This is a genomic window from Pseudoxanthomonas yeongjuensis (assembly GCF_010093345.1).
Classification (GTDB): domain Bacteria; phylum Pseudomonadota; class Gammaproteobacteria; order Xanthomonadales; family Xanthomonadaceae; genus Pseudoxanthomonas_A; species Pseudoxanthomonas_A yeongjuensis.
This window is the reverse complement of the sequence record NZ_PDWT01000010.1, coordinates 1-85,764: the sequence shown is the minus strand read 5'-3', so window position 1 is coordinate 85,764 and position 85,764 is coordinate 1. Positions and strand designations below refer to the sequence as shown.

Annotated in this window: 75 protein-coding genes, 1 other RNA gene, 3 pseudogenes and 1 riboswitch; of the genes and pseudogenes, 61 read left to right on the top strand and 18 right to left on the bottom strand. The window is 65.5% G+C overall.

Annotated elements, in window-relative coordinates; all coding sequences use genetic code 11:
- The 17 genes from CSC74_RS16575 to CSC74_RS16495 all read left to right on the top strand — a co-directional run.
- The coding region (locus CSC74_RS16575; protein WP_211369675.1) for a YadA-like family protein at nucleotides 1-2,195 on the top strand (2,195 nt) is incomplete at its 5' end.
- A 175-nt stretch (nucleotides 2,196-2,370) separates the two neighbouring features.
- The gene (locus CSC74_RS16570; RefSeq protein WP_162315608.1) at nucleotides 2,371-4,314 is read left to right on the top strand and encodes a S8 family peptidase; all 1,944 of its coding nucleotides are present in this window, start codon (nucleotides 2,371-2,373) and stop codon (nucleotides 4,312-4,314) included.
- 144 nt (nucleotides 4,315-4,458) lie between these two features.
- The gene (gene gspE, locus CSC74_RS16565) at nucleotides 4,459-6,195 is read left to right on the top strand and encodes a type II secretion system ATPase GspE (RefSeq protein WP_162315617.1); all 1,737 of its coding nucleotides are present in this window, start codon (nucleotides 4,459-4,461) and stop codon (nucleotides 6,193-6,195) included.
- 75 nt (nucleotides 6,196-6,270) lie between these two features.
- Complete coding sequence (locus tag CSC74_RS16560; protein ID WP_162315607.1) at nucleotides 6,271-6,609, top strand: GIY-YIG nuclease family protein; 339 nt, start codon at nucleotides 6,271-6,273, stop codon at nucleotides 6,607-6,609.
- Nucleotides 6,610-6,668: 59 nt separating this feature from the next.
- The gene (gene xpsF, locus CSC74_RS16555; RefSeq protein WP_162315606.1) at nucleotides 6,669-7,886 is read left to right on the top strand and encodes a type II secretion system protein XpsF; all 1,218 of its coding nucleotides are present in this window, start codon (nucleotides 6,669-6,671) and stop codon (nucleotides 7,884-7,886) included.
- 21 nt (nucleotides 7,887-7,907) lie between these two features.
- Nucleotides 7,908-8,345: a type II secretion system major pseudopilin GspG gene (gene gspG / locus CSC74_RS16550; protein ID WP_162315605.1), complete on the top strand. Its 438-nt coding sequence runs from the start codon at nucleotides 7,908-7,910 to the stop codon at nucleotides 8,343-8,345.
- A 36-nt stretch (nucleotides 8,346-8,381) separates the two neighbouring features.
- A complete protein-coding gene (gene xpsH / locus CSC74_RS16545) occupies nucleotides 8,382-8,870 on the top strand; it encodes a type II secretion system protein XpsH (RefSeq protein ID WP_162315604.1) in 489 nt (162 codons plus the stop codon).
- The gene (gene xpsI, locus CSC74_RS16540; RefSeq protein ID WP_162315603.1) at nucleotides 8,867-9,307 is read left to right on the top strand and encodes a type II secretion system protein XpsI; all 441 of its coding nucleotides are present in this window, start codon (nucleotides 8,867-8,869) and stop codon (nucleotides 9,305-9,307) included. Before xpsH ends, xpsI begins: the two co-directional genes overlap by 4 nt.
- Nucleotides 9,304-9,942, top strand: a complete 639-nt coding sequence (locus CSC74_RS16535; protein WP_162315602.1) for a prepilin-type N-terminal cleavage/methylation domain-containing protein — start codon at nucleotides 9,304-9,306, stop codon at nucleotides 9,940-9,942. The genes xpsI and CSC74_RS16535 overlap by 4 nt, the downstream gene beginning before the upstream one ends.
- 2 nt (nucleotides 9,943-9,944) lie before the next feature.
- Entirely contained in the window at nucleotides 9,945-10,799 is an 855-nt protein-coding gene (locus tag CSC74_RS16530; protein WP_162315601.1) for a type II secretion system minor pseudopilin, read from the top strand.
- Nucleotides 10,796-11,944, top strand: a complete 1,149-nt coding sequence (locus tag CSC74_RS16525; RefSeq protein ID WP_162315600.1) for a PilN domain-containing protein — start codon at nucleotides 10,796-10,798, stop codon at nucleotides 11,942-11,944. Before CSC74_RS16530 ends, CSC74_RS16525 begins: the two co-directional genes overlap by 4 nt.
- A complete protein-coding gene (gspM, locus tag CSC74_RS16520; protein ID WP_162315599.1) occupies nucleotides 11,925-12,590 on the top strand; it encodes a type II secretion system protein GspM in 666 nt (221 codons plus the stop codon). The genes CSC74_RS16525 and gspM overlap by 20 nt, the downstream gene beginning before the upstream one ends.
- Entirely contained in the window at nucleotides 12,580-13,365 is a 786-nt protein-coding gene (locus CSC74_RS16515; protein WP_162315598.1) for a general secretion pathway protein GspN, read from the top strand. The genes gspM and CSC74_RS16515 overlap by 11 nt, the downstream gene beginning before the upstream one ends.
- Nucleotides 13,366-13,374: 9 nt before the next feature.
- Nucleotides 13,375-15,570, top strand: a complete 2,196-nt coding sequence (gene gspD / locus CSC74_RS16510) for a type II secretion system secretin GspD (protein WP_162315597.1) — start codon at nucleotides 13,375-13,377, stop codon at nucleotides 15,568-15,570.
- Nucleotides 15,567-16,415, top strand: coding sequence for a glycosyltransferase family 2 protein (locus CSC74_RS16505; protein ID WP_162315596.1), 849 nt, complete (start codon nucleotides 15,567-15,569; stop codon nucleotides 16,413-16,415). Before gspD ends, CSC74_RS16505 begins: the two co-directional genes overlap by 4 nt.
- The gene (locus CSC74_RS16500) at nucleotides 16,399-17,265 is read left to right on the top strand and encodes a glycosyltransferase family 2 protein (RefSeq protein WP_162315595.1); all 867 of its coding nucleotides are present in this window, start codon (nucleotides 16,399-16,401) and stop codon (nucleotides 17,263-17,265) included. Before CSC74_RS16505 ends, CSC74_RS16500 begins: the two co-directional genes overlap by 17 nt.
- A gap of 11 nt (nucleotides 17,266-17,276) precedes the next feature.
- The gene (locus CSC74_RS16495) at nucleotides 17,277-18,080 is read left to right on the top strand and encodes a DUF3667 domain-containing protein (RefSeq protein WP_162315594.1); all 804 of its coding nucleotides are present in this window, start codon (nucleotides 17,277-17,279) and stop codon (nucleotides 18,078-18,080) included.
- Nucleotides 18,081-18,310: 230 nt separating this feature from the next.
- Here the strand turns inward: CSC74_RS16495 and ettA are convergent, their stop codons facing one another.
- Nucleotides 18,311-19,975, bottom strand: a complete 1,665-nt coding sequence (gene ettA / locus CSC74_RS16490; RefSeq protein WP_162315593.1) for an energy-dependent translational throttle protein EttA — start codon at nucleotides 19,973-19,975, stop codon at nucleotides 18,311-18,313.
- Between the two features lie 194 nt (nucleotides 19,976-20,169).
- On the opposite strand from ettA, the gene CSC74_RS16485 reads away from it, so the two are divergent.
- The 10 genes from CSC74_RS16485 (at nucleotide 20,170) to thiL (ending at nucleotide 29,257) form a co-directional block, all read left to right on the top strand.
- Entirely contained in the window at nucleotides 20,170-20,658 is a 489-nt protein-coding gene (locus CSC74_RS16485) for an RcnB family protein (RefSeq protein WP_162315592.1), read from the top strand.
- Nucleotides 20,659-20,790: 132 nt separating this feature from the next.
- A complete protein-coding gene (gene glyA / locus CSC74_RS16480; protein ID WP_162315591.1) occupies nucleotides 20,791-22,044 on the top strand; it encodes a serine hydroxymethyltransferase in 1,254 nt (417 codons plus the stop codon).
- A gap of 98 nt (nucleotides 22,045-22,142) precedes the next feature.
- The gene (gene nrdR, locus CSC74_RS16475) at nucleotides 22,143-22,667 is read left to right on the top strand and encodes a transcriptional regulator NrdR (RefSeq protein WP_162315590.1); all 525 of its coding nucleotides are present in this window, start codon (nucleotides 22,143-22,145) and stop codon (nucleotides 22,665-22,667) included.
- 163 nt (nucleotides 22,668-22,830) lie between these two features.
- On the top strand, nucleotides 22,831-23,937 hold the full coding sequence (gene ribD / locus CSC74_RS16470; RefSeq protein WP_162315589.1) for a bifunctional diaminohydroxyphosphoribosylaminopyrimidine deaminase/5-amino-6-(5-phosphoribosylamino)uracil reductase RibD: 1,107 nt from the start codon (nucleotides 22,831-22,833) through the stop codon (nucleotides 23,935-23,937).
- A gap of 1 nt (nucleotide 23,938) precedes the next feature.
- Nucleotides 23,939-24,727 carry a class I SAM-dependent methyltransferase gene (locus tag CSC74_RS16465; protein ID WP_162315588.1) on the top strand — a complete coding sequence of 263 codons (789 nt, stop codon included), beginning with the start codon at nucleotides 23,939-23,941 and terminating at the stop codon, nucleotides 24,725-24,727.
- Nucleotides 24,728-24,956: 229 nt separating this feature from the next.
- Nucleotides 24,957-25,132, top strand: a riboswitch (FMN riboswitch).
- Between the two features lie 126 nt (nucleotides 25,133-25,258).
- The gene (locus CSC74_RS16460; RefSeq protein WP_162315587.1) at nucleotides 25,259-25,852 is read left to right on the top strand and encodes a riboflavin synthase; all 594 of its coding nucleotides are present in this window, start codon (nucleotides 25,259-25,261) and stop codon (nucleotides 25,850-25,852) included.
- Nucleotides 25,853-25,993: 141 nt separating this feature from the next.
- Complete coding sequence (gene ribB, locus CSC74_RS16455; RefSeq protein ID WP_162315586.1) at nucleotides 25,994-27,094, top strand: 3,4-dihydroxy-2-butanone-4-phosphate synthase; 1,101 nt, start codon at nucleotides 25,994-25,996, stop codon at nucleotides 27,092-27,094.
- Nucleotides 27,095-27,226: 132 nt separating this feature from the next.
- The gene (gene ribH / locus CSC74_RS16450) at nucleotides 27,227-27,694 is read left to right on the top strand and encodes a 6,7-dimethyl-8-ribityllumazine synthase (RefSeq protein WP_162315585.1); all 468 of its coding nucleotides are present in this window, start codon (nucleotides 27,227-27,229) and stop codon (nucleotides 27,692-27,694) included.
- On the top strand, nucleotides 27,691-28,161 hold the full coding sequence (gene nusB / locus CSC74_RS16445) for a transcription antitermination factor NusB (protein ID WP_162315584.1): 471 nt from the start codon (nucleotides 27,691-27,693) through the stop codon (nucleotides 28,159-28,161). Before ribH ends, nusB begins: the two co-directional genes overlap by 4 nt.
- Nucleotides 28,162-28,306: 145 nt before the next feature.
- Nucleotides 28,307-29,257, top strand: coding sequence for a thiamine-phosphate kinase (gene thiL, locus CSC74_RS16440; RefSeq protein WP_162315583.1), 951 nt, complete (start codon nucleotides 28,307-28,309; stop codon nucleotides 29,255-29,257).
- A 99-nt stretch (nucleotides 29,258-29,356) separates the two neighbouring features.
- Here thiL and CSC74_RS16435 read toward each other — a convergent pair whose 3' ends face one another.
- Both CSC74_RS16435 and CSC74_RS16430 read right to left on the bottom strand, forming a co-directional pair.
- Entirely contained in the window at nucleotides 29,357-29,743 is a 387-nt protein-coding gene (locus CSC74_RS16435) for a YraN family protein (RefSeq protein ID WP_162315582.1), read from the bottom strand.
- A gap of 7 nt (nucleotides 29,744-29,750) precedes the next feature.
- Nucleotides 29,751-31,055 (bottom strand): annotated as a pseudogene (locus tag CSC74_RS16430) (penicillin-binding protein activator); the annotation flags it as partial.
- Between the two features lie 171 nt (nucleotides 31,056-31,226).
- Between CSC74_RS16430 and rsmI the strand changes: the two are divergent.
- The 3 genes from rsmI (at nucleotide 31,227) to rnpB (ending at nucleotide 33,664) form a co-directional block, all read left to right on the top strand.
- Entirely contained in the window at nucleotides 31,227-32,060 is an 834-nt protein-coding gene (gene rsmI, locus CSC74_RS16425; protein WP_162315580.1) for a 16S rRNA (cytidine(1402)-2'-O)-methyltransferase, read from the top strand.
- Between the two features lie 5 nt (nucleotides 32,061-32,065).
- Nucleotides 32,066-33,283, top strand: a complete 1,218-nt coding sequence (chrA, locus tag CSC74_RS16420; RefSeq protein WP_162315579.1) for a chromate efflux transporter — start codon at nucleotides 32,066-32,068, stop codon at nucleotides 33,281-33,283.
- A gap of 30 nt (nucleotides 33,284-33,313) precedes the next feature.
- Nucleotides 33,314-33,664, top strand: an RNA gene (rnpB, locus tag CSC74_RS16415) — RNase P RNA component class A.
- Between the two features lie 243 nt (nucleotides 33,665-33,907).
- On the opposite strand, the gene CSC74_RS16410 is transcribed toward rnpB, so the two are convergent.
- Complete coding sequence (locus tag CSC74_RS16410; RefSeq protein WP_162315578.1) at nucleotides 33,908-34,672, bottom strand: NRDE family protein; 765 nt, start codon at nucleotides 34,670-34,672, stop codon at nucleotides 33,908-33,910.
- Between the two features lie 472 nt (nucleotides 34,673-35,144).
- On the opposite strand from CSC74_RS16410, the gene mraZ reads away from it, so the two are divergent.
- From mraZ to lpxC, 15 genes are all read left to right on the top strand, one after another.
- On the top strand, nucleotides 35,145-35,591 hold the full coding sequence (mraZ, locus tag CSC74_RS16405; RefSeq protein ID WP_162315616.1) for a division/cell wall cluster transcriptional repressor MraZ: 447 nt from the start codon (nucleotides 35,145-35,147) through the stop codon (nucleotides 35,589-35,591).
- A 14-nt stretch (nucleotides 35,592-35,605) separates the two neighbouring features.
- Nucleotides 35,606-36,544 carry a 16S rRNA (cytosine(1402)-N(4))-methyltransferase RsmH gene (rsmH, locus tag CSC74_RS16400; protein WP_162315615.1) on the top strand — a complete coding sequence of 313 codons (939 nt, stop codon included), beginning with the start codon at nucleotides 35,606-35,608 and terminating at the stop codon, nucleotides 36,542-36,544.
- A complete protein-coding gene (gene ftsL, locus CSC74_RS16395) occupies nucleotides 36,541-36,804 on the top strand; it encodes a cell division protein FtsL (RefSeq protein ID WP_162315577.1) in 264 nt (87 codons plus the stop codon). Before rsmH ends, ftsL begins: the two co-directional genes overlap by 4 nt.
- A complete protein-coding gene (locus CSC74_RS16390; RefSeq protein ID WP_162315576.1) occupies nucleotides 36,801-38,624 on the top strand; it encodes a peptidoglycan D,D-transpeptidase FtsI family protein in 1,824 nt (607 codons plus the stop codon). The genes ftsL and CSC74_RS16390 overlap by 4 nt, the downstream gene beginning before the upstream one ends.
- Before the next feature lie 8 nt (nucleotides 38,625-38,632).
- A complete protein-coding gene (locus CSC74_RS16385; protein WP_162315614.1) occupies nucleotides 38,633-40,090 on the top strand; it encodes a UDP-N-acetylmuramoyl-L-alanyl-D-glutamate--2,6-diaminopimelate ligase in 1,458 nt (485 codons plus the stop codon).
- Nucleotides 40,087-41,550 carry a UDP-N-acetylmuramoyl-tripeptide--D-alanyl-D-alanine ligase gene (locus tag CSC74_RS16380; RefSeq protein WP_162315575.1) on the top strand — a complete coding sequence of 488 codons (1,464 nt, stop codon included), beginning with the start codon at nucleotides 40,087-40,089 and terminating at the stop codon, nucleotides 41,548-41,550. Before CSC74_RS16385 ends, CSC74_RS16380 begins: the two co-directional genes overlap by 4 nt.
- Nucleotides 41,540-42,631 (top strand): phospho-N-acetylmuramoyl-pentapeptide-transferase, encoded by a 1,092-nt coding sequence (gene mraY, locus CSC74_RS16375; RefSeq protein ID WP_162315574.1) that lies wholly within the window; start codon nucleotides 41,540-41,542, stop codon nucleotides 42,629-42,631. Before CSC74_RS16380 ends, mraY begins: the two co-directional genes overlap by 11 nt.
- Nucleotides 42,631-43,923 (top strand): putative lipid II flippase FtsW, encoded by a 1,293-nt coding sequence (gene ftsW, locus CSC74_RS16370; protein ID WP_162315573.1) that lies wholly within the window; start codon nucleotides 42,631-42,633, stop codon nucleotides 43,921-43,923. The genes mraY and ftsW overlap by 1 nt, the downstream gene beginning before the upstream one ends.
- Nucleotides 43,920-45,014: an undecaprenyldiphospho-muramoylpentapeptide beta-N-acetylglucosaminyltransferase gene (gene murG / locus CSC74_RS16365; protein ID WP_246193342.1), complete on the top strand. Its 1,095-nt coding sequence runs from the start codon at nucleotides 43,920-43,922 to the stop codon at nucleotides 45,012-45,014. Before ftsW ends, murG begins: the two co-directional genes overlap by 4 nt.
- Complete coding sequence (murC, locus tag CSC74_RS16360) at nucleotides 45,014-46,465, top strand: UDP-N-acetylmuramate--L-alanine ligase (protein ID WP_162315612.1); 1,452 nt, start codon at nucleotides 45,014-45,016, stop codon at nucleotides 46,463-46,465. Before murG ends, murC begins: the two co-directional genes overlap by 1 nt.
- Nucleotides 46,462-47,424: a D-alanine--D-alanine ligase gene (locus CSC74_RS16355; RefSeq protein ID WP_162315572.1), complete on the top strand. Its 963-nt coding sequence runs from the start codon at nucleotides 46,462-46,464 to the stop codon at nucleotides 47,422-47,424. The genes murC and CSC74_RS16355 overlap by 4 nt, the downstream gene beginning before the upstream one ends.
- Complete coding sequence (locus CSC74_RS16350) at nucleotides 47,421-48,275, top strand: cell division protein FtsQ/DivIB (RefSeq protein ID WP_162315571.1); 855 nt, start codon at nucleotides 47,421-47,423, stop codon at nucleotides 48,273-48,275. The genes CSC74_RS16355 and CSC74_RS16350 overlap by 4 nt, the downstream gene beginning before the upstream one ends.
- Nucleotides 48,272-49,507, top strand: a complete 1,236-nt coding sequence (gene ftsA / locus CSC74_RS16345; RefSeq protein WP_162315570.1) for a cell division protein FtsA — start codon at nucleotides 48,272-48,274, stop codon at nucleotides 49,505-49,507. The genes CSC74_RS16350 and ftsA overlap by 4 nt, the downstream gene beginning before the upstream one ends.
- 123 nt (nucleotides 49,508-49,630) lie before the next feature.
- Nucleotides 49,631-50,881, top strand: a complete 1,251-nt coding sequence (gene ftsZ, locus CSC74_RS16340; protein ID WP_162315569.1) for a cell division protein FtsZ — start codon at nucleotides 49,631-49,633, stop codon at nucleotides 50,879-50,881.
- Nucleotides 50,882-51,254: 373 nt separating this feature from the next.
- Nucleotides 51,255-52,169, top strand: coding sequence for a UDP-3-O-acyl-N-acetylglucosamine deacetylase (gene lpxC / locus CSC74_RS16335; protein WP_162315568.1), 915 nt, complete (start codon nucleotides 51,255-51,257; stop codon nucleotides 52,167-52,169).
- A 234-nt stretch (nucleotides 52,170-52,403) separates the two neighbouring features.
- Here the strand turns inward: lpxC and CSC74_RS16330 are convergent.
- Nucleotides 52,404-52,817 (bottom strand): annotated as a pseudogene (locus tag CSC74_RS16330) (DciA family protein); the annotation flags it as partial.
- Nucleotides 52,818-52,825: 8 nt separating this feature from the next.
- Here CSC74_RS16330 and CSC74_RS16325 point away from each other — a divergent pair.
- From CSC74_RS16325 to CSC74_RS16315, 3 genes are all read left to right on the top strand, one after another.
- A complete protein-coding gene (locus CSC74_RS16325; protein WP_162315566.1) occupies nucleotides 52,826-53,776 on the top strand; it encodes a M23 family metallopeptidase in 951 nt (316 codons plus the stop codon).
- A 247-nt stretch (nucleotides 53,777-54,023) separates the two neighbouring features.
- Nucleotides 54,024-56,756 (top strand): preprotein translocase subunit SecA, encoded by a 2,733-nt coding sequence (gene secA / locus CSC74_RS16320; protein WP_162315565.1) that lies wholly within the window; start codon nucleotides 54,024-54,026, stop codon nucleotides 56,754-56,756.
- Nucleotides 56,757-56,981: 225 nt separating this feature from the next.
- Nucleotides 56,982-57,941, top strand: a complete 960-nt coding sequence (locus CSC74_RS16315; RefSeq protein WP_162315564.1) for a Nudix family hydrolase — start codon at nucleotides 56,982-56,984, stop codon at nucleotides 57,939-57,941.
- Between the two features lie 160 nt (nucleotides 57,942-58,101).
- Here the strand turns inward: CSC74_RS16315 and CSC74_RS16310 are convergent, their stop codons facing one another.
- The 5 genes from CSC74_RS16310 to pilB all read right to left on the bottom strand — a co-directional run bounded on the left by CSC74_RS16310 (nucleotide 58,102) and on the right by pilB (nucleotide 63,968).
- On the bottom strand, nucleotides 58,102-58,578 hold the full coding sequence (locus tag CSC74_RS16310) for an REP-associated tyrosine transposase (protein ID WP_162315563.1): 477 nt from the start codon (nucleotides 58,576-58,578) through the stop codon (nucleotides 58,102-58,104).
- Between the two features lie 160 nt (nucleotides 58,579-58,738).
- Nucleotides 58,739-59,353 (bottom strand): dephospho-CoA kinase, encoded by a 615-nt coding sequence (gene coaE / locus CSC74_RS16305; protein WP_162315562.1) that lies wholly within the window; start codon nucleotides 59,351-59,353, stop codon nucleotides 58,739-58,741.
- 100 nt (nucleotides 59,354-59,453) lie between these two features.
- Nucleotides 59,454-60,317, bottom strand: a complete 864-nt coding sequence (locus CSC74_RS16300) for a prepilin peptidase (protein WP_162315561.1) — start codon at nucleotides 60,315-60,317, stop codon at nucleotides 59,454-59,456.
- A 134-nt stretch (nucleotides 60,318-60,451) separates the two neighbouring features.
- Nucleotides 60,452-61,705: a type II secretion system F family protein gene (locus CSC74_RS16295; protein ID WP_162315560.1), complete on the bottom strand. Its 1,254-nt coding sequence runs from the start codon at nucleotides 61,703-61,705 to the stop codon at nucleotides 60,452-60,454.
- A gap of 529 nt (nucleotides 61,706-62,234) precedes the next feature.
- Nucleotides 62,235-63,968 (bottom strand): type IV-A pilus assembly ATPase PilB, encoded by a 1,734-nt coding sequence (gene pilB / locus CSC74_RS16290; RefSeq protein ID WP_162315559.1) that lies wholly within the window; start codon nucleotides 63,966-63,968, stop codon nucleotides 62,235-62,237.
- Nucleotides 63,969-64,245: 277 nt separating this feature from the next.
- Between pilB and CSC74_RS16285 the strand changes: the two genes are divergently transcribed.
- The 4 genes from CSC74_RS16285 (at nucleotide 64,246) to CSC74_RS16270 (ending at nucleotide 67,742) form a co-directional block, all read left to right on the top strand.
- Entirely contained in the window at nucleotides 64,246-65,103 is an 858-nt protein-coding gene (locus CSC74_RS16285) for a glycosyltransferase family 2 protein (protein WP_425501477.1), read from the top strand.
- Nucleotides 65,104-65,162: 59 nt separating this feature from the next.
- The gene (locus tag CSC74_RS16280) at nucleotides 65,163-65,804 is read left to right on the top strand and encodes a class I SAM-dependent methyltransferase (RefSeq protein WP_246193338.1); all 642 of its coding nucleotides are present in this window, start codon (nucleotides 65,163-65,165) and stop codon (nucleotides 65,802-65,804) included.
- Between the two features lie 138 nt (nucleotides 65,805-65,942).
- Nucleotides 65,943-66,701 (top strand): class I SAM-dependent methyltransferase, encoded by a 759-nt coding sequence (locus CSC74_RS16275; protein WP_162315557.1) that lies wholly within the window; start codon nucleotides 65,943-65,945, stop codon nucleotides 66,699-66,701.
- Between the two features lie 120 nt (nucleotides 66,702-66,821).
- Nucleotides 66,822-67,742 (top strand): hypothetical protein, encoded by a 921-nt coding sequence (locus tag CSC74_RS16270; protein ID WP_162315556.1) that lies wholly within the window; start codon nucleotides 66,822-66,824, stop codon nucleotides 67,740-67,742.
- 266 nt (nucleotides 67,743-68,008) lie between these two features.
- Here CSC74_RS16270 and CSC74_RS17790 read toward each other — a convergent pair.
- The 5 genes and pseudogenes from CSC74_RS17790 to CSC74_RS16240 all read right to left on the bottom strand — a co-directional run.
- Nucleotides 68,009-68,470: pseudogene (locus CSC74_RS17790) on the bottom strand (NAD-dependent epimerase/dehydratase family protein); the annotation flags it as partial.
- Nucleotides 68,471-68,710: 240 nt separating this feature from the next.
- A complete protein-coding gene (locus CSC74_RS16255) occupies nucleotides 68,711-69,844 on the bottom strand; it encodes a glycosyltransferase family 4 protein (RefSeq protein ID WP_162315553.1) in 1,134 nt (377 codons plus the stop codon).
- 49 nt (nucleotides 69,845-69,893) lie between these two features.
- Nucleotides 69,894-71,804 (bottom strand): ArnT family glycosyltransferase, encoded by a 1,911-nt coding sequence (locus tag CSC74_RS16250; RefSeq protein ID WP_162315552.1) that lies wholly within the window; start codon nucleotides 71,802-71,804, stop codon nucleotides 69,894-69,896.
- A 192-nt stretch (nucleotides 71,805-71,996) separates the two neighbouring features.
- Nucleotides 71,997-72,404 (bottom strand): pilin, encoded by a 408-nt coding sequence (locus CSC74_RS16245; protein ID WP_162315551.1) that lies wholly within the window; start codon nucleotides 72,402-72,404, stop codon nucleotides 71,997-71,999.
- A 138-nt stretch (nucleotides 72,405-72,542) separates the two neighbouring features.
- On the bottom strand, nucleotides 72,543-72,962 hold the full coding sequence (locus tag CSC74_RS16240) for a pilin (RefSeq protein WP_162315550.1): 420 nt from the start codon (nucleotides 72,960-72,962) through the stop codon (nucleotides 72,543-72,545).
- Between the two features lie 478 nt (nucleotides 72,963-73,440).
- On the opposite strand from CSC74_RS16240, the gene CSC74_RS16235 reads away from it, so the two are divergent.
- The 4 genes from CSC74_RS16235 to CSC74_RS16220 are packed head-to-tail and all read left to right on the top strand — an operon-like array spanning nucleotide 73,441 to nucleotide 76,419.
- Complete coding sequence (locus CSC74_RS16235) at nucleotides 73,441-73,821, top strand: DMT family transporter (RefSeq protein ID WP_162315549.1); 381 nt, start codon at nucleotides 73,441-73,443, stop codon at nucleotides 73,819-73,821.
- Between the two features lie 8 nt (nucleotides 73,822-73,829).
- Nucleotides 73,830-74,675, top strand: a complete 846-nt coding sequence (locus CSC74_RS16230; protein ID WP_162315548.1) for a glycosyltransferase family 2 protein — start codon at nucleotides 73,830-73,832, stop codon at nucleotides 74,673-74,675.
- The gene (locus CSC74_RS16225) at nucleotides 74,672-75,727 is read left to right on the top strand and encodes a glycosyltransferase family 2 protein (RefSeq protein WP_425501476.1); all 1,056 of its coding nucleotides are present in this window, start codon (nucleotides 74,672-74,674) and stop codon (nucleotides 75,725-75,727) included. Before CSC74_RS16230 ends, CSC74_RS16225 begins: the two co-directional genes overlap by 4 nt.
- Nucleotides 75,724-76,419 (top strand): class I SAM-dependent methyltransferase, encoded by a 696-nt coding sequence (locus CSC74_RS16220; RefSeq protein ID WP_162315547.1) that lies wholly within the window; start codon nucleotides 75,724-75,726, stop codon nucleotides 76,417-76,419. The genes CSC74_RS16225 and CSC74_RS16220 overlap by 4 nt, the downstream gene beginning before the upstream one ends.
- 94 nt (nucleotides 76,420-76,513) lie before the next feature.
- Here CSC74_RS16220 and CSC74_RS16215 read toward each other — a convergent pair whose 3' ends face one another.
- Together CSC74_RS16215 and CSC74_RS16210 are read right to left on the bottom strand one after the other, a co-directional pair.
- Nucleotides 76,514-77,908 carry a sigma-54-dependent transcriptional regulator gene (locus CSC74_RS16215; RefSeq protein WP_162315546.1) on the bottom strand — a complete coding sequence of 465 codons (1,395 nt, stop codon included), beginning with the start codon at nucleotides 77,906-77,908 and terminating at the stop codon, nucleotides 76,514-76,516.
- Nucleotides 77,909-78,058: 150 nt separating this feature from the next.
- Nucleotides 78,059-79,675, bottom strand: a complete 1,617-nt coding sequence (locus tag CSC74_RS16210) for a sensor histidine kinase (RefSeq protein WP_162315545.1) — start codon at nucleotides 79,673-79,675, stop codon at nucleotides 78,059-78,061.
- 482 nt (nucleotides 79,676-80,157) lie between these two features.
- Here CSC74_RS16210 and sucC point away from each other — a divergent pair, with 482 nt between their 5' ends.
- From sucC to CSC74_RS16185, 5 genes are all read left to right on the top strand, one after another.
- The gene (gene sucC / locus CSC74_RS16205; protein WP_162315544.1) at nucleotides 80,158-81,321 is read left to right on the top strand and encodes an ADP-forming succinate--CoA ligase subunit beta; all 1,164 of its coding nucleotides are present in this window, start codon (nucleotides 80,158-80,160) and stop codon (nucleotides 81,319-81,321) included.
- 104 nt (nucleotides 81,322-81,425) lie between these two features.
- On the top strand, nucleotides 81,426-82,301 hold the full coding sequence (sucD, locus tag CSC74_RS16200) for a succinate--CoA ligase subunit alpha (RefSeq protein WP_162315543.1): 876 nt from the start codon (nucleotides 81,426-81,428) through the stop codon (nucleotides 82,299-82,301).
- 225 nt (nucleotides 82,302-82,526) lie between these two features.
- On the top strand, nucleotides 82,527-82,811 hold the full coding sequence (locus CSC74_RS16195) for a ribbon-helix-helix protein, CopG family (protein ID WP_162315542.1): 285 nt from the start codon (nucleotides 82,527-82,529) through the stop codon (nucleotides 82,809-82,811).
- Nucleotides 82,812-82,814: 3 nt separating this feature from the next.
- The gene (locus tag CSC74_RS16190; RefSeq protein WP_162315541.1) at nucleotides 82,815-83,117 is read left to right on the top strand and encodes a type II toxin-antitoxin system RelE/ParE family toxin; all 303 of its coding nucleotides are present in this window, start codon (nucleotides 82,815-82,817) and stop codon (nucleotides 83,115-83,117) included.
- An 11-nt stretch (nucleotides 83,118-83,128) separates the two neighbouring features.
- Nucleotides 83,129-84,766, top strand: a complete 1,638-nt coding sequence (locus CSC74_RS16185; RefSeq protein ID WP_162315540.1) for an NAD+ synthase — start codon at nucleotides 83,129-83,131, stop codon at nucleotides 84,764-84,766.
- Between the two features lie 127 nt (nucleotides 84,767-84,893).
- On the opposite strand, the gene CSC74_RS16180 is transcribed toward CSC74_RS16185, so the two are convergent.
- Nucleotides 84,894-85,727 (bottom strand): outer membrane protein assembly factor BamD, encoded by an 834-nt coding sequence (locus CSC74_RS16180; protein WP_162315609.1) that lies wholly within the window; start codon nucleotides 85,725-85,727, stop codon nucleotides 84,894-84,896.
- Between the last annotated feature and the right edge of the window lie 37 nt (nucleotides 85,728-85,764).

Genomic DNA, 85,764 nt, shown 5'->3' with positions numbered 1-85,764 from the left:
GCGCCGGTGTGGGCGGAACGGCGGTGGGCGCCAGCGCGCAGGCCGATGGATTTGCCGCGACCGCGGCCGGTGTCGGCGCCTTTGCGGAAGGCGCGCAATCTTCGGCGTTCGGTGCGGTGGCCAATGCGATCGGGGATTACTCGACCGCAATGGGCACGCAGAGCGCGGCGGTGGGGGTCAGCAGTGTGGCGGTGGGCGAGAGCAGCGTCGCGGCCGGTGACGAGAGCGTGGCCCTGGGTGGCACAGCGTTCGGGTTGTTCAGTGCCGAGGCCGACGGTTATGGCGCCGTGGCGCTGGGCGCGGGCTCGTATGCGGCGGGCGACTTCAGTTCGGCAGTGGGCTGGCTTGCCTCGGCGGTGGGTTACAACAGCACGGCCGTCGGTTCGGCTGCCGGTGCCAATGGCGACGACAGCGTCGCGCTGGGCGCCGATGCGACCGCCGATGCGGCAGGCAGCGTCGCGTTGGGCCAGGGTTCGCATGCGGATCGCGAAAACACGGTGTCGGTGGGCGATGTCGGCAGCGAGCGCCAGATCACCAACGTGGCGGCCGGTACCGAAGGCACCGATGCGGTGAACCTGGACCAGCTCAACGAAGTGGCGGACGTAGCGGCCAACACCGACCAGTATTTTCGTGCGACCGGCGCCAATGCAGCCACGGTCACCGGCACCGAAGCCTTGGCGGCTGGTTCCGGCGCCAATGCCAGCGGCAACCGCAGCACGGCAGTAGGCACGGCCAGCGTAGCCAACGCCACCGGCGCCACCGCCCTGGGAGCGGATGCTTCAGCGCGCGCCAACAACAGCACGGCGGTGGGTCGGCAGACCTCGATCACGGCGATCAACGGCGTGGCGATCGGTTACACGGCCTTCGCCAGCAGTGGCGCCAACGGCATCGCGATGGGTTTCAACGCTGGCGTATCCGGCGCCGACGGCATCGCGGTGGGTACCCAGTCGCGCGCCACCGCCACCAATGCGCTGGCGACCGGCGCGCGCGCCACCGCCAGCGGCGCCAATTCCACCGCGCTGGGTGCCGACAGCAGAGCCGCCACGGCGGGCAGCGTCGCGCTGGGTGCGGGTTCGGTCGCCGATCGCGCCCATACGGTATCGGTGGGAGCGACAGGGAACGAACGCCAGATCGTCAACGTCGCCGCAGGCACCGAGGGCACCGACGCGGTCAACGTCGCCCAGTTGAACGAGGTCACCGGCGACCTGGGCGAGCTGGCGGCCAACGCGGTCGCCTACGACGACGAAAGCAAGGACACGCTGACGCTCGACGGCACCGAGGGAACCACCGTCGCCAACGTAGCCGACGGTGCAGTCGCATCAGGCAGCAGGGAGGCGGTCAACGGAGGCCAGTTGTTCGGCTCGCTGGACAGCATCGCCACGGCCTTGGGCGGCGGCACCACGGTGAGCGCGACAGGCGGATTGATCGGCACCAGCTTCATGATCCAGGGCGGCAGCTATTTCAACGTAGGCGACGCCCTGTCCGCGCTGGACACGGCGGTCACTTCCATGGACGGCCGCCTTTCCACGCTGGAGAACCCGACCGCCGCCAGCCTGGCCAACCCGCGCGTGAATGACGCCAGCGCCACCACCAGCGGAGCAGGCGCCGCCGAAGCGCCGCCCACGACCGGAGGCGGCGCCACGACGGCAGGCCAGGGCGCGACGGCAAGCGACGAAAGTCCGGTCGCCACCAACGTCGGCACGGTGTCGACAGGTGCCGCGGGCAACGGACGCGCCGTGACCAACGTCGCCGCAGGCACCCAGGCCACCGATGCGACCAACGTCGCGCAAGTGCAGGCCGCCGATGCGGAGACCCTGGCCGCGGCCAACAGCTACACCGATACCACCGCCACCCAGACCCTGACATCGGCCAATGCCTATACCGATTCGAGGTTCGCTGCGATGGACGACAACTTCGAAAACTTCCGCACCGAAACCGATCGCCGCTTCCTCGACCAGGATCGTCGCATCGACCGGCAAGGCGCGATGAGTTCGGCGATGCTCAACATGGCCACCAGCACTGCCGGCATCCGTACCGAAAACCGGGTCGGCGTCGGTGTCGGCTTCCAGGGAGGTGAAAGCGCGTTGTCGATCGGCTACCAGCGCGCGCTCAGCGACCGCGCCACCATCACCATCGGCGGCGCATTCAGCGGCGACGAGAAATCGGTGGGCGTGGGTGCGGGCTTCGGCTGGTGAGATCGAGGTGATCGATGATTGCTTCCCGCGGATCGCAGGCGGGAAATCCGAGTTCCGGCCTGCACGGGCAGGCCGTCGCAGGAAGCCTGGCTGGGCCGGTCGGCAAACTGGATTCGCAATGCAACATATCGGCCTATTTCGTCGCTTGTTTTCATAACTTCATGAGGGATTAAAAGTGATCAGGAAGAACAAACTAGGCGTGGCAATTGCAGGCGCTGTACTGATGACGTCAGTGGCGATGCCTGCCGTATTCGCGGCGCAACCCAAGCAGGTCAAGAAAGTGATAGCTCCTGCCGCCAGCGTCGCGGCTGCCGGTGACGCCAGGCTGATCATCAAATACAAGGCCGGCGCCATGGCCAATGGCAATGTGGCCACCAAGCTGGCTTCGGTACGTTCCGCCGCCAGCCGTGCCGGTCTCGCGCAGAGCGGTGTCGCTGGCGCGAGAGGTTCCGTACCGCTGGCTGCAAGCCACGTCAGGAAACTGGGTCTCGGCGGCGACGTGGTGAAGCTCTCGCGTCGTCTCAACCCCAGCGAAATGAACAAGCTGCTGGCGGAAATCCGCGCAGACGCTTCGGTCCAATACGTGCAGGTCGACCGCATGCTGCGCGCGGTGGAAGACATCTCCGCCCCGATCTCGATGACCGCGGCGCTCGCCGCCACGGCGACCAGGCGGGTCGCGCCGCAGATGATACCGACGGATCCCTACTATTCCGTCTACCAGTGGCATTACTTCAACCCGAACGGCGGCATCAACGTGCCGACCGCCTGGGATATCTCCACTGGCCAGGGCACGGTGGTGGCGGTGCTCGACACGGGCATCCTGCCCAACCATCCTGACCTCGCCAACGGCACGCATATCCTGCAAGGCTACGATTTCATCACCGATACGTTCGTTTCCCGTCGTGCCACCGACGAGCGCGTCCCCGGCGGGCTGGACCTCGGCGACTGGAACCCGGTCGCGGGCGAATGCTATGCCGGTTCGCCGGTGCAGGACAGTTCCTGGCATGGCACGCATACCGCGGGCACGGTCGGTGAGTTGACCAACAATGCTTCCGGTGGATCGGGTGTCGCTTTCGATGCGCAGATCCTGCCGGTGCGCGTGCTGGGCCGCTGTGGCGGCTATACGTCCGATATCGCCGACGCCATCGCCTGGGCTTCCGGTGCGCCGATCGCGGGCGTCCCCAACAACGCCAACCCGGCCGAGGTGATCAACCTCAGCCTGGGCGGCGGCGGCGCCTGCGAAACCTACGAACAGGATGCGATCAACACGGCGGTCGCCAACGGCAGCGTGGTGGTCATTTCCGCGGGCAACGAGAATGCCAACAGCTCGGGCTATTCGCCCGGCAATTGCCAGAACGTCATCACCGTCGGGGCCAATCGCATCACCGGCGGGCGCGCCAGCTATTCCAACTACGGCGCCAACGTGGACATCTCCGGCCCGGGCGGCGGCGGCGGCCAGGACACCGGCAACGATGGTTGGGATGGTTACGTGTTCTCGACCGGCTGGGATGGCGCGACCACCCCGGAATCGGGTGCCGGCGTTTACATCTACACCGGCTATGCGGGCACTTCCATGGCCGCTCCGCATGTCACTGCGGTCGCGGCCCTGGTACAGAGCGCCCTGGCCACGGCGGCCAAACCGCTGCTGACCCCGGCTGCGATGGAAACATTGCTCAAGGAAACGGCACGCACCTTCCCGGTCGCCATTCCCGCAGCGACGCCGATCGGCACCGGCATCGTCGATGCCAGGGCCGCGCTGGACAAGGCCCTGGAAGAGCCTTGCGATCCGGAAGTGGAAACCTGCGGTCCGGTGGCCACGCCGCTGGTCAACAAGGTCAACGTGACCGGCCTGGCCGGCGCCGCCGGCAGCGAGAAGCTGTACAGCTTCGATGCGGCCGCGGGCAGCGTGCTGACCTTCATGACCCTGGGCGGCACCGGCAACGTGTCGTTGTACGTGAGCTTCGATGAAGAACCCACGACCACGACCTCGGACTTCAAGTCGACCCGCGCGGGCAACAGCGAAACGGTGCGCATCAACAAGCCGAAGGCCGGTACCTACTACGTCAAGTTGGTAGGCGCAGCCGCCTACAGCGGCGTCACCCTGGTGGCGCGCCAGTAATCCGGTTCCAGTCGGGCATGAAACCCGGGAACCCCGGCCCAGGCCGGGGTTCCTGCTTCATGAAGGCCGCCCCGATCGACGATTCCCTATCGGGTTCGCTGCTAAAGTGTGCCCCGGTCACTTGTGGAGTGCTGCGTGGAAGCAGTGGTTTCCCCCGATAGGCAACAACCGGTTTCCGATGCGGGCGATGCCGACGAACGCATCGTCGCCGCGCTGCTGGAAAAAGGCAGGCTGAAGGAAGCGGACCTGGTGCGCGCCCGCCGCCTGCAGGAGGAAACCGGCGGCAGCCTGCTGTCGCTGCTCGCACGCCTGGGCCTGGTATCCGAACGCGACCATGCCGAAACCTGCGCCGAAGTCCTGGGCCTGCAACTGGTCGGCCTGAAGCAGGTGCCCGAATTGCCGCCGGAGACCTTGCCGGAAGCGACACCGCTGTCGCCGCGCTTCCTGCGCCAGTTCCATGTCTGCGTGCTCGGCGAAAGCCGGGGCATGCAGGACCTGTGGATGGCCGATCCCCAGGATCCGTACGCGATCGAGGCGGTGCAACTGGCGACCGGTGCGCCGGTGCGCCCCTGCGTCGGCCTGCGTTCGGAAATCGACGACCTGATCGAGCGCTGGCACGGCCAGGGCCGCAGCGCCATGGGCACGATCGTCGAGGATGCAGATGGCGAGAGCAGCGGCAACGTCGATGACGTGGAGCACCTGCGCGACCTGGCCTCGGAAGCTCCAGTCATCCGCCTGGTCAACCTGGTGATCCAGCGCGCGGTCGAACTGCGCGCCTCCGACATCCACATCGAACCTTTCGAGAACCGGCTGAAAGTGCGTTACCGCGTCGACGGCGTGCTGGAGGAAGGCGAGAGCCCGCCGGCCAACCTGACCGCCGCGGTGATCAGCCGCGTGAAGATCATGGCCAAGCTCAATATCGCCGAGCGCCGCCTGCCGCAGGACGGCCGCATCATGCTGCGCGTGCAGGGCAAGGAGCTCGACCTGCGCGTCAGCACCGTGCCGACCGCGCACGGCGAGTCGGTGGTGATGCGCCTGCTCGATCGCGAGACCGTGGTCTTCGATTTCCACAAGCTCGGCTTCACCGACCATTTCCTGCCGCAGTTCCAGAAGGTGTTGGAGCAGCCGCACGGGATCCTGCTGGTCACCGGCCCGACCGGTTCCGGCAAGACCACCACGCTGTACACGGCGTTGAGCAAGCTCAACACCGCCGACGTCAAGATCATCACCGTCGAGGATCCGGTCGAATACCAGATCGAAGGCATCAACCAGATCCAGGCCAAGCCGCAGATCGGGCTCGATTTCGCCCATGCGTTGAGAAGCATCGTGCGCCAGGATCCCGACATCATCATGATCGGCGAGATGCGCGACCTGGAAACCGCGCGCATCGCCATCCAGTCCGCGCTCACCGGCCACCTGGTGCTCAGCACGCTGCATACCAACAACGCAGCCGGCGGCATCACCCGCATGCTCGACATGGGTGTGGAGGATTACCTGTTGACTTCAACCATCAACGGCATCCTCGCCCAGCGCCTGGTGCGGCGGCTGGAGCCCTCGCATGCGGAGAAGTACCCCGCTTCACCGGAGGAAATCGAGAAATTCTCGCTGCGCCGCTACCAGCCGCAGGGCGACATCTTCCTCTATCGCCCCCGCGCCTCGGCGATCGCGCCGACCGGCTACCTGGGCCGGACCACGATCATGGAATTCCTGGTCATGGACGACGGCCTGCGCCGCGCGGTCATGCGCCACGCCGGCATGGGCGAACTGGAGCAGCTGGCGCGCGATGCCGGCATGCGCACGATGTACGAGGACGGGATCGTCAAGGCATTGTCCGGCGAGACGACGATCGAGGAAGTGCTGCGGGTGACGGAGGATGCGTAGCCCGGGTCATTGCCGATCGCCATCAGGTCGTCATTCCCGCGGAGGCGGGAATCCATGGACGTACAAGGAGGTGTCATGGGAAAGCAGCCATGTGTCTATTTGCTGGCCAGTAGCCGCAACGGAACGTTATATGCGGGTGTCACCAGTAATTTGATCGGGCGGACTTGGCAACATCGGGAGCACGTCGCAGAAGGTTTTAGCAAGCGCTACGAAGTAATCCGTTTGGTCTGGTATGAATTGCATCCCACAATGGAGTCGGCGATCCAGCGCGAAAAGCGCATCAAGAAATGGAACAGGGCTTGGAAAGTCCGCTTGATAGACGAAAGCAATCCTTCATGGCGGGATTTGTGGCCGGATATCACAGGGCAGGTACCGAAAGCCAACGTCCTTGGATTCCCGCCTCCGCGGGAATGACGACTTAAAGAGTTCCAGCTACACCCAGAAATCCGCAACGAGTTACGCGACCACTACCCATGCCCCTCTACCGCTACAAAGCCCTCAACTCCCGCGGCGAAGTCCTCGACGGCCAGATGGAAGCCGCCAGCGACGGCGAGGTGGTCGCGCGTCTGCAGGAGCAGGGGCACCTGCCGGTGGAAGCCAGGCTGGCGTCGGAAGGCGGCGGGGGGACTTCGTTGCGTGCGCTGTTCGCGGCCAAGCCTTTCGCCGGCGAGCGGCTGGTGCAGTTCACCCAGCAATTGGCGACGCTGCTCGGCGCCGGGCAACCCCTCGACCGTTCCCTGACCATCCTGCTGGAGCTGCCGGAAGACGACAAAGCCCGGCGCACCATCACCGATATCCGCGATGCGGTGCGCGGCGGCGCGCCGTTGTCGACCGCACTGGAACGGCAACATGGCGCGTTCTCGCGCCTGTACGTGAACATGGTTCGCGCCGGCGAAGCGGGTGGCAGCATGCATGAAACCCTGCAGCGCCTGGCCGATTACCTGGAGCGCAGCAGCGCCCTGCGTGGCCGCGTGATCAACGCCATGGTCTATCCGGCGATCCTGGTGGTGGTGGTGGGCTTCGCCCTGTTGTTCTTGCTGGGTTTCGTGGTCCCGCAGTTCGCGCAGATGTACGAAAGCCTGGACGTGGTGCTGCCGTGGTTCACCCGCGCGGTGCTGGCGCTCGGTCTGTTCGTGCGCGACTGGTGGCTGCTGCTGGTGCTGTTGCCGGCGGCGTTGCTGTGGTGGTTCGATCGCAAGCGCCGCGACCCGGTGTTCCGCGACCGCTTCGATGCGTGGCTGCTGCAGAAGAAACTGATCGGCCCGCTGGTGGCGAAGCTGGAAACCGCGCGCCTGGCCCGCACTCTGGGCACTTTGTTGAAGAATGGCGTGCCGTTGCTGGCCGCGCTGGGGATCTCGCGCAACGTGCTGGGCAACCGCGCGCTCGCCGCCGATGTCGACCAGGCGGCCGAGGACGTGAAGAACGGCCACGGCCTGTCGGCTTCGCTGGGCAAGGGCAAGCGTTTCCCGCGCCTGGCCCTGCAGATGGTCCAGGTGGGCGAGGAATCCGGCGCCCTCGACGGCATGCTGCTCAAGACCGCCGACACTTTCGAGCAGGAAACCGCTCAGGCAATGGACCGTATGCTGGCCGCCCTGGTGCCGGTGATCACGTTGGTGCTGGCAGCGGTGGTGGCGGTGGTCATCATCGCGGTGCTGGTACCGTTGTACGACCTCGCCGGCGCGATCAACTGAACCCACAGGATGGAATCCAAGATGCGAAACAATCGATCCAACCCGCGCCTGCCGCGCCGCGCCGCGCAGGGCGGCTTCACCCTGATGGAAATCATCGTCGTGGTCATCCTGATCGGCGGCATCGTGGCTTTCGCCGCGACCCGGATCCTGGGCAATGCCGACCGGGCCAAGGTCAACCTGGCCAGGGCGCAGGTGCAGACGGTGGCGGAAAAGATCCAGCAGTTCGAAATGGACACCGGCCGCCTTCCCAACACGCTGGACGAACTGGTGAGCGCGCCCGGTAACGTCAGTGGCTGGCTGGGGCCGTATGCCAAGGCCGCCGAACTCAAGGATCCCTGGAACCAGCAGTACGAATACCGCGTGCCCGGCGACGGCGCCCCGTTCTCCCTGGTCAGCCTGGGCAAGGACAGGCAAGCCGGTGGCGACAGCGTCAACGCCGACATCAAGTACGAGCAGTGAAACAGGCGCGAGTGGGCCAGGATGTGGTGAAACGGGATGAAGAGCGGCGTGCATCCATGCGCTAGCGGCCGCGCGCCGGGCTTCACCCTGCTGGAAGTGCTGGTGGTGCTGATCATCATCGCCATGGCCACCACGCTGGCGGCGATGGTCTTCAGCGGCGGCCTTGACGGCATGCGCCTGCGTTCCAGTTCCAAGGAGATCGCCGCGCAGTTGCGTTACACCCGGACCCAGGCTATCGCCAGCGGCCAGCCGCAACGTTTCACCATCGATCCGCGTGGCCACCGCTGGCAAGCGGCCGGCAATCGGCAAGGCAAGATCCCGCCATCGCTGGGCGTGGATTTCATCGGCGCCCGCGAAGTGCAGCCGCGCGCGGGCGAGGGCGGCATCCTGTTCTTCCCCGATGGCGCTTCCACCGGTGGCCGCGTCCGACTCAGCGTGAAGCGCGCGGCCTGGCGTATCGACGTGTCCTGGCTGACCGGCGAGGTCACGCTGGCGCGCGCTTCTCCCGGCGACGCATCGCCATGAACGGGCGCGGCGCCCGCCGCCAACGCGGCTTCACCCTGATCGAGGTGGTCGTCGCCTTCGCCTTGCTGGCCTTGGCCCTGACTTTCCTGCTGGGTTCGCTGTCCGGTGCCGCCAGGCAGGTGCGCATCGCCAGCGACAGCAGTCGCGCGGCCTTGCATGCGCAATCGCTGCTGGCGCAGGTGGGCGTGGGCGAGACCCTGCAGCCCGGTCGCCGGCAGGGGAACTTCGATGCCGGGCGCTATCGCTGGGTGCTGGATATCGCTCCGTATGCCGATCCGTTGAGGCCTCCTTCGCCCCTGTCCAATCCATCGGCGCCACGACTGTTGCAATTGACCCTGGCGGTGGAGTGGGGCGACGGGCGCGGCCAGCGGATGCAGTGGCGGAGCCTGCGGCTGGTGCAGGGCGACATCAATGCATCCTCGGCGCCGATCCAATGAGGAACCAGTCGCGCGGTTTCACCCTGATCGAGGTCTTGCTGGCGACCCTACTGATGGCCGCCGGCCTGGCCCTGGCCTTCGCCACGCTGCGCTCGGCCACCGCCATGGTCCAGCGCGGCGAAGCCATCGCCCAGCGCAGCGAACGCATCCGTTCGGCCGAGACCTTCCTGCGCCGGCGCATCGCTTCGGCGCAGGTGATCGGTTTCGCCACCGATCCGCAGACCCAGCTGCAGACCCGGTTCCTGGGCGAGCCGCAACGCATGCGTTTCGTTTCCGACCTGCCCGATTACCTGGGACGTGGCGGACCTTACCTGCATGACCTGCGCGTCGCCGAGGGCCGCCTGCTGGTGTCGTTCACCCTGGTCCAGGGTGGACAGGCCATCGAAGAAGCGCAACCGCGCCCGCCGGAACCCCTGGCCAGCGGTTTGCGTGCCGTGCGTTTCCATTACCGCGGCATCGATCCCGAAGGCGGGCTGGGCGGCTGGCAGGAGCAATGGGCTACGACCGATGTGCTGCCCGTGCAGGTGGCGATCGACATCGAATCGGCGGATGGAGTGCGCTGGCCGAGTGTGATCGTTTCCCTCGCCCAGGGCAGCGGCAACAGCGACGGCAGCGCTTCGGTGAAGGAGTTATGAGCATGCGGCGCATGCGTGGCGCGGCCCTGTTGCTGGTGCTGTGGCTGATCGCGTTGCTGACCGCCCTGATCGGTGCGTTCGCGCTGACCGCGCGGGTCGAGCTGCTGCAGGGCAGGGTGCTGGGCAAGGGCGCCGAGGCGCAGGAAATCGCGCGCGCCTCGGTCGAATACGCCCTGGTCCGGGTCGCCGACACCGATCCGGCATCGCATTGGCTGCCTGACGGACGCACGTACCGATGGGACTTCGCCGGCAGCCGGGTGGAAATCAGCATCGTCGATGAAACCGGCAAGGTCGACCTGAACCAGGCCGACGTGACCTTGCTGTCCGCACTGATAAAAACCGTGGCCGGCGATTCCGCACCCGCCGCGCAGTTGGCCGCGGCGATCGTCGACTGGCGCGACCCCGATCCCCTGACCCAGCCCAGTGGCGGCGCCGAGGATCCCGACTATGCCGCCGCCGGACTTCCGTATGGAGCGAAGGACGCGCCTTTCGAGACCGTGGCCGAAGTGGAGCAGGTGCTGGGCATGACCCCGCAACTCTATGCCCGGCTGGAACCGAGCCTGACCCTGTACAGCGGCCGTCCGCAGCCGGATCCCAACTATGCGCCAGCGCCCGTGCTGGTCGCCCTGGGCCTGGATCCGGCGGCTTTTCTTGCGCGCCGTCGCTCGGCCCAGTCCGCTATCGGCGATTCCCAACTCTTGGGCGCCGGCAGTGGCACGTATAGTATCGAGAGCCGGGTAACCCTCAAAGAAGGGCGTCAGGCGACATTACGGACGACAGTACGCGCAGGCGGCGGCCCGGTGCCGGGTTCCGTGTACACCACACTGCGCTGGGAGGAAGCTGCGGCACCCCGATGACCACGCTCAACGACAGTCCCGCATTCGCCGACCGTGTCCGCCGCTATGGCAGTGGGACGGGCAGCTTTTTCCGTTGGTGGCGGCAGGCGCTGACCAGTTGGCTGCCGGCGCGCTGGCGGGTTCTGCTGGGCCTGGCCCAGGATCGCCTGCTGTTGTCGCACGAGCAGGAAGAGCTGCGGGTGCAGTGGCAGGACGCAGCAGGCCTGCGCGACCTGGTCCGCCTGCCATTGCCCTTGCAGGAGCCGGAACTGGAGAAAGTCCTCGGCAACCGCCTGGCCGCCCTGCCGCGCTGGCTGCTGCTGCCGCCGGGCAGGATCCTCCGGCGCAGCTTGCTCCTGCCCGCGGCCGCCGCGGAGCGCCTGCGTGATGTGGTCGGGTTCGAGGTCGACCGGCAGACGCCTTTCGCCGCCGGCGCGGTGCGATTCGATGCGCGGCTTTTGCGACGCAGGCCGGATGGCCAGTTGGAAGCCGAGCTGGTCGCCGTACCGCGGCCGGCCTTCGATGAAGCGATGGCCGCGGTCGGAAGCCTGACGGCTTCGCTGATGGGCGTGGAGGCCAGCGATGCGCTAGGCAGGCCGCTCGGGGTCAACCTGCTGCCATTGGAACAGCGTCGTCACCGCCACAATCCCCTGCGGACCTGGAACCTGGCGCTGGCGGCGATCGCCCTGCTCGCGCTGACGGCCTGCGCGTGGCAGGTGCTGGACAACCGTCGCCAGGCCGCGGCCGCGTTCGCGGCCCAGGTGGAAGTGCGCGCCAACCAGGCGCGGACCGTGGCCATGCAGCGCCAGCGCCTGGTCGATGTGGTGGAGGGCGCCGCGTTCCTCGACCGCACCCGCGCCAGCCTGCCGACAGCGGTGGAAGTGATGGAGGAAGTCAGCCGCCGCCTCCCGGACAACACCTATCTGGAAAAACTGTCGATCGAAGGTCACCAGTTGCTGCTGATCGGCCTGAGCCCGGAAGCCTCGTCGCTGGTGGCGAAGATGGAAGGGTCGAAATTGTGGAAATCCCCCGCACTCAGCGGCGCCCTGCAACCGGATCCGCGCAGCCGCCGCGATCGCTTCAGCCTGACCGCCGAACTGATCGGCAACGCTGCGGCAGTGCCGTCGCCCGCAGAAGGAGTCGCCGATGGCGCCGGCAAACGCTGAACGCGATCGCTGGCTGGCCCTGGGGCTGCTGCTGGCGGTGCTGGCGCTGGTCTACCTGTTGCTGGTGCATCCGTGGTGGACCGCGCCGATGCTGCAGGTGAACCAGGACATCGCCGACAGCCGCAGCCGCGAGCTGCGGGTGCGCACGCAACTGCAGCAGGCGCCGCAGGTCGAGAAGCAACTGGCTGCAGCCCTGGCGCAACAGACCAAGCGTCCCGGCTTCCTGCCCGAGGCCAGCGCCGAGCTGGCGACCGCCGGCCTGGTGCAGCGCCTGGAAACCGCGGTCCTGCAAGCCAGCCCCGGCAACCGCAGTTGCGCGATCACCAACCGCTCGCCGATGCCGCAGGCCAGCCGCGAGCGGTTCGATCGGGTCGTGGTCCAGGTGCGCCTGCGTTGCGGCACGCCGGAACTGGCCGCCGTATTGCATTCGCTGGAAAGCGGCACGCCCAGGTTGTTCGTCGATAACCTGAGCGTGTTGTCCCAGCACTACACCTACATGGCCAATACCGCCGGGGGAAACAGCGCGGGGCTGGAAGTCAGCTTCGACCTGTACGGCTACCTGAGGCCCGTGCCGGGCGCCTTGCCGCCGACCGCCGCGGGCGGCGCCACTGCCTCCGCAGCGCAGGGAGCGGCCAATGCGGACTGACGCCATCGGCCCGCGGACCTGGCTGCTGGCGGCACTCGCCGGCTGGGCGGTGTTGGCCTGGCTGCTGGCCCTGTTCGGCATGGGCGGCGGCATCCGTCCGCTGCCCGCCGATCCCAGCCTGGTGCAGGCCTTGCCGCAACTGCGTCCGCCGGCGGCCGAGCGCCTGGGCCCGATGGTCCAGTACTCGGAAACGGCTGCGCGACCGCTGTTTTCGGAAAGCCGCCAGCCCGTACCCTTCTTCATTTCCGGCGAGGAAGGCGGCGAGCAGCCGCAGAGTTTCGACTTCGTCCTCAGCAGCGTACTGATCACGCCCGCCTTGAAGATGGCCATTCTGCAGACCACGGAAGGCGGGGAATCGGTACGGGTCAAACTGGGCGAATCGCCCGAGTCCGCTCCCAATTGGCAACTGGTGGAAATCAATCCGCGCAGCGTGGTCATTGCCGGACCGGAAGGCCGGAAGACCCTGGAATTGCGTGTGTTCGATGGCACGGGCGGCCAAGTTCCCACCGCCATGTCGCCGCCTGTGTCGCCCATGCCGACCGGCCCGGTGCAGCAAGTGCAGCCGTCACGCAGATCGGCTGCGCCGACGCCGGATAGCGCCAAGTCCCAGCAGGCGCCGGCCGATGCGATGTCGCCCCAGGTGGAAAGCGCGGCAGCGGAGCCGGAACTGACCACCGAGCAGCAGATGGACCTGATCCGCAAGCGCATCGAAGCGCGCCGTGCGCAGCTGCGCGAGCAGGAACAGGCCCCGCCCCCACAGAACAAGACAAAGTAGAGTGCCGGCATGAAGTCACGTCTGATCCTGGTTTCCCTGTTGACCGGCCTGCTGGCCGCCTGCGCCAGCGTGCCGGCCCCGGACGTGCGGCGTGAGGCCGACCTCAATCGCGCCAATGCCGGTGTTGCCGGCGGTGCGCAGACCTCGCCGTTGAATTCGGTCGAGGAGCCGGAAACCGGCCCGCAGGCGGTGATCCGCCGCGGTAACGGCCAGACCATCAACCGCAGTGCGGCTTCCGCGCCGATGCCTTCGCTGTCCGGCGCCAGCAGCGGCTCGGCCACCTTCAATTTCGAAGGCGAATCCGTGCATGCGGTGGTCAAGGCCATCCTCGGCGACATGCTCGGCCAGAACTACGTCATCGCACCCGGCGTGCAGGGCACGGTGACCCTGGGCACGCCCAAGCCGGTGTCGCCGGCGGAAGCCTTGAACCTGCTGGAGATGGTGCTGGGCTGGAACAATGCGCGCCTGGTCTACAGCGGCGGTCGCTACAACATCATTCCGATGGACCAGGCCCTGGCCGGCACGGTCGCGCCGAGTACCGGCCCGGCCGCGAACGCGCGCGGCTTCGAGGTGCGGGTGGTCCCGCTGCGCTTCATCTCCGCCAGCGAGATGAAGAAAGTGCTGGAGCCATACGCGCGTCCCAACGCCATCGTCAACACCGACAACGCGCGCAACGTCATCACCCTGGCCGGTACGCGCACGGAACTGGAAAACTACCTGCGCACGGTCGAGATATTCGACGTCAACTGGCTGGCCGGCATGTCGGTGGGCGTGTTCCCGCTGCAGTCCGGACGCGCGACCAAGGTGGTGGCCGACCTGGAGAAGGTGTTCGGTGAAGCCAGCAAGACCCCCAGCGCCGGCATGTTCCGCTTCATGCCGCTGGAGGGCGCCAACGCGGTACTGGTGATCACCCCGCAGGCCGCCTACCTGGACGACATCCAGGACTGGCTGGAACGCATCGACGGCGCCGGCGAAGGCTCGCGCCTGTTTTCCTATGAGCTGAAATACATCAAGGCCAAGGACCTGGCCGATCGCCTGGCGGAAGTATTCGGCAGCGGCGGCAACGGCAACCAGGGCACTGGCGGCGACGGCAACGTTTCACTGATGCCCGGCACCGATCCGGTGCAGATCAAGGACGGCGGGATGGAGGGTGGCAACGGCACGGTCGATTTCGGCAACAGCGGATCTTCGTCATCCGGCACCGGTGGAACGGGCGGCAGTGGTTCCCTGGCATTGGGCCAGCGCGGCAACGGCAACGGCAGCGTCACCTTGCAGGTGGAAGGCGACAGGGTAGGCGTGGCCGCGGTCGAGGAGACCAACTCGATCCTGGTCCGGGCCAATGCCGGAGCCTGGAAATCGATCAGGGACGTGATCGAGAAGCTCGACGTGATGCCGATGCAGGTGCATATCGAGGCCCAGGTCGCCCAGGTGCAGCTCAGCGGCGAATTGAACTACGGGGTGCAGTGGTTCTTCGAGAAGGGCGCCACCGACAATGGCTTGCCCGACGTCACCGGCCCCAGCATCCCCGGCAAATGGAGCACGCTGGGAGCAAGCATAGGCGGTGTTTCGGGCCCGGGCCTGGCCTGGACGCTGATCAAGAACGATGCGGCAGCCATCATCAATGCGCTGGATGAGGTGACCAACGTGCGTTTGTTGTCGACGCCTTCGGTGTTCGTGCGCAACAACGGCGAAGCCACGTTCAATGTCGGCGACCGCATCCCGATATCTTCGGTTTCGGTCAATCCGATCGCCGGCGACGGCACTACCTTTTCGCAGGTGCAATATCTGGAGACAGGCACCACCTTGAAGGTGCGGCCGCGGATAACCCGGGACGGCACCGTGTTCCTCGATATCGTCCAGGAAATCAGCCAGCCGGTCGGTAGCCCCGACGCCAACGGCAATCCCACCATCAGTACCCGCAAGCTGAAAACGGAAGCCGCGACCCAGGACGGCGACACCATCATGCTTGCGGGCTTGATCTCCGACAGTGCCGAGAAGGGCTCCAGCGGCATTCCCGGGCTCAGCCGCCTGCCCATCATCGGCAGTCTGTTCGGCACCCAGCGCACCAACAGCGGCCGTAGCGAGACCATCATCCTGATCACCGCCACCATCGTCCGCAACCCGCAGGAAGCCCGCGAGCTGACCGACGAGTACGGGCAGAAATTCCGCGCGCTCGATCCGCTGAACACACCGAAGAAGAAGTGAGCCCCGCTCCTGCCGCCGCGCTGCCCGTCATCCTGTTGCCGGTCGGCGTCGACGATGACGCGCTCGATGCGTGCCTCGGCGCGCTGGATGCCGGCACCCCTGCCGGCAGCCGCATCTGGCTGGCCGACGACGCGCAGGCCGGCCCGCGCGCCAGCGCCATCGTCGAGCGCTGGCTGAAGCGCACGCCGCTGCAGGCCGACTACACGCGCCGCCAGCAGATGATCGGCGAAGTCGCGCACCTCGATGAAATGCTCAAAGCCTGCGCCGGCGCCGACGTGGTGGTGCTGGCCCCCGATGCGCAGCCGTTGCCGGGCTGGCTGCAACAACTGTCGGCCTGTTTTTCGCGCGATGCGTCCATCGCCAGCGCCACACCGTGGTGCAACGCGGGCGAGGCCGCGTCGTGGCCGCGCTTGGGCGAAATAGAACTTCCGCCGCAGAATTTCGAACGCACCGCCGCAGCGTGCGCGGCGATGCCGCCCGAGCACCCCGAGCTTCCGGCGGCGGTGAACCATGCCGTCGCCTTGCGCGGCAGCGCGCGGCAACGCGCGGGCGGACTGGACGCCAGCAGCTATGCCTCGTGGTATGCGGCGCTGATCGACCTGTCGTTGCGTCTGTCCGGCCTGGGCTGGCGCAATGCCTTGTGCGAGACGGCGTTCGTCGCGCGCGGCGGCGAGGGCGGACCGGCCGAAGGCGACATGGATGCGATCAATGCGCGCTGGCCCGCGTGGAATGCGCGCCTCGCCAATTTCCTGATGAACGATCCGTTGCGCGCGCCGCGCGAACGCCTGGCTTCGTTGTACGCAGACATCGGGTCGCCGGAGCCGCAGCGTGAACTCTTCCGCTGACCGCGCCGACATCGCGGTGGTGGTGGTCAGCCACGAAAGCGCGAGCACGCTGGAGGATTGCCTGCTGCGTTTGCGCGCGGCGCGCGGAGTGGCCGAGATCAGGGTGATCGACAATGCTTCGCTGGACGGCACGCTGGATATCATCCAGCGTCACGCCGCGATGGATGCGCGGGTACGTTTTGTCGGCAATCCGGACAATCCGGGATTCGCGGTGGCCTGCAACCAGGGCGCGGGGGAATCGACCGCGCCGTGGCTGGCCTTCGTCAACCCCGACCTGATGATCGAAACCGATACCTTGTCGCGGCTGCGCCTGCACGCCGATGCGCTGGCGGGAGAGGTGCTGCTGGGCGTGGACCTGGTGGACGAAGCCGACCATCGCGACGAGGCCGCGCGTCGCCGCGATCCGGATTTCAAAGGCATGCTCACGGCGATGCTGTCTTCGCCAGCGCGCGCATCGAAACTGGGAGTGTCCGCGAACGAAGCCGAGAGCCTGCAGCGGGTCGATGCGGTGTCGGGCGCGCTGATGCTGATGCCGCGCGTGTTGTTCGACCGGCTTGGCGGTTTCGATGAAGGCTATCGGCTACATGCCGAGGACCTGGACCTGTGCAGGCGCGCGCGCGTATCAGGCGCGACAGTCGCGGTCGCCAACGATATCCGCGTGCTGCACCTGCGCGGTGTCTCAAGTCGCGCCAGGCCGGTGTTCGTGGAGTGGCACAAGCACCGCGGGCTGTGGCGTTACTTCCGCAAGTTCGAGGCGCCACGGCGGAGCATGTTCACCTCTGCGGCGGTGTTCGCATTGATCTGGTCGCGGTTTCTCTTCATCTTCGTGAGAAAATCTGCGGGAAAATGATGGGGAATACCATGACAACGCTCGAGGCTGGCGGCTGCGCCAACTGTAATCGTGCCATCGCCGGCACGGACCAGAAGTTCTGCCCCGCATGCGGCCAGTCCACGCCGGTGCATCGCATCGACTGGCATTTCCTCGGGCACGAACTCGAGCACAGCGTGCTGCATATGGATCGGGGCCTCTTTTACTCGCTGAAGCAATTGATGCTGCGGCCCGGTCGCTTCATGCGGGATTACATCGAAGGACGGCGCGGCAATCAGGCCAAGCCGCTGCTGCTGCTTATGATCATGTCTGCGGTGGTGGTGGTCCTGACCAAATATCTGGAGGGGACAGGGGTCTTGGACTCAGCCGTGGCGGCGGGTATTGCCGGAGCCAGGGAGGCCAGCGCAGGTGCGCGAGTGGACCCGGCGTTGGCGGCAAAAACGTCCAGGATGGCGGCGGATTTGATGAACCAGTACTTCGCCGCTTTCACCTTGCTGCTACTGCCGCTGGAGGCGGCAGCCTTCAGGCTGGCGTTCCATCGCGTCGGCAACCTCAACTACCCCGAATGGCTGGTGATCACGGCTTTGCTGACGGTGCAGTGCTTCGTGTTCTGGGCCGTGCTGGTGGCCCTGCATCGGTGGATACCGCAACCGGTGGCCTGGGCTGTGCTGTTGTCGATGGCTTATGCGGTGTTTTCCCTGGTCCAGTTCTTCCAGGGCTATCCGCGCTGGAAGTCCGTGCTGCGCACGCTCCTGGGCTTGGCCATCTTCATGGTCATGAGCGCGATGGTTTCCCAGGCGGTGGCGATGCTGCTGGTCATTTCGATGCCTGCCTGACCCGGCTGCACCGGTCCTTGCCCGCGCCAAAGGGCGATGCGGCATACGGCAAAGCTTGCCGGGCAATAGCCGGCGCCAGAAACGAAACGCCCGCCGGGCGGCGGGCGTTTGCTTGCAGTGTCGATGGCTCCAGGGCGCGGTGCCATTCGGTCAAGGGCTAAAAGGCGCTGGATCCCCGCCTTCGCGGGGATGACGGATTGGCAAAGCCGCGCTTTGCGCGGGCCAATCCGTCACTTCAGCGCCTTGAACCGCAACCGCTTCGGCTGCGCGCCTTCGGCGCCCATGCGCCGTTTCTTGTCTTCCTCGTACTCGCGGTAGTTGCCCTGGAAGTACTCCACGTGCGAATCGCCTTCGAAGGCGAGGATGTGGGTGGCGATGCGGTCCAGGAACCAGCGGTCATGGGAAATGACCACCGCACAGCCGGGATATTCCAGCAAGGCGTCTTCCAGTGCGCGCAGGGTTTCCACGTCCAGGTCGTTGGACGGTTCGTCCAGCAGCAGCACGTTGCCGCCCTGCAACAGCGTCTTGGCCAGGTGCAGGCGGCCGCGTTCGCCGCCGGACAGGGTGCCGACCATCTTCTGCTGGTCCTGGCCCTTGAAGTTGAAGCGACCGATGTAGGCGCGCGACTGGATCTCGATGCCGTTGATGTTGAGGATGTCGGCGCCGCCGGATACTTCCTGGAACACGTTGTGGTTGCCGGTGAGCGCATCGCGGCTCTGGTCCACGTAGGCGATCTTGGTGCTCGGGCCCTTGACGATCTCGCCCTTGTCCGGCGTTTCCTGGCCGGTGATCATCTTGAACAGGGTCGACTTGCCGGCGCCGTTCGGCCCGATGATGCCGACGATGGCGCCCGGCGGAATGATGAAGCTCAGGTCGTCGATCAGCAGGCGGTCGCCGAAGCTCTTGGACACGTTCTTGAACTCGATCACCGACTGGCCCAGGCGTTCGCCCGGCGGGATGAAGATCTCGTTGGTCTCGTTGCGCTTCTGGTATTCGACCGAGTTGAGCTCCTCGAAGCGCGCCAGGCGCGCCTTGCCCTTGCTGCGGCCGCCCTTGGCGTTGCTGCGCACCCACTCCAGTTCCTTGGCCAGCGCCTTCTGGCGCGACTTCTCCTGGTTTTCTTCCTGCTTCAGGCGCTCGCTCTTCTGTTCCAGCCAGGCGGTGTAGTTGCCTTTCCACGGGATGCCCTTGCCGCGATCCAGTTCCAGGATCCACTCGGCCGCGTTCTCGAGGAAATAGCGGTCGTGGGTCACCGCGACCACGGTGCCGGTGTAGCGGGTCAGGAACTGCTCCAGCCATTCCACCGACTCGGCGTCCAGGTGGTTGGTCGGTTCGTCCAGCAACAGCATGTCCGGCTTCTGCAGCAGCAGCTGGCACAGCGCCACGCGGCGCTTCTCGCCGCCCGAGAGCTTGCCGATGATCGCGTCCCACGGCGGCAGGCGCAGCGCGTCGGCGGCCACGTCCAGCTGGTGTTCCAGGGTGTGGGCGTCGTTGTTGGCCAGGATGGCTTCCAGGCGCTGTTGTTCGGCGGCCAGCTTGTCGAAGTCGGCGCCTTCCTCGGCATAGGCCTCATAGATCCTGTCCAGTGCGGCCTGGGCCTTCAAGACCTCGCCCACGCCTTCTTCCACTGCCTCGCGCACGGTGTGCTCGGGGTTGAGTTGCGGCTCCTGCGCCAGGTAACCGACCTTGATCCCGGGTGCGGGGCGGGCTTCGCCGCTGAAATCGGTGTCCACGCCGGCCATGATCTTCAGCACGGTCGACTTGCCCGCGCCGTTCAGGCCCAGCAGGCCGATCTTGGCCCCCGGAAAGAACGACAGCGAGATGTCCTTGATGATCTGGCGCTTCGGCGGCACGGTCTTGCTGACGCCGTTCATGGTGTAGATGTATTGCGACATGGTGTCTCCGGGAATGGCGCTGCCGTGCCCGCGCAGGGACTGCACGGCGGGAAAGATCGGGATGGCCGAATTATACCGGCTGCGGCCGTCTGGCTGGTGTCTTAACGATTTTCTACAGGAGGCCGACCGGCAAGATACGGTTCAGCGCCGCAGTCGGATATTGGGCTCCGGTTTCCATCCGAGGGGTATCCACCATGCGCCACGCTATCAAGTCCGGCCTGTCGCTGCTGTTCGCGCTGGCCTTCGCCGCCGCACCTGCCATGGCACGCGACCATGACCGTGGCCATGACCGTGGCCGGGATTACGGCCGCTCCAGCTACCAGCACAACGACCGGGGCTACGATCGTTCGGACTATCGCCGAGGCGATCGCGACCGCTATCGCGACGACGACCGTCGTTATGGTTACCGCGATCGCGATTATCGGGATGGCCGCTATGACCGTCGCTACTACAGGCCGGCCCCGCGCGTGGTCTACCGGCCGGTCTACGTCGCCCCGCGCTGGGTCCGTGGCGGACGCTACTACGACCGCGGCTATGGGCCGACCTACGTGGTCAACGACTACTACGGCTATGGCCTGCACGCGCCGCCGCGTGGTTACTACTGGCGCCGCAGCGACGCCGGCGACTTCCTGCTGGTGGCGCTGGCCACCGGCATCATCGCCGACCTGGTTCTGGGCCACTGAGCCACGAAAGGTCGCCAGCAAACGGAAAAACGCGCCCCAGGGCGCGTTTTTCCTTGGTGCGGGCCAGGTCGAAAGTGGTGGCCGGGAGTGGCCGGGGCTACAATCGGCGATCCCAATCCGCCCGGAGTACCGATGTTCCCGCGCAACGCTCGCATCGAAGGTTACGACCCTGAACTGGCCGCGGCGATCGCGTCCGAGAACCGCCGCCAGGAAGATCACGTCGAGCTGATCGCGTCGGAGAACTACGCCAGTCCGCGGGTCATGGAAGCGCAGGGCAGCCAGCTGACCAACAAGTACGCCGAGGGCTACCCGGGCAAGCGCTACTACGGTGGCTGCGAATACGTGGACATCGCCGAGAAGCTGGCCATCGACCGGGTCAAGCAGCTGTTCGGCGCCGACTACGCCAACGTGCAGCCGCATTCGGGCTCGCAGGCCAACCAGGCCGTGTACCTGGCGCTGTTGCAGCCGGGCGACACCATCCTGGGCATGTCGCTGGCCCACGGCGGCCACCTGACCCATGGCGCCAAGGTCAATATTTCCGGCAAGCTGTTCAACGCGGTGCAGTACGGGGTCAACGACGAAGGCCTGATCGACTACGACGAAGTCGAGCGCCTGGCCCTGGAACACAAGCCGAAGATGGTCGTCGCCGGTTTCTCCGCCTATTCGCAGGTGGTCGACTGGGCGCGCTTCCGCGCCATCGCCGACAAGGTGGGCGCCTATCTGTTCGTGGACATGGCGCACGTGGCCGGCCTCATCGCCGCAGGGGTGTATCCGAACCCGGTTCCGCACGCGCATGTGGTCACTTCCACCACCCACAAGACCCTGCGCGGTCCGCGCGGCGGCATCATCGTCGCCAAGGGTGCGGGCGAAGAGATCGAGAAGAAGCTGCAGAGCATCGTCTTCCCCGGCATCCAGGGCGGCCCGCTGATGCACGTGATCGCGGCCAAGGCCGTCGCGTTCAAGGAAGCGCTGGAGCCGGAATTCAAGGCCTACCAGGCGCAGGTGGTGAAAAACGCTCAGGCGATGGCCAGGACGATCGTTTCCCGCGGCTACAAGATCGTGTCCGGCGGCACCGAGAACCACCTGATGCTGGTCGACATGATCGGCAAGAGCGTCACCGGCAAGGCGGCCGAGGAAGCGCTGGGCAAGGCCCACATCACCGTCAACAAGAATGCGGTACCGAACGACCCGCAAAAGCCGTTCGTGACCTCCGGCCTGCGTATCGGCACGCCTGCGGTGACCACGCGTGGCTACCTGGAGCCGGATTGCGTGGCGCTGGCGAACTGGATCTGCGATGTGCTGGATGCGCCGAACGACGAGAACGTGATTGCTGGGGTGCGTGAGAACGTGACGAAGCAGTGCGCCCAGTTCCCGGTCTACGGCTGAAGGCTGGGAACGAGAGATGAGAAACGAGAAACGAGTCTGCACAGGTTGCGCGAGCACTTTCACTCGTTCCTCGTTCCTCCCCACTCGTTCCTGATCGCATGCATTGCCCCTTCTGCCAGCACACAGACACCCGCGTGATCGATTCACGCGTTTCCGAGGACGGCGCGACGATCCGCCGCCGCCGCGAGTGCGAGGCCTGTGGCGAGCGTTTCAGCACGCTGGAGAACATCGAAATCAAGCTGCCGACCGTGATCAAGAGCGACGGCCGGCGCGACAGCTTCGATGCGCGCAAGCTGCGGCTGGGCTTCGACCGGGCGTTGCAGAAACGTCCGGTGTCGGAAGAGCAGATCGAGTCGGCGGTGCGCGCGGTGGTCCATCAGATCCGCATGAGCGGGGAACGCGAGTTGCCTTCGCGTCGGATCGGCGAGTTCGTGATGGCGGAACTGCGCAAGCTCGACCACGTCGGCTACGTGCGCTTCGCCTCGGTCTATCGCAGCTTCGAGGACGTGGCCGATTTCCGTGAGGAGATCGAGAAGCTGGAACGTGAATTGCCGGCCGCCAGTGGCCAGTTGCCGCTGCTTGGCGCGGATGTGGTGCCGATCGACAAGAATAAGAAGCGTTGATGGGTCATTCCTCTCCCCTTGTGGGAGAGGGTGCCCGAAGGGCGGGAGAGGGTTCGGCTTTTGCTCTCGCGCCCCGGAACGCCACACAAGCCGGCCCTCTCCCTGCTTCGCTGCGCGAAGCGGTCCCTCTCCCACAAGGGGAGAGGGAAAGTACAGGATCGCGATGACGCCGGAATTCACCGCCACCGACCACCTGCTGATGGCCCGCGCCCTGCTTCTCGCCGAGCGCGGCGCCTACACCACCAGGCCCAATCCGATGGTGGGCTGCGTGATCGCCCATGGCGGGGAGACCGTCGGCGAAGGCTTCCATCAGCGTGCCGGCGAAGCGCATGCGGAAGTGTTCGCGCTGCAGGCCGCGGGCGATCGCGCGAAGGGCGCCACGGCCTATGTCACTCTCGAGCCTTGCGCGCACATGGGTCGCACCGGACCCTGCGCCGATGCGCTGATCGCCGCCGGAGTGACACGGGTGGTCGCGGCGATGCGCGATCCTTTCCCGCAAGTCGACGGCGCCGGTTTCGACAAGTTGCGTGCTGCCGGGATCGCAGTCGAATCCGGGTTGATGGAAGCGCAGGCCCGCCAACTCAACCATGGCTTCCTGTCGCGAACCGAGCGCGGCCGGCCGTGGGTGCGAGTCAAATTGGCGATGAGCCTCGATGGGCGCACGGCGATGGCCAACGGCGATTCCAAATGGATCAGCGGCGAAGCCTCGCGCCACGACGTGCAGCGCTGGCGCGCGCGCGCCGGGGCGATTCTCACCGGATCCAACACCGTGCTGGCCGACGATCCGTCGCTCACCGTGCGCCTGGGCGACGACACGCCGTTCGTGGCCCCGTTGCGGGTGGTGCTGGATCCCGGCCTGGCCACGGTCGCGCGCGGCAAGGTGCGCGATGGCTCGGCTCCCACCTTGTACCTGCATGCGTCGGACGCCAAGCCGCCGCGCGATCTCGACGTGCAGCGCGCCAGCGTGCCGGCGCAGGGCGGGCGCCTGGACCTGGATGCGGTGCTGAGGTTGCTGGCCGCGCGCGAAATAAACGAAGTGCAGATCGAAGCCGGCGCGACTCTGGCCGGTGCCTTTCTGGCGGCCGGTCTGGCCGATGAAATCCTGTTGTATGTCGCACCGGTGTTGCTCGGCGACCGTGCGCGTCCCCTGTTCGCCGGGTTGGGCATCGATGCGATGGCGCAGCGCGCGCAATTGCAGGTCGTGGATTCGCGCATGATCGGCACGGATCACCGTCTGCTGCTGCAACCGGCGCCCGCGCAGGCCGGATAGCGTGGTCACGTTCAAGGATCATTTCTCCCAGGTCGCTGGCGCCTACGCCCACTGGCGCCCGACCTATCCGGATGCCTTGTTCGATGCCATCACCGCGGTCGTTCCGGCCTCCGCCTCGGTCTGGGAACCGGGCTGCGGCAGCGGCCAGGCCACGCGTGGCTTGAGCCAACGTTTTGTGCATGTCCATGCCACCGAACCGAGCGCGGCGCAGATCGAACAACACTGGGCCAGGAGCGCACAGGCCGGCAACGTCAGCCTTGCGGTGGAACCCGGCGAAGCCACCGCCTTGCCGGACCGCAGCATCGATCTGGTCGCCGTGGCCCAGGCCCTGCACTGGTTCGACCGTCCGCGTTTCTATGCCGAATGCGAGCGCGTGCTGCGGCCCGGAGGCGTGTTGGCCGCATGGACTTACCAGGACATGGTCTTCGCCGGCGACCTCGAAGACGCGGCGGATGCTTTCCGCGCGGAAATCGCACCCTACTGGCCGTCCGAACGCGCCCAGGTGGACGCCGGTTACGCGGACTATGCATGGCCGTTCCCGGCGTTGCCCGCGCCGTCGTTGTGGCTGACCGCGGAATGGACTTTGCCGCAGCTGCTCGGTTACCTGGGCAGCCTGTCGGCGACCGCGCGCTGCCGCGCTGCCAGCGGAAGCGACCCCGTCGAAGCCCACGCCGCGGCGCTCGCCCACGCCTGGGGCGAGCCGGCGCAGGTGCGCACGATGCGCTGGCCGCTGATCCTGCACCTGCGCCAAAAGCCCCTGTCCCCCAAGCGGATTTCCTTCGGGGCGTAGGAGCGGGCCTTGCCCGCGATGCTTCTCGCTCTTGCTTTGTAGATCCGGGCTTGCTCGGATGCTCTTTGATCTTTGCGGAAAGCATCCGAGCAAGCCCGGATCTACACACCGAAGCCAGGAGCATCGCGGGCAAGGCCCGCTCCTACAACGGCGATGGAACGCTTCGTCCGGCGGCTTGCCTGCGGCCGGGTGCTAGAATCCACGCGCCGGTTCGCCGGCGAACACAAGCAAACGTCTTCAGGGCGGGGTGCGATTCCCCACCGGCGGTAGGTCCCCGGCGCCAAGGCGCCGTCGACGAGCCCGCGAGCGCCTCAGGCGGTCCCGTCCAGTACGGGTGCCGGAGGGTCAGCAGATCCGGTCCGATGCCGGAGCCGACGGTCATAGTCCGGATGAAAGAAGACAGTCGCGCGCGGCCTAATGGCTGCGTCGCTTCGTGCCCTGTGGACGTTTTTCGCATTCATTACGCGGGAAACGTTTCATGACCATCGCCACGCAGGATTTTCCAGCTCCCTCCCTCAGGGGGGCGTGCTGATGTTTACCGGAATCATCGAGGGCGTCGGCCGCCTGGCCAGCATCGACAGCCGGGGCGGCGACGCGCGCCTCAGCATCGAAGCGGGAAACCTGCCTTTCGACGATGTGCGGCTGGGCGAGAGCATCGCGGTCAACGGCGTGTGCCTGACCGTGGTCGCTTTCAACGCGAAGTCTTTCGAAGCCGATGCGTCCAACGAAACCTTGTCGCTGACCACGCTGGGCGGGCTCGCTCCCGGCGCGCTGGTGAACCTCGAGCGCGCGATGCGCCCGACCGACCGGCTCGGCGGCCATCTGGTCAGTGGCCACGTGGACGGCGTGGGCAGGGTGCTCGGCATCGTGCCGGATGCGCGCGCGCAACGCTGGCGCTTCGCCGCGCCGCAGCCGTTGTTGCGCTATATCGCCAAGAAAGGATCGATCTGCGTCGATGGCGTCAGCCTGACCGTCAACGATGTGGACGAGCAGGGCTTCGAGGTCGCGCTGATCCCGCATACGGTCGCCAACACTGCATTCGCGACGAATTCCGTCGGCGATGCGGTGAACCTGGAGATCGACCTGGTCGCGCGTTATGTCGAACGCCTGCTGCATAAACCATGAACCTTTTTTTGCCGTCATCCCAGCGCAAGCTGGGATCCATCTTGATCTTGTTGTCGCTCCGAGTTTCCGATCGAAGAGCAAAGTGGATCCCGGCTTGCGCCGGGATGACGGATTCTTTCCTGCTTTCCGAGTACTGATCTGATGTCCTTCGCCCCCATCCCCGAACTGCTCGAAGAAATCCGCAACGGCCGCATGGTCGTGATCGTCGACGACGAGGACCGCGAGAACGAAGGCGACCTGATCATGGCCGCCGAACTGGTCAAGCCTTCGGACATCAACTTCATGGTCACCCACGCCCGCGGCCTGGTCTGCCTGTCGCTGACCCGCGAGCGCTGCCGCCAGCTCGGCCTGCCGCCGATGGTCCAGGACAACACCTCGCAGCACCACACCAACTTCACCGTCAGCATCGAGGCGGCCGAAGGCGTGACCACCGGCATCTCCGCCTATGACCGCGCCCATACCATCCGCACCGCGGTGCGCCCCGACGTGAAGCCGCAGGACCTGTCGCAGCCTGGGCATATCTTCCCGCTCACTTCCCAGCCCGGTGGCGTACTCAATCGCTCGGGCCACACCGAGGCGGCCACGGACTTGGCGTTGCTCGCGGGCCTGGAGCCGGCCGGCGTGCTGGTCGAGATCCTCAATGCCGACGGCAGCATGGCCCGGCGCCCGCAACTGGAGGAATTCGCGCGCGCGCATGGGTTGAAGATCGGCTCCATCGAGGAACTGATCCGTTATCGCCTGAGCACCGAGCACACCGTCGAACGCGTGGACGTGCGCGAGATCGATACCGAACACGGCCCGTTCCGCCTGCACACCTACCGCGATCGCCTCAGCCACGGCCTGCATTTCGCGCTGTTGCGCGGCGAAGCCGATGCTCAGGCGCCGACCCTGGTGCGCGTGCACATGCAGAACCCGTTGGCCGATGCGCTGCATTGGCGGCGTACTGATTTCGGTCCGGCGGTAGGCGAAGTGCTGGCCACGATCGCTCGTGAAGGCCGTGGCGCACTGGTATTGCTGGGCGAGCCGGTCACGCCCGAGGCCATGCTCGAACGGATCCGTTCCGAACCGGGGCGCGACCCGGAGGCGCCCGCGGGCGGCGCCCTCGCCGAATGGCGCCGCAACGGCGCTGGCGCGCAGATCCTCGCCGATCTGGGTCTCGGCAAGCTGCGCGTGCTGGGCACGCCGCGCCGGCAGGTAGGTCTGGCCGGTTATGGGCTGGATGTCGTGGAATACGTCCACTAGTCCGGGTTCCTGTAGGAGGGGCTTCAGCCCCGACAGCTTTCGCCGGATGAAAGCGTCGGGGCTGAAGCCCCTCCCACGTCCCGGTTTCCGCGCTGCTGTTAAACTTCCCGACCCATCCGGTATCCGTCCCCCATGCCCCATTACGAAGGCGATCTGCGCGCCCACGAAGCCGCACGTTTCGCGATCATCGCCAGCCGCTGGAATCCGCGCATTACCGATGCGCTGGTGACCGGTGCGCGGCAGAGCCTGTCGGCCAATGGCGTAAGCGATGGCGCGGTCGATGTGATCCGCGTGCCCGGCGCCTGGGAAATCCCGGTGGCCGCCGCGCGTATCGCCGCCGGCAGCCAGCATGCGGCGATCATCGCCCTGGGTTGCGTGATCCGCGGCGACACCCGCCATTACGAACATGTGGCCGACCGTTGCGCCGAGGGCTTGATGCGGGTGGCGCTGGATTTCGGCATCCCGGTGATGAACGGCGTGCTCGCGGTCGAACGCATCGAGGACGCGGAAGTGCGCGCCGGCGGCAGCCACGGCAACAAGGGCGAGGAAGCCGCGCTGGCCGCCATCGAGATGGCGCAACTGCTGGAGCAATTGCCATGAACCGCCATCCCCGCAAGGACGGCCGCCGCGACGGCGTAGACCCGGTCACCCGCGCGCGCGCGCGCCGTCGCGCGCTGCAGGCGGTATATGCATGGCAGATGTCGGGCGGCCTGGTGGAACAGGTCATCGCCCAGTTCGCCCACGAGCAGGCGCACGAGATCGCCGACCTTGAGTATTTTGACGACCTGGTCCGCGGCGTGGTCAAGCACCGCGCCAGCCTGGACGGGGCCCTGGTGGATTATCTCGACCGCCCGGTCGAGGAAGTCGATCCGATCGAGCGCGCGGTCCTGCGTCTGTCGGCCTACGAGTTGATCCACCGCCTCGACGTCCCGTACCGTGTGGTGTTGAACGAGGCGATCGAGATCGCCAAGCGCTTCGGCTCCGAGCACGGCCACACCTACGTCAATGGCGTGCTGGACAGGGCCGCGGCCGACTGGCGCCCGGCGGAATTCAACGCCGTCAAATGAAGCGGCAGGTGGGAGCAGTTCGTGGGAGCGGCGTAAGCCGCGAAGGCGACAATCCTGGACTTGCGATTCACATGGCAGCCATGGGTTCCCGTTGCGCGGCTTACGCCGCTCCCACAGGTCACTCCCACAGTATGCTGGGTCGATGATGAGCGCCGCTGAATTCGATCTGATCGACCGCATCCGCACGCGCGTCCGCGAACGCGACGACGTCGTGCTCGGTATCGGCGATGACGCCGCGCTGCTGCAGGTGCCGCCTGGCATGCAATTGGTAGTGACTGCAGACACGCTCAATGCCGGCGTCCATTTCCCGGAAGCCACCGCGCCTGCGGATATCGGCTGGAAATCGCTGGCGGTGAACCTTTCGGATCTCGCCGCGATGGGCGCCATGCCCGCCTGGTGCACGCTGTCGCTGTCGATGCCGGAAGCCGATGCAAGCTGGGTCGACGCCTTCCTCGACGGATTCCTCGAACTGGCCGACCAGCATGCGCTCGCGCTGGTCGGTGGCGACACCACGCGCGGGCCGTTGTCGATCTCGGTCACCGCGATGGGCCTGCTCGAAACCGGTAGCGCCTTGCGTCGTGACGGCGCGCGCGTCGGCGACGACGTCTGGGTGACCGGAACGCTGGGCGATGCAGCGGCGGCGCTGGAAGTTTTGCTGGCCGGGCGCGAGCCTTCGCCGTTTCTGCGCAAGCGCCTCGATCGCCCCACGCCGCGCGTCGCCGCTGGACGGCGGTTGTCGGGGCTGGCGCATAGCTGCATCGATCTGTCCGACGGACTGCTCGCCGACCTGGCCCATGTCTGCGAACGCAGCGGCGTCGGCGCGGAAATAAACTTGACGAGCCTGCCTGGTTCCGACGCGCTCGCAGCACTCGATCCTGCGCAGTACTGGCGCTGGCAAGCCAGTGGTGGCGACGATTACGAGTTGTGTTTCAGCGCCTCGCCGCGCAATCGCGAACTGGTGATGCAGGCCCTGGATTTCGCTGAGGTTCCCGCAACGCGGATCGGGCGCATCGTCGCGGGGCAGGGCGTGAAGGGATTCGATGCGAAGGGTGGGGAATGGCAGCCCGTGCAATCCGGCTACCAGCACTTCCCGTAGGAGCGCCCCTTGGGCGCGATGCTCTTCGACCAGATCGCCGAAGACCCAAGAGCATCGCGCCCAAGGGGCGCTCCTACAAGGCGGTTCCGTGCGGGGGATCTAGATATCGTCGGCCCGGAACGCATCCCGCAACCACGTGATCCTGGGTGTCTCCGGATCGCCATCCGCTTCGACCACATCGAAACGACACGGCATCTGCGCATAGCGGCGATGTTCGCCGAGGAAGAGTTGCGCCGCATGCACCAGCTTGCGGCGCTTGCCGATGTCCACCGAGGCCGCGCCGCCGCCGAAGGCGCGCGATTGCCGGTAGCGCACTTCCACGAACACCAGCATGCCGCCCTCATGGCCGCTGGGGTCCAGCATCACCAGGTCGAGTTCGCCGCCACGATAATTCGCGTTCGCCGCCACTTCGCGCAGGCCGGCACGCAGCAGATGGTCGCGTGCCGCGGCTTCGGCGCGGTCGCCCCGCGCCTTGCGATCGATCACGCCGCGTTCAACCGCCGCCGGAGACCGGAACCGCGCGCCCGTCGTTGAAAGTGGACCAGGCCGGCGTGCGCATCACGTTGCCGAAACCATCCAGGCTCAGTTCGCCGGTCGCGCCTTTCAGCTGCACATTGTTGCCGGTCGCCAGTTTCTCCAGGTAGGCGGTCAGCATCCATGCGTCGTAGCCGAAGGCGAACAGCCGTGCCGCCGGTCCGCGTGCGGTCGGCAGGTTCGCGCCCGCGACACTCGCTGCCGGCAGGCCGGCGAGGCCGCGCGCGGTCCACACTTCGGCGGGGTAGACGATGCCATCCAGCGCGCTGTCCTGTTCCGGTTTGCCGGTACCGGAAATCAGCTGCGACGTGCCGACCCGGCTCTTGCCGGCGAGGCCGGCGAGCGCCAGTTGCGGAGCGATGGCACGCGCCGTGCCGCCCCTGACCGCAAGGAACACGGCGTCCACGCCATGCTGTGCGGCGGCGGCGAGATTGGCGGAAATATCGCCCGGTGTTTCGGCCACGCTCAGCGTGTCGGTCACGCTGCCGCCGCGTTCGGTGAAGCGCTCGCGGAAGGAATTCGCGGCGCGCCGGCCGTTGTCGTCGTTGCCGCCGATCACCAGCGCCTTGCGGTGTTCGCGACTGAGCAGGTATTCGGCCGCGATGATGCCGTCGTCTTCGGGAGCCAGTGAAAATCCGGCGTTGCCGGCCGGCGGGGCAGCCGCACCACGATTGAGGGCGAGGACCGGCACCGCCAGGCCGGAGTCGCGGAACACGGCGGTGACTTCATCGCGGCCGAGCGGGCCGAGGATGAAGTCGGCGCCCGCGGCGACTGCCTTCGCATAAGCGTTGACGGCTCCGGCCGGGGTTCCCGCCGTGTCGAAGAAATTGATTTCCGGGCGACGCCGGGTTTCGCCGTAATAACCGGCCAGCAGGCCATCGCGGACGGGCGCCGAGGCCGTGGCCAGTTGTCCCGACAATGGCAGCAGCACCGCGAGTTTGACCGGAGGACGATAGCCGTCGCGCTCGGCGGCGGGCCGGTTGTTCAGGTCGAAACGCCATTGCACGCCACGGTCGAACGGGCGCGGCAGCGGCAGGCCGCGATTCAACAAGGCGCGCCCCGCGAAGGCGTAAAGCGGATCGCCGACCGGTAGCGCCGCGGCGTCGCGCGCCAGCGTCGCATTGTCGATGCCGGCCAGCAGGCGCTCGATCTCGCGTGCATTGTCGATCTTCGCCTGGCCGGTCAGCGTGGCATCGTTGCGTGCCAGCGCGGCCGCGTTGGCCAGCGCACCGCTGCTGGCCTTGCTCGTGGCCGGTCCACTGACCTGGGTGGTGGCGCAGCCGGCGAACAGCGTCACCAGCAACAACAAAGGAAAGATCCTTCCGAATCGCTTATCCATGGGGGTACTCGGCGGTGGTGCGGGGGAACCGGCTAGGATTGTACCTTCGGCGGCGCAGGACTGCGTTCAGCCCACCGCCTCCAGGAACATCCGCTCATGCCCGCTGGAACACTGTTCATCATCGCCACGCCGATCGGCAACCTGGCCGACCTGTCGCCACGTGCGCAGGAGACCCTGAAAGCCGTCGCCGCGATCTGCGCCGAGGACACCCGCCACACCCGCCAGCTGCTTTCCCATTTCGGCATCGATCGCCCCTTGCTGGCCTTGCATGAGCACAACGAGGAAGCGATGTCCGAGCGCATCGTCGAGCGCATCGCCGGCGGCGATTCGCTGGCTCTGGTCAGCGATGCGGGCACGCCGCTGGTCAGCGATCCGGGTTTCCGCGTGGTCCGCGCCGCGCGTGCGGCCGGACTGCGGGTCAGCCCGATTCCCGGCGCCTGCGCCGCGATCGCCGCGTTGAGCGTGGCCGGCCTGCCCAGCGACCGTTTCGTGTTCGAAGGTTTCCTGCCGGCCAAGTCGTCCGCCCGCCGCGAGCGCCTGGGCCGTCTCGCCAGCGAAACCCGGACCCTGGTGTTCTACGAATCCTCGCACCGCATCGCCGAATCGCTGGCCGACATGCGCCTCGTGTTCGGCGACGACCGCGCCGCGGTGATCGCGCGCGAACTGACCAAGATGTTCGAAACGGTGCTGGACGGCACCCTTGCCGGACTGCATGCGCAGGTTGAGGCCGACGACAACCAGCGCAAGGGCGAGTTCGTGGTCATGGTCCAGGGCGTGGGCGACGATGCGGAAGCGCAGTTGATCGAAGGCCAACGGCTGTACGCCAAACTCAGCGAATATTTGCCGCCATCGACGGCGGCGAAGCTGGCAGCGGAGATCAGCGGGGCGCCGCGAAAGGCCCTTTACGGGCAGAACGGATCGGCGGCCTGAGTCCGATGCGGGGATCGGCGGCCGACAGGTCTGCGGACGCCAGCGCCTGGGTCGTGTTCCGCGTATTCCTGCGTCTGGGCCTGACTTCGTTCGGCGGTCCCATCGCCCATCTGGCTTATTTCCGCGATGAGTTCGTGGCACGCCGCCGCTGGCTTTCCGAAAACCAGTACGCCGAACTGATCGCGTTGTGCCAGTTCCTGCCGGGGCCGGCCAGCAGCCAGGTCGGCATGGCGGTCGGCCTGTCGCGCGCGGGCCTGCGCGGCGCGCTCGCGGCCTGGTGTGGGTTTACCCTGCCTTCGGCGTTGGCCATGATCCTGTTCGCATTCGGACTGACGCGTTGGGGCGCCATGCTTTCTGCCGAGGCATTGCAAGGCTTGAAACTGGTGGCGGTCGCTGTGGTAGCGCAGGCGGTGTGGGGCATGGCGCGCGCATTCTGTACCGACTCGACGCGCGTGCTGCTGGCGGCGGCATCCGCGCTGCTCGTGCTGTGGTGGCCGCAGGCCTGGATGCAGGTGGCGGTGATTGGATTGGGTGCCGTGGTCGGGCTGGCGCTGCGTCGAATCGCTGCGACAACGATGGGCGAAGGCCTGGCAGTCCCACTATCCATGCGGTCCGGGTCGATCATGCTGGCGCTGTTCCTTGTGCTTCTGTTCCTGTTGCCGCTGCTGGCGCAGCAGTCTTCGTCATCGAGCCTGCAGGTGGTCGACGCCTTCTATCGCAGCGGTTCGCTGGTCTTCGGTGGCGGTCACGTGGTGCTGCCCTTGCTGCAGGCGGAGGTGGTGGCGCCGGGTTGGATCGGCGCGGATGAATTCCTTTCCGGCTATGGCGCGGCCCAGGCGATGCCGGGGCCCTTGTTCACCTTCTCCGCTTTCCTGGGTACGGCGATGTCGACGGGACCGGGGGGCTGGGCCGGTGGAATGCTGTGCCTGTGCGCGATTTTCCTGCCTTCGCTGCTGCTGGTCCTGGGCGTGCTGCCGTTCTGGTCGCGACTGCGCAGGCAGCGTCGGGTGCTGGCTGCGTTGGCCGGGGTCAATGCGGCGGTGGTCGGGTTACTGCTGGCCGCGCTCTACGATCCGCTGTGGCCCACGGCGGTGCGCGGCTGGCGCGACGCGGCATGGGTAGCTGCGGGTGTGGCGGCACTGATGTGGGCGAAAATGCCCGCGTGGCTGGTGGTGCTGGTGCTTGGCGTGGGCGGTGCGGTGTCGGCATGGTTTCCGGGCTAGTCAGCGCATGCGTGCGACAATGCGCATGGCGGAGTCGGCCAGGCAGTCGCGTCACCCGCAAGGGTGCCGAGGAAAGTCCGGGCTCCACAGGGCACGGTGCCAGGTAACGCCTGGGCGGCGCGAGCCGACGGAAAGTGCAACAGAAAGATACCGCCGAACGGTTCTCCGGAATGCGTGGCAAGGGTGAAATGGTGCGGTAAGAGCGCACCGCGAGCCTGGTAACAGGCCGGCACGGCAAACCCCACCGGGAGCAAGACCAAATAGGGACCTCATGACGCGGCCCGCGTCGGGTCCGGGTAGGTTGCTCGAGCGTAACGGCGACGTTGCGCCTAGAGGAATGACTGTCCACGACAGAACCCGGCTTATCGGCCGGCTCCGCCTCTTTCATCTTCGCTTCGCGTTCGATGAAAGCCCCAAAGTTTGCGATGCAAACTTCGGGCCCCAGGCTTGTGCCCCCAATTCCCCGCCGCTGTCGCGGCGCCCCCTTTACTAAAGGGGGCTATGGCTTCGCTCGTTATTCCTGCACGACTGTGTGAGCGATTACTTTCGGTGTTGTGGGAGCGACGTCAGTCGCGAATGAGGCTCCATGGCGCTTCATCGCGACTGGCGTCGCTCCCACATGGACTACTCGTCGTTGCGCAGGGTGGTTTCGCCTTCGAATACGCCATCGGGGCCGAAGCGGCGTTCGCTGATGTATCCGCGGCCTTCGTAATCGATGGCGATGAGGGTGCTGGCGCGGGTGCCGTAGGCGGGGCCGCGGATGAAGGCAGGCGAGAGCCAGCGCTCCAGTTCGATGCCCACGCCGGTATCGGGAAGTTCTTCGTCCGTAGCCACGTGTCCATCGGCGAGCGCCTGCCACAACGGTTCCGGATCCGTCGCTTCCGTCTCCGACCATTTCGACATCGCCGCGCATAGGCGTCGTGTCTTCGGCCATGGCACATCGAAGCCGCCGTTCGACATGCCATGGATGCCGGGCGCGATCGTGCGGTGTTCCAGGCGCGGATGGTTTCCCACGTATTCGCAGGAATCCGCGTCCGCCATCAGCAGGTTGAACGGCGCGTAATCACCAGCCGGGGCGAGTAGATCGCGTGCGTGGTGGTCGGCTGCGAGAGTCACGCCAAGGAATTCGACCGGCAGGCGACCGCGGGAAGGGCCGGAGGACGGAGGAGCCAGCGGATCGCGCACGTTGGTGACCACCGCGCAGCGGCCTCGCGCATCGAGTCCTACCCAGGTGCCGCCGGATTGCAGATCGCGACCGGCCTGGATCGACCCGATATCCGGCCAGCGGGCCAGCGGCGCGGTCGGGCGCGCATGGAACTCGTCACGGTTGCCCGCCAGCAGCAGACGCCAGCGGGGATGGCTTTTCCAGGCTAGGGCGACCAGGCACATGGGGGGATTTTGCTCGTTCTGGCTGGGGGAGGCGAGGAGCGAGGAACGAGGAACGAGGAGTGAGGAACGAGGAGTGAGTGAGGAGTGAGGAGTGAGGAGTGAGGAGTGAGACGGGGTAGCCGGTAGCCAGAATCAAGAGCTTCCCTCCGTTTCTCGTTTCTCGTTTCTCGTTCCTCATTACTTGTTCCCAGTCTCACAGGCAATTGAGATCAGAAAATTCACACCCTCTCCACTGGCCTGAATCACGGCAAAATCTCAAAATTTGAGACTAAACAGCAGCTTGTGGATAACCTTTGAACAAGTTTGTGAAGTTAGCTGCAACCCATTGAAGTAAAAGACGATTTATTCATCCATTCCCTGTTGACAACCTTTCGGGCGGTGCTAAGGTGGGCAGCAGAGGGAAAACCAGGTTTCTAGTGGTTTTTCGTGGTTCAATTGCCGCCTTCCAGCGGATTTCGTGGGTGCAGGGTTCGTGTTCCAGGGTGAGACCGCCATCACAGTTGACGACAAGGGCCGGTTGGCGGTGCCCACCGCCTACCGCGAGTTGGTCGCGCGCGAGTGCGGCAATCGTCTGGTCATCGCCTACAACCCGTTCGAGCAGGGCAGCCTGTATCTGTATCCCGAAAAGGAATGGCAGCGTGTCCGCGATGCGGTCAATGCGCTGCCCAGCACCCAGCGCGCGCATCGCAACCTGCAGTTGAAGCTGGTCGGTGCTGCGACCCCGGTTGAGCTGGATGGCAATGGCCGCATCAGCATCCCGGCCAGCCATCGCAGCGCGGTGGGCATCGAGAAGAAAGCCGTGCTGCTGGGCATGGGCGACAAGTTCGAATTGTGGAGCGAGCAGGCGCATCACGCGCAGATCCGTCAGACCTTGTCCGACGACGATCTGAGCGCGCACATGCTCGATCTGAAGCTGTGACGGGCGGTGCCCGGGTGCGCGGCGAAGCGCAGTCCGGCCACCTTCCCGTGATGTTTGTGCAGGTCATGGAAGGACTGCGGGTGCGCGAGAACGGAACCTACCTGGACGGCACATTCGGGCGTGGAGGGCATGCGCGCGGCGTGCTGCAAAGACTCGGCCCGGGAGGCCGGCTGCTGCTGATGGACAAGGATCCCGAAGCGATCGCCCACGCCGAACAGACGTTCGCCGGCGATGCGCGCGTCGCCATCAGGCGCGACAGTTTCGCCACGCTTGCGCATTGGGATGCCGCCGCCGAAGGCCTGGATGGCGTCCTCCTGGACCTGGGTGTGTCCTCGCCGCAACTGGACGTGGCCGAACGCGGTTTCAGCTTCGGCAAGGATGGCCCGCTGGACATGCGCATGGATCCCGACCACGGCGAAAGCGCGGCGCAGTGGCTTGCGCGCGCCGACGAGGCGGAGATCGCCGACGTGTTGTGGACCTATGGCGAGGAGCGCCTGAGCCGGCGCATCGCCAAGGCCATCGTCGCGCGGCGTGGCGAGAAGCCATTCACCCGCACCGCCGACCTGGCCGACTTGCTGGGTGCCGTGGTCGGCCGGGGCAAGCACGACATCAATCCGGCGACGCGCAGCTTCCAGGCCATCCGCATCCATATCAATCGCGAACTGGCCGACCTGGAAACCGGTCTGGACGGCGCGCTGGAGCGTTTGAAGGTCGGTGGCCGCCTGGCGGTGATCAGCTTCCATTCGCTGGAAGATCGCATCGTCAAGCGCTTCATTTCCAGGCACGCGAAGGCGCCGCCGGCCAATCGGCGCCTGCCCGAACTGGACGTATTCGTGCCGACACTGAAAGCCATCGGCGACGCGCAGCGCGCGGATGCCGCGGAAACCTCGGCCAATCCGCGCGCGCGCAGCGCGGTCCTGCGGGTGGCCGAGAAGCTGGGGGCCGCGGCATGAGCCGGTTCCTGCTGGTGGTGATGATCCTGGCGAGCATGGCTTCGGCGATCGGCGTGGTCTATGCGCGCCATCGCCATCGCCTGCTGTTCGTGGAACTGGCCAAGCTGGAGAAGGTGCGCGACGAGCTCAATATCGAATTCGGTCGCCTGCAGCTGGAACAGGCCACCGTGGCCGAAAGCAACCGCATCGACCAGATCGCGCGCATGCGCCTGGGGATGAAGTTCCCGGAAGCGGGCGATGTCGTGGTGGTGCGCCAATGAAGGGCTCGGTGAAGAACGCCGCACCGGTGCGCGGCCGCAATCGCGCGCGATTCAACCTGCGTGGACGGGTGACGCTGGTGGTGTGCGCGCTGGCGCTCTGTTCGGTCAGCCTGATCGGCCGCGCCGCGTACGTGCAACTGGTCAACAGCGATTTCTACCAGCGCGAAGGCAACGAGCGCTTCATCCGCAACATCGAGATCCCGACGTCGCGCGGCATGATCACCGACCGCAACGGCGAGCCGGTGGCGGTGTCCTCGCCGGTGGAATCGATCTGGTGCGATCCGCAGGAACTGCTGAAGACGCCCGACCGCCTGCCCGAGCTGGCCCGGGCATTGGGCGAGCCGCTGGACACGCTGACCAGCCGCATCAGCCAGCGCGCGGAAAAAGAGTTCTATTACCTCAAGCGCCGGATCAATCCGGACGAAGCCAGGAAGATCCTCGCCCATGGCGTGCCCGGGGTCTATTCGAAGCGCGAGTTCCGCCGCTTCTACCCGCAGGGCGAAGCCATGGCGCATGTGCTGGGCTTCACCAATATCGACGATCGCGGCCAGGAGGGCGTGGAGCTGGCGTTCGACGAATGGTTGCGCGGCAGCCCGGGCGCCAAGAAGGTGATCCGCGACAATCGCGGCCGCATCGTCGAGAACGTGGACCTGGTCAAGCAGGCGCAGCCCGGCAAGGACCTCACTCTCAGCATCGACCGTCGTATCCAGTTCCTGGCCTATCGCGAGCTGCGTAACGCACTGGTTTCCAATAACGCCAGCAGCGGATCGGTGGTGGTCCTGGACGTGGCCACCGGCGAAGTGCTGGCCATGGTCAACCTGCCCACCTTCAATCCGAACGCGGCATCGCTGGGCAAACCGGATGCGCATCGCAACCGCGCGATCGTCGACACGATGGAGCCGGGTTCGACGATGAAGCCGATCACCGCCGCCGCGGCATTGACCGCGGGAGTGGTCAAGCCCACCACCATCTTCAATACCTCGCCGGGCTGGATGCCGAACGGCAAGTACCGCACCACCGACACGCACAACTACGGGGTGCTCGACGTCACCGGCATCATCCGCAAGAGTTCGAACGTGGGTGCGGCGAAACTCGCTGCCCTGGTGCCCGACCAGGAGTACTACGAGTTCCTGCGCAAGTTCGGCTATGGCAGCAAGACCGGCAGCGGTTTCCCGGGTGAAGCCGCCGGTGGGGTCGCGCCGCCTTCGCGCTGGAGCGGCACCACCAAGCAGACCATGTCCTACGGCTATGGTCTTTCCGTGACTCCGCTGCAGATCGCGCACGCCTACGCGACGATCGGCAATGGCGGCATGGCGATCGCGCCCACCTTCATCAAGGGCCAGCGCAACGAACCGGCCGAAGTGCTGTCGCCGGAGATCGCGCACCAGGTGCTGCGCATGATGCAGACCGTGACCGAGCCCGGCGGCACCGCCACCCAGGCGGCGATCCTGGGCTACCACGTCGCCGGCAAGACCGGTACCGCGCGCAAGGCCTTCAACGGCGGATACTCGCGCGACTACCGCGCGTTCTTCGCCGGCCTGGTGCCGGTGGACAACCCGCGCTTTTCCATGGTGGTGGTGCTGGACAATCCGCAGTCCTCCATCTACGGCGGCATCGTCTCGGCGCCGGTGTTCCACAACGTCATGGAAGGCGCATTGCGCCTGATGGACGTGCCGCCGGACGACATCGAAACCTGGATCGCGGCGCAGGAGAAGGCCGAAGCCAAGTCGCGTCCGGCGAAAACGTCGCCATTGGCAGTCACCGCAGCTTCCACGACGCATGCCTCGTTGCCTGCGCCGTTGCCGGTAGACGTGCAATGAAGCGCGCCATGGCATTGGCCGACCTGCTGCCGGACCTGGACGTGTCGCGCGACATCGTGGTCCGCGGACTGGTGCTGGACAGCCGCGCGGTCGAGCCGGGCGATGCGTTCGTCGCCATCGCGGGCTTCGGCGCGCATGGCCTGGGTTTCGTCGAGCAGGCCAAGGCCGCCGGTGCGGCCGCCATTCTTTTCGAGCCGCCGGCGCCGGCCGAGTTCCAGGTTCCCGCCGAAGCGATCGCGGTGCCCCGGCTGCGTGCGCGGATGGGCGAGATGGCCGACCGTTTCCACGCGCGTCCTTCGCACGGCATGTCGATGGTCGGCGTGACCGGCACCAACGGCAAGACTTCCACGGTGCAGTTGCTGGCCCAGGCCTGGCATCTGCGCGGCATCCGCGCGGGCAGCATCGGCACGCTCGGCGCTGGCCTGTATGGCGAAGTGGTGGCGACCGGTTTCACCACCCCGCTGGTGCTGCAGATGCATGCGCTGCTCGCCGAGTTGCGCGATGCGGGCGCCCAGGCGGTGGCGATGGAAGTGAGTTCGCACGCGCTCGACCAGGGCCGCGTGGCCAACGTGCACTTCGACGTGGCCGTGTTCACCAACCTCACCCGCGACCATCTCGACTACCACGGCGACATGGACACCTATGGCGCCGCGAAGGCACGCCTGTTCGCATGGCCGGAATTGAAGGCGGCGGTGATCAACCTGGACGACGCCTTCGGTCGCAAGCTTTGCGGCCAATTGACGCCGGAAGTGCGGAGCATCGGCCTGAGTTCGCGTGGCGAGGAAAAAGCGGCCGTGCGTGCGGAAAATCTCAATCTCGACGCCAGCGGGATCGCCTTCGACCTGCTGGTCGAAGGCCAGGTCCATGGCGTGCGGTCGAAACTGCTCGGCCGCTTCAACGTGGACAACCTGCTGGCGGTGGCCGGTGCGCTGCATGCGTTCGGGGATGCGCCGGCCGATATCGCGCGCACGCTTTCCAGGCTGCAGCCGATCCACGGGCGCATGAACCGCCTGGGTGGCGATGGCGAGCGCCCGCTGGTCGTGATCGACTATGCGCACACGCCCGACGCGCTCGAGCAGGCGCTGTCCAGCCTGCGCGATCACGCCGCGGCGCGGCTGATCTGCGTATTCGGCTGCGGCGGCGAGCGCGACACCGGCAAGCGTCCGCAGATGGCGGCGTGCGCGGAACGCCTGGCCGACGGGGTGATCGTCACCGACGACAATCCGCGCGGCGAGAACGGCGATGCCATCGTCGCCGACATCCTTGCCGGTTTCGCCAGACCGGATTCCGTGGTCGTTCAACGCGACCGCGCCCGGGCCATCGCCCGCGCGATCGGCGAGGCGGGTCCGGACGACATCGTCCTGATCGCCGGCAAGGGCCACGAGCCCTACCAGGAGATCGACGGCGTCAGGCATCCGTTCGACGACACGACGGTCGCGCGCCAATGCCTGGAGGAACGCCAATGAAGCGGCTTCCCCTTTCATTGCTCGCGCACTGGGCCGGCGGCGAACTGCGGGGCGAGGACATCGTGGTCGACACGATGAGCAACGACACCCGTGCGCTGATGCCGGGCGGCCTGTATGTCGCCCTGCGCGGCGAGCGCTACGACGGCCACGACTTCGCCTACGACGCGGCCATGCGCCATGCCGCGGCGGTGCTGGTGGACCACGCGGTGCCGGTGGATGTGCCGCAGGTCATCGTCGCCGATACGCAACAGGCGCTGGCCCGCATCGCCGGCAGCCTGCAGCTGGATCGTGGCGGCAAAGTCGTGGCCATCACCGGCAGCAACGGCAAGACCAGCGTCAAGACCCTGCTCCAGTCGATCCTGCAGCTGGCGGGCAACACCTATTTCAATCCGGGCAACCGCAACAACGAGATCGGCCTGCCGCTGGCGGTGATCGATGCGCCGGACGATGCCGATTTCGCGATCTACGAAATGGGCGCCGGCAAGCCCGGCGACATCGCCTACCTGACCGACATCGTCGTTCCGGACGTGGCCCTGGTGAACAACGTCGCCCCGGCGCACCTGGAGCGCATGGGCAACCTGATGGGCGTGGCCGAAACCAAGGGTGCGATCTATTCGGCGCTGTCCGCCGCAGGCGTGGCGGTGATCAATGCCGACGATGCCTTCGCCGAGTACTTCGCCAAATGCGCCGCAGGCAAGCGCATCCTTCGTTTCGGCCTGGAGTCCAGCGCCGACGTAGGCATGCGCGACCTGCGCGCAAGCGCGGAAGGCTCGCAGTTCATCCTGGTCACGCCGCAGGGCGAAGTGGCGATCGCCTTGCCCTTGCCCGGCCGGCACAACGTACTCAATGCGCTGGCCGCGGCCTCGCTGGCGCTCGCCTGCGAGGTGACGCTGGCGACGATCGCCGAAGGACTGGCCACGGCCAGGCCGGTCGCCGGTCGCCAGATCGCGCATGCCCTGGGCGACGGCGTGGTCCTGGTCGACGACAGCTACAACGCCAATCCCGGTTCGCTGGCCGCGGCCATCGACACGCTCGCGGCCAGCGGAAGCGAAAGTTGGCTGGTGCTGGGCGACATGCGCGAGCTCGGTGCCGAAGCCGAAGCGCTGCACGCCGACGCCGGCCGTCGGGCCAAGGCCGCAGGCATCCGCAGGTTGTATGCGCTGGGGCCGTTGAGCGCCGCCGCCGCGCGCGCGTTCGGCGAAGGCGCGCGTAGTTTCGAGACGCATGCCGAAGTGGTCGACGCCTTGCGCAAGGACCTGCATCTCGTTGCTTCCCAGAGGGACTTCCTTCGGGGCGTGGGAGAGGCTTCAGCCCCGACTGTCACCACAGCGACTCCAGTCGGGGCTGAAGCCCCTCCCACAGATATTCGTGTGCTGGTGAAGGGATCCAGGGGCAGTGCGATGGATCGCGTGGTGAACGCACTTTTGTCCAAAGGGGAGGGCAAATCGCATGCTGCTTGAACTCACACGCTGGTTGCAGCAGCTGGAGAGCCTGTTCGGCTTGTTCGGCTACCTGACCTTCCGCGGCATCCTGGCGGCGCTGACCTCGTTGTTCCTGTCGCTGTGGCTCGGCCCGGCGGCGATCCGCCGGCTGGCCCAGTTCAAGGGCGGCCAGCCGATCCGCCAGGACGGCCCGCAGACCCATTTCACCAAGGCCGGCACGCCGACCATGGGTGGTTCGCTGATCCTGGTGACGGTGCTGTTGTCGGTGCTGCTGTGGGGCGACCTGCGCAATCGCTACGTGTGGCTGGTGCTGGCGGTGATGCTGACCTTCGGCGCGATCGGCTGGTACGACGACTGGATCAAGATCGTGAAGCGCGATCCGAACGGGCTGAAGTCGCGCTGGAAGTATCTGCTGCAGTCGATCTTCGGCCTGGCCGCCGGCATCTTCCTGTGGGTGACCGCCGATCCCTCGGTGCCGGCCGCGACCACGTTCTACATCCCTATGATCAAGAGCGTGGCGCTGCCGCTGGCCGGCGCCGGCTTCATCGCCATCGCCTACCTGTGGATCGTCGGCTTCTCCAATGCGGTGAACCTGACCGACGGCCTCGACGGCCTGGCGATCATGCCGACCGTGCTGGTCGCCTGCGCGCTGGGCGTGTTCGCCTACGCCTCGGGCAATGCGGTGTTCTCCACCTACCTGCAGATTCCGCAGGTGCCGGGCGCGGGCGAGCTGGTGATCATCTGCGCGGCCATCGCCGGCGCCGGACTCGGCTTCCTCTGGTTCAACACCTATCCGGCCATGGTGTTCATGGGCGACATCGGCGCGCTGGCGCTGGGCGCGGTGCTGGGCACGGTCGCGGTGATCGTGCGCCAGGAACTGGTGCTGGTGATCATGGGCGGGATCTTCGTGGTCGAAACCCTGTCGGTGATGATCCAGGTGGCGTCGTTCAAGCTCACCGGCAAGCGCGTGTTCCGGATGGCGCCCATTCACCATCATTTCGAATTGAAGGGCTGGCCCGAACCGCGGGTGATCGTGCGCTTCTGGATCATCTCGGTGGTCCTGGTCCTCATCGGCCTGGCCACGTTGAAGGTGCGCTGATGAACGACAGTCCGCGCCAGGCCACCCGACTCGAAGCCATCGGCGGCCGCTACGATCCGTGGCTGCTCGGCGTGGTCATCGCGCTCGCCGGCCTGGGCGTTGTCATGGTCGCTTCCAGTTCCATCGCCATGGACAGCAACCCGTTCCATTTCCTCACCCGCCACGTGGTGTTCCTGGGCGTGGGCGTGGGCCTGGCGTACTGGGTCATGCGCACCGAACTCAAGACCGTCGAGCATTACAACCAGTACCTGCTGCTGGCCTGCTTCGTGCTGCTGGTTTCGGTGTACGTGCCCGGCCTGGGCAGCAGCGTCAATGGCGCGCGCCGCTGGATCAACCTGGGCGTGTCCAAGTTCCAGGTGGTGGAGGCGGTGAAGGTGCTCTACATCGTCTGGCTGTCGAGTTACCTGGTGCGCTTCCGCGACGAGGTCAATGCAACCTGGCCGGCGATGCTCAAGCCGCTGGGCGTGGCGGTGGCGCTGGTCGCCTTGCTGCTGCTGCAGCCGGATTTCGGTTCTTCCACGCTGCTGCTGGCGATCACCGCCGGCATGCTGGTACTGGGCGGCGTGAACCTGCCGCGGATGTCGGCGCCGATCGTCGTCGGCCTGCCGATCTTCGCCTTCATCGCCATCCTCGAGCCGTACCGGATGCGGCGCATCACTTCCTTCATGAATCCATGGGCGGATCAGCTAGGCTCGGGCTACCAGCTCAGCAACGCGCTGATGGCGATCGGCCGCGGCGAATGGATGGGCGTCGGCCTGGGCGGCTCGGTGCAGAAACTGAACTACCTGCCCGAGGCGCATACCGATTTCATCTTCTCGGTGATCGGCGAGGAACTCGGCTTCATCGGCGCGTGCGGCGTGATCGCGCTGTATGCGCTGCTGGCCGGCCGCGCCTTCCACCTGGGCCTGCGTTGCGTGGAGATGCGCCGCCACTTCGCCGGCTATTGCGCGTTCGGCATCGCCTTGTGGATCAGCCTGCAGAGTTTCGTCTCGATCGGCGTGAACCTGGGCCTGCTGCCGACCAAGGGCCTGACCCTGCCGCTGATTTCCTCCGGTGGCTCCAGCGTGCTGATGACCTGCGTGGCGATGGGCCTGTTGTTGCGGGTTTCCTACGAACTCGATCGCGCCGAACGCCAGGTCGCGCTGCTGCGCGGAGAAGCCACGCCATCCGCCGAAGCGCCTGTCGTTGCGGATCCGCCCACGGCGAGGGAAAAGGCGCCTGCCGCAACGCCGAAGCGCGGCACCAGCCGCCTGAACCCACGGGTCGAACCCACTTTCGAGAGGATCGCATGAGCGGTTACGACGACGCCCCGGTGATGATCCTGGCGGGCGGTACCGGCGGGCACATTTTCCCCGCGCTGGCGGTGGCCAAGGTGCTGCGCGCGCGCGGCGTGCCGGTCACCTGGCTGGGTGCGGACGGCGCCATGGAGACCAAACTGGTGCCGCGCCAGGGCATCCAGCTCGACACCATCGCCATCGGCGGCTTGCGCGGCAAGGGCAAGCTGGCCCTGCTCGGCGCGCCGCTGCGGGTGTTGCGCGCGGTGCGTGCGGCCGGCTTCGTATTGCGTTATCGCGAGCCGCGCGCGGTGGTCAGCTTCGGTGGATTCGCCGCCGGTCCGGGCGGCATGGCCGCGCGCCTGCAGGGCCGTCCGTTGCTGGTCCACGAACAGAACCGCGCGCCGGGTTTCACCAATCGCGTGCTGGCGAAATTCGCGCGCCGCATCCTCACGGGATTCCCCGGCAGCTTCGCCGCGCGCGAAGAAGCGGTGGGCAATCCGGTGCGCAGCGAGATCGCCGCGGTGCCGCCGCCGGCGCAACGCCTGGCCGGACGCCAGGCGCCGCTGCGCCTGCTGGTGCTGGGCGGCAGCCAGGGTGCGCGCGTGCTCAACGCCGGCTTGCCGCAGGCGCTGGCGCAATTGTCCGGAATCGAATTCGAAGTCCGCCACCAATGCGGCGACAAGCTGCGTGAGGAAGCGGTGCGCGCCTACCGCGAAGCGGGGGTCGAGGCCAGCGTCGAAAGCTTCATTTCCGACATGGCCGGCGCCTATGGCTGGGCCGACCTGGTGGTCTGCCGCGCCGGTGCCTCGACCCTGGCGGAACTGTGCGCGGTCGGCGTCGGCAGCGTGCTGGTGCCGTTCGCCGCGGCGGTCGACGACCACCAGACCAAGAACGCGCAATACCTGGTCGAACGCGGCGCCGCGGTGCTGCTGAAGCAGGACGACCAGCTGGCCGCGCAATTGCAGTCGACCTTGCGCGACCTTGCCGGCGACGCCGCGCGGCGGCTGGCGATGGCCGAAGCCGCGCGCGCGTTGGCCCGGCCCGATGCGGCCGAGCGCATCGCCGACATCATCCTGGAAGAATCAGCTTTGGAGAAGGCAGCATGATGATGGCCGCTGCGCGCGAACGTCGCCTGCAACACAGCGGCAACCTGGCCCAGGAATTCCGCCGGGTGCATTTCGTCGGTATCGGCGGCGCCGGCATGAGCGGCATCGCCGAAGTGCTGTGCACGCTCGGCTACGAAGTATCCGGTTCCGACAACGCGGACAATGTCGCCACGCGCCGGCTGGCTTCGCTCGGCGCGCGGGTCATGCGCGGGCATAACGCCTCCAACGTGCTCGGTACCGATTGCGTGGTGGTGTCGAGTGCGATCAAGCACGACAACCCGGAACTGATGGAAGCGCGTTCGCAGCGCATCCCGATCGTGCCGCGCGCGGCGATGCTGGCCGAACTGATGCGCTTCCGCCGCGGGATAGCGGTTGCCGGTACCCATGGCAAGACCACCACCACCAGCCTCACCGCGGCGGTGCTCAGCGAAGGCGGGCTGGATCCGACCTTTGTCATCGGCGGACAGCTGCTCGCCGCCGGCGCCAACGCCAAGCTCGGCGACGGCCAGTGGCTGGTGGCCGAAGCCGACGAAAGCGATGGCAGCTTCCTGCGCCTGAATCCGCTGATGGCGGTGATCACCAATATCGATGCGGATCATCTGGAGAATTACGACAACGATTTCGCCAAGGTCCAGGCGGCCTTCGCCGAATTCCTGCAACGCCTGCCGTTCTACGGGCTGGCGGTGCTGTGCATCGACGATCCGGAAGTGGCCGCGCTGGCCGCCGACACGCCACGCCACGTCATGAGCTATGGCTTCGCCGAGAATGCCGACGTGCGTGCCGAGGACGTCACCCAGGAGGGTGGGCGCATGCGTTTCACCCTGCGCCTGCCGGAAGACACCCAGGTGCAGGTGACCCTGGCGTTACCGGGTCGGCACAACGTGCAGAACGCATTGGCTGCCGCCTGTATCGGCTGGCAACTGGGTGTGGCCCCGGAAACCATTGCACGCGCTCTGGAGAAGTTCACCGGCATCGGCCGTCGCTTCAACGAGCTGGGCGAGATCGTCACGCCGACCGGCGCGCGTGTGCAGCTGGTCGACGACTACGGCCACCATCCGCGCGAACTCGCCGCGGTGTTCGCCGCCGCGCGTGGCGGCTGGCCGGACAAGCGCCTGGTGGTCGCCTTCCAGCCGCATCGCTACAGCCGCACCCGCGACCAGTTCGATGCGTTCGCCGCGGTGCTCTCCGAAGTCGATGCGCTGGTGCTGAGCGAGGTCTATCCCGCTGGCGAAGCGCCGATCGCCGGTGCCGACGCGCGCTCGCTTGCGCGTGCGATCCGCGCGCGCGGCCGCAACGAGCCGGTCGTGGTCAGCCAGGTTTCCGAACTCGCGGCCGTGTTGCCGGACGTGCTCCAGGACGGCGACCTGCTGCTGCTGATGGGCGCCGGCGACATCGGTTATTTCGCACAACACCTTTCCACCCACGGCTTCGAGGCAAGCAGGACAGAATGAGCACGTACGCATTTCCCGCGCCGCGAGTCACCGATCCGGGCGCATTCGGCCGGGTCGCCGTGCTGCTGGGCGGTACTTCCAGCGAACGCGAAGTATCGCTGGATTCCGGTCGCAACGTATTGGAAGCGCTGCAGTCGCGCGGTGTCGATGCGACCGCCGTCGATGGCGTGGCCGCGTTGACCGGAGCGCTGGCACAGAAGAAGTTCGATCGCGTGTTCAACATCCTGCATGGTGGCGAAGGCGAGAACGGCGTGTTGCAGGGCCTGCTGGAAGCGCTCGGCGTGCCGTATACCGGTTCCGGCGTGCTCGGTTCGGCGTTGGCGCTGGACAAGATCCGCAGCAAGCAGGTGTGGATGGCGCTGGACCTGCCGACCCCCGGTTATCGCCGCTTGGCCAAGGGCGACGACGTGCATGCCGCTGCCAAGGCGATCGGCTTGCCGGTGATCGTGAAGCCTTCCTGCGAGGGCTCCAGCGTAGGCGTGTCGCGCGTGTTCGACGATGCGGGCCTGCAGGCGGCGGTCGATCTCGCGGTGCGTTATCCAGGCGAACTGCTCATGGAGCAGATGATCGTCGGCGACGAGCTGACCGTGGCGATCCTGGGCGATGTCGCGCTGCCTTCGATCCGGATCGTGCCCAAGGGCGAGTGGTACGACTACCACGCCAAGTACAAGGCCGAAGATACCCAATACCTTTGCCCGGGGCTCGAAGGCGCGGACGAGATCGAGATCGGCCGCATCGCGCTGGCCGCGTTCCAGGCGGCCGGTTGCAACGGCTGGGGTCGCGTCGACGTGATGCGCGATCGCAGCAGCGGCAACTTCTACTTGCTCGAAGTGAATACCGCGCCGGGCATGACCAGCCACTCGCTGGTGCCGAAGTCGGCCAAGCAGGCCGGTATCGGCTTCGGGGAATTGTGCTGGCGGATCCTGGAACAGACGCTGCCGGAGGTGGCCGGCCGATGAACGCCGCGCTGCGCATCTTCACCTGGTTGCTGGCACTTGCGCTGGTCGTCATGCCCGTGGTCGCGGTGATGAACGGCTGGATCGGCGCCGAGCGCTGGCCGCTGACCAAGTTGCGCGTGCACGGCGAGTTCAAGCGCGTCGACCCGGCCCAGTTGCGTGCGGTGGTGCTGCCTTTCGCCAAGCCGGGCTTCTTCGCCGTGCGCCTGCAGGGTGCGCAGGACGCGGTCGAAAAGCTGCCGTGGGTGGAGCGCGCCGAAGTGCGCAAGCGCTGGCCGGACGTGATCGAAGTCGAAGTGGTCGAGCACAAGCCGTTCGCGCGCTGGGGCGACGATCGCCTGCTTTCCGAACACGGCCGCCTGTTCCCAGTTCCGAAGGGGCTGTCGTCCGATGCGCTGCCGCTGCTCGGCGGCCCCGATTCGCAGGTCAAGGAAGTGGTGGCGCTGTACAACGAATCGCGCGAGCTGTTCGCGCCGGTCGGTTTCAAGGTCGACAGCCTGGTGATGGATCGCCGCGGCAGCTGGTCGCTGGCCCTGAGCAACGGCACGCAAGTAGTGCTCGGCCGCACCGACGCGCGCCCGCGCCTGGGCCGCTTCGCACGGATGCTGCCGCAACTGCTGGCGCGCAACGCGCTGCCGCTGCAGCGCGCCGATCTCCGCTACACCAACGGTTTTGCATTGAGCTGGGCGAGCGGCCGCGAGCAAGCGGACGCCATCAAGGCGTCTGCTGCGGCCGACGAGCGCCCGGCCATGGATGGCCGGACCGGACTGGCCGAAGCCAGCAGGGTGACGCCATGGATGGCAACGACGATCCACAGGAAAACGATAAAAGTTTTGCAGCAGGCGAATACATGAATAGGAAAGGCGACAAATCGCTGATCGTCGGTCTCGACATCGGCACTTCCAAGGTCACCGCGCTGGTCGGCGAATATTCGCCGGGCAATCCGATCGAGGTGATCGGCATCGGCTCGCACGAATCGCGTGGACTCAAACGCGGCGTGGTGGTGGACATCGAATCCACGGTGCAGTCGATCCAGCGCGCGGTCGAGGAAGCCGAGCTGATGGCCGGCTGCGAGATCCGCTCGGTCTACGCGTCCATCTCCGGCGCGCACGTGCAGTGCAAGAACTCGCCCGGCATCGTCCCGATCCGCGACGGCGAAGTGACCTGGGGCGACCTGGACCGGGTGCTGGAAGCGGCCAAGGCCGTGGCCATTCCCGCCGACCAGAAGATCCTGCACGCGATTCCGCGCGAATACGTGCTGGACGATTCGCAGGAAGGCATCCGCAACCCGGTCGGCATGACCGGCGTGCGCCTGGAAGTGCACGCGCACCTGGTGGTCTGCGCGCAGTCGGCCGCGGCCAACATCAGCAAGTGCGTGCAGCGCTGCGGGCTGCAGATCGACGACCTGATCCTGTCCTCGCTGGCGTCCAGCGTCGCCGTGCTGACCAGCGACGAGCGCGAGCTCGGCGTGGTCCTGGTCGACATGGGCGCGGGCACCACCGACCTGGCCGTGTTCGTGCAGGGCGCGATCTGCCACACCGCTTCGCTGCCGATCGCCGGCGACCATGTCACCAACGACATCGCGCACATGCTGCGCACGCCCACGCCGGAAGCCGAACAGATCAAGGTGCGCTACGCCTGCGCGCTGGCGCAGCTGGCGACTGCCGAGGAAAGCATCCAGGTGCCCAGCGTCGGCGACCGCCCGCCGCGCCGCTTGCCGCGCCATTCGCTGGCGCAGGCGGTGCAGGGACGCTACGAGGAAATCTTCGAGATGGTCCAGGCGGAACTGCGCCGCTCCGGTTTCGAGGAACTGGTGCGCGCCGGCATGGTGCTCACCGGCGGCGCTTCGAAGATGGAAGGCGTGGTCGAACTGGCCGAGGAGATGCTGCAGATGCCGGTGCGCATCGGCATCCCGCAGCACGTCACCGGCCTGGGTGAAGTAGTCGGCAACCCGGTGCACGCCACCGGCGTGGGCCTGCTGCTGATGGGCAGCCAGATCGAGCACCCGCGGCGCCCGTCGCTGCCGACCGGCAAGGCAGGGACGCTGTTCAACAAATTGAAGAACTGGTACCGCGGCGAGTTCTGAGGCCGCGAATGGGTTAAGCGCATCCGCGACGGCGCGGGTGGGTGAGGCGGGAAGGGAAATAACGGGAATTGAGCGACACCCCGATGCAACTAAACACACATAACTATTAAGAGGACAACGGACATGGCACATTTCGAACTGGTTGAAAGGATGGCTCCGAACGCGGTGATCAAGGTCATCGGCGTCGGCGGCGGCGGCGGCAACGCGGTCGCGCACATGGTCAGCAGCAGCGTGGAAGGCGTTGAATTCGTCACCGCCAACACCGACTCGCAGGCCATCAACAATTGCGGCGCGAAAACCCAACTGCAACTCGGCGGCAATGTCACCAAGGGCCTGGGCGCGGGCGCGAATCCGGAAGTCGGCCGCCAGGCCGCGCTCGAGGATCGCGAGCGCATCATCGCCGCGCTGGACGGCGCCGACATGGTGTTCATCACCGCCGGCATGGGTGGCGGCACCGGCACCGGCGCCGCGCCGGTGGTGGCCCAGCTCGCCAAGGAAATGGGCATCCTGACCGTTGCCGTGGTCACGAAACCATTCCCGTTCGAAGGCCGCCGGCGCATGCAGGTCGCACTGAAGGGCATCGAGGAACTCAGCCACCACTGCGATTCGCTGATCACCATTCCCAATGAGAAGCTGATCACCGTGCTGGGCCGCAACGCGACCATGATCCAGGCCTTCCGCGCCGCCAACGACGTGCTGCTCGGCGCGGTGCAGGGCATCGCCGACCTGATCGTGCGTCCGGGCCTGATCAACGTCGACTTCGCCGACGTGCGCACGGTGATGAGCGAGATGGGCCTGGCCATGATGGGCACCGGTTCGGCGCGCGGCGACGACCGCGCCCAGGCCGCCGCCGAGGCCGCCATCCAGAACCCGTTGCTCGACGACGTCAACCTGTCCGGCGCCAACGGCATCCTGGTCAACATCACCGCCGGCCCCGACTTCACCATGGCCGAGTTCGATGAAGTGGGCCGCACCATCGAGGGCTTCGCCGCCGAGGACGCGACCGTCGTGCTGGGCACGGTGCTGGATCCGGACATGCAGGACGAGGTGCGCGTGACCGTGGTCGCCACCGGCCTCAACCGGGTCGCGGCGCGCCAGCCGGTCGGCCGTGGCAGCGATCTCGCCGGAGGCATGCGCGAGCCTATGCGTGCGCCGATCAAGCTGGTCCGCGACGCCACCACTGGCATGCCGCTGTACGACGCCAACGCCAATACCGATGCGGTCGCCACCGCGGTCGGCGGCCTGGGCATGGGCATGGGCCTTCGCCGCGGCAGCGCGGAGTCGTCCCCGGCCCCGTCCTCGACGCCGGCCGTGGCCGATCTGCCCGGCGACTACCTGGATATCCCGGCGTTCCTGCGCCGCCAGGCGGATTGATTCAGCCCTGAAACAGCCCCCTCCCTTGCGAAGCAGGGGAGGGTTGGGGAGGAGTAGGCCGGAGTCGATGTGGGTGCGTTGCAGTGAAATGTCGAGTGCAGGCTTCCCTTGCATTGGACGTCGAACAGCAACGGAATCCCGATAGCCCCGGCGGAGCCGCCTTCCCGCCTTCCACCGCAAGGAGGAGGTTGAGTAAGACACTGCCATGTCCCCTTGCTGCCGGGCCCGTTCGGCCCGGCAGGTTTTTGCCCCGGCCAGCCATGCCACACCAGTGTTTCAGGCATGAGACAGACCAATTCTTCCGTTAAGATTCAGGCACCTCCGTGCTAATCTCGCGCACTGTTCGCTTCGCGACTCCCGGCCTCCCCACCGAATGACCCAGCAGCGCACCCTCAAGAATGTGATCCGCGCCACCGGCGTGGGTCTGCATAGCGGGGAAAAGGTCTACATGACCTTGCGTCCGGCAGCGGTGGACTGCGGCATCGTGTTCCGCCGCGTCGACCTGGATCCGGTGGTGGAAATCCCCGCCAGCGCCGAACTGGTCAGCGAAACCACCCTGTGCACCGGCCTGAGCCGCGACGGGGCCAAGGTCATGACCGTCGAGCACCTGATGTCGGCGATGGCCGGCCTGGGTGTCGACAACGCCTATGTGGAACTGTCCTCGGCCGAACTGCCGATCATGGACGGTTCGGCCGGTCCGTTCGTGTTCCTGCTGCAGTCCGCCGGCGTGGTCGAACAGGCCGCGCCCAAGCGCTTCATCCGCATCAAGCATCCGGTGGAAGTACGCGACGGCGACAAGATCGCCAGCTTCGTGCCCTACGACGGCTTCAAGGTCGGCTTCACCGTGCAGTTCGACCATCCCATGATCCCGGCCTCTGAGTCCCGGGCGGAGATCGAATTCTCCACCGCCGCCTATACCAAGGAAGTCGCGCGGGCCCGCACCTTCGGCTTCATGCGCGACCTGGAATACATGCGCGAGCGCAACCTCGGTCTGGGCGGCTCGATGGACAACGCCATCGTCCTGGACGAATTCCGCGTGCTCAACGACGACGGCCTGCGCTACACCGACGAATTCGTGCGCCACAAGATCCTCGACGCGATCGGCGATCTGTACCTGGCCGGGCATCCGATCCTCGGCGCCTATGAAGGCTTCAAGTCGGGCCACGCGCTCAACAACAAGCTGGTGCGGGCGTTGATGGCCGACCGCTCGGCCTGGGAAGAAGTCACTTTCGAATCCACGGCCGGCCCGGCCCCGGTGGTTTACGCCAGCCCCGTGCTGGCCGTCTGAGCGGCACCCGCTGCCCCGGACCTGCAGCATGGTCCGAACTGTGAACCCGGACTGCCTTCAAGTCCCTGAATTTACAATAATTTAACTTTCAGCTAACGAACGCATTGCCCTTCGCCGGTACCATGCTTCGGCCTGTGCGCGCCGGATTCAACGTTTGGCCCGGCCGCCCCGGTGCTCAGGAAGAGGCTTGTTGCCTCCGGTGGACCCCACGGAGTCGGAATCGTCCGATGTGGGGTCGTCCAGGGATGCCAAGGCGGCTTTGAGTGCATTGCGTGCAGCTTCCGACATGGGTTTGACCGCAAGTCCGGCCGGTGGGGGCCGCTGGAAAGGTGCAGTCGTAGTCTTCGCAACCACCTCGGTGGCTGCAAACCCGACGGATCGGGCCAAGTTGATCAGCTCGGGTGCGGCAAGTCGCAATTTGGCGTGCCACACCGGTGAATCGACGATAAAAACGAGTTTTCCGCCGGTCACGTTCCCCAGCTTGCAGTGGGGCGCAAGGGCAGGCGGCAGACAGGGGCGAAGCAACTGTTCCATCGCGTCGAGCCACAGGGCATGGCGCACCGGGTCGGTGGCGGCATCGGACATCGCAGCCCGCAAGGCGGGCTGTGGCGATGAAGCACGACGCGGTGGGGACTTCGAATCAGACATCGGTATCCATGACTTTCCAGACCATCGTAAACAATTCACGCACCCGGTTGGCGCACGCGCGAACCAACGCCTCGGGCCAGGTACGTGGATTCATTCACTCGCGCCCGCTCGCCAGCGCGGGAATCCTCCTCTTCACCGGCCTGCTCCTGGGCGCGGGCGTGCGCAGCGCCGCCGGCATGGCCCAGGTCTCGCTGCTGCAGGCCAAGGCCGACAAGCAGCAGGCGCAACTGGACCAGGTGCGCCGCGGCGCCCAGCAGGAAGTCAACGCCATGGCCGCGCGCCTGGGCGAGCTGCAGGCCCAGGCCAACCGCCTCAACGCGCTGGGCGAACGCCTGACCCGGGTCGGCCAGCTGCAGGACGGCGAATTCGATTTCAACGAGCCGGTCGGCGTCGGCGGCAACGACAAGGCCTACGACATGGCCCCGCAGGCATTGAATGCGGGCGTGGACCAGCTGGAACGCCAGTTCGCCGCTTCCGGCAAGCAGTTGTCGGTGCTTGAGGCGCTGCTGTTCAATCGCGAGCTGGACAAGAACGCGACCCCGTCGCGCATGCCCATCGTCAACAGCTACATCACCTCCGGTTTCGGCGGCCGTGCCGATCCGTTCGGCGGCGGTGGCGCGTTCCACAAGGGCATCGATTTCAAGGCCAGCGTCGGCGATCCGGTGCTGGCCGTGGCCGACGGCGTAGTCAGCTTCGCCGGAGTCAAGAGCGGCTACGGCAACGTGGTCGACGTCGACCACGGCAACGGCTACGTCACCCGCTACGCGCACAACTCACGTCTGGTCGTGCGCGTGGGCGACCTGGTGCGGGTGGGCCAGGAGATCGCCAAGGCCGGCTCGACCGGTCGCTCCACCGGCGCGCACGTGCATTTCGAGGTCTGGGAAAACGGGCGCGTGGTCAACCCGCGCAAGTTCCTCGGCGACGGTCCGACCCCGGTCGGCAAGATCAGGCGCGGCTGAACGATTCCCGTAGGAGCGCCCCTTGGGCGCGATGCTCTTCGCTCTTCGGTCAGATGGCCGTCAAAAGCATCGCGGGCAAGGCCCGCTCCTACGCACAAGGGCGACGCCTTGATTCCCTGGGGGCCGCCCCAAGCTACAATGGTGTGTTGCCGACAGGGCGCGTTGCGCCCTGTTTCGTTTTGGGCGGCGGAAGCGGGCACCAGGCCGCCGGCCGCGCCCCACGCTCCTTCCCAATCCGGTTCCCTACATGATCAACAGTCTGCTCACCCGTGTATTTGGTAGTCGCAACGAACGCCTGCTCAAGCAGCTCCAGCGCAGCGTCGGCAAGATCAACGCGCTGGAACCGGAGCTTGAAAAGCTCTCCGACGAAGCGCTGAAGGCCAAGACCCCCGAAATGCAGAAGCGCATCGCCGACGGCGAAGCGCTGGACAAGATCCTGCCCGAAGCCTTCGCCGTGTGCCGCGAAGCCTCGCGCCGCGTGCTGGGTATGCGCCATTACGACGTGCAGCTGATCGGTGGCATGGTCCTGCACCTGGGCAAGATCGCCGAGATGCGCACCGGCGAAGGCAAGACCCTGGTGGCCACGCTTCCGGTGTACTTGAACGCGCTGGAAGGAAAGGGCGTGCACGTGGTCACCGTCAACGACTACCTGGCGCGACGCGACGCCGCGTGGATGGGCAAGCTGTACGGCTGGCTGGGCATGAGCGTCGGCGTGGTCTACCCGGGCATGCCGCACGGCGACAAACGCGAGGCCTATGCCGCCGACATCACCTACGGCACCAACAACGAATTCGGTTTCGACTACCTGCGCGACAACATGGCGATGTCGCGCGAGGACCGCTACCAGCGCGGCCTGCATTACGCCATCGTCGACGAAGTCGACTCGATCCTGATCGACGAAGCGCGCACCCCGCTGATCATCTCCGGCCCGGCCGACGAATCGCCGGAACTGTACATCCGCGTCAACCGCATCGTGCCCAAGCTGATCAAGCAGGAAACCGAGGAAGGCGAGGGCGACTACTGGGTCGACGAGAAAGGCAAGCAGGTGCACCTGTCCGAAGAGGGCATGCAGCACGCCGAGGAACTGCTGCGCGAAGCCGGCATCCTCAAGGACGAGCAGGACAGCCTGTACGGCGCCAACAACCTGAGCGTGGTCCACCACCTCAACGCCGCCCTGCGCGGCCACGCCATCTACCAGCGCGACGTCGATTACATCGTGCGCGATGGCGAAGTGATCATCGTCGACGAATTCACCGGCCGCACCCTCACCGGGCGCCGCTGGTCCGACGGCCTGCACCAGGCGGTCGAGGCGAAGGAAGGCGTGCCGGTCCAGCGCGAGAACCAGACCCTGGCCAGCATCACCTTCCAGAACCTGTTCCGCATGTACAAGAAGCTGTCCGGCATGACCGGCACGGCCGATACCGAAGCGTTCGAATTCCAGAGCATCTACGGCCTGGAAGTGATCGTCATCCCGACCAATCGCCCGACCGTGCGCAAGGATTCGCCCGACCAGGTGTTCCTCAACCGCACCGGCAAGTTCAACGCGGTGCTGGCCGACATCCAGGATTGCTACGCGCGCGGCCAGCCGGCGCTGGTCGGCACCACCTCGATCGAGACCTCCGAGCTGCTGTCCGAGCACCTGAGCAAGGCCGGCGTGGCCCATGAAGTGCTCAACGCCAAGCAGCATGAGCGCGAAGCGCAGATCGTCGCCAATGCCGGCATGCCCGGGGCGATCACCATCGCCACCAACATGGCCGGCCGCGGCACCGACATCGTCCTCGGCGGCTCGCTGGAAGCGGCGCTGGAACAATTGCCGGAAGATGCCAGCGATGCCGACCGCGCCAAGGTCAAGGCCGAATGGCAGCAGCGCCACGACCAGGTCAAGGCCGCTGGCGGCCTGCACATCGTCGGTACCGAACGCCACGAATCGCGCCGCATCGACAACCAGCTGCGCGGCCGTTCCGGCCGCCAGGGCGACCCGGGCTCCTCGCGCTTCTACCTGTCGCTCGAAGACAACCTGATGCGCATCTTCGCCTCCGACTGGGTGCAGAAGGCGATGAAGCTGATCGGCATGAAGGAAGACGACGTCATCGAGGACAAGCTGGTCAGCCGCCAGATCGAGAAGGCGCAGCGCAAGGTCGAAGCGCACAACTTCGACATCCGCAAGAACCTGCTCGACTTCGACGACGTCAACAACGACCAGCGCAAGGTGATCTACAGCCAGCGCGACGAACTGCTGGACGCCGAATCGGTCAAGGACAACATCGACGGCATCCGCGGCGACGTGGTCGAGGACCTGGTCGCGCGCTTCGTGCCGCCGAACTCGGTGGACGAGCAGTGGGACCTGCAGGGACTGGAGCAGGAGCTGGCGGTGGAGGCCGGCCTGTCGCTGCCGGTCACGCGCTGGCCGACGGAAACCGAGGAGCTGGACGCCGAGGCCATCAGCCGCCGCGTGCAGGAAGCGATGACCGCGCACTTCGACGAGAAGGAAGCGCAGCTTGGCCCGGAGACCATGCGCTCGCTGGAGAAGCACATCATGCTCACCGTGCTCGACAAGAGCTGGAAGGAGCACCTGGCCAGCATGGATTACCTGCGCCAGGGCATCCACCTGCGCGGCTATGCGCAGAAGCAGCCGAAGCAGGAATACAAGAAGGAGGCCTTCGAGCTGTTCTCGGACATGCTGGAAAAGGTCAAGCGCGAGGTGGTGACCATCCTCGCCCGCGTGCGCATCCGCAGCGAAGAGGAAGTGGCCGCGCTGGAAGCCGAGGAGCGGCGCCTGGCCGTGGCCCGCGAGCAGCAGCTGCAGTTCCAGCACCAGGAAGCCGGCGGTTACAGCGCCGATGAGGAAGCGGCCGACGTCGAAGCCGCGCAACTCGGTTTCTCCCCGGTCGTGCGCGACGGTCCCAAGGTCGGCCGCAACGATCCATGCCCCTGCGGCAGCGGCAAGAAGTTCAAGCACTGCCACGGCCAGTTGAGCTGACCGGTGATGTAGGAGCGGGCCTTGCCCGCGATGCTCCTGCGCGGTCTGGCCGAAGGGCATCGCGCCCAAGGGGCGCTCCTACACCCGCTTCGTAGGAGCGGGCCTTGCCCGCGATGCCTGCGCGGTCAGACCGAAGGGCATCGCGCCCAAGGGGCGCTCCTACGGACGGGCGATGTTGCGGCGATCGATTTGCGTTCGGCGCCCGATTCCCGGCAAGCTCCGGGCATGCCTGATTCCCTGCGCTCCATCCACGTCGTCGCCGCGGCCATCACCGATGCACGCGGACGCATCCTGCTGGCGCGTCGTACCGACGGCCGCGACCTGGCCGGATTGTGGGAATTCCCCGGCGGCAAGCGCGAGCCGGGCGAATCGCCGGAAGACGCGCTGGTCCGCGAGCTGCAGGAAGAACTCGGCATCACCGTGAAGGTGGGGCCGCCGCTGATCGAGGTACCCCAGCAATATCCGGACAAGCGCCTGCGCCTGGACGTGCGCCACGTGGTCGCGTGGCAGGGCACGCCGCGCGGGATCGAAGGCCAGGCCCTGGCCTGGGTGGCGCCGGAGAAACTTTCCCGCTACCCCATGCCGCCCGCCGATCGCCCGGTGGTGGCGGCGCTGCGCCAGCCCGACCGCTACCTGGTGACGCCGGAGCCTGGCGCCGACGACGCGGCCTGGCTGGCGGGCCTGGCGCAGGCATTGAAGTCCGGCGGCATCGGACGGGTGCAGTTGCGCGCGCCGGGCCTGCACGCGCAACCGCGCTGGCGGCAGCTGGTGACCGCAGCGGTCGCGCTTTGCCGCAGGACCGGGGTCGAAGTGCTGGTCAACGGCGATATCGAACTGGCCCGCGAACTGGGCGTCGGCGTGCATCTGCGCGCCGCGCAACTGTCCGGACTTTCTGCACGTCCGCTGGCTGCCGACGCCGCGGTTGCCGCGTCCTGCCACGATGCCAGCGAGCTGAAGATGGCCGAGGCGCTCGACTGCGACTTCGCCGTGGTCGGCAGCGTGCTGGCCACCGCCAGCCATGCCGGTGGCGAGGTATTGGGCTGGGAAGGCTTCGCCCGGCTGCGCGAATCGGTTTCCCTGCCGATCTACGCCATCGGCGGCCTCACCCCCGCGTACCTCGGCCAGGCACGCCAGCACGGCGCCCAGGGCATCGCCGCCATCCGCGGCCTGTGGCCGTCCTTGTAGGAGCGGGCCTTGCCCGCGATGCTCCTGCGCGGTCTGGCCGAAGGGCATCGCGCCCAAGGGGCGCTCCTACAACCCCTCCGTAGGAGCGGGCCTTGCCCGCGATGCTCTTCGTCGGGATCGGTGGATGCGGGCCGAAAGGCATCGCGCCCCAGGGGCGCTCCTACAGCCAGATGGAATTCCAGAACGGGTAATTGGCGAGCCTCTCGACCAGACCTGCACGCAGGGGATTGGCGACGATGTATCGCGCGGTACCGGCTACACCCTCGTCGTCACGTAGCGCATGGTCGTGGAATGCGCGGCTCCACACCGGACCTTGCGTACCCATTGCCTGGTTCACGCAGCGGCTGCTCGCGGACTTCAATCTGGATACGACTGCGCTCAACGAACCACCTTCGCCAAGCTGCAACAACCAATGCGCATGATCCGGCATCAGCACCCAAGCCAGCATCATCGAATCTCCGAGGAAGGCTTGGTTCTCGAACGCACGTGATGCCGCACAGGCGCCTTCGAAATCGCGAAAGACCGGAGTGCGCATGTGCGTGGTGATGGTCAGGTGGTAGATCTGCCCGGTCAATTGCATTCGCTCGCGTCGCAGCGCGGCATGGCCGTTGTTGCGGGGGTAGGTGAGTGCCGTCATGACAGGATTGTTTCGTAGCCCCGGACCCGGGTATGTAGTCCGAAGCCGCAAGGCCATATCGGAAAAAGACACCCATATCCGTAGGAGCGCCCCTTGGGCGCGATGCCTTTCGGCCCGCATCGACGATCCCGACGAAGGGCATCGCGGGCAAGGCCCGCTCCTACGGGGTGGCGGCTAATGCGCGGTAGCGGGCGTCGAGTTCGGCGATGGCTTCGCGCAGCGCGGCGCGGTCGCCGTCGTTGACCACGATGTCGTCGGCCAGGGCCAGGCGCTGGGCGCGGGTAGCCTGGGCGGCGATCATTTTTTCGGCCAGTGCGTCGTCGATGCCGTCGCGCTGCATCAGTCGCGCCTTCTGCATGGTGTGCGGCGCATCCACCACCAGGATCCGGTCCAGCCAGGGATAGCCGTCGCGGCCGCCGCCCTCCGTGAGCAGCGGGATCATCGCGATCGCATAGGCGCTCGCTGCGGCCCGGCACTGTTCATGCAAGCGGATGCGGATGAGCGGATGCAGGATCCCTTCCAGCGCTCGGCGCGCGGGTTCATCGTCGAATACCCGGGCGCGCAACGCCGCGCGATCCAGCCGGCCCTCCGCGGTCAGCACCAGCTTGCCGAAGGCCTCGACCACGGCGGCCAGCGCCGGCTGCCCCGGTTCTACGATCTGGCGTGCGATCAGGTCGGCGTCGGCGACGAACACCCCACACGCGACGAATTCACGTTCCAGCGCGCTCTTGCCCGAGGCGATGCCGCCGGTCAGTCCGATGAAGTAATCGCTCATGCCCGCATTATGTAGGAGCGCCCCTTGGGCGCGATGCCTTTCGGCCCGCATCCACGGATCCTGACGAAGAGCATCGCGGGCAAGGCCCGCTCCTACGGGGTTAGCCCAGGCCGGAGAACTTCATGTAGGCGTCGATCATCTGCTGGCCCCAGAAGAACACGATCCAGCCGGCGATGGCCAGGTACGGGCCGAACGGGATCGGGGTGGCGCGGTCGCGGCCCTGGGTGGCCAGCCATACCGAACCGATGATCGCGCCGACCAGGGACGACAGCAGGATGATCGGCAGCACGCCCTGCAGGCCGACCCAGGCCCCCAGCGCGGCGAGCAGCTTGAAGTCGCCATGGCCCATGCCTTCCTTGCCGGTCAGTTGCTTGAACAGCCACCACACCGTCCACAACGACGCATAGCCGGCGATCGCGCCCAGCAGCGCCGGCTTGGCCGGCATGTACAGGCTGTCCAGGCTGGCGACCAGGCCCAGCCACATCAACGGCAGGGTCAGTTGGTCGGGCAGCAGCTGGGTGCGCAGGTCGATGCCGGACAGGGCGACCAGGAAACAGCTCAGCACGATCGCGCCGAAGCCCTGCCAACCGAAGCCGAATTGCCAGACCGAGACCACTGCCAGCAGGCCGGTCAGCAGTTCGACCAGGGGATATTGCGCGGAGATCGGCGCATGGCAATGGCGGCACTTGCCGCGCAGCACCAGCCAGCTGAACACCGGGATGTTCTCGTACCAGGACAGCCTGTGCTTGCAGTGCGGGCAGTGCGAAGGCTCGATCACGATGCCTGGTGGCGGCGGGTCGTAGATCTCCGGCTGTTCCAGGATCTCGGTCGCGTCGCGCTTCCACTGCCATTCCAGGCGCCGCGGCAGGCGCAGGATCACCACGTTGAGGAAACTGCCCACCAGCAGGCCCAGTCCGGCCGCGAGGGGATACCCGAGTTCCGGGTTTTGGTCCAGGAATGCCATTCAATTCGCCTGCGGGAAGGTCAAGACAGGCCCAAGCAGGGCCCGCAATCGCGTGTCGTGTGCGCGCGGCGGCGCGTTTGGACCGCATTGCATGTCGGTGCCCTTGCAGCGCGATCCAGGAACGCCATGCGGTCTTAACCGACGACGGCGGCGAGCTTGAAGATGGGCAGGTACATGCCGATGACCATGCCGCCGACGATCACGCCGATGAACACCATGATCAGCGGCTCGATCAGGCTGGCCAGCGCGTCCACCGCGTTGTTCACTTCCTGCTCGTAGTACTCGGCGACCTTGAACAGCATCGCGTCGAGGGCACCGGCTTCCTCGCCGATGGCGGTCATCTGGATGACCATGTGCGGAAACAGGTTGGTCTGCTTCATCGACACGTTGACCGGATAGCCCACGGCCACGTCGTCGCGCATGCGCAGCACGGCTTTCTCGTACACGGTGTTGCCGGTGGCGCCGGAGATGGTTTCCAGCGCCTCCACCAGCGGCACGCCGGCCTTGAAGGTCACCGCCAGGGTCCGCGCGAAACGCGCGATCGAGGCGTTATGCATGATCTGGCCGACCACCGGCACCTTCAGTATCAGCTTGTCCAGGAAGTGCTGGAAGGCCAGCGAGCGCTTCTTGAAGAAAATGAAGGCGAAGATCGAGCCTGCCACGATCATCAGGATCAGCCACCAGTACGCGACCATGAAACGCGAGGCGGCGACGATCATCTTGGTGAACGCGGGCAGGTCGGCGCCGAAGCCCTTGAACACTTCCTCGAATTGCGGCACCACCCAGACCAGCAGGATCGAGCTGACCAGCAGGGCGACGGCGATCGTCATGGCCGGATAGAACAGGGCCTTCTTGATCTTGCCCTTCAGGGTTTCCAGGTTTTCCTTGTAGTTGGCGATGGTGTCGAGCACCGTCTCCAGCACGCCGGCGCCTTCGCCGGCCATCACCAGGTTGCGGTACAGCTCGTCGAACTGCACCGGGTACTTGCTGATCGCCTCGTGCAGCGAGGAGCCGCCTTCGACGTCGGCGCGGATCGCACCGATCATCTTGCTCATGCGCGCGTTCTTGTGGCCGTTGCCGATGATCTCAAGGGCTTGCACGATGGGCACGCCCGATTTCATCATCGTCGCCATCTGCCGGCTGAAGAAGGCGATCTCCTTCGGCTGGATGGTCTTGCCGGCGGCGCCGAACAGCGGCTTGCCCTTGGGCTTGACCACGGTCGGGGTGATGCCCTGCTTGCGCAGCTCGGCACGCAGGAAGTTGACGTTCCTGGACTGCTGCTCGCCCTTCATCTTGACGCCGCGCTTGTCGTTGCCCTCCCACACGAACACCGGCAACGGTGTGTTGGCGGGCGTGGCGGTCTTTGCTGCGGAACGAGTGATGGCCATGACGTTAACCCCTACCGGCATCCCCACGCCGGACAATGTGAATCGCATGGTAGCCGGTAATCGGCCCCAGCGGTATTTGCCACTGTGACGGCCCGCAGGGTTTGGAAAACAAGCCCCGTAGGAGCGCCCCTTGGGCGCGATGCCCTTCGGCCCGCATCGACGATCCCGACGGAGAGCATCGCGGGCAAGGCCCGCTCCTACAAAAGCGGGTCGTTGGAATTCCCCGTAGGAACGCCCCTTGGGCGCGATGCCCTTCGGCCCGCATCGACGATCCCGACGGAGAGCATCGCGGGCAAGGCCCGCTCCTACAAAAGCGGGTCGTTGGAATTCCCCGTAGGAGCGCCCCTTGGGCGCGATGCCCTTCGGCCCGCATCGACGATCCCGACGGAAAGCATCGCGGGCAAGGCCCGCTCCTACAAAAGCGGGTCGTTGGAATTCCCCGTAGGAGCGCCCCTTGGGCGCGATGCTTTTCGGCCCGCATCGACGATCCCGACGGAGGGCATCGCGGGCAAGGCCCGCTCCTGCAGGATCAATCCTTGGTGACGCGGTTGATCTCGGCCAGGCTGGTATGGCCGTTGCGGACCTTGAGCAGGGCCGACTGGCGCAGGTCGCGCACGCCGGCTTTCTGCGCGGCCTCGGCGATCTGCATGGCGTTGCCGCCTTCCAGCACGATCGCGGAGATTTCCTCGCTCATCGGCATCACCTGGTAGATGCCGGTGCGGCCCTTGTAGCCCTCGGTGCATTCCTCGCAGCCGACCGCCTCGTACAGGGTGAAGCCATTGCGCACTTCTTCCTCGGTGAAGCCTTCGGCCAGCAGCGCGTGTTCGGGCAGCTGCGAAGGCTTCTTGCAGTTGTTGCACAGGCGCCGGGCCAGGCGCTGGGCGATGACCAGGGTCACCGATGAGGTGATGTTGAACGGGGCCACGCCCATGTTCATCAGGCGGGCGATGGTCTGCGGGGCGTCGTTGGTGTGCAGGGTGGACAGCACCATGTGCCCGGTCTGCGCGGCCTTGATGCCGATCTCGGCGGTTTCCAGGTCGCGGATCTCACCGACCATGATCACGTCCGGGTCCTGGCGCAGGAAGCTGCGCAGGGCCGCGGCGAAGGTCATGCCGCGCTTCACGTTCATCTGCACCTGATTGATCCCGGGCACGCGGATTTCGACCGGGTCCTCGACCGTGGAGATGTTGCGCTGATCGTCGTTGAGGATGTTCAGCGCGGTATACAGCGACACGGTCTTGCCCGAGCCGGTGGGGCCGGTGACCAGGACCATGCCGTAGGGCTTCTTCACCGCGTTGACGAACAGTTCTTGCTGGTCGTCCTCGTAGCCCAGCTTCTCGATGCCCAGCTTGGCCGCGCTGCCGTCCAGGATGCGCAGCACGATCTTTTCGCCGAACAGGGTCGGCAAGGTGCTGACGCGGAAGTCGATCTGCTTGCTCTTGCTCAAATTCAGCTTGATCCGGCCGTCCTGCGGCACGCGCTTCTCGGCGATGTCCAACTGGGCCATGACCTTCAGGCGCGCGGCGATGCGCATGTTCAATTTCACCGGGGCCTTGGCCACCTGCTTGAGGATGCCGTCGATGCGCAGGCGCACCCGGTAGTCGGTTTCGTAGGGTTCGAAGTGGATGTCGGAGGCGCCGCGCTTGATCGCGTCGATCAGCACCTTGTTGACGAACTTGACCACCGGGGTGTCGTCACCCTTGGAGTCGATGCCGCTGTCGTTGCTGGCCAGGTCGTCGTCGCCGCCGCTGGTCTCCAGGTTCTCCAGGCCTTCATCGTCGTCGTCGCCACCCATCACATCGTTGGCGCTGGACCACAGGTCCAGGGTGCGCTTGAGCTGGTCCTCGGCAACCAGGATCGGTTCCACCACCAGGTTGGTGTGGAACTTGATATCGTCCAGGGCCCGGGTCTGGGTCGGATCGGTGATGCCCACGTACAAGCGATTGCCGCGCTTGAACAGGGGCAGCACCTGGTGTTTCTGCAGCAGTTCTTCGCTGACCAGCTTGAGCGCGTTGTGGATCGGGTCGAAGGCGCTCACGTCCAGCAGCGGGATACCGAATTCGATGGCGTTGGCCGCAGCCAGTTGTCCCGGCAAGACCAGTTTCTTCTCGCCGATCCAGTGCGCCAGTGGCACCTTGGCGTTGGAGGCATCGGTCATCGCGCTACGGGCGGTGTTTTCGTCCATGGCCCCGTCCATGACCAGGCGGCGGGCGATGCCGGTGATGCCGACGAGGTTGGCGGTATTGGCGACAGCGGCATTCATCAGGCATTCCCCGGATTGGCGTGATACCCGGGGTGTCGACGCAAGATCCGGGCCAGCGGCAACTTTACCGCACGGCGCGGGTTTCGCCCGGTGGCCGCGATCACAACCTGTCGCAACAGGTCACAAACCACCCCTGTAGGAGCGCCCCTTGGGCGCGATGCTCCGCGGCCAGATGGCTTGATCGCAAAAGCATCGCGCCCAAGGGGCGCTCCTACGGGGGTCTTGCGGCTTTCCTGATCGGCGGTGCTGGCTTACCCTGTCCGAAAGGGGAGTACTGATGCGGCTTTCGATCGTTTTACCGGCCAAGAACGAGTCCGGCGGATTGCGCGGGACCTTGTCCACGCTGCGGGCGCTGCTGCCGGAGGCCGAGGTGATCGTGGTCGACGACGGTTCCACCGACGACACAGCGCTGGTCGCCACCCAGGCGGGCGCGCGGGTGCTGGCTTCGCCGTATTCGATGGGCAACGGGGCGGCGATCAAGCGCGGCGCACGGGCGGCCAGCGGCGAGGTCATCGTGTTCATGGATGCCGATGGCCAGCACGATCCGGCGCACATCCCGCGGCTGTTGCAGCGGCTGGAGGAGGGCTACGACATGGTGGTCGGGGCCCGCGACTGGTCGGGGCAGGCGGGCATGAGCCGGGGCCTGGCCAACACCTTCTACAACTGGCTGGCCAGCCGCATGACCGGCGCGCGGGTGCGCGACCTGACCTCCGGGTTCCGGGTGGTGCGCGCGGACAAGTTCCGTGAGTTCCTGCACCTGTTGCCGAACGGTTTCTCCTATCCCACCACCAGCACCATGGCCTTCTTCCGCAGTGCGTACGCGGTGGCCTACGAACCGATCCCGGTGGCCAGGCGCATCGGCAAGAGCCACATCCGCCCGATCAAGGACGGCATCCGCTTCCTGCTGATCATCTTCAAGATCGCCACGCTGTATTCGCCATTGAAGCTGTTCGCGCCGGTGGCCGGTGGGTTCTTCGCCTTGGGGCTGGGGTACTACGCGTACACCTTCCTCACCATGCACCGCTTCACCAACATGAGCGCGTTGCTGTTCAGTGCGGCGGTGATCATCTTTCTGATCGGGTTGATTTCCGAGCAGATCACCTCGTTGACATACAACCGGCCCGGGCGGGAATGAATCGGCTACGGGCGTTGTCGAGGTGGGTGGCGCGAACACCGCTTCACCCGCAGTGGTTGATGGGGCCGAAGATACCTCCAGCCGGACTGGTGGGTGCAGAAGGCAGGGTGCTCGACATCGGGGCCGCCGACCGCTGGCTGCAAACGCACCTTGGTCCCGAAGTCCAATACGTTGCCCTGGATTACCCGGCGACGGGCCAGGTGCTGTATGGCGCCCGGCCTGACGTGTTCGCCGATGCCGCATGCCTGCCATTTGCGGACGGAACATTCGACGCTGTCGCTTGCCTGGAGGTCCTGGAGCATGTGCGTATGCCGGATCAAGTGCTTGCGGAAATCGCTCGGGTGCTACGGCCGGATGGAGTGGCGTACGTGTCCATGCCGTTCCTCTATCCCATCCATGACGCACCTCACGACTACCAGCGATGGACCCCGCACGGGTGGCGCCGTAGTGCGGAACTTGCTGGTTTGGAAATCAGGGCGATGCAGCCAGCCTGTAACGCTTTGCAGGCCGCGGGGTTGCTGACCTGCCTGGCTTTGGCGGAACCGATGCAATCGGGCAGCCGTTGGCGGCTTGTTCCGGGTTTGCCCGTGCTCATGCTGTTGATCCCATTGGTCAATCTTGTCTTTTGGGCCATGGCAAAGCTTTGGCCCTCTTCAAAAGCGATGGCGTCCGGATATCAGTTGGAGCTGCGCAAGGCATGAACGCTGTTTTTATTTCTGCGGGAGGCAAGGGGACTGTGAGTCGCGACACGCTGGTGGCAGTTATCGATTCCTGTCCAATGGCTGCGGGCAGCAGCGAGGCTGCGGAAGAATTCGTTGCCAACACCGCGGAAATCGGTAATGGGTAAGAGCAATCGCGGGTACCAGCACGATTTCGCCGAGAAGCATGTCGAGATGTATTCCGACGAAGGTCGCATACGCAAGGCGACCACGACCCGCCTTATCCTTGAGGGAGCGCTTGGTGAACGGCTTGCCGTGGCCGACGTGCTCAATGTCGGATGCTCGACAGGCATTATCGATGCAGAGCTCGCGCCGCACGTTGGGTCGTTGACCGGCATCGATATCGATGCAAAGGCCGTGAAGTTTGCGCAGGACAGTCATCAGGCACCCAATCTGGAATTCAGGGTGGGGGATGCGATGAATATCGATATGCCTGACGCCAGTTTCGATGTCGTCCTCTGCGCGCAGGTGTATGAGCATGTGCCCGACCCCTTTCGCCTGATGAATGAAATCGAGCGAGTACTAAAGCCAGGTGGGGTCTGCTATTTCGCTGCCACGAACCGATGGAATCCGATAGAGCAGCACTACAAACTGCCATTGCTCTCGGTTATTCCCGTCAGCTGGGCGCATGTCTATCTGCGCCTGCTCGGGCGTGGCGCCCATTACTACGAGCGGCACATGACATGGAAGCAGCTGCTTGGGCTGGTGGCGAATTTCAAGATTGAGGACATCACCACGGAAGTGCTCGACGATCCTGCGCGCTACCAGGCCGAGTACTTATTCCCGGGTCGAAACCTTGCCTTGGCGCGCTTTTTTCGGCGTGTCGCCTACTGGGCGTTCCCGGGATATATCTGGCTGCTATGGAAAACGCCAAGATAGCGTGGTCTGACGATTTAGCGCTGGACTTTCATCGCAGTCGAATTGGAGCGCATGTGCATACTTTCTTTGTGCGTAGGGCGGAAGAAGTCATGACTAACATCGAAACCGGGCGAGCGGTGGATGCCGAGTAGCGACGCCAAGTTGCCACGATGGCGCCAATTCCTGCGTTGGGTGCAGCATGTTTTTCTCATTGCCGCCGTTCTATGCATTGGAGGGTACCTTTCGCTGCATTGGACGGCCGTAGCTAATCTATACCGGTCGGCATCTGTTCCATTGCTGGTGTTCGCAGCCCTCTGGCTTGCCATGTTGCATCCACTCACGGCTTTTGCCTTGTGGCGAGTTCAGTTCGTTCTTGGCATCGAACGCGTCTATTCCCGGACATTGTCAAGCTACGTCAACAGGCTGCCGGCACGTTTCATTCCCGGAGGCATCTGGCATTCGCTTGCCCGCTATGCGGATATCCATGACGAAATTCAAGCATCTGCCGGTCACCTTGCGCGGTTGCTACTCGCTGACATGGTGGCAATCGCAACGGGCGCCGCTCTTGCCTCAGGCGCGCTTGGTTTAGCCTTGTTTGATGGCGGTGCCCCTGCCACGAGATTGGCGATTTTAATGATGGCATGCGGGGGCGTTGGTTGCTTTTCTCCCCTCCTGCTTTTCCCGAATCAGCATCGCCGTTCGCGAATAATCCATTGGATTATTGCCGTTTTTCTTCTTGGCCTGGTATGGGTAGGGGTCGGCGTTGCATTCACGGTAGTGGCGAAAGCATTCGGCGAGCCGTTCTTTACCTGTCCTTCGACCGCACTGGTCACGACCTACACTACAGCCGCGTCCGTTGGCAATTTCGCCATATTCGCTCCGCAAGGATGGGGTGTTACCGATGCGGTGTTTGCTCTATTGCAGCCATGCCCGATTCAGTTGGCCGCATTGCTTTCGGCGATTCTCGCTCTCCGCCTGGTGACAATAGTCGCAGACATTGCCACGTGGTCCATTGGACGAGCGTTTTTTATCGGTGCACGCGGGCGCATTGGAAGGAAATGAGAGAGGCAATGTCTAGCGCGGAAAAGCTAAGGGTGGCTACCGTCTATTCCTAAACCACGACCATGAGTGCTGAAGACCTTCGTTCAATGGTGCCCTCGCTTTCCGGACGTAACGTGCCATTGCGGCGACGTTATCGGGAATGATGTGCTGAATATCAAATGCGCGCGATGGCTCGTGACGGCATTCAAGAGGCGGGCCGGTGGCCGCTCGGATCGTGTCCATAAACTGCATAGGCTTACGGATTCGCCGCTCGATGCGTTATAAGTTTAGATTCCGCGAGCAAACGGCTTGTCCAATACGGCCAAGCATAAGCGCACGAAGTCGTCGATGTAGATGTAGTCGCGCACGGCGCTACCGTCGCCCCACAAGGTCATTGGAGATTGTTTCCAGCTGGATTCGAAAGTCGCCGGGATGATCCAAAATCCGCTACGAGGAGCCTGTCCAGGTCCCTAGGCATTCGATGGGCGAAGCACTACGGCCGCGGCACCATATTGCTCCGGCCAAGCGTTGATGAAATGCTCAAGTGAGGCCTTGGTGGCGCCGTGATACGAGCGTGGCAGGAGAGGATCCGCTTCTTTGGCAGCCTGACCTTTTCGGTCACCATAAAGAGCTCCTCCCGAGGACACAGAGAGCAGAGAGAGCAGAGAGCAATTCTGGGCGTCCTGCAATGCGGTTAGTAAGCTAAGCGCCCTGCGGAGATTGCCATCAAGTTCCATCAGCGGGGCGTATGCGGTACTTCCGGGCGTACTGCTGGAGGGGGGCGTGCACTACGACTGGTTGCGGGCAAGTAGTGGAGCGAAGTCATCGGGCTTGTCTAACGCCACCACCACATTTTCGATGGGAGGGTGGGCAAAGTCGGTTGATTTTGTGGTGGCGGCGATAACGCTCTTCCCACTTCCCGCCAATGTCTCGACCATGTGACGGCCGATGAAGCCGGAACCATCCAATGCCAGACCGTCATACCGTTGCTATTTTTCAATCAGACGTTCGTATATAGCGGTGTAGCGTGCGGCGCAATCGTCCCAAGTGCCGATCTCTGTTTTTGCCCAATCCCGAGCGTGCTGACCGATCTCGGCATTCGTTGATCTCTCATCCAGCACTGCTAGTGCCTCGCCCAGTTCGGTGGCATTGCTGCATAGCAGACCAGTGTGGCGGTGGCTCAGCAAATCTTCGTGCGCGGGTAGGCGCGAGGCAATGATGGGCAGTCCCGCAGCCATGGCTTCCAGTATCACTTGGGGCCTGCCTTCGGCATGTTGACTCATCGTAACTAGCCCACACGCCTGCGGAAACCAGTCGCGATACAGCGATTCAGGCGTTGTGGCGCCGTGATAGTGAACCCAGTCCGGCAGCGCCAGTTCCTGCTGCATCGGGCCGAAGAGATGAAGTTCGCGCAGGCCATCAGAGAAGTACGGCTGCCCCCATTGGAACAGCGTGCCGATCTTGCCCCGCGTAAGCCTGGAAACACACAGCCACTTGGGCTTGCCTTCGGATATCTCGGCGCGCTGAATTGCAAACCAGCTGGAATCAATGCCGAAAGGGACTGACTGGATCTCGGCGATATCGCCGAATCGCTGACGCAGTTCCGGCAACATCCATTCTGCGTTGGGGCAGATGGCGACGCGGCGGCCGCGAAGCGCGCGCCGCAGCAATTTCGTCATGCCCGGGAGCTTTAGCAGCTGCATGTCGGTGCCCAATACGGTTGCCAGCACAGGCACGCCGTTGCCTGGAAGCGTCAACGCATTCTGCAGCCAGTTGATGTGATACAGCCCGACTGCCGATTCGCGACGGTAGAGGTCGCGCAACATGGATAGCAATCGCAGCGGTGATGTAAGTGCGCGTACGCCGCGATTCCGGATCAAGTGGGCTATGCCTCCCGCCAGCATCAATGAGGCCAGCCAGCGTTCCTCGTCGGGCGTTGCAACATAAGTGGTGTTGGCGGGGATTTCGCCTGGTGGAGCCCAAAGGTGGAGAGTCAGGTCATCGCGCCGCGCCAGTGCATGGACCATGTGTCTAATGAACAGCCCGCGCCAATCAGAAAGGTCGGTGGGGTAAGAAGTGCTTGCAAGGAGGACGGTCAGTTTCCCAGCTGCGTTCTCGTTCATTTCGAGGGGCCTGGCGAACGGATAGGCGCGAGCATGGGCGTAAAGAAGATTAATGCGAAACAGGTACGGCGGGAGACGAAGTGGCGGATTCCTCCGAATGCTGCGCGCCTTGGACCGCGTTCATTAAGCCGAGTGACACTGCACGTCGGTGCACCGCAGCGGCCTGACGGGCGTGGCCATCAGCAGTAAGGTTGGCGAAGATGCGGGCGGCGTACTCGGAATCGGAGGGGTTACTTTCGATCGCAGCGACGAACATTCGATCGGCCAAGCCTTCGTCGTGTAGGTAGGTCAGGGCGTAATCGCCGTATCGTGCATAGAATTGGGGGGACGGGGCACGCACTAGCAGCGCAGCATAGGCCTGGGACAGGCGGTGGTCATCCATCTCGATGCCGGCATAGCGCTGTTTCATCAGACCCGTGACTGCGGCAACCTCCTGGGGGCTTGCAGGGCGGGTACGGATTTTCTTGACTAATCCATCCCACCATTCGGCCCTCACCGGTTGTCCCGTAGTGGCGGCCATCAAGATCAGACCTTGTTCGGGCAGTGGGGAGGAATTCGGCAAACGCGAGCCACGTTCGAATTCCTGTGCGGCCATGCTGAAAAAAGGCGAGTTTGGATTGCTGTTCGACATCACCAAGTACACCGTCCCGAGATCCATACTGGCTCGGGTTGACGCCTGGTTTTTGGCTACCAGATCCATAGCCAGGTGCAGCGCAGAGCCGAACGTGGCAGTGCGCAGAATGGCGAGAAAACCAAAGGCTAGAACGATTGCGCCGACTGCCACGTATTTTATTGCTGGTCCGTCGCGCACGGGTATGCGCCGTACCAGATCGCCTACAGTCAGCAGGATGCCAAGCAGGGCGAAGTAGTTGCGATGTTCGAATACCAGTTCGACGTTGAAAACATTGCTCGTAAGCAGGTGCGCCGCAAAGAACAGGAAGATGCCCAGGGCTACCAGTGGCATACGCTGCCGAAATTTCCAGGCAGTGAAGATCAACACCAACAGGAATATTGCGCCCGCCAGTGTCGTGGCCGGATCGAGCCAGCCGGAAGATTTTTGAAAAGTGTCATAGTAGAAAGGCATGCTGTCCGGAAGCGGCAGCAGTATCTGCCCAAGGTACATCGGCAGCACACGGAACTGGCTGAGCACCCGCTCGTAAGCGGTGAAGTCGCGAATGGCGTAGCTGTCATCAGCGGAATATTGGGGGATAACCCAGATAACGAACAGCGCAAAGGCGATGGCCAGCCCTGTTGCGTATGCGATCTTCAAAAAGCGCCTGACACGGGGAGTTTGGGCATGGAAGCCAAGTACGGTGAGCTCGAGAGACAAGGTATAGAAGGGGAACAGAACAGCAGTTTCTTTGCCCAGAGTTCCGGTGGCGCCAAGCAGGGCAGACAACGCTAGCCACGGCCAGCCCTTGGTGCCCTTGCGCTGATTCAATCGCCCACGTAGATAGGCGAGCAGGGCGAGCAATACAAAAGTCAGGGAGAGCATTTCCATCCGTTGGACCACATACAGAACGGTGGAAACTTGTAGCGGATGAATGGCCCACAGCAGCGCGACCGTGAAGGCGACGGGCGTGCGCCAGCGGCCAGCATCAGTTCCTATGCGTGGCAATGCCAACAGGCATTGCAGCAACCAGAACACCAGCAATGCGTTGGCCAGGTGCACCAGCAGGTTGGCGACTTTGTAACCCCAAGGGTCGGTGCCGCCGATTGCATGGTTCACGGCAAAGGTAACAGTGGCAAGCGGACGCCCGAAGTCTCCCGGCTGGTAGGCACTAGCTGCTGTCTTGATGGTTTTCCAGTCCAGTGTCGCGGCATGGACACGGTCGTTGCTGACGATGTTCGAGAAATCGTCAAGCAAGAATCTGCCGCTGAGGCCGGGCCAGTACACGCCTGCCGTCAACACCAATAGAGTCAGGGACAACAGCAAGGTGTTTCGGCGCGACAAGGGCATGAACAAATTCCGATCAGCGAGACATGGGGCAAGCGCCGGATAGTAGAACAGAATTGGTGTGCCTGATGGCAGTCCGCGAGGCATGAGCAGCTTGCGTCTCGCGTGGTTGTTCGCCCCGTCTACCCATGCAATTCAATCTTCAACGCCAATACCGAGGACGAACGGGTGAATCGCACGCATGGTCGCCAGTTGTCAGCTGCAACCTTCGGGCTTGTACTTGATATCGATTGCGGCATCGACTTTGCAGGACCAACGGCCGCTGCTATTGCGATTGAGTTCGATGGTCTTGCCCGCGATGCGCGGATTACCCCTGAGTCGGCAGCGCAGAAAACCGGCACTGTCCGACGGATCCATGGTGATGTCGCAACGGGGCGTTGGAGTGTGCAGGCCGAGGTCGGTGATATCGAAGGTGGTGGCGCTGTTGGCGATGATCTGCGATTCGAACGTGGATTTTCCACCAGTGATATCAGCCAGACCAGCCGTCAGCTGGCTGCGAATGGCATAGTCCTGATAGGCCGGCATCGCGATCGCGGCCAGAATGGAGATGATCGCGACGACGATCATCAATTCGATCAAGGTAAAGCCATCTTGCTGGCGCACGGTCCGCTCCCCTGCAGACGTTGTGACTCTAAACAAAATGCACAAATCGTGCCACTTTATTTATCGTTGGCACTGGCAGCTGCGATGCAGGCAAAAAAAACCCGGCCGGAGCCGGGTTTTTTTCAAACACTATTTGTATTACGGTGCTTTGCAACCGCCCGGCAGGTACTTGGCATCAACGTCGGAGGTGCAGTTCCATGCGCCCGTGGGGGTGCGGGTCAACGTCACTACCTTGTCGATGACCTTCGGGTTGCCCTTCAGGGTGCATTCGATCGTCTGGCCGCCATCGTCAATAAAAGCGCCTGCGACTGCAATGGCGCAGCGCGGCGTGGAGGCCTGCAGGCCCATCGCCTCTTCGTCGGCGGCGCTGGTGAGGCCGCGGTTGATGCCTTCCTCGAATGCGGTGACGCCGCCACGGATATCGGCCAGGCCGGCGGTGACCTGCGAGCGAGCCACGTAGTCCTGGTAAGCCGGCAGAGCGATGGCGGCCAGGATGGCGATGATGGCGACGACGATCATCAGTTCGATGAGCGTGAAGCCCTGCATGTTCTTCTTCATTAGGTAAATCCCCTTTTGGCTTGGTAGATATGGGACACAAGCCCCGTGTCCCATATTGGTATGGACCGTGGGCGCCGTGGATAACGCCCCACGTGCTCGAGGATGATTGCAGGAAGCATGCCAAGAAGTCCATTTTCCTGAACCGGATACGGGAAGCGGGTCACTGATTCCCTTTGCGTGCGGAAAACCCCGCGAAAAGGCATGAATAAAGTGACCCATTGCGTCATAAGCTGACAATAAGCGGCGATTTCCAGGCTGGATAACAGGCCAAGTTTGAGCTGTATCACGTTATTTGGGGCGAAGCGCGACGGGTTCGCAGAGCAACCGCGACCCCGGTCTCGCGCAAAACCGTGGTGGCGCCCCTTGGGCGCGATGTCTTTCGGTCCGATCGCGCAAGGGCATCGCGGGCAAGGTCCGCCCAGCGAGGCCGCTAGAATGGCCGCCATCGTGGCCGCCACCGGCGACCACCGGAGAACGCATGATTCGCGAAATACTGATGATCCTGTTCGTGACCTGCTCGACCCTGGGCAGCCAACTGCTGATCAAGCATGCCGTGGCCCAGTTGGCCCTGCGCACCCCGCCGCTGACCGGCATGCCGTGGCTGGTCGCCGCCATCCTCTCCCCGACCGTGATCACCGCCATCGCCGTACAGGGCATCGGCTTCGTCGTCTGGGTGGTGGTGGTGAGCCGGGTCAAGCTGGGCGTGGCTTTCGCAATTTCCGGCGCCTTCTTCTACCTGCTGATGGCCCTCGCCACCTGGCTGCTCTATGGCGAACGCCTGACTCCCTGGCAATGGGCCGGCATCGCCCTGATTTCCGCCGGTGTGCTCATGGTGTCGCTGCTGGGCCAGGCCAGTTGAGGACCGCCGTGGCCGACGATTCCACCGCTGCATCCGTCACCGGAGCCACGCACTGCTTCGTGGTGCCCGCGTATGGCGATTCCCCGCATCTGCGCGCCTGCCTGGATTCGCTGCGCGCACAGACCAGGCGTTCGCCGATCGTCGTGTGCAGCTCGACCCCGCATGCCGGGTTGCAGGCGCTGGCCGAGGAATACGGTGCCCGCCTGGTCCTGCATTCGCCGAATGCCGGGATCGGCCACGACTGGAATGCCGCGCTGGAGCAGGTCCCACTGGGGGCGGGCACTGAATGGGTGACCCTGGCCCACCAGGACGATGTCTACCTGCCGGAATTCGCGCAACGGACCCTGGCGGCGATCGCGCGCCAGCCACAGGCGGTGATGGTGATGACCGGTTACGGCGAACTGATCGGCAGCGGCGCGAGCGACGACCGGCCGCGCCTGCTCAGCCCGATGTTGCTGGTCAAGCGGGTGCTGCTGGAACTGGGTTTCCTGGGGCGCGGCGCCATCGCCAACCCGGCCGCCAAGCGGCGGCTGTTGCGCTTCGGTTGCCCCGTTCCCTGTCCCGCAGTGACCCTGCGCACGCGCACCGGCCTGCGTTTCCGCGAGGACCTGAAGGTCAACCTGGACTGGGAGGCCTGGCTGCGGCTGGCCGCGCAGACGGGCGCGTTCGCCTATGTGCGCCAGATCTTGATGCTGCACCGGATCCACGCCGGCAGCGAGACCAGCGACGGGATCCGCGGCGGAGTGCGCGCGCGCGAAGACCTGATGATGTTCCGGGCGCAGTGGCCGGCGCCGATTGCCCGCATGCTGGCGCGTGCCTACGCTACGTCCTATGCAACCGGAGATGAGGCATGAAACACGCTGGCGATCCGATGCTGCGGGCGAATCCGGTGGCCGCACGCAGGCTTGCGGAGCCCGCTGTCGAAGAGCGTATGCAAGCCGCGGCCATGCGCGTGGCGGTGGTGATTCCCAGTTTCCGCGTCAGGCAGCACATCCTGGAAGTCATCGATGGCATCCCGGCCGCGGTCGAGCGTATCTACGTGGTCGACGACGCTTGCCCGGAACAATCCGGCGACTGGGTCGAGGCGAACTGCCGCGATACCCGGGCCGTGGTACTGCGCAATGCCGTAAACCTGGGCGTGGGCGGAGCGGTGATGGCCGGTTATGCGCGGGCGGTGGAAGACGGCATGGATGTGATCGTGAAGATGGACGGCGACGGACAGATGGACGCGGCGGCCCTGCCGCAGCTGATCGGGCCGATCCTGCGCGGCGAAGCCGACTACACCAAGGGCAACCGTTTTTACGACCTGGACCAGATCGGGCGCATGCCGGTGGCGCGCATCCTGGGCAACGCCGTGCTGTCGTTCATGACCAAGATCTCCTCCGGCTACTGGGATCTGTTCGACCCCACCAACGGCTATACCGCGATCCACGCGCGCGTGGCGCAGCGGTTGCCGCTGGAAAAGGTCAGCCAGCGCTATTTCTTCGAGACCGACATGCTGTTCCGGCTCAACATCATCCGCGCGGTGGTCGCCGACGTGCCGATGGAAGCGCGCTACGGCAGCGAGACCAGCAACCTGCGCATTTCCCGGGTGTTGTTCGACTTCTCGTTCAAGCATGTGCGCAACACCGGCAAGCGGCTGTTCTACAACTACTTCCTGCGCGACTTGTCGCTGGCCTCGATCGAACTGCTGCTGGGCCTGCTGTTCCTGGTCGTGGGCACGGCGATGGGGGTGGCGTTCTGGGCGCAATCTTCCGCGACGGGGGTAACCACATCGGCAGGCAGCGTGATGCTGGTCGCTTTGCAGGTGATCGTGGGCATCCAGTTGCTGCTGGGGTTCCTGGCCTACGACATCGCTGCGGTGCCACGACGCACTTTGCACCGACTGCTATCCCGTAATGGATGATCGCTGCCCGACAAACCGCACGCAGCCGAAATAACCATCAAGGAAAACCAATGAAAATCGGTCCCGCCGTAAGAAGGCTTCTGCCTGCAGGCGCAGAAAGAAAGGCATCGCGCCTGTATCGGTCCGTCTTCGTCGATCTGGGGAAGGTCGCGGCCGTGCTTTCCCGCGCGCTGCCCAAGGATGCGTTCGTTCTGGACATAGGGGGTGGCGATGGCGATCTGCTGAATCTGGTGCTGGAGGCGCGCCCCGATGTGCGCATTGCCATGGTCGATATCGCGGTGAGCGTGGGCAAGTTCCTGGAACCGCGGTACAGCGAAAGAGTCGAGCTGCATCCAGGCGTGGCCATCGAAGACCATGTCCTCACGTTCGCAGGCCGGTACGATGCCGCCGTGATCAGCGACGTGATGCATCACATCCCTGCGCAATACCGGAGCGGATTCCTGCTGAATGTCGTCAAGGCCCTGCGTCCCGGAGGTCCGATACTGATCAAGGACGTGGAGCCTGGACACCCTATTGCTGCACTGGGTCTCTTTTGCGACAGATATGTAAGTGGCGACAAGAACGTCGCGTTGATCTCCGAGGAACAATTGCGCGAAATGTCCGGCGTATCGTTGCCGCGGCATACGGCCAGCGAGATCGGCCTGCTGGAAATGGATCGTCCGAACTACCTGGTCCAGCTCCAGTTCGAATGATCGCCCCCAACGTCCCCGGTAGGAGCGGGCCTTGCCCGCGATGCTCTTGCGCGATCTGATCGAAAGGCATCGCGCCCAAGGGGCGCTCCTACGGTTATTCCATGCCCAGTTTTTTCAGCTTGTAGCGCAGGGCGCGGAAGGTGATGCCGAGCTGGGCGGCGGCCTTGGTCTTGTTCCAGCGGTTGTCTTCCAGCGCCTTCTGGATCGCGGCGCGTTCCAGGTTCTCGATGTAGGAAGGCAGTGCGCCACCACCCGGGTCGATGTCCATCGGCGCGTCGCTGCCGGGTGAGGGGCCGGGCGCGGTGTCCATGGAGTAGCGCCTGCCGTCGGCGGCGGGCAGGTGCAGGTCGGGCGTGTCGATGCGGTCGCCGTCGGCCATGGCCAGGGCGCGTTCCAGCACGTTTTCCAGCTCGCGCACGTTGCCCTGGAACGGATGCCGGGCCAGCGCTTCCAGCGCTGCGGGAGTGAGTTGCGGCACGCTGCGGCCGTGGTTGGCGGCCAGCCGGGCCAGGATCGAGGTGGTCAGCTGGGGCAGGTCGCCGGTGCGTTCGCGAAGTGGCGGCACGCGCAGCTCGATCACGTTGATGCGGTAGTAGAGGTCGTGGCGGAAACGGCCGTCGTTGGCCAGTTCGCCCAGATCCTTGTGCGTGGCCGAGAGGATGCGCACGTCGACCGGGACTTCGTTCGAGGCGCCGACCGCCCGCACCGATTTTTCCTGGATCGCGCGCAGCAGCTTGACCTGCATCGGCAGCGGCAGCTCGGCCACTTCATCGAGGAACAGCGTGCCGCCGTTGGCCGCCTGGAACAGGCCGGGTTTGTCGGCATGGGCGCCGGTGAAGCTGCCTTTCTTGTGGCCGAAGAATTCGCTTTCCATCAGCTCGGCGGGGATGGCGCCGCAGTTGACCGGCACGAACGGACCGGCCGCGCGCGCGCCCTGCTCGTGGATGGTGCGGGCGACCAGTTCCTTGCCGACGCCGGATTCGCCCAGGATGTAGACCGGGGCCTGGCTGCGGGCGACCTTGGCGATGGTTTCGCGCAGGACCTCCATCGGCGCGGAATTGCCGAGCAGGCGGCTGGCCTGTTCCGGCGGCGGCGCGGGTGCGGGCGCGCGCTCGCTGTTGTTGAGTTCCAGCGCATGCTTGACCAGGCCGCGCAGCACCGCGATATCGACCGGCTTGCTGACGAAATCGAAGGCGCCGGCCTTCAGCGCCTCGACCGCCAGCTCGACGTTGCCGAAGGCGGTGATCATGGCGACCGGGGTGTTGGGGTACTTGCTGGAAATATCGCCGACCAGCTGGATGCCGTTGCCATCGGGCAGGTTCATGTCGGTGAAGCAGAGGTCGTAAGTGTTGCGGGCCAGCAGTTCACGGGCCTCGCCAAGGTTGGCGGCGGTGTCGATGCGCAGACCCATGCGGCCCAGGGTCAGCGTCAGCAATTCACGGATGTCGCGTTCGTCGTCGACGATCAGGGCACTGCGGTTTTCGCTCATTCTTTTCCCTCGTGCTTTATCGCCGCGTGTTCCCCTGTATCCGAAGTGTAGCGGTTTGCGCGCACTTGTAGGAGCGCCCATGGGCGCGAGCTCTTCTCGACGGTTCGTGGAAAATCAAAAGCTCGCGCCCATGGGCGCTCCTACAAGTGTTCAGGCGGGGAGCAGGGTGTGCGGGCCGGGTAGGGTCATGCGGAAACAGCTGCCGCCGCCGGGGACGGCCACGTATTCCAGGCTGGCCTGGTTGGCACGGCACAGCTCGCGGGCGATGTACAGGCCCAGGCCGGTGCCGTGTTCGGAGGTGGTGTAGAACGGGCGGAACAGCTGCGCGGCCACTCCCTCGGGGATGCCGGGGCCGCGATCCAGCACATCGATCATCGGCCGGTTCTCGACCTGGAACACGCGTATCCGTACCCGCGCCGATTCGCCCGGCAGGCGCCCGTAGTTCAGCGCGTTCTGGACCAGCACGGTGATGATCTGCTGCAGGTGGCGCAGATCGACCAGCGCCAGCACCGCCTTGGATCCGATGACCGTCTCCAGGCTGTCGGTCTCGATCGACATCGACTGCTGGTACTCGTCGACGAAGCGGCGCACGTAGGTGTTGAGGTCCACGTGTTCGGGGCTGGCGCGCTCGCGCCGGGCCAGGCCGAGCACGCTTTCGACGATGCCGTTGGTGCGCTGGCACTGCTGGTGGATGATCTGCAGCAGGCGGCGGTCGCCGTCGATGATGCTTTTCGATTCCTCCAGCAACTGCACCGCGTAGTTGATCGCCGCCAGCGGGTTGCGGATCTCGTGGGCCAGGCTGGCCGAGAACCGGCCCAGCGCGGTCAGGGTCAGCGATTCGGCGCGCCGCGAGACCACGCTGGAATCGTCCAGGAACACCAGCGACAGCTCGCTGCCGGCCAACAGGCGGGCGAAGCGCGGCTGTACTTCCGGCTGGTCCGGGGAAAGCTGCAGCGGGGTCTCGTCGTTCTGCCAGCCGTTGCGCCACTGGTCCAGGCGCCGGGCCAGTTCCGGCGCGATCTGCGGCAGGTGCACGCCGCGGGAATCGTTCTCGCCGTCGCTGCCATCGCCGAGCAGCAGCGAGGCGGCCTCGTTGGCCAGCTTGATCCGGTTTTCGGCATCCACCACCAGTACCCCGGTGCGCATGCGGCGGATGATCAGTTCGTTGACCTCGAACAGGTTGGCCACTTCCACCCCGCGCCGGTCGGCCAGGGCCTGGCTGGAGCGGGCGCGCTGGCCGGCCTGGCTGGCCAGGTAGCCGACGGCCAGGTAGCTGACCGCGAACATGATCACTTCGGCCAGTGGGCGGTCGGTCGGCGTCTTGCCGAGCATGTTGTAAGCGTATTCCGCCGCCATCGCCAGCGAGGCGAAGATCGCGATGCCGATACCCAGCCGGGGAGGCAGCAGCAGGCCGGCGGCGGCGACATTGAACAGCAGCAGCATGGCGATGCCGGCGGTGGCGTCGGGCAGGCAATGGGTAGCCAGCGAGGCAACCAGGACATCGACGCATGCACCGACCAGCACCAGCGGCACCAGCCAGCGCTCCCGGCGCGCCAGCACCAGCATGGCCACGGCGAACATCAGGTAGAACATAGTGATCGCGCTGCCCAGTACCGGTGCGCGGATATCGCCCAGCATCCCGGACAGGGGGCTGAACAGCAGCCCGGCCAGGATCCCGGCCTCCAGCGTCCGGTACAGGGCGAAGAAGTAAAGCTCCCGCGCGGGAGCCGATTCCAGATTCGCGATGATCGAGGGACGCTGCGTCAAACCGTGGCACCCGGACGGAGAGGCCCACAGTATAGGGAGAGTGGGGGTCGGTAATGCGCGTCCTTGCCACCGGAAAGATCGTCATCCCGTAGGAGCGCCCCTTGGGCGCGATGCCTTTCGGCCAGGGTGCGGAAGAGCACAAGAGCATCGCGGGCAAGGCCCGCTCCTACGGGAATGCTGGGTGTAGGAGCGCCCCTTGGGCGCGATGCTTTTCGGCCAAGGCATGGAAGTGCGCAAGAGCATCGCGGGCAAGGCCCGCTCCTACGGGAATGCTGGTTGTAGGAGCGCCCCTTGGGCGCGATGCTTTTCGGCCAGGGCACGGAAGAGCGCAAGAGCATCGCGGGCAAGGCCCGCTCCTACGGGGAAGATCGTCGGTTTTGCACTGCAGCACGCGCTGGGAGACAATAGGCGGCCCATCCGTGCCCTCCGGCCCCGCGCCGGACCGCCGCGCGATGCGTTCTGTTCCTCAATCACGGTGACGCATGAACTTCCACGAATACCAGGCGAAGCAGTTGTTTGCCGAATACGGCATTGCAGTGCCGGCCGGGCGCATCGCGCGCACGCCGGATGAAGCGGTCGAAGCCGCGAAGGCCATTCCCGGCGATCTGTGGGTGGTCAAGGCCCAGATCCATGCGGGCGGCCGCGGCAAGGCCGGCGGGGTCAAGCTGGCGAAGACCCTGGATGAAGTGAAGCAGTACGCCACGGCGATGCTCGGCACCAAGATGGCGACCTACCAGTCCGCCGGCGTGGCCCTGCCGATCGACACCGTGCTGATTTCCGAAGGCACCGATATCGCCAAGGAACTGTATCTGTCCGTGCTGGTGGACCGTTCCACCCAGGCCATCACCTTCATCACCTCCAGCGAGGGTGGGGTGGAGATCGAGAAGGTCGCGGCGGAGACGCCGGAGCTGATCCACCAGCTGGACGTGAATTACGTGCAGGGCCTGCAGCCCTACCAATGCCGCGAAATCGGCTTCAAGCTCGGCTTGAACGCCAAGCAGGTCAACCAGCTGAGCAAGATCATGCTGGGCCTGTACAAGCTGTTCAACGAGAAGGACCTGGCCCTGGTCGAACTGAACCCGCTGGCGATCCTTACCAACGGCGACCTGGCCGTGCTCGACGGCAAGGTCAATTCCGACGACAACGCCAGCTTCCGCCATGCGGACCTGGTCGCCATGCGCGACACCGCGCAGGAAGATCCGACCGAGGTGCTGGCCAGCGAGCACGACCTCAACTACGTGACCATGGACGGCAACATCGGCTGCATGGTCAACGGCGCCGGCCTGGCCATGGCCACGATGGACGTGATCTCGCTCAATGGCGGTTCGCCGGCGAATTTCCTCGACGTCGGCGGCGGCGCCACCAAGGAGCGCGTGACCACCGCGTTCAAGCTGATCCTGTCCAGCGACAAGGTCAAGGCGATCTTCGTCAACATCTTCGGCGGCATCGTCCGCTGCGACATGATCGCCGAAGGCATCATCGCCGCGGTCAAGGACGTGGGCGTCAAGGTGCCGGTGATCGTGCGCCTGGAAGGCACCAACGTGGAAGCCGGCAAGCAGTTGCTGCGCGACTCCGGCCTGGCCATCACCGCCGCCGACGACATCAACGACGGCGCCAAGAAGGCCGTTGCCGCAGTCGCCGCCTGATCAACCACACCTGTAGGAGCGGGCCTTGCCCGCGATGCTCTTCGCGACGTCATCGAAGAGCATCGCGCCCAAGGGGCGCTCCTACGAGAGCCAAGGATTTCAACATGAGCGTTTTGGTCAACAAGAACACCAAGGTCATCGTGCAGGGCTTCACCGGCCAGCAGGGCACCTTCCACGCCACCCAGATGGTCGAGTACGGCACCAAGGTGGTCGGCGGCGTGACCCCCGGCAAGGGCGGCACCACCCACATCGAACTGCCGGTGTTCAACACCGTGCGTGAAGCGGTCGAAGCCACCGGCGCCGACGCCTCGGTGATCTACGTGCCGCCGCCGTTCGCGGCCGATGCGATCCTCGAAGCCGCCGACGCGGGCATCACCGTGATCGTCTGCATCACCGAAGGCATCCCGGTGCTGGACATGCTGCGGGTCAAGAACACCCTGAAGGGCTATCCGGGCGTGACCCTGATCGGCCCCAACTGCCCCGGCATCATCACCCCGGGCGAGTGCAAGATCGGGATCATGCCGGGCCACATCCACCTGCCGGGCAAGGTCGGCATCGTCTCGCGTTCGGGCACGCTGACCTATGAAGCGGTCAAGCAGACCACCGACGTGGGCCTGGGCCAGAGCACCTGCATCGGCATCGGCGGCGACCCGATCAACGGCCTGAACTTCGTCGACTGCCTGAAGCTGTTCAACGAGGACCCGCAGACCGAAGGCATCATCATGGTCGGCGAGATCGGCGGCAGTGCCGAGGAAGAGGGCGCCGAGTACATCGCCAAGCATGTGAAGAAGCCGGTGGTCGGCTTCATCGCCGGTGCTTCGGCCCCGGCCGGCAAGCGCATGGGCCATGCCGGCGCGATCGCTTCCGGCGGCAAGGGCACGGCCGAAGGCAAGTTCGCGGCGATGGAAGCGGCGGGCGTGGTCACGGTGCGTTCGCCGGGCGACCTGGGCGCGGCGATCGCGAAGCTGGTGAAGAAGTAATCGTTCTGCCAATGCTTCACAAACAAAGGCCGCCTTGTGCGGCCTTTGTTTGGTTCAGCCCCTAGGAGCGCCCTTTGGGCGCGATGCCTTTTTCGGCCCGGATGTCCCCGATCCTCGACGAAGAGCATCGCGCCCAAGGGGCGCTCCTACGGCGACGGGTCCGTTCGGCGGCAATGTAGCACTTTTGTGCTACATTGCCGCCGTCGTAGAAACCGGAGACTGCCTATGTCCACGACCACGATCCGTTTGCCGGAAGAGCTCAAGGCGCGTGTCGCGCAGGCGGCCAGGAACACTGGTGCCAGCACACACAGCTTCATCCTTGAGGCGATCATCGAAAAGACCGAATCCGAAGAACGCCGTAGTGATTTCCACGCTGAAGCGCAGAGGCGATGGGAAGAATTCCAGCGAACCGGCAAGACGGTGCCGCTGGTGGAAATGCAAAAATACGCATTAAGTCTGGCGCGTGGAGAAAACCCGCCGCGTCCGGTCGCCAGAAAGTTTGAGCGTTGAGCGGTGGCCCGGGTCGAGCTTGGCGATCGGATCTCTGTCGATCTCCAGCGGATCGTAGCGCATCTGGTCGAGCATGATGCGTCGGCTGCCGAAGACAGGGTGGCAGGCATTTTCCGCGCACTTGACGTGCTGGAAGAAAACCCTTTGATAGGGCGTCTTTCCAGTGATGAGTGGCGCGAACTGGTCATCGGCCGTGACGCACACGGCTACCTGGCGCTGTATATCTACAAGCCACTGGACGATACCGTTTACGTCCTGGCGATCCGCTCGCAACGCGAGGCGGGATACGCCGCCGACTTACCCTGATTGGATCCGAGATGACCAGTACTCTTCGCATCGCCCTGGCCCAGTTCGACTTCCCGGTCGGCGCGGTCGCCCAGAACGCCGAACGCATCATCGCGATGATCGCCGAGGCGCGCGACGAACACGGCGCGGACCTGGTGCTGTTCCCGGAGCTGGCGATCAGCGGCTATCCGCCCGAGGATCTGCTGCTGCGGCCGCGTTTCCTGGCCGATTGCGAGGCCGCGCTGCAGCGGATCGCGGCGACCACGCAGGGCATCGTCGCGGTGGTCGGCTGGCCGCAGTCGGCCGGCAGCGTGGTCTACAACGCGGCCAGCGTGCTGCGCGATGGGGTAGTGGAAACGACCTATCGCAAGCGCGAGCTGCCCAACTACGCGGTGTTCGACGAGCGCCGCTATTTCGATGTCGACCCCGATGGCGGCGCCTGCGTGTTCGAGGTCGATGGCGTGACGGTCGGACTGGTGATCTGCGAGGACCTTTGGTTCGCCGAACCGCTGGCGGAAACGGCAGAAGCGGGCGCGCAGTTGGTGCTGGTGCCGAATGCTTCGCCGTTCGAGCGCGACAAGCACGCGCAACGCGATGCATTGCTGGCGCAACGTGTAAACGAGACTGGCGTGGCCCTGGCCTACCTCAACGTGGTCGGCGGGCAGGACGCGCTGGTCTTCGACGGCGCCTCGGTAGTGGCCGACGGCGACGGTATCGTGCATCCGGCCGCCGCGGCGTTCACCGACCAGTGGCTGGTGGTGGATTTCGACGCGGAGACGCGCAAGTTCGTCCCGGTGCAGTGGATGGACGACGGCGACGAGAGCCGCGATGCGCTGGCCTGGCGCGCGATCGTGCGCGGCACCCGCGACTATTGCCTGAAGAACGGTTTCTCGAGGCTGTGGCTGGGGTTGTCCGGCGGCATCGATTCGGCGCTGGTGCTGGCGATCGCAGTGGATGCGCTGGGCGCGGACAACGTCACCGCGGTGCGCCTGCCTTCGCGCTATACCGCCGATCTTTCCAACGACCTGGCCGCCGAGCAATGCGCAGCCATGGGGGTGAAACTGGAAACCATCCCGATCGAGGCGCCGTTCGAGGGTTTCGTGCGGGCGTTGGCGCCGGTGTTCGCCGGTCACCAGGCCGACACCACCGAAGAGAACCTGCAGTCGCGCAGCCGCGGCGTGATCATGATGGCGCTGTCCAACAAGCTCGGCGGACTGTTGCTGACCACCGGCAACAAGAGCGAATACGCGGTCGGCTACGCCACCATCTACGGCGACATGTGCGGTGGCTATGCGCCGATCAAGGACCTGTACAAGACCGAGGTGTTCGCCCTGGCGCGCTGGCGCAACACGGTCGGCGGCGCGCCGGTGATCCCGCCGGCGGTGATCGCGCGTCCGCCTTCGGCCGAACTGCGCGAGAACCAGACCGACCAGGATTCATTGCCGCCCTACGACGTGCTCGACGCGATCCTGCTGCGCTACGTGGACCAGGAACAGTCGCGCGACGAGATCGTGGCGGCGGGGTTCGACGCCGAGGTCGTGGACCGGATGCTGCGCCTGGTACGGATCAGCGAATGGAAGCGGCATCAGGCAGCGCCCGGGCCGAAGGTCAGCCGGCGGGCGTTCGGGCGCGAGCGGCGCTATCCGATCAGCAACAAATATTCCGGATGACCGGCGATCCGTAGGAGCGGGCCTTGCCCGCGATGCTCTTCGTCGGGATCGTGGATGCAGGCCGAAGAGCATCGCGGGCAAGGCCCGCTCCTACGAGGCAAAAAAAGGGGCCTTGCGGCCCCTTTCTTCAATGCTTCTTCTTCATGTCCACCGCGGATTTCTCCCCGGCGAACGGATTGAGCTTGCGGATGGACGAAGGATAATCCGGCCAGTCGCCGCTCAGCCACGGATGCGTGGGTTCGTTCTGCTGCAGCACCCGGCGCGCGTCCGCGGCCAGGGTTTCGTTGCCCAGGTGGGTATAGGCCTCGCCCAACACGGCGACCGCGTCGTTCTGGTATTCGCTCTGCGGATACGTCTCGAGCAGGTACTTGGCGCGCGTAGCCGCCGATACCCATGCGTCGCGGCGCAGGTAATACAGCGCCGAATCCATTTCGTGGCGGGCGAACAGGTTGCGCAAGGCGATCATGCGCTGGCGGGCATCGACGCTGTAGCGGCTGTTGGGGTAGCGCTCGGTCAGCAGGTTGAAGTCGCTGTAGGCCTGGACCGGAGTGGCCAGGTCGCGGCGGCTGGGGTCGAGCTTCCACACCTTCTGCAGGAAGATGGTGTCGCGGCCCGAGTTGGCCAGGCCACGCAGGTAGTACATGTAAGGCACGTTGCGCTGGGTCGGATAGGTGCGCAGGAAACGGTCGATGGTGGAGACCGCGTCGTCGGTCTTGCCGGCCTTGTACTGGGCATAGGCCGTTTCCATCAGCGCCTGCTCGGTGTACGGGCCGTAAGGGTACTGGGCGATGAGCTTGCGGAAGTTGAGCTCGGCCTTGGCCCAGTTGCTGTCGGTCATGGACTTGTGCGCGATCTGGTAGATCTCCTCGACCGGTTTGCCTTCCATCGAATCCTTGTCTTTCTTGAACATCTTGCCGCAGCCGGTGGCGGCGAAAACGATCGCCAGCGCAAGGCAGGCCATGCGGATCAGGCGAAGGCGGCTGGGGGTGGGGCGGGCG

What these genes read in the sequence shown, in the direction of transcription:
- CSC74_RS16560 (WP_162315607.1), top strand. Translation starts at nt 6,271, where the DNA reads ATGGGAAAGCAGCCATGTGTCTATTTGCTGGCCAGTAGCCGCAACGGA.
- xpsF (WP_162315606.1), top strand. Translation starts at nt 6,669, where the DNA reads ATGCCCCTCTACCGCTACAAAGCCCTCAACTCCCGCGGCGAAGTCCTC.
- gspG (WP_162315605.1), top strand. Translation starts at nt 7,908, where the DNA reads ATGCGAAACAATCGATCCAACCCGCGCCTGCCGCGCCGCGCCGCGCAG.
- xpsH (WP_162315604.1), top strand. Translation starts at nt 8,382, where the DNA reads ATGAAGAGCGGCGTGCATCCATGCGCTAGCGGCCGCGCGCCGGGCTTC.
- xpsI (WP_162315603.1), top strand. Translation starts at nt 8,867, where the DNA reads ATGAACGGGCGCGGCGCCCGCCGCCAACGCGGCTTCACCCTGATCGAG.
- CSC74_RS16535 (WP_162315602.1), top strand. Translation starts at nt 9,304, where the DNA reads ATGAGGAACCAGTCGCGCGGTTTCACCCTGATCGAGGTCTTGCTGGCG.
- CSC74_RS16530 (WP_162315601.1), top strand. Translation starts at nt 9,945, where the DNA reads ATGCGGCGCATGCGTGGCGCGGCCCTGTTGCTGGTGCTGTGGCTGATC.
- CSC74_RS16525 (WP_162315600.1), top strand. Translation starts at nt 10,796, where the DNA reads ATGACCACGCTCAACGACAGTCCCGCATTCGCCGACCGTGTCCGCCGC.
- gspM (WP_162315599.1), top strand. Translation starts at nt 11,925, where the DNA reads ATGGCGCCGGCAAACGCTGAACGCGATCGCTGGCTGGCCCTGGGGCTG.
- CSC74_RS16515 (WP_162315598.1), top strand. Translation starts at nt 12,580, where the DNA reads ATGCGGACTGACGCCATCGGCCCGCGGACCTGGCTGCTGGCGGCACTC.
- gspD (WP_162315597.1), top strand. Translation starts at nt 13,375, where the DNA reads ATGAAGTCACGTCTGATCCTGGTTTCCCTGTTGACCGGCCTGCTGGCC.
- CSC74_RS16495 (WP_162315594.1), top strand. Translation starts at nt 17,277, where the DNA reads ATGACAACGCTCGAGGCTGGCGGCTGCGCCAACTGTAATCGTGCCATC.
- ettA (WP_162315593.1), bottom strand. Translation starts at nt 19,975, where the DNA reads ATGTCGCAATACATCTACACCATGAACGGCGTCAGCAAGACCGTGCCG.
- CSC74_RS16485 (WP_162315592.1), top strand. Translation starts at nt 20,170, where the DNA reads ATGCGCCACGCTATCAAGTCCGGCCTGTCGCTGCTGTTCGCGCTGGCC.
- glyA (WP_162315591.1), top strand. Translation starts at nt 20,791, where the DNA reads ATGTTCCCGCGCAACGCTCGCATCGAAGGTTACGACCCTGAACTGGCC.
- nrdR (WP_162315590.1), top strand. Translation starts at nt 22,143, where the DNA reads ATGCATTGCCCCTTCTGCCAGCACACAGACACCCGCGTGATCGATTCA.
- ribD (WP_162315589.1), top strand. Translation starts at nt 22,831, where the DNA reads ATGACGCCGGAATTCACCGCCACCGACCACCTGCTGATGGCCCGCGCC.
- CSC74_RS16460 (WP_162315587.1), top strand. Translation starts at nt 25,259, where the DNA reads ATGTTTACCGGAATCATCGAGGGCGTCGGCCGCCTGGCCAGCATCGAC.
- ribB (WP_162315586.1), top strand. Translation starts at nt 25,994, where the DNA reads ATGTCCTTCGCCCCCATCCCCGAACTGCTCGAAGAAATCCGCAACGGC.
- ribH (WP_162315585.1), top strand. Translation starts at nt 27,227, where the DNA reads ATGCCCCATTACGAAGGCGATCTGCGCGCCCACGAAGCCGCACGTTTC.
- nusB (WP_162315584.1), top strand. Translation starts at nt 27,691, where the DNA reads ATGAACCGCCATCCCCGCAAGGACGGCCGCCGCGACGGCGTAGACCCG.
- thiL (WP_162315583.1), top strand. Translation starts at nt 28,307, where the DNA reads ATGAGCGCCGCTGAATTCGATCTGATCGACCGCATCCGCACGCGCGTC.
- rsmI (WP_162315580.1), top strand. Translation starts at nt 31,227, where the DNA reads ATGCCCGCTGGAACACTGTTCATCATCGCCACGCCGATCGGCAACCTG.
- chrA (WP_162315579.1), top strand. Translation starts at nt 32,066, where the DNA reads ATGCGGGGATCGGCGGCCGACAGGTCTGCGGACGCCAGCGCCTGGGTC.
- CSC74_RS16410 (WP_162315578.1), bottom strand. Translation starts at nt 34,672, where the DNA reads ATGTGCCTGGTCGCCCTAGCCTGGAAAAGCCATCCCCGCTGGCGTCTG.
- ftsL (WP_162315577.1), top strand. Translation starts at nt 36,541, where the DNA reads ATGAGCCGGTTCCTGCTGGTGGTGATGATCCTGGCGAGCATGGCTTCG.
- CSC74_RS16390 (WP_162315576.1), top strand. Translation starts at nt 36,801, where the DNA reads ATGAAGGGCTCGGTGAAGAACGCCGCACCGGTGCGCGGCCGCAATCGC.
- CSC74_RS16385 (WP_162315614.1), top strand. Translation starts at nt 38,633, where the DNA reads ATGGCATTGGCCGACCTGCTGCCGGACCTGGACGTGTCGCGCGACATC.
- CSC74_RS16380 (WP_162315575.1), top strand. Translation starts at nt 40,087, where the DNA reads ATGAAGCGGCTTCCCCTTTCATTGCTCGCGCACTGGGCCGGCGGCGAA.
- mraY (WP_162315574.1), top strand. Translation starts at nt 41,540, where the DNA reads ATGCTGCTTGAACTCACACGCTGGTTGCAGCAGCTGGAGAGCCTGTTC.
- ftsW (WP_162315573.1), top strand. Translation starts at nt 42,631, where the DNA reads ATGAACGACAGTCCGCGCCAGGCCACCCGACTCGAAGCCATCGGCGGC.
- murG (WP_246193342.1), top strand. Translation starts at nt 43,920, where the DNA reads ATGAGCGGTTACGACGACGCCCCGGTGATGATCCTGGCGGGCGGTACC.
- murC (WP_162315612.1), top strand. Translation starts at nt 45,014, where the DNA reads ATGATGGCCGCTGCGCGCGAACGTCGCCTGCAACACAGCGGCAACCTG.
- CSC74_RS16355 (WP_162315572.1), top strand. Translation starts at nt 46,462, where the DNA reads ATGAGCACGTACGCATTTCCCGCGCCGCGAGTCACCGATCCGGGCGCA.
- CSC74_RS16350 (WP_162315571.1), top strand. Translation starts at nt 47,421, where the DNA reads ATGAACGCCGCGCTGCGCATCTTCACCTGGTTGCTGGCACTTGCGCTG.
- ftsA (WP_162315570.1), top strand. Translation starts at nt 48,272, where the DNA reads ATGAATAGGAAAGGCGACAAATCGCTGATCGTCGGTCTCGACATCGGC.
- ftsZ (WP_162315569.1), top strand. Translation starts at nt 49,631, where the DNA reads ATGGCACATTTCGAACTGGTTGAAAGGATGGCTCCGAACGCGGTGATC.
- lpxC (WP_162315568.1), top strand. Translation starts at nt 51,255, where the DNA reads ATGACCCAGCAGCGCACCCTCAAGAATGTGATCCGCGCCACCGGCGTG.
- CSC74_RS16325 (WP_162315566.1), top strand. Translation starts at nt 52,826, where the DNA reads ATGACTTTCCAGACCATCGTAAACAATTCACGCACCCGGTTGGCGCAC.
- secA (WP_162315565.1), top strand. Translation starts at nt 54,024, where the DNA reads ATGATCAACAGTCTGCTCACCCGTGTATTTGGTAGTCGCAACGAACGC.
- CSC74_RS16315 (WP_162315564.1), top strand. Translation starts at nt 56,982, where the DNA reads ATGCCTGATTCCCTGCGCTCCATCCACGTCGTCGCCGCGGCCATCACC.
- CSC74_RS16310 (WP_162315563.1), bottom strand. Translation starts at nt 58,578, where the DNA reads ATGACGGCACTCACCTACCCCCGCAACAACGGCCATGCCGCGCTGCGA.
- coaE (WP_162315562.1), bottom strand. Translation starts at nt 59,353, where the DNA reads ATGAGCGATTACTTCATCGGACTGACCGGCGGCATCGCCTCGGGCAAG.
- CSC74_RS16300 (WP_162315561.1), bottom strand. Translation starts at nt 60,317, where the DNA reads ATGGCATTCCTGGACCAAAACCCGGAACTCGGGTATCCCCTCGCGGCC.
- CSC74_RS16295 (WP_162315560.1), bottom strand. Translation starts at nt 61,705, where the DNA reads ATGGCCATCACTCGTTCCGCAGCAAAGACCGCCACGCCCGCCAACACA.
- pilB (WP_162315559.1), bottom strand. Translation starts at nt 63,968, where the DNA reads ATGAATGCCGCTGTCGCCAATACCGCCAACCTCGTCGGCATCACCGGC.
- CSC74_RS16285 (WP_425501477.1), top strand. Translation starts at nt 64,246, where the DNA reads ATGCGGCTTTCGATCGTTTTACCGGCCAAGAACGAGTCCGGCGGATTG.
- CSC74_RS16280 (WP_246193338.1), top strand. Translation starts at nt 65,163, where the DNA reads ATGGGGCCGAAGATACCTCCAGCCGGACTGGTGGGTGCAGAAGGCAGG.
- CSC74_RS16275 (WP_162315557.1), top strand. Translation starts at nt 65,943, where the DNA reads ATGGGTAAGAGCAATCGCGGGTACCAGCACGATTTCGCCGAGAAGCAT.
- CSC74_RS16270 (WP_162315556.1), top strand. Translation starts at nt 66,822, where the DNA reads ATGCCGAGTAGCGACGCCAAGTTGCCACGATGGCGCCAATTCCTGCGT.
- CSC74_RS16255 (WP_162315553.1), bottom strand. Translation starts at nt 69,844, where the DNA reads ATGAACGAGAACGCAGCTGGGAAACTGACCGTCCTCCTTGCAAGCACT.
- CSC74_RS16250 (WP_162315552.1), bottom strand. Translation starts at nt 71,804, where the DNA reads ATGCCCTTGTCGCGCCGAAACACCTTGCTGTTGTCCCTGACTCTATTG.
- CSC74_RS16240 (WP_162315550.1), bottom strand. Translation starts at nt 72,962, where the DNA reads ATGAAGAAGAACATGCAGGGCTTCACGCTCATCGAACTGATGATCGTC.
- CSC74_RS16235 (WP_162315549.1), top strand. Translation starts at nt 73,441, where the DNA reads ATGATTCGCGAAATACTGATGATCCTGTTCGTGACCTGCTCGACCCTG.
- CSC74_RS16225 (WP_425501476.1), top strand. Translation starts at nt 74,672, where the DNA reads ATGAAACACGCTGGCGATCCGATGCTGCGGGCGAATCCGGTGGCCGCA.
- CSC74_RS16220 (WP_162315547.1), top strand. Translation starts at nt 75,724, where the DNA reads ATGATCGCTGCCCGACAAACCGCACGCAGCCGAAATAACCATCAAGGA.
- CSC74_RS16215 (WP_162315546.1), bottom strand. Translation starts at nt 77,908, where the DNA reads ATGAGCGAAAACCGCAGTGCCCTGATCGTCGACGACGAACGCGACATC.
- sucC (WP_162315544.1), top strand. Translation starts at nt 80,158, where the DNA reads ATGAACTTCCACGAATACCAGGCGAAGCAGTTGTTTGCCGAATACGGC.
- sucD (WP_162315543.1), top strand. Translation starts at nt 81,426, where the DNA reads ATGAGCGTTTTGGTCAACAAGAACACCAAGGTCATCGTGCAGGGCTTC.
- CSC74_RS16195 (WP_162315542.1), top strand. Translation starts at nt 82,527, where the DNA reads ATGTCCACGACCACGATCCGTTTGCCGGAAGAGCTCAAGGCGCGTGTC.
- CSC74_RS16185 (WP_162315540.1), top strand. Translation starts at nt 83,129, where the DNA reads ATGACCAGTACTCTTCGCATCGCCCTGGCCCAGTTCGACTTCCCGGTC.
- CSC74_RS16180 (WP_162315609.1), bottom strand. Translation starts at nt 85,727, where the DNA reads ATGGCCTGCCTTGCGCTGGCGATCGTTTTCGCCGCCACCGGCTGCGGC.